We start from the raw sequence: 110,593 nt of genomic DNA, 5'->3' as shown, positions 1-110,593 counted from the left end.
TGCACGCGTTCCACCCTCACGGATCTCGGAATATCGCGCACCTGTAATATCGATAAAACGGAGCTTGATTTGCGATGCGATCGATATCTTGCCCTTCAGGATGTCATCGTTACCGACACGCAGCAGGCGAGCAGCCCTACTAGCGAGGATATCGAAGCTTGCCGCAATGGCCATCCCAAGGTCGCAGAATGATACTAGATCTAGCGGTTGCACGTCGGCTTGCGGGCTATGTGCCGCTCTATTTCGCTTCAAAAGCGCCTGATCATACGACTCTTTCAACGCAAGAGATCCAAAACCGCACCTTGCGGCAATACTTGACATCTCACTCCAAGGGTTAAGTACGTTCATTTTCGCCAGCATTCCGGAAATTTCAGTACTCGATATATTCGAACCATCGTACCCGAGGCTATATTTACTCAATTGCAAAGCCCCGCCCGCCGTGCTTGCGACATCGGCAGCAACTTGCTGGAGCAAAGCGAAGTGATCCTGACCTGTTCGCTTCAATTGAGCGGCGCGCAATTGTACAGCTTTCATCGCCCCTAGCGTAACCGATTCCCGCAATGCGTCTGGCAAGTCATTGAAGTGGACAGTGGTGCGACTAATGTATGCCAGCAATTCACCGATTCTATTTCGCAAAAAGTCTTCAAGTGACGTGAAAGCGACGACCATTAGGCCGTTTCGAAGAAGTCTTGCGCGTCGATTATGATCTACGTCACTAAGAACTCTATCAATTAGCAATGCTTGTGCCGAGGAGTCTCTAACCGTATTGAGACGCTCAATCAAGGCATGCCGGGACGGCGAACTGACACTCACTCGGCAACCGCCCTCAGAACGTGATACATGCTTTCAATACGATAGGAAACCCTTGACGAGGTATTGGTCGAAGATCGAACCGCAGTATCGAATGCCGGATCACTGAATAGTGATTTTGTTGCTTCTACCGCTTCTTCCTTGCGTGCCAATAGACTATCTAGCTGAGGTTCATCCAGTCGGTCGATCGCGATCATCTGGGCGTCGTAGATAGCTGCTAGTACTTGATCGCGCCAAGAGTGACCAACCGATCGCTTGAACGCATAGTTGCCCCAGATCTCTTGACTTGCGCCGATCGATCGATCGAATGCGTTTTCGAACGATCGAATCTCCACATCACTGGCGTATTGGTGCATCGCCATAAAGGCGTCCATCGATCGACTGAAGCTTCCCGTGAAGTTCATCCATGAGTTTCGAAGTGTGAAAAAGCGAAGAACGTACTCGACGTCAGTCATATTCTGGTATGCAGGCGACCGATTATCTTTGATCTTCAATTGCTTACGAAGGAACGGGTGCACCGAGAGCCTTACAAGAAGATCGTTTAGCGGTCCGTGATACAGAACGTTACGGACTTCTTGGGAATTCAAAGGCTGGCCGCCGGTATTCAAGCGGTGGAAAACTTCATACTTAGTGTTACGGTCAGATTGACGAAGAATCGTGATGGCACGGATGTAGGGCCTCACGGTGAGAGCATTTCTAAGTTGTTCAGGAAGATCCTTGAAGCGCATCCCCTCGACTTCCCTGAATCGTGATAGGTGTGAAAGCGAGAACCTATTACGCATGTACTCATGAATTGACGTGATACGCTGCTTGCCGTCGATGACGGAATACCGTCCGAACTCTTCTTCCGACAAGTAAACCGGAGGTACCGGGATATTTAGAAGGAATGACTCAATGAGGGCGGACTGACGCGCAATATCCCACCGCTCACGACGTTGAAAAAGGGGTGCGATATCGATCGCATCACTACCTACCATATTTGCAACGGTTTCAAGTGATAGGTCAGATGCTTGCAAAACAAGTGCGTTCTGCGCTTGTTCAAAGCGGTAACTGACTTCCTTGTCACGCGACACTTGAGTGCTCCTACGGTCATCATTGAAGGTACGTATCTTCGCACACGAATGGCGCTGAGCAACTGAATGACACGAATGTTGCAGAACTGCGCTCTATGGGATCAAGGCGCGCCGCCTGCGGCGGCGCGCAGTGCTGGGCGGCGCACGTTGGCACCGACTCCCCGCATCCCGGCACGCCGGGCTCCCGCTTCGCTCCGCCCGTCGGCCGTGCGCGGAGTCGGTGCACGTGGTCGGGTGACGGCGCGCCACAACAGACGCCAGAACCACGAGCTGCCAGCGGCACAGGTCGGGACGATCGCGCGGTCACGAGGCCCGGTCGGGCTAGGCGCGGCGATCGGCTGCCGCGACGGCTGCGCCGTCTTGCCATCGAGAAGGTCGACCGGTGACGAGGGCCAGGGCAACGGAAGCGCGAACGGGCGTCACCTCGGCTGGCCATGAGAGGGCTCAGTCGGAGTGACGCCCGTTAATCGCTGATCAACTTCAGGCCGTCTGTGGGCCGTGGGACGTTGAGAAAGGTCGAAATGCGACGGAACGCAACCGGACGCGTCCGGGCTGGTCAGGTGCCATCTGGAGCGCGTAGCCGCAGGTCCGGTCAGGACAGGTGGGAGAACACCACCCTCTTCAAGTGCTTCACGGCCTGATCCTGCGCGACCCCTGCGGACAGAACGCTCGGCTCACAACGTTGAGCCGGGCGTTCCGCCCACTGCGCACTAGCGTGACGGCCATGACCGGCTTCCTCCAGGTGACCACGACAACCGCCGACCGCGAGACGGCCGCGCACTTGGCACGCTCCGCCGTCACCGCCCGACTGGCGGCGAGCGCGCAGGTGTCCGGTCCGGTCACGTCGTTCTTCTGGCACCTGGGTGAGCAGGGCGAGGGCGAGGAGTGGCAGGTGACGCTCAAGACCACGGCCGAGCGCTACCCCGAGTTGGAGGCGCACCTCCGGCGGGAACACCCGTGGGACAACCCCGAGGTGACCGCCCTGCCCCTCGCCGCCGCCTCCGACGACTACCTCGCCTGGCTGCGTCGAACGGTCAGTCCCGGGCGGTAGTCGGCAGGCCCGCGGCCTCGATCGCACTCGACACCACCGGCAGCGAGCGGTGTGGTCGCAGCCGGTGGACCACCTTCCGGATCTTCTCCGCGGGCCGCACCGATCCCACTCCGCCCGCCAGTCGCGCGGCACGTTCGGTGACGGTCGCGGCCTGTTCCACTTCGCCCGCGTCGAGGTAGGCGTGCGCCAACGACGTCAGGTACATCGCCTTGTCACGGGCATGGGTGTCGTCGTAGCGGTTGAGCACGTCCTCCAGGATCGGCACGGCGCGGAGTGGCCGCCGGAGCTGCGTCCAACACCGTCCGGCCATGATCCGGCTCTCGTCCTCGTCGACCCAGTAGACCCAGTCGGGTTCGGGGCGATCGTCCCGGACGCGCGCGGCCTCGGCCGCCTCCGCCAGGGCGCGGTCCGCCGCGGCGGTGTGGCCGGCGACGGCGTGCGTCCACGCCATGCGCTCCAGCAGCAGTACCCGCACCTTCGGCGTGGCCCACCGCTGCGCGGTGGCGTACGAGGCGCTGGCGGTCGCCACGTCCGGTTTGCCGGCAGTCACCCGCTGGTAGGCGAGGAACGAGAGGGCGTTGCCCGCCAGAGCCGCGTCGTCGGCTTCCCGGGCGGCCGCGAGGCTGGTGGTGTAGTGCCGCTCCGCCACGTCGTGCATCCCGGCGTCGAAGGCCGCCCACCCGGCGAGCTGCGCCTGCTCGGCGATGACCGCCGTGCACGCCTTGCGCACCGCGGTGGTGCAGCCGGCGTCGCGCACGAGCTTCGTGGTCGCCGCCAGCTCGGTGGCGTAGAGGTGGACGGTGTCGGCACCACCGAGGTAGTCGTCCAGGCGGCGAAGCCTGGCGGTGCGCACGAGCATCGTCCGCACGTCGCTCATGCCCAGCCGAGAACCCTCCCCCGACCGCGCGACACCCTGCGAGGGCACCGCCAACCCCGCCATGGCCCCGAGGAACTCCCGCCGCCGCACGTCATCTCCTCCGTGGTGCTCGCGCCGCTCAAGCCGACGCTTGGCCTTGGCCACCGCCACCGCTCGCTTCACGACAACCACGGGAATGCCGAAGCTGTCGGCGTGATGCTGCTGCCAGTACGGCGTCAACATCCGCTTCTCGGTTTCCCAGCGCGACACCTCATTGCGGGTGACCGCACGACCGGCGCGTTCGGAGAGCGCATCGGCTTGCTCGCTCTGCGAGCGCCCAGCACCGGTTCGCAGCCGGCGCAGCAGCTCTCCGATGCTCGTCGGCTCGTGCACGGGATCATCCTGACGGGCGAGTAGCAGGACGTCACCATTGTGGCCCCTCCTCCTGGCCACTTCCCGCCACATGGCCCCCTCCCGGGGCGACTCCGCCCGAACGGTCTAACACCCAGGCTTGTCCCGGGCACCGTTGATGATCGCCGGGAGGCGAACCGCTGCCCGATGCCGACGTGTGAACGGTCAGCACCACGCGAGAAAGGAACCCCCATGTCGCGTGAAAGCACGAGCGACGTGATGATGTCGACGGAGAAGGGCGAAGACCCCATGCGGTCGATCGCCGAGAAGCGGGCACCGCGGTTGTTCGCCATCGTGGAGGAGCGCGGGAAGCGGGAAGGCAGTCGGGTCGCGGGTTACGGGCTGGCCTACGCCGACCACGTCGACGTCAACTCGGTCGAAGGCGATTTCCACCTGATGTCCCAGAGCCCCGAGCGGGCACGGCAGCTCTTCGAGATCTCCGCCCGCTCACGCGGGGTGCGGACGCACCTGGTGTGGCTGACCGGCCGGTAGAGGCGCACGGCAGGAAGGACTTCACGACACCAGGATCAGCACGCCGATGCCGATCAGCACCACGGGCAGCACGACGTGGCCCCACCGGCTCAGGTGCCGCGCCACCGCCGGGCGGGTGGCGAAGAAGTAGCCCGCCCCGCACCACACCGCGACCAGCAGCAGGAACACGACCACGTACGCGACGATCCCCGTCGTGGCGAAGACGGGCACGTAGACGCCGATGTTGTCGCCCCCGTTCGCCAGCGTCACGGCCGCCACGCCCAGCACGCCGGACGCCGCGGGCTCGCCGTCGTCACCCCCGCGCCACGCCTGCCAAGCCGCCTTCACCCCCAGCGCCAACGGCAGCAGCCCCAGCCACGGCAGAACGGCCGGCGGCAACAGGGTCGCGCCCAGGGCGGCGGCGATGGCGACCACCAGGATCCCCGCGAAACCCAGGTACTGGCCCAGCACCACGCGCCAAGGGGGCACGCCCCGGGCGAAGAACAGGGCCAGCAGGACGATGTCGTCGACGTTCGTCACCGCGAACAGGCCGACCGCCCGGATGATGTCGAGCACCCCCGAACCTTAAGGTGCAGGGGTGGACGGACCCGCGCAGATGCTCGCCGACGACGCCGCGTCGGCCGCGCTCGGCATCCGGGCGCTCGAACTCGGCCCCGGCACCGCCCGGCTCACCATGACCGTCACCGACCTGATGGTCAACGGCCACGGCATCGGGCACGGCGGGTACGTGTTCCTGCTCGCCGACACGGCCTTCGCCTGCGCCTGCAACCGCCCCGGCTCGGTGACCGTGGCGGCGCAGGCGGAGATCGACTTCATCGCCCCCGTGCACGCGGGGGACGTGCTGGTCGCCGAGGCGGTCGAACGGGTCCGGTTCGGGCGCAGCGGCCTCTACGACATCACCGTGCGCCGGGGCGACGAGGTGGTGGCCGAGTTCCGTGGCCGGAGCCGGACCCTCAGGCCGAACGCCGCAGACCCAGCACCTGGAGGATGAGGAAACCCGTTACCGCGACCGCCTGGGCGACGATGAGGGCGACACCGAGCCCAGTCACCGGGAACCACCCGGCGAAAGCGACCAGGAGGCTGTCCAGCACCCACAGCGCATTCGCGATCACCACCACGGCGACCAACGACCTGACGGGCCGCAGGCCCAACAGGAAAACGCCGATCCCGTAAAGGACCAAGAAAACGCTGAGCCCGATCACCAGCCCACCGGGCAATCCCGTCGGCAGGTCGTCGTGGAACAGCAGGGCGATCACCCCGAGCCCGCCCGAGGCGACGCCGTCGAGCTTGAGGGCGAACCGGAGAAGACCGTCGTTTCGTGCCTGAATCGTCGTCATGGCCCGGAAGTTAGGTCCGGCCGCACTGCCGGCACCACGCCGAACACTGCCAACTCCTGCCGATCACGCGGGCTCGACCTGGGCGAACAGGTCCTCGGCCACCAGCTTCGCCCCCGCGTTCTGCCAGTTGTGCAGCGTCCGCTCGGGCACCTGGTCGACGAACCACGCCAACGCCCGCCGGGCCACCGGGTCGAGGTCCTCGCGCTTGGTCCGCCTGCTGTACGGCCGGAGCCCGACGACGTAGTAGAAGTACAGCGCGTTGTAGTGCCGCCATTCGTCGCTGGTGCCGAATTCGCCGTCACGCGGTTTCAGCCGGCGGATGCCCTCCAGCAACAACGACTTCAACTCGGCCGCCCGTTCCAGCGGTTGGTCGGACGCGCCCCGCGCGGCCAACCGGGCGTCGATCACCGGCAATCGCGTCAACGGGCTCGCGACGAGCTTGCCCAGGTCGCCGTAATTGCTCAACGCGCGCCTGGTCAGCTTCACGAATTCCGCCGGGTCCAGCGGGGCCCGCCGCGGCAGGGCCTCCGCCGCCTCGCGCAGCTCGGCCCGCTCCGCGGCCACCCCGGGCACCGCGACCCGGTCCACCAGCAGCGCCAGCGGGTTCGCCAGCACCTGCACCGCGATCGCGGCGGCCACCGTGCCGTACAGCAGGGGCACCAGCCGGTCGTCCAGGAACAACGCCACCTGCCCGCCGAACACCGCCGCCAACCCGGCCGACGTCAGCAGCGAGCGGACCACGTCGCCCCGGATCGCCTCACCCTCGTCGAACGCGTCCGCCACGGCCACGAGCACGCCGAACACCAGCAGGTCCACCCCGGCCGACGCGATCACCACCGGCTCGGGCAGCACGTCCGCCAGGAGCAGCGCGCAGCTCAGCCCGAACAGGACCGTCGCCGCGCCCAGCAACGCCCGGCGCACCCGCAGGCACAGCACCAGCGCCGCGGCCAGCGGCACCAGCACCACCGCCGGCACGAACCAGGCCGCCACGAGCAGCGGCACCGCGCTGTAGCGCCACCACCGGTCGTAGCGGGCGGGGAGCCAGCGGACGACGACGCCCGTCCACGCCACCGCGGGCACGGCCATCGCCACCGCCGGCAGGGGCAGGACGACCACGAGCGCGTAGGCGACCAGCCCGGCCGAGGCGCGGCGGAGCTGGGGCTTGCGGGGATCGCGCAGGAGCAGGTAGAGCCCGAGCCACCAGGCCAGGCCGAACGTCACCACCGATACCGCGATCACCCGGAAATCCTACGGTTGCGCCGGCTGGGACGATGTGGTCCATGCCGGTCGAGCTGACCCTCCGCAAGGTCGCCGAAGAGGTCGAACGCGGTGACCTGGCCAGCGTGCTGCGCGCACGGCAGCGGCTGGTCGGCCTGGTCACCAGCTTCCCCGACCGGCTGGACCTGCGCGAGCGGTTGGCGGCGGTGTGCCGGCTGCTCGGCGACGCGGCGCAGGCCGGGCGGTGGAGCTACCTGTGCGAGGTGCGCGACGAGGCCGAGGTGGCGGCGTTCGAGCGCGCCTACCGCACCCCGCTCGCCCGGCTGGAGGCGATGAACTGGGTCGGCGGCGAGGCCGTCGCCACCACGGAGACGGCGCGGCAGCGCCTGGTGGGGTTGCAGGAGGCGGCGAGCGACCAGCTCCGCGCCGAGCTGCTGGTGGCCGACGACCGGGACTCGTCGTGGCGCGCGAACGCGCTCGTGCTGATCGGCGTGGTCGTCGTGCTGCTGTGCTTCGTCGTGGGCGCGGTGACGCTCGTCATGGGTGCCTACAGGTGGTTCACCGGGTGAGCGCATGCTGGGTGCATGATCCCCGACGTCGCCGCCGCCGCTGACCGCATCCGCCCGCACGCCCGCCGCACCCCCTCCTGGCGCACGGAGGTCGACGGCAGGCCGGTCGTGTTCAAGCTGGAGCACCTCCAGCTCACCGGCTCGTTCAAGCTGCGCGGCGCGGTGAACGCGCTGCTCGCGGCCGGTTCGCCGGATCGCGTGGTCACCGCGTCCGGCGGCAACCACGGCCTGGGCGTGGCCGAGGCCGCCCGGCTCCTCGGCCTGAACGCCACGGTGTTCGTGCCGGTGAGCGCGCCGGAGGGCAAGGTGCGGCGGATCGAGGCGGCGGGCGCGAAGCTGATCCGGCACGGCGACACGTACGCCGAGGCGGTGCTGGCGGCCCGCGAGATGCCCGGCTTCTACGTCGAGGCGTACAACGACCCGGCCGTCGTCGCGGGTCAGGGCACGGTGGCGGCCGAGGTGGTCGAGGACGTGCCGGAGGTGGACGCGATCGCGGTCGCGGTCGGCGGCGGCGGGCTGGCCGCGGGCACCGCGCTGGCCTCGGGCCGGCTGACGGTCGCGGTCGAGCCGGAGCGGTGCTGCGCGCTGCACCTCGCGCTGGCCGCGGGCGAACCGGTCGACGCCGAGGTGGACTCGGTGGCGGCCTCCGCGCTCGGTGCCACGCGGGTGGGCGACGTGCCGTTCGGCATCCTGCGGTCGCACCCGGTGACGTCCGTGCTCGTGCCGGACGAGCGCACGCTGGCCGCCCGCGACCGGCTGTGGGAGGAGTTCCGGCTGGCCGTCGAGCCTGCGGCGGCCGTGCCGTTCGCCGCGTGGCTGGCCGGGGACGTGCCCGGCGAGCTGGCGTGCGTGGTGCTGTGCGGCGCGAACACCGACTGGACGCCCTAGCGGTACGCCCGGCGACGTAGGCGGGAAGGCCGCCCGACGCCCGACGCCGCGACCCGGCCGGACGGCCACCATCGGGGCCATGACCTCGACCCGCACCGCGTACCGGGTGGCCGCGCTGCTGTTCGCCTCCGGCCTGCTGCACCTCGTCGTGTTCGCCGTGGCCGGCGGGCCGTGGGAGGGGCCGGTGTCGTGGCGCAAGCCGGTCACGTTCGGCCTGTCGTTCGGCCTCACGCTCGCCACCTACGCCCGGGTCGGCGCCGGCCTGCGGCTCGGCCGGGCCTGGGTGCGGCTGTTCACCGCCGCCTCCGCGCTGGAGGTGGCGCTGATCTCGCTCCAGGCGTGGCGGCACGTGCCGTCGCACTTCAACGAGGCGACGGCGTTCGACTCGGTGGTGACCCGGGCCCTCACCGCGGGCGGCGTCACGCTCGTCGTCGCCGTGCTCGCCCTGGCCGTCGCCGCCTTCCGGGCCGAGCACCTCGCCCCCGACCTGCGGCTGGCGGTCCGGGTGGGCACGGCGACGCTAGTCGTGGCGCTGGCGTTCGGCGGCCTGATGGTCGCCGAACGCGGCGGCTCGTGGAAGCTCTCGCACGGCGTGGCCATGCACGGCGTGCTGCTGCTGCCCGCCCTGGCCTGGGCGTTGGGCCGGACGGGCTGGTCCGAGCGCCGCCGCGTCCGGACCGTCGCCCTCGCCTCGACCGGCTACTGCGCCCTCATCGCCGCCGCGGCGGCCTACAACGCCCTGGTCTGACCGATCAGCGGCACTCGGTCACCCGCCCCAGCTCGGGCGACACGCGCGGCTGCGCCACGCCACCCTGCGACCTGCCCGCCTGCGGCGGCACCTCGACCTCGCGCGCGAGCGCCGGGTCGAGCCGTTCCACCCGTTCCACCATGCCCTCCACCTGCGCGATCAGGTCGGCCCACTCCGGTCGGTGCAGGCGCTCCCGGACCACCCAGCGCAGCGTGCGGACCTCCGCGCGCAGCCGTTCGAACTGCTCCGCGTCGAGACGTTGCGCGGACGGGTGGTCGAGCTTGCTCGAGAGCACCCTCACCCGGGTCCCGATGTCCACCAGTGACCTCCGGCGTCGTGCGTTGTCATACGGCACGCACGCAGTGTCGCAGGAGACACCGACAAATCCACAAATCGGACCTCACCGGGTAGCGCTGATCGTGGCGCTGGCGAGCACCAGATCGCCCGCCGCCGCGTCCTCCCGGTACACCGCGACCGCCTGACCAGGGGCGACGCCGCTCAACGGCTCGCGCAGGCGGACGAGCAGCTCGCCGCCGACGACTTCGGCCACCGCAGGTGCCAGACCGCCGTGGGCGCGGACCTGGGCCACGCACTCCACCGGGCCGTCGAACGCCACGCGCGTCACGGGCCGCCGCGCGACGATCTCGGTGACCTTCAGCTTCTCCGCCGCGCCGACCCGCACCGTGCCGCTGACGGGCTCCAGCGACAGCACGTAGCGGGGCCGCCCGTCGGGCGCGGGCGCGTCGATGCCCAGGCCCTTGCGCTGGCCGACGGTGAACTCGTGCACGCCCGCGTGCCGGCCGAGCACCGCGCCGGTCTCGTCGTCCACCAGCAGGCCGGGCTGCTCGCCGAGCTTGCGGGTGAGGAAGCCGCGGGTGTCGCCGTCGGGGATGAAGCAGATGTCGTGGCTGTCGGGCTTGGCCGCGACCTGGAGGCCCCGCTCGGCCGCCTCGGCCCGGACCTGCGCCTTGGTCGAGTCGCCCAGCGGGAACATCGCGTGCGCCAGCTGCTCGTGCGTCAGCGACGCCAGCACGTAGGACTGGTCCTTGCCGTCGTCGGCCGAGCGGCGCAGCTCCGGCTTGCCGTCCACAGTGGACAGACGGGCGTAGTGCCCGGTGCAGACCGCGTCGAAGCCGAGCGCGATCGCCTTGTCCAGCAACGCCTCGAACTTGATCTTCTCGTTGCACCGCAGGCACGGGTTGGGCGTGCGACCGGCCGCGTACTCGGCCACGAACTCGTCCACGACCTCCTCGGTGAACCGCTCCGCGAAGTCCCAGACGTAGAACGGGATGCCGAGCACGTCCGCCGCGCGCCGCGCGTCCCGCGCGTCCTCGACGGTGCAGCAGCCGCGCGCGCCGGTGCGCAACGTGCCCGGCTTGGCCGACAACGCCAGGTGCACGCCGGTCACCTCGTGACCCGCCGCCACCGCCCGCGCCGCAGCCACGGCGGAATCCACCCCGCCGCTCATCGCCGCCAGCACCCGCATGCCCGTCACACCTCCGCCGTCGCCTTGCCCGCAAGCCGCTTCATCCCCGCGATGCCCGCCGTGCGGGCGCGCTCCACCACCGGGCCGATCACCTCGGCCAGCTCGCGCACGTCGGCCGCCGTGGAGGTGTGGCCGAGGGAGAACCGCAGCGAACCGCGCGCCAGGACCGGGTCGACGCCCATGGCCAGCAGCACGTGGCTGGGCTGCGCCACGCCCGCCGTGCACGCCGAGCCGGTGGAGCACTCGATGCCCTTGGCGTCCAGCAGCATCAGCAGGCTGTCGCCCTCGCAGCCGGGGAACGTCAGGTGCGCGTTGCCGGGCAGCCGGTGCACCGGGTCGCCGTTCACCGCCACGTCCGGCACCGCGCGCCGCACCGACGCCACCAGCTCGTCGCGCAGCGCGGCGACCCGGGCGGCGGTCTCGGCCTGGTCGTCGACCGCGTGCCGGACCGCGGCGGCCAGGGCCACGATCGACGGCACGTCCAGCGTGCCGGACCGCACCTCCCGCTCCTGCCCGCCGCCGTGCAGCACCGGCGTCGTGGCCACGTCCCGGCCCAGCAGCAGCACTCCCACGCCGTACGGCCCGCCGATCTTGTGGCCGGTGAGCGTCAGCGCCGAGGCGCCGGAGTCGGTGAAGTCGACCGGGACCGCGCCGACGGCCTGCACGGCGTCGGTGTGGAACGGGACGCCGCGCCCGGCCGCGATCGCGGCCAGCTCGGCCACCGGGTTGATCGTGCCGACCTCGTTGTTCGCCCACATGGCGGTGACCAGGGCCACGTCGTCGTCCAGCGCGTCGCGCAGCGCCTCGGGCCGGATGCGGCCGAGCCCGTCGGGCTCCAGCCAGGTCACCTCCGCGCCCTCGTGGTCGACCAGCCACTGCACGGCGTCCAGCACGGCGTGGTGCTCGACCGACGTCGCCACCACGCGGCCGCGGCCGGGCGCGCGGCGGGACCAGTAGACGCCCTTGACCGCGAGGTTGTCGCTCTCCGTGCCGCCGCTGGTGAAGATCACCTCGGAGGGTCGCGCGCCGAGGGCGTCCGCGATGTCCTCCCGCGCCTCCTCGACCAGCCGCCGGGCCCGCCTGCCCGAGGTGTGCAGCGACGAGGCGTTGCCCGTCGTGGACAACGCCCGAGTCATCGCCTCGATCGCCTCGGGGAGCATGGGGGTCGTGGCGGCGTGGTCGAAGTAGGCCATCAGCGTCCCAGGGTAGCCGGGCGCAGCCGCCCGGCGAGCACCGCACCGAGCACCGAGACGCCCGCCATCAGCAGGTCGAACGGCACGACGGCCGCCGTCGGGGCCGCGGTCGAGGCGAACGTGGCGACCAGCACACCGCCCAGGCCGACCAGCAGGGCCGAGCCGAGCATGTCGCCGATCTGCAGGGCCGAGGAGTTGAACCCCCGGTCGACCTCGGACGACGCGCCGAGGGTGAGCACGCTCAGGCTCGACATCGCCAACCCCATCCCCGCTCCGGCCACCGCCCAGAGCACCGGCGTCGCCCAGGCCGGGCCCCACTGCGGTGCGATGAGCGTCACCCCGGAGATACCCGCGGCGTTGAGCGCGAACCCCCGGCGCACGAGCTTCTCGCGCGGGAAGTCCGGTTTGCGGGACTGCCACCAGGCTGCGCTGGACCAGCCCAGGGCGCTCAGCGTGAGCGGGATGCCGGCGGCGATGGCCGAGTAGCCGTGCACGGAGGTCAGCGTCAGCGGGATGAACGCCTCGGTCGCGAAGAACGACCCGGCGAGCAGCGCGCGGGACAGGATCGTCACCGGCAGGCCGCGCCGGGCGGTCAGCGTGCCCTTGGGCAGCAGCACGCGCAGCGCCGGCGCCAGCACCACCAGGCCGGCCAGCCCGATCACCAGGCCGAGGCCCCGCGGGTGCTGGGCGGCCCAGCTCAACGCCGCCACGCCGGAGCCCGCCCCGAGCGCGGCCGCCGGCAGGCCGCGGCGGGTGTTGCGGTCGGGGGTGTGCGGCGGCAGGTTCCGCAGCACCGGCACCAGCAGCAGCACGCCGAGCAGCACGAACGGCGCCAGCCCCAGGAACACCCACCGCCAGCTGAACGTCTCGGTCAGCCAGCCCGCCAGCGCGGGACCGACCAGCGACGGCACCACCCACGCCGAGGAGAGCAGCCCGAACACCGCCGGCCGGTCCCGCTCCGGGTAGACCAGGCCGATGAGCACGTAGAGCGCGACCACCTGCGCCCCGCCGCCGATGCCCTGCAGCACGCGGCCGAGCAGCAGCAGCGGCATGCCGTGGGCCAACCCGGCGACCAGCAGGCCGACCAGGAAGAGCGCGGGCCCGGCCAACAGGGAGGGCCGCGGCCCGCGCACGTCGCTGAGACGTCCCGAGAGCACCGTCGCCACCACGCTCGCGGCGAGGAACGCCAGGAACGGCCACGCGTACAGCTCGTTGCCGCCGAGGTCGGCGACCATGCGCGGCATGGCCGTGCTGACGCCCATGTTCTCGAACGCGAGCAGGGTGACGAGCAGGATGATCCCGACCGTCGGCCCCCGCCGTTCAGGTGTCCAGAGGTTGCTCTTGGCGGAGGTCCCGGTCGTCGTCGTCACGGGTCAATGGTTCAACCTCCACGGGGGTGGAGGTCAAGGCGATATGACCGGTCAGGCCCGGACGCGCTCCAGGCGCACGACCGAGGTCCTGTCGACCTCCACCTGGTTGCCGTAGTTCGGGTCGGTCGCCGAACCGTGCGTGACGACCTCGACCAGCCCCCGCTGGAACGGCACGGTGCCGATCGGGTCGGCCACCGCCGACCACGGGGTGCCCGCGCCCGGGACGCAGTCGACCGCCGCGGTGTAGTCGCCGCGGATGATCGTGTTGTTCTTCACCTGCGTGACCCGGCCGGAGACGGTGACCCGCACCGGCGCGGAGCAGTCCACCGTCCCGCTGATCCCGGCCTTGCCGTTGAGCGAGCTCGCGGTGCCGTTGGTGGACACGGCGAGGTCGAGGTCCAGCTCGGCGGGCGGCGGCGGGTTGAGCACGTGCAGCTCGCCGCGCGCCGCGTCGGCGCTGAACTCGCAGTGCTGCTCGAACGTGGCGTCCAACCGCTCGACGTAGCCGTTGGGGCCGAACGAGACGGCCTCGATGGTGAACGTGCCGCCGAGCTGGTTGCAGCCGCGCCCGTTGCCGGAGTAGTCCAGCCCGGGGGCGGCCGCCGGCTGGAACGGGTAGCGGCGGGCGTCGGTGTAGGTGCCGGCGGTCAGGCGCTGCCCCTGCGGCGCGGCGAACTCGACGGTCCACCAGTCGCCGTTCCTGCCGTCGACGCCCAGGCGCACGTAGTTGTTGTCCGCGCTGCCGAACACGGCCAGCGAGTCCCCCGCACCCGTGTCGTACGCGTAGGACCCGCCGAAGGTGACCCAGTCGCCCGGGTCACCGGTGAACGAGGCCGTCCCGGTGGTCACGGGCTGTGCCAGCGCGGGCGTCGACAACGCCACCAGCGCCGCCGCGGACGCCACGACGGCGACCGCGGCCCGGCGCAATGATGAATTTCTCACGATTCCCCCTTGGAGTTCGGGTGTTCTTCACCCGAGGGGGAACCATGCCGAACCGGCGTCGCGGTGGCAGGCGAATCACCGAAGATGGTCCCGATGGCCGGCGCACGGCGTCCGTTCCGTCGCGGGCCGGTTCGCCCTTGTGCCGGAACGGGCTCAGGCGACCTCGGCGGTGTGCCACCGCGGGGCGGGCACCCCGACCGAGCCGTGGGACACGCGCTCCGACTCCTGCTGCACGAGCGCCGCCAGCTCGCGGCGGGTCGAGGCGCGGCCGGGGGCGACCTCGTCCAGCACGTGCACCTCCACCACGAGCCCTCTGGCCCGCAGCACCCGGCGCATCGAGCCGACCAGGGTGTCCGAGCCGATGAACGCCGGCCGGGTCGACGTCGCCGAGCCCTGCCGGTACCGCAGCACCACGGGCCGCACGGGCACGCCGGCGTCCAGGGCGGACTGGAACAGCGCCGGCCGGTAGCGCCCGGACGCCACGCCGCACCACGTGGTGCCCTCGGCGTGGATGCCGACCGCCGCGCCGTCGCGCAGCGCCGCCGCCAGCTCGGCCACCGTCCCGGGCAGCAGCGACAGCCGCTCCCGGTCCAGGTACACGGTCCGGGCGGCGGTGATCAGCGGGCCCAGCACCGGCCAGTCGCGGATGTCCCGCTTGGCCACCATCCGGATCGGCTGCACCGCGTCGATCGCCAGCTCGTCCAGCCAGGACACGTGGTTGGACACCACCAGCACGCCCCGACCCCGGACCTCCTGGAACACCGGGCCCACCACCAGCAGCCGCACGCCGAACGCCCGCACGAGGAGCCGGAACCAGTGCCGCAGCAGCGCCGACCGCGCCGGGCCGCGCAGGCACAGCACGGCCAGGACCACGAACGCGCCGGACAGCATTACCGTCGAAGCGGCGACCACCCGCCACGCCACCCGCAACCGCCCGACGGTGGCCGTCGAGTGGTCCACGCACCCGTCGCCGCACGGCGACACGGGCATCCACGCGTGCTTGTTCACGCCGTCTCCCCCAGGAAGAACTTCAGGTACCGCCGGTCCACCCGGTCCATCCCGAGCAGCACGGGCAGGTCGGCGACGCCGAAGTCGGCGTCCAGCGCGGGCCGCCCGCACACCCACGCGCCCAGCCGCAGGTAGCCCTTGAGCAGCGGCGGCAGCACGGTCCGGTCGGGACGCACGACCGCGTCGACGTCCCACGGCGTCCACGGCGTGACCCGGTACTCCTCGGGCGCGTGGTGCTTGGCCCGCACGACGTCCCACACGCCGGCCGCGAACGACCCGCCGTCGTGCAGCGGCACGGACGCGCAGCCGATGAGCCAGGAGTGCCCGGACAGCAGCATGTAGCGGGCGATCCCCGCCCATACCAGCGACACCACGGCACCGTTGCGGTGGTCGGGGTGCACGCAGGACCGGCCGGTCTCCACCAGGGACGGCCGCAGGTCGTCCAGCGCGGACAGGTCGAACTCGCCGTCGGAGTACAGCCGGCCCGCCTCGGCGGCGCGCTCGGGGGGCAGCATCCGGTACGTGCCCACGATGTCGCCGGTCCGGTCGTCGCGCACCACGAGGTGGTCGCAGTACTCGTCGAAGTGGTCCACGTCGTGGCCCGGCACGGAGCTGTGCAGCACGGCGCCCATCTCGGAGGCGAACACCTGGTGCCGCAGCCGCTGCGCGGCCACGACCTCGTCGCTGTCACGCGCGACCAACAGGGAGTAGCGCGGCGCGTCGGAAGCGGCGTCACCGGTGCTGACAAGCAGTTGCGGCTGCGTCATGGCTCTGGTCTACCGACCGCTTGGCGACCGGGAGCAGGTCGTTCCGGTGACGCCTCAGTGGCAGGTCGGTTACGGCCCGGTGAGACCCGCGATGGCACGGGGGCCGCCCCGCGTCGAGCGGAACGGCCCCCGTGGGTGAACCGGCAGGTCAGCCCTTGCGCTTGGAGACCTCGTCGGTCAGCTGCGGCGCGACCGCGAACAGGTCGCCGACCACGCCGAAGTCGGCGATCTCGAAGATCGGCGCCTCCGGGTCCTTGTTGACCGCGACGATGGTCTTGGACGTCTGCATGCCCGCCCGGTGCTGGATCGCGCCGGAGATGCCCAGGGCCACGTACAGCTGCGGCGAGACCGTCTTGCCGGTCTGGCCGACCTGGAACTGGTGCGGGTAGTAGCCGGAGTCCACCGCGGCCCGGGACGCGCCCACCGCCGCGCCGAGGCTGTCGGCGAGCTTCTCCACGACCTCGAAGCTCTCCGCGCTGCCCACGCCGCGGCCGCCGGACACGACGACCGACGCCTCGGTCAGCTCCGGGCGGTCGCCGCCGACGACGGGCTCGCGGCCGGTGACCTTCGTGACCAGCGCCGGGTTCGCGGCGGGTGCCTCGACGGCCTGCTCGACCGCGTCGGCCGGGGACTCGGTCGCCTCGACGCCGCCGGGGCGCACGGCGATGACCGGGATGCCGTTGGTGACCTTGGACTTCACCACGTACGCGCCACCGAAGATCGACTGGGTCGCGACGCCCTCGCCGTCGAGGTCGACGGCGTCGTAGAGCAGGCCGGAGCCCAGGCGCACGGCCAGCCGGCCCGCGACCTCCTTGCCCTCCAGCGTCGCCGACACCAGCACGGCGGCGGGCGAGGCGGTGCCCGCGATCGCGGCGAGCGCGTCGACCTTCGGCGTGACCAGGTGGTTCACGGCGTCCTCGGACTCCACCGCGTACACCTTCGTCGCGCCGTAACGGCCCAGGGACTCCCTCACCTTGCCCGCGGTGCCGGGCGATCCGACCACCACCGCGGCCGGCTCGCCGAGACCGCGCGCGGCGGATAGAAGCTCATGGGTGACCTTCTTGACCTCGCCGTCGACGTGGTCGACGAGGACGAGTACCTCGGACATGCTTCTCCTCGCCTTCAGATGAGCTTCTGGCCGACCAGGTACTCGGCGATCTTGGCACCGCCGTCACCCGAGTCCTCGACGCGCTGACCCGCGCCGCGCGGCGGCTTCGGTGCCGCCTCCAGCACCTGCGACCACGAGGCGGACAGGCCGACCTCGCCGGCGTCCAGGCCCAGGTCGGCGATCGTCAGGGTGCTGACCGGCTTCTTCTTCGCCGCCATGATGCCCTTGAAGGACGGGTAGCGCGGCTCGTTGATCTTCTCGTTCACGCTGACCACGGCGGGCAGGCTCGCCTCGAGGTGCGCGACGCCCTCGTCGGTCTCCCGCTCGGCCTTCACGGTGCCGCCCTCGACGCTGAGCTTGCGCACCTGCGTCACCTGCGGCAGGCCCAGCAGCTCGGCGAGCATCGCGGGCACCGCGCCCGCGCGGCCGTCGGTGGCCTCGTTGCCCGCGATGACGAGGTCGACGCCCTCGATCGTGCCGATGGCCTTGGCCAGCACCTTCGCGGTGGTGAGCGCGTCGGAGCCGTGCAGGGCCGGGTCGGACACGTGGACGGCCTTGTCCGCGCCCATGGAGAGCGCCTTGCGGATCGCGTCGGTCGCGCGGTCGGGACCCATCGCGACGACGGTCACCTCGCCGCCGTGCGCCTCCTGGAGCAGCAGCGCCTCTTCCACGGCGCGCTCGTTGATCTCGTCGAGCACGGCGTCCGCGGAGTCGCGGTCGAGGGTGTGGTCGGAGTCGGCGAGCTTGCGCTCGGACCAGGTGTCGGGCACCTGCTTGACCAGGACGACAATGTTCATGGGTCCTCTTCGACCTCCTGCGGACGGGCGGCGACGTCAGTGGGCGACGGTGGTGCCCAGGTCGCCGGATTGTTCGTGACCCTGCCATGTCATCGCCGCATTGGCATGGTGGTGTCTGCCACCCCTATGTTACCCACCGGTAGCACCGGTGCAAACGGCAGCAAGCACCCACCCGCGTGATGATGCTCACGAGTGCGTTTCCGGCCTTTCGGACATCGTCACCTCTCCGCACGACGGCGTTACGGACCGTCCCCCGGCTGGGTTAGGTTCGAACGCATGTCACGGCGAGTAGCGATTGTCACGGATTCCACCGCGTGCCTGCCGCCGCGGTTGACCGAGCAGCTCGGGGTGACGGTCGCGCAGCTCCAGGTGCGGATCGGCGACCGGGTCGAGGACGAGGCCCGCGTGCCGGTCCCGGAGCTGGTGGACGCCCTGCGCGGGCAGCGGGACGTGGCCACCGCGCCACCCGACCCCGGCGCGTTCTTCTGGTCGTACGCCGACGCGGCGGCCTCGGGCGCGGAGGCGGTCGTCTCGCTGCACGTGTCGACCGACCTGTCGCGGACCGCGGAGGCGGCCCGGGAGGCCGCCACGCAGGTGCGCGTGCCGGTGCACGTGGTCGACACGCGGACGTGCGGGATGAGCCTGGGCTACGCGGTCGTGTCCGCCGCCACCGCGGCCGCCGCCGGCGCCGACGCGAACCGCGTCGTGTCCGCCGCGCGGCACACCCTCGAGCGCAGCAGCGAGCTGCTGTACGTCGACACCCTGGAGTACCTGCGGCGCGGCGGGCGGATCGGCAGGGCCGCCGCCGTCGTCGGTTCGGCGCTGTCGATGAAGCCCCTGCTGACCGTGACGGGTGGGCGGATCGCCCCGCTGGACAGGGTGCTGGGCGCGGAGCGGGCGCTGCGCAGGCTGGTCGACCTCGCGGTGAAGCGGGCGGGTCGGGAGCGGGTGGACATCGCGGTCGAGCACTTCGACGCGGCCGAACGCGCCGCGTCCGTGCTGGAGCAGCTGCGGGCGAGGCTGCCGGACGTGCGGCGGTTCCTGGTGACGCCGGTGAGCTCGGCGGTCGGCGCGCACGTCGGCCCGGGAGCGCTGGGAGTGACCGTTTCGCCGGTTTAGGAACCCTTCGCGGGGTTTGCTCGTTGGCCGGAAAGGGAAGGAGGTCTACATGGCATCTCTGTTCAGCAAGCTCGCCGCGTTCGCCCGCAGTCCGCAGGGCCGCCGGGTCACGGAACAGCTCAAGCACGCCGCCCGCGACCCCCGCAACAAGGCCAAGGCACAACAGCTGCTGCGCAAGTTCCGCAAGCACTGACCGCGCAGGCGTTCGGCGGCCCGCTAGGTCTCCCGGCGGGCCGCTTCGAACGTGTCCGGCGCCGGTGCGGTGGGCGTCGGGATCAGCACGGGTTCGGCGGCAGCGGCCGGTGACGCCACGATCGTGACGGCGGCTCCGGGCGCTTCCCCCACGGGGGCAACGGGTTCCCCGTCCGGCGCGACGGTCGCGGCCGGTTCCGGCACTTCCGGCGGCGCGGTGGTCCGAGCGGTGTCCCCGGTCTCGACGACTGCGGTCTCGACGGCCCCGGTTTCGACGGCTGGAGTCTCGGCGGCTGCGGTCTCGACGGCCTCCGTTTCGACGGCTGCGGCCTCGACGGCTGGAGTTTCGACGGTTGCGGCCAGTTCAGCCAGTTCGGTCAGGCCGAAGGGGCGGGTCGGGTCGGCGGCGCGGTCGTCCGCCGGGTCGACCGGGGTGCCGGCGCGGACCAGGTGCATGTGGCGCACGGCGTCCTGCGGCACGGGCGCCTCCGGCTCCGGGACCACCACCAGGTTCGGGCGGGGCGGGGGCGCGGGCAGCGCCGTCGGGATGCCCACCACCGGGTTGCGGTGGATCGGCTTCGTCGCGTACTCCTCCGGCGGGAACCTCGGCTCGAACCGGGGCGGCGGCACCGGCGCGGGATCGGGCTCGTGGTCGGGCGGCGGGTCCCGGCGGAGCATGATCGCGGTCAGCACGCAGCCCGCCGCGAAGGACAAGGCGCACAACCCGAACACGACCGCCACCTCGAACATCACGCACCCTCACTCGACTGGTGGGCAGCCGCGACCTGCTCGCCGCGCCCGGACGGAAACTCGCGCGGCGACGCGCCCACCGCCATCAGGCGTCGACCCGCCGGTGCGCCGCCTCCTGCGGGGCACCCACCTGACCGGCACCTGCCCGCTCCGCGCCCGCTTGCCCGGCGCCCGCTTGCCCGGTGCCGGCCTGACCGGCACCGACCTGCTCGGCGTTCGCCTGACCGGCGCTGACCTGCTCGGCGGTCACCTGCTCCGGGATCACGTCGGGAACCCGGTCGGCCGCCGCGTCCAGGGCGACGCGGGCCGAGGCGACCTGGGCGGCCACCGAGTGGCGCAGCTCGCGCAGCTCCGCGGCCTGCTGCTGGATCTCCCCGATGCGCCGGTTCGCCTCCCGGGCGGCGAGCTTGATCAGGAACGCGGCCCGCGCCTTGGCCAGCTCCTCCTGCTCGGCGAAGTGCTGCTCGGCCTCGTGCCGACGCCGGTTCATGGTCAGCTCGAAGAAGTTCTGCGCCTTGGCCCGCCGGGCGTCCGACTCCGCCTCCAGCTGCGAGCACCGGTCGGCGGCCTCCCGCAGCACCCGTTCCGCCTCCCGCTCCGCCTCGGCCACGGCGGCGGCGCAGTCGGCCTCCACCTGCTCGGCCCGCGCCCTGAGGTGCGCCTCCACCTCGGCCTGCCGGCGTTCCAGGTCGACCTCGCGCTGGTCCAGCTCGGCGGCCCGCCGGTTCGCCGCCTCGCGCAGGTCCTGCGCCTCCGCGTCGACCTGCGCGCGCTGCGCGTCCAGCTCCGCCTCCAACCGCCGCCGCCGCTCGCCCAGCTCCACCTCGGTGCGCTGCCGCAGCGCCGTGACGTCGTGCTCGGCGCGCAGCCGCACCTCGTTCGCCTCGTCCTGGGCCAGCGTCAGCATCCGGTGCAGGCGCTCGGACGCTCCCGCGGTCGTGTCGGGCGACAGCTCCAGCCGCTCGATCCGGGCCCGCGCCTCCTCCAGGTCGCGGCGGGTCATCTCCAGCAGCTTGCGCAGGTCCGCCGCCTGGGCCAGCGCCTCGGCGCGGTCGAGGGACAGGTACTTGAGCTGCTCGTCCAGGTTTTCCAGGTGCTCGATCACCTGGCGGCGGTGGAAACCGCGGTACACGACGTCGAAACCCGCGTGCAGCGGAACAATCTCCGGCTCTTTCGCAACCATGGCGGGCCCCGCTCGTTCGAAGATTGGCCGTGGGGACCGAGCGTAAGGCACCCTACCGGCACCCCACCACCCGCGATTACCCCCGCACCCCCGTCCCGATGCGCCCCACTGGCAGCGGAAACACCATCAGGCATGATCCACGCAAGATGGGCGTGAGTCACCCGATGGTGTCATTCTTTTCTATTTATGGCAGTTATTGTTCGCGCAAGCGCGCACAGATTCCCACAGTCGAGTGGCGACAAGTTCACACGAAAAAGTGATAACTCACCTACCGGGCGATCGCTACCCGCGAGTAACGGGCAACTAGGCTGGCCGGGTGACCGTCGAGCCGCTGCCCCTCACCGGTGAGCGCACCGTGCCCGGGATCGCCGAGGAGAACTACTGGTTCCGCCGCCACGAGGCGGCGTACCTGGACCTGGTCCGGCACTGCGGCGGCGCGGTCGTCCTGGAGGCCGGCTGCGGCGAGGGCTACGGCGCGGCGCTGATCGCCGAACGCGCCGCGCGGGTCGTCGCGCTCGACTACGACGGGCCGACCGCGATCCACGCGAGCCGGGCGTACCCGCGGCTGGCGGTGCTCCGGGGCAACCTGGCGTCGCTGCCGCTGCGCGACGGCAGCGTGGACGTGGTGGCGAACCTCCAGGTCATCGAGCACCTGTGGGACCAGGAGGGCTTCCTGGCCGAGTGCGCCCGGGTGCTGCGCCCCGGCGGTCGGCTGCTGGTCACCACGCCGAACCGGCTCACCTTCTCCCCCGGCCGCGACACGCCGCTCAACCCCTTCCACACCCGCGAGCTGGCCCCCGACGAGCTGCGCGACCTGCTGGTCGGCGCGGGCCTGAGGGTGGAGTCGCTGACCGGTCTGCGGCACGGCCCGGCGTTGCGCGCGCTCGACGGGCGCTTCGGCGGCTCCGTCATCGACGCGCAGGTGGCCGTGGTGGTGGAGGGCGGCCGGTGGCCCGCCGACCTGCTGGCCGCCGTGGCGTCGGTGCGCGCCGGGGACTTCGAGATCACCGCCGACGACCTCGCCACGAGCCTCGACCTCGTCGCCGTGGCGGTGCGCCCGTGACGACCGAGGGGACGTTCTGCCTGGTCCTGCACAGCCACCTGCCCTGGCTGGCCCACCACGGCGCGTGGCCGGTCGGCGAGGAGTGGCTGTACCAGGCGTGGGCGCACTCGTACCTGCCCGTCGTGGACCTGCTGGAGCGGTTCGCCGCCGAGGGCCGCGAGGACGTGCTCACGCTGGGCGTCACGCCGGTCCTGGCCGCGCAGCTGGACGACCCGTACTGCCTGCGCGGGCTGCACGACTGGCTGGGCGACTGGCAGTTGCGGGCGCACGGCGCGTCGTTCCGGCTGCCCGACCTGGCCGCGCGCGAGCACCGGGCGTCGGAGTGGGCCCTGGGCCGCTTCGAGAACCGCTGGCGGCACGGCTTCTCGCCGGTACTGCGGTCCCTTGTGGACTCACGGGTGGTCGAGCTGCTCGGCGGCCCGGCCGCGCACCCGTTCCAACCGCTGCTCGACCCGCGGCTGCGGGCGTTCTCGCTGCGCGCCGGGCTGGCCGACACGGCGTTGCGCACCGGGTCCGCGCCGGAGGGCATCTGGGCCCCGGAGTGCGCCTACGCGCCCGGCCTGGAGCACGACTACGCGCGGGCGGGCGTGCGGCGGTTCCTGGTCGACGGGCCGTCGCTGCGCGGCGACACCGCGGCGGCCAGGCCGGTCGGCACGTCGGACGTGGTGGCGTTCGGGCGCGACCTGGAGGTGTCCTACCGGGTGTGGTCGCCCAAGGTCGGCTACCCGGGCGACCCGGCGTACCGGGACTTCCACACCTACGACCACCCCAGCGGGCTCAAGCCGTCACGCGTGACCGGCAAGCACGTCGAACCGTCCGACAAGCGGCCCTACGACCCGGACCTGGCGGCGGAGGCCGTGCGGCGGCACGCGGCGGACTTCGTGGAGACGGTGGTGCGGCGGCTGCGGTCGTTGAAGGAGCGGCACGGCAGGCCGTCCCTGGTCGTCGCCGCGTACGACACCGAGCTGTACGGGCACTGGTGGCACGAGGGCCCGGCGTGGCTGGAGGCCGTGCTGCGGCGGCTGCCCGAGGCGGGCGTGCGGGTGACGACGCTGCGCGGCGCGGTCGAGGCCGGGCACGTCGGCGCGCCGGTGGAGGTGCCGGCGTCGTCGTGGGGCTCGGGCAAGGACTGGCACGTGTGGAACGGGCCGCAGGTCGCCGACATCGTGCACGGCAACGCGGAGGTGCAGCGGGGACTGCTGGCGCTGGACGTGCCGGTCGGCGTGCGCGACCCGGTCGCCGACCAGGCCGTGCGCGAGGCGCTGCTGGCGCTGTCCAGCGACTGGGCGTTCATGGTCACCAAGGACTCGGCCGCCGACTACGCCCGCTACCGCGCCAAGGTGCACGCGGACCGGTTCGGCGAGCTGGTGGCGCTGCGCCGGGCCGGGCGCGGGCACGACCGGGCGGCCGAGCTGCGCCTGGTCGACGGGCCGTTCGGCCGGCTCGACGCGCGGGAGCTGGCTAGTTGACGCCGCCGCCCGCCGAGCTCCCGTGGTCGCGGCGCGCGATGCCCGCGGCGCCGGGGTTGTCGATCCGGGCCTGGACGACCGGGTCCGCCTTCGAACGGCCCCTGGTGTCGGCCGGTCGTTCGAGGCCGGCGCGCTTGGCGCGGGCCCTCCGGTCGACCAGGAACCCGATCACCAGCGCCGCGGCGCAGAACAGGACACCCCAAAGCCAAGGCTGCACGACCGTCCCCCCTCGTCTGGTCTTCCGCAGCGTACCGGCTCGAGGATGCGAGGATGGCCCATGCGCGTGCTGATGTTGTCGTGGGAGTACCCGCCGGTCGTCGTGGGCGGGTTGGGCAGGCACGTGCACGCCCTGGCCGGCCACCTGGCGGCGCGGGGGCACGACGTGGTGGTGCTGTGCCGGCAGCCGGCGGGCACGGACGCCGTCACCGATCCCACGTCGGACGAGGTGGTCGGCGGCGTGCGGCTGATCCGGGTGGCCGAGGACCCGCCCCACCTGGTGTTCGAGCGCGACCTCGTCGCGTGGACGCTGGCGATGGGCCACGCGATGACCCGGGCCGGGCTGGCGCTGCTGCGGGACTGGCGGCCGGACGTCGTGCACGCGCACGACTGGCTGGTCACGCACCCCGCGGTCGCGCTCGCCGAGCAGTGCGGCGCGCCGCTGGTGGCGACGGTGCACGCGACCGAGGCCGGGCGGCACAGCGGGTGGCTGTCGCAGACGTTGAACCAGCAGGTGCACTCGGTGGAGTGGTGGCTGGCGAACCGCGCGGACGCGCTGATCACGTGCTCGTCGGCGATGCGGGCCGAGGTGGCGCACCTGTTCGACGTGGAGCGGTCGTCGGTCACGGTGCTGCACAACGGCATCGAGCCGAGGCGGTGGCGCGTGCGCCCGGCGGACGTCGCCGCCGCGCGCGCCGCGCACAACCCGTCGGGCGGGCCGCTGCTGCTGTTCTTCGGCCGGTTGGAGTGGGAGAAGGGCGTGCAGGACCTGATCGCCGCCCTGCCCCGGGTCCGCCGCGCCCACCCCGGGACGAGGCTGGTCGTCGCGGGCACCGGCACCCACCGGGACTGGCTCGTGGAGCAGGCGCGCAAGCACAAGGTGCGGCGGGCGGTGGACTTCGTGGGCCACCTGTCGGACCGGGCGCTGGCGGCGACCCTGGCGGCGGCGGACGCGGTCGTGCTGCCGAGCAGGTACGAGCCGTTCGGCATCGTGGCGCTGGAAGCGGCGGCCGCCGGCACCCCGCTGGTCGCGTCCACCGCCGGCGGGCTGGGCGAGGTGGTCCTGGACGGCGTGACGGGCCTGTCCTTCGCGCCCGGCGACGTCGACGGCCTGACCGCGGCCGTGCGCTCCGTGCTGGACGACCGCCCCGCCGCCCGGCGCCGCGCCCGTGCCGCGAAGGCGCGCCTGGCCACCGACTTCGACTGGGCGGAGATCGCCGCCGACACCGCCGCCGTCTACGCCTCGGCCACCGCCCGCGCCCACCCGCCGCTCGGCCGGCCGAAGATCCCGACCGGCAACGCGTTCCTCTAGGCCGGGCCGCGCCTCAGAGGGTGAGCACCAGCTTGCCTGCGGTCCGGTTGGTCTCACCGACCTCGTGCGCCTTGACGACCTCCTCCAACGGGAACACCTCGGCCACGACCGCTCGGAGCTCACCGCGCTCCACCAGCCCGGCCAGGTGCTCCAGCGCGGCGTGGTCCGGGGCCACGGACACGGTGGTGGCGCGCACACCCAGCGGTTCGGCCGCGGCGAGGAGCTCCGGCAGCCGGCTCGGGTCGGTCAGGCCCACGTACACCCCGCCCGGCCGGAGCACCCGCATCGACCGCTCCTCGTAGTCGCCGCCGACCGGGTCGACCACCACGTCGACGGCGGCCGGCTCGCCGAAGTCCCGCGCCCGGTAGTCGACCACCTCGTCGGCGCCCAGCTCGCGCAGCAGGTCGTGCTTGCCCGCGCTCGCGGTGCCGATCACCCACGCGCCGAGCGACTTCGCCACCTGCACCGCGAGGTGCCCGACACCGCCCGCGGCGGCGTGGACCAGCACCCGGTCGCCCGGCGTGACGCCGGCGGCCTCGGTGAGGACCTGCCACGCGGTGAGCCCGGCCAGCGGCAGCGCGGCGGCGTGCACGTGGTCGACGTTGGCCGGCTTGCGGGCGAAGTGGCGCGCGGGAGCGGCGACGTACTCGGCGTACGCGCCGGCCGGGCGCGGCAGGTGGGGCATCCCGAACACCTCGTCGCCGACCTCGAACCGGTTCTCCCCGGGCGGCACGGACACCACGACACCGGACACGTCCCAGCCGGGCACCCACGGGGTGGTGAACCAGAAGCCGTGCCGCCGCACCAGCCAGTCGAACGCGTTCACGCCCGCCGCGCGCACCTCGACCAGGACCTCGCCCCTCGCGGGCTCGGGCCGCTCGACCGACCGCACCCGCAGCACCTCGGGCTCGCCGAAGTCCTCGACCACCACTGCCCGCATCTCGTTGCTCGTCATGGTCGAAACGATCGTCCACAGTGGTACCCGTTGTGAAGAAGGCACCCAGATGGTATCTAGGTACCTCATGTATACCGTCACCGACCTGCGCGCCCACGGCGGTGCGGACGCCTACCTCCGCAGCTGCGCCTCACGGGCGGTGCTCGACCTGCTCGCCAACAAGTGGGTGTGCCTGGTCATCGGCGCGTTGCGGCCGGGCACCATGCGCTTCGGCGAGCTGCGCCGCCGCCTCGACGGCATCACCCAGAAGATGCTCACGCAGACGCTGCGCGACCTGGAGCGGGCCGGTCTCGTGCACCGCGCCGTCTACCCGAGCGTGCCGCCGCGCGTCGAGTACCGCCTCACGCCGCTGGGCGAGGACGTGGCCGGCCTGATGGACGCGATCAGGGCGTGGTCGGAGAACCACATCGAGGACATCCGCGCCGCGCAGGAGGAGTACGACCGCAAGGCGGGCGAGGAGTTGCAGCCGGTCTAGGAGCCGTCGCGGGACCGCTCCAGGGCTTCCCGCGCCTTGCGGGCCATGTCGGCGACGGCGGCACGGCGCTCGGCGTCGGCCTCGTAGTCCGCGCGCCGGTCCTTGACCACCCGCGCCGGCAGGCCGACGGCGATCTTGAAGTCCGGCACGTCGCCGCGCACCACGGCGTGCGCGCCGATCACGCACCCGCGCCCGATCCGCGTGCCGCGCGTCACGGTGACCTTCGTGCCGAGCCAGCAGTCCGGCCCGATGCGCACCGGCGACTTCACGATGCCCTGGTCCTTGATCGGCAGCGTGATGTCGGCCGTGACGTGGTCGAAGTCGCAGATGTAGACCCAGTCGGCGATCAGGGTGGCCGCGCCGATCTCCACGTCGAGGTAGCAGTTGACGGTGTTGTCCTTGCCGAACACGGCCTTGTCGCCGATCCGCAGCGACCCCTCGTGGCAGCGGATGGCGTTGCCGTCGCCGATGTGCACCCAGCGCCCGATCTCCAGCCGGCCGTAGCCGGGGCGGCAGTGCAGCTCGACCTTGCGGCCGAGGAACACCATGCCCCGCAGCACCACGTGCGGGTTGGCGACGCGGAACTTGAGCAGCCGCCAGTACCGCACGAGGTACCAGGGCGTGTACGCGCGGTGCCGCAGGACCCAGCGCAGTGACGCCGCGGTGAGGAACCGGGCCTGCGCCGGGTCGCGGCGCGTCCGGCGCCACCTCGTCCACACCGGCGCACCCCACATGCTGGTCACGCGGGCACTCTAGCCGGCGCCCCCGGTCACCGCGCCCGCGCCGTGCCAGAGTGTGCCCGTGCCCATTCCCCTCATCATCGACACCGACCCCGGCGTGGACGACGCGTTCGCCCTCGCCCTCGCCGCCGCCAGCCCCGAGGTCGAGTTGATCGGGGTGACGACGGTCTTCGGCAACGTCTCCCTGGAGAACACCACGCGCAACGCCCTGCGCCTGCTCGCCCTCCTCGGCCGCGACGACGTGCCGGTCGGCGTCGGCGCGTCCCGGCCGCTCGTGCACCCCCAGCCGCACCTGTCCAGCGCCCACGGCTCCGACGGGCTCTCCGGCTACGCCGGCACGCTGCCCGAGCCGACCCGCGGCCCCGACGCGCGCGACGCCGTCACCCTCCTGCGCGAGCTGCTCGACGCGGCCGACCGGCCCGTCACCGTCGTGCCCATCGGCCCGCTCACCAACATCGCGCTGCTCCTGGCCGCCCACCCGCACGTCAAGGCGAAGATCGGCCGGCTGGTCGTCATGGGCGGCGGGGTGACCGGCGGCAACGTCACGGCCACGGCCGAGTTCAACGTGTGGAGCGACCCCGAGGCCGCGCGCCGGGTGCTGGTCGAGGAGGACGTGCCCACGACCCTGGTGCCGATGGACCTCACCCGCCGGTGCGCGGTCGCCGGCGGGTGGCTCGCCGAGCTGGCCGGGACCTCCGAGGTGGCCGCCGCGCTGGTCGGCCTCACGCCCGACTACCTCGCCACCTACCGCCGGTTCCTCGGCTGGGACGGCATGGCGGTGCACGACGCGGTGGCGGTGGCGGAGGCGGTGCGGCCCGGCATCCTCACGTCCACCGCGTTCCCGGTGGACGTCGACTGCTCGTTCGGCCCGAACCGGGGCGCGCTCGTGGTCGACCGGCGGCTGGAGGTGGACGCGCCGAAGGAGCTCGACATCGCCCTGGACGCCGACCTCGACGGCCTGCGCGCGTTCCTGTTCGACCGGCTAGGTGCGCTCGGCGCGCGCCAGTAGGTAGACGGGACGGCGGCCGATCCTGGTCAGCGCCACGGTCGCGGAGCCGGACCCGGACAGCTTCAGCCTCGGCCGCAGCGCGTTCGGGTCCACGTCCAGCCCGCGCACCAGGATCTCCAGCCGGCCCACGTCGTGCGCCCGCAGCACGGACCGCAGCGCCTTCTCGCTGTAGTGCCCGTGCTCGACCACCCGGAACGCGCGCACGCCCGGCGGCGGCACGGGCCCGGTCAGGTAGGCGATCCGCTCGTCGAGCTGCGCCAACCCGTGCCGCGCCGCGTAGTGCCGCACGAGCCCGGCCCGCACGACCGCGCCGTCCGGGTCGACCAGCCACTCCTGCGGCTCGCGCACCTCGCAGTCGTCGGGGTCGGCGGAGGTGACCGTCCACTCCGGAGCGCCCGACCGCAGCACGGTCGCCCGCCGCGACACGCCCGGTGTGGCCAGGCCCCGCGTCCACAGGCACGCCTCGCGCACCTGCCCGTCCAACGACACCAGCTCGACCTCGTCGGCCCAGGGCGCGACGGCGAAGTCCACGCCCGGCGCGCACTTCACGGCCAGGTCGCGGTCGGCGTAGGCCGACGCCAGCTCGTCCAGCGGCGGCGCGAAGTCCGACGGCCGCCACGTGCGCCGCCCGCTCGCGTCGCGCCGGGCCGGGTCGGCCAGCACGGCCGTGCCGCGCGACACCGGCCGCAGCGCGTCCGCCCGCACCAGCGGCACCGCGTCGCCCAGGTTGTGCCGCGCCATGGCCAGCCGCACCGGGTCGAGGTCGGACCCGACCGAGCCCTCCGGCAACGCCGCCAGGTCCGCCCCGATCGAGCACGTCACGTCGTGCGCGGGCCCGGTGAACCGGCGGGCCCGGTGAACCGCGACCGGGTGCGCGGTGGCCTGCTGGAGCGCGTCCGCGGTGAACAGCCCGTCGGTGAACGCGAGCTTGCCCGCCTTGCGCCGCAGCAGCACGGTCTCCAGCACGGCCGCGAAGTGCTCCGGCGCGACCTCCCTGGCCCGCCGCACGTCCGACAACCGCGACGCGTCCACCAGCGGCAGGTCGGCCAGCGCCGACAACGCGGCGCGCCCGGCGCCCGAGCGCAGGTACGCCACGTCGTCGAGGCTGAACGCGTAGGCCACTAGACCGGCTTGCGACCCGTCACGGAGACGTTGTAGAACACCTCGCGCGGCAGGACCTTGGCCAGCACGTTCTCGTCCACCCAGGACAGCCGCTGCCAGGTGCGGTAGGCGAACATCGCCCAGCCGAAGCCCAGCTTCTCCCGCGGCACGGCGGCCTCGAACGTGCGCACCGGCCAGCCGAACAGCGCCGCCGACAGCTCCTCGGTCACCGCCCGCACGCCGACCGCGCCGGCCGACCGGGCCGTGCGCTCCAGCTCGGACGGGTCGAACGTGTGCAGGTCCACCACCGCTTCCAGCGCCGCGGCCCGGGACGACTCGTCCAGCTCCTCCTGCGGCCTGCGCCAGCCGGTGAGCGGGCCCAGCCTGGTGACGTTCGTGGTCAGCCACCAGGTGAGCTGCCCGAGCTTGCGCGCGTAGAAGTTGCCGATGTTGGTCGGGTCGCCCGCGAACACGAACTTCCCGCCCGGCTTGAGCACCCGCAGCACCTCGCGCATCGCGGCGGGCACGTCCGGGATGTGGTGCAGCACCGCGTGCCCCACCACCAGGTCGAACGTGTCGTCGTCGTACGGGATGCGCTCGGCGTCGGCCACGCGGCCGTCCACCGGCAGCCCCAACCCCTGCGCGTTGCGCAGCGCCACCTCGACCATGCCCGGCGAGAGGTCGGTCACCGAACCGCGCTCGGCCACACCGCCCTGCATCAGGTTCAGCAGGAAGAACCCGGTGCCGCAGCCCAGCTCCAGCGCGTGCCCGTACGGCCCGGCGTCGCCCGCGACCGCGCGGAAGCGGTCCGTGGCGTAGGTGATGCAGCGCTCGTCGTAGGAGATCGACCACTTCTCGTCGTACGTGCCGGCTTCCCAGTCGTGGTAGAGCACGTTGGCGAGCTTGGGGTCGCGGTACGCCGCCTCGATTTCCTCGACCGTGGCGTGCGGGTTGGGCTTGGGATCAACGGCCACTGAACTTCGCCTTCCCCGGGCCGTTCTCGATGAACGACGCCATGCCGGTCTTCTGGTCCTCGGTGGCGAACATCGCGGCGAACAGCTGGCTCTCCAGCCGCAGCCCGCTGCCCAGGTCGGTGTCCAGGCCGCCGTCGATCGCGGCCTTCGCGGCGGCGTAGGCGCGCACGGGGCCGTTGACGAACTGCCCCGCCCACCGCCTGGCCGCCCCGTACACGTCGTCGGGCGCCACGACCTCGTCCACCATGCCGATGCGCAGCGCCTCCTCGGCGCCGACGAACCGACCGGTGTAGATCAGGTCCTTGGCGCGCGACGGGCCGATCAGCCGCGGCAGGCGCTGGGTGCCGCCCATGCCCGGGATGACGCCGAGCAGGATCTCCGGCTGGCCCACCTTGGCGTTGTCGCCGGCGATCCGCCGGTCCGCGCACAGTGCCAGCTCGAACCCGCCGCCCAGGGCGTAGCCGGTGATGGCGGCCGCGGTCGGCTTCGGGATCTCCTCGACCGCCCGCAGCGCCGAGGTGAACGCGCCCGCGCGGGCGGCCATGTCGGCGTAGGACAGCTCGGCCATCTCCTTGATGTCCGCGCCCGCCGCGAACACCTTCGGGCCGCCGTACACGATCACCGAGTACACGTCCGACCGCTCGCCCGCCTCCAGCGCGGCGGACCGGATCTCCTCCTGGACCTGCCGGTTGAGCGCGTTCATCGGCGGGCGGTCCAGCCGGATGGTGCCGATGCCGTCCTCGACTTCGAGCCTCACGAACTCAGCCACGCGGTCCTCCTCGACCTCGGTCGGTGCGCCTCGCAGGTTACCCCTCGGTAGTTTTGCGGCGGGCGAAGTACCGGTCACCCGCCCGCTGGAGCTCCAACGGCTGGTCGAACGTCTTCGACAGGTTCTCCTCGGTCAGCACGTCGTCCAGCAGGCCCTGCGCCACGACGCCGCCGTCACGCAGCAGCAACGCGTGCGTGAACCCGGGCGGGATCTCCTCCACGTGGTGCGTGACCAGCACCGTCGCCGGCGCGTCCGGGTCGAGCGCCAGCTCCGACAGCCGGGCCACCAGGTCCTCCCGGCCGCCCAGGTCCAGGCCCGCCGCCGGCTCGTCCAGCAGCAGCATCTCGGGGTCGGTCATCAGCGCGCGCGAGATCAGCGTGCGCTTGCGCTCGCCCTCGGACAGGGTGCCGTAGGCGCGGTCGGCCAGGTGCTCGATGCCCATCGAGGCCAGCAGCTCCCGCGCGCGACCCGTGTCGAGCTTGTCGTACTCCTCGCGCCACCGGCCCAGCACCGCGTACCCGGCGCTGACCACCAGGTCGACCACCTTCTCGTCCGGCGGGATGCGACCGCTCAGCGCCGCCGAGCACAGCCCGATGCGGGGCCGCAGCTCGAACACGTCGGTCCTGCCGATCCGCTCGCCGAGCAGGTGCACCTCGCCCTTGGTCGGGTGCAGCTCGGCGCTCGCCAGCCGCAGCAGCGTGGTCTTGCCCGCCCCGTTCGGGCCGAGCACGACCCAGCGCTCGTCCAGCTCCACGCTCCAGTCGACGTCCCCGACCAGCGTGGTCTTGCCACGTCGAACCGAAACACCCTGCATGTGGATGACCAGATCTTCGTTTTCCACGCCTGCCCTCGCCCCGTCGATGCACCGCCACCGCCATTGTTCTGCACCCCCTCCCGCGCGCGGTCCGGTGGGGGGAGGTACCGGCGGGGCGGTGAAGCTCACCGCGCTCGCGCCCGCACCGGGCGTGGTCTGCTGGAAAGATCGGACGCATGGCTGCCGACTCGATCCTGCTCGCGGGCCGACCGTTCCCCCTCGGGGCGCACCCCGAGGCCGGAGGTGTGCGCTTCGCGGTCTCGGCGCCACCCGCGCACGCGGTCGAGGTGTGCCTGATCAGCGAAGACGGCACCGAGAAGCGGGTGGAGCTGACCGAGCGCACGTTCGGCGTGTGGCACGGGCTGATCTCCGGTGTCACGCCCGGCCAGCGCTACGGCTACCGCGTCCACGGCCCGTACGACCCGTCGCGCGGGCTGCGGTGCAACCCGGCGAAGCTGCTCGTCGACCCGTATGCGACGCGGATCACCGGCGAGTTCACCGATCTGGATGCCGCGCTGGGCTATGTGGGTGACCCGATGCTCGGCGGGCCGTCCGCGGTCGACTCGCTGGGCAGCGTGCCGCTGTCCGTGGTGACCTCGCCCGGCGGGCCGGACACCGGCGTGAAGCCCGAGGTGCCGTTCGAGGAGGCGGTGATCTACGAGCTGCACGTGCGGGGGTTCACCCGGCGGCACCCGGCCGTGCCCGAGCACCAGCGCGGCACGTACCTGGGGCTGGCGCACCCGGCCGTGCTGGAGCACCTCACCCGCCTGGGGGTGACGTCGGTCGAGCTGCTGCCGGTGCACGCGTTCGTCGACGAACCGTCCCTCATCCGCGGCGGCAGGCACAACTACTGGGGCTACTCCCCGCTGAGCTACTTCGCGCCGCACCCCGGCTACGCCAGCGAGCCCGGCCGCGAGGTCGAGGAGTTCCGCACGATGGTGGCCGCGCTGCACTCGGCGAACATCGAGGTGATCCTCGACGTGGTCTACAACCACACGTGCGAGGGAGGGCCGGAGGGCCCGACGCTGTGCTACCGCGGCTTCGACGCGCCCGGCTACTACCTGCACATCGACGGCGGCGGCACGTTCGACATCACCGGCTGCGGCAACACCACCGAGGCCGGGTCGCCGCAGTTCGTGCGGCTGGTGACGGACTCGCTGCGGTACTGGGCCACCGAGATGGGCGTGGACGGGTTCCGGTTCGACCTGGCCTCCACGCTGGGCAGGCCCGGCGGCGGCCGCTTCGACCGGGCGTCGGCGATGCTGACCGCGATCACGTCGGACCCGGTGCTGTCGCGGTGCAAGCTGATCGCCGAGCCGTGGGACGCGACCGGCGACGGCTACCGGGTGGGCGACTTCGGCGTGCAGTGGGCGGAGTGGAACGGCCGGTACCGCGACACCGTGCGCGACTACTGGCGGGGCATGACGAGCGTGCGGGACCTCGCCTACCGGCTGTCCGGGTCGTCGGACCTGTACGCCGACGACCTGCGGCGGCCGTGGCAGTCGATCAACTTCATCACCGCGCACGACGGGTTCACGCTGCGGGACCTGGTGTCGTACAACGAGAAGCACAACCTGGCCAACGGCGAGGACAACCGCGACGGCACCAACGACAACCGGTCGTGGAACTGCGGTGTCGAGGGCGGGACGGACGACCCGGAGGTGCTCGGGCTGCGGGCCAGGCAGGCGCGCAACCTGTTCGCCACGCTGATGCTGTCGACCGGCACGCCGATGCTCACCGCGGGTGACGAGCAGTGGCGCACGCAGGGCGGCAACAACAACGCCTACTGCCTGGACGACGAGACGTCGTGGGTGGACTGGGAGCCGGGCGAGGAGGGCGAGGCGATGCTGGCGTTCGCGCGCCGGGTGATCGCGGTGCGGGCGGCGTCGCCCGCGCTGCGGCAGCCGCAGTTCTTCGACGGCCGCACCACCGCGTCGGGCGCGGCGGACCTGGTGTGGTTCCGGCCGGACGGCGAGGAGATGGCCGAGACGGACTGGTTCGACGACGGCCGCCGGTTCCTGGGGATGTGGATCGACGGGTCGAACAGCCTGTCGCGGTCGCGGGACGGCGAGCTGGTGTCGGACGACTCGTGGCTGCTGCTCGTGCACGCGGGCGCGGACCCGGTGGAGGTCACGCTGCCGGGGCCGGAGTACGGCAGGCGGTACACGCCGACGATCGACTCCACGACCACCGACGGCGCGCCCGCGCACCCGTCGAGCCTGCCCGCCGGCGCGCCGATCGTGATGGAGGGCCGGTCGCTGCTGCTGCTGCGGGTGCCGCGCTGACCGGGTCCGCTCCGCCCGGGCGCCCGTTCGCCCGACTGCCTCGGTGGCCGCCTGGCTCGGTGGCCGCCTGGCTCGGTGGCAGAGGCAATCCTGCCTGGTGAGAGCGCTCGGCGCGGGTCCGCCGGTCCGTGGCACGATGCCGGGGTGGGCCGTCCGCTGCTGACCTGGTGCGACCGCACGATCGACCTCCTCCTGGTGGCGTCGTGCGGGTGTAGCGGGACGCGACGCGGCCCCTCCCGCTGCGCGGGTTGACACCGCGTCGCGTCTTGATCGCTACCCCGCCCGACCCGTAGCCATCAGGAGCGACACACCGTGACCGCGACGATCGCGCGCGCCGACCTGCACCCCGGGCTCGACGTGCCCTTCCTGCGCGACATCATCCACCCCGAACGCGAGCTGTGGACGCCGCGCGAGCTGCGCGAGCTGACCTCCACCGTCGCCTCCGAGCTGACCACCCCGCTGCTCGGCATCCTGCGGTACGACCCGGAGCAGCGCTGGTGGGCGCGGCTCGGGCTCACCGAGGGCGTCGAGCTGTGGCTGCTGAGCTGGCTGCCCGGCCAGGGCACCGAGCCGCACGACCACGGCGGCGCGGCGGGCTCGTTCACCGTGCTGACCGGCGAGCTGGCGGAGGACTACCGGTACCCCGGCGGGCCGATCCGCAGCGCGGCCCGGCCCGTGGGCAGCGCCCTGGGCTTCGGCGCGGGCCGGGCGCACCAGGTCGTGAACCGGGGCGCGGTCGGCGCGGCGAGCGTGCACGCCTACTCGCCGCCGCTGGTGCCGACCCGGGAGTACCCGAGCCTCGCCGACATCCCGCACGAGATCCCGCCGTTGCCCGCCCTGCGGCTGCCGTTGGAGCAGCTGCGCGTTCTGGCCGACCAGGAGGGCCCGTGAGCGCCGAGGAGTTGCTGGACGAAGCACGCCGGTCGTTGACCCGGGTCGAGCCGCACGAGCTGGCCGGGTTGTCGGACGTGCTGGTGGTCGACATCCGGCCGCACCACAACCGCGCCGAGGAGGGCGAGATCCCCGGCTCGATCCCGGTGGAGCGGATCGTGCTGGAGTGGCGGCTGGACCCCGGGGGCGAGCACCGCATCCCCGGCTTCACCGCCGACACCACCGTGGTCGTGCTGTGCAACGAGGGGTACGCGTCCAGCCTGGCGGCCCGCGACCTGCAACGCGTGGGCCTGCCGAAGGCGACGGACCTGGTGGGCGGCTTCCGCGCCTACGCCGCCGCCGGGCTGCCCGTGCGGCCGGGCGCGACGCAGGCCGTCACCTGACCGCTCCCGAACGTCGAGCTCAAGGGCCCTGACCGTTCGACACACGGGCCCCCAACGTTCGACACACGCGTGTGTCGAACGCTCGGGGTCGGTGTGTCGAACGCTCGGGGACCCCGAATTGCGCGTTCGGGAACCGCGGCGCGGGTGGTCGCGTCTGCTGGACGTGGGGAAAGTGCTGACCGGGCTCGCCCTGGTCGTCCTGGTGCTCTGGCGGCCCGGGCTCGCGAGCTTCGGCGGCGCGGCGGTGGGCACGTGGGCCGTGCACGCGGTGCTGCAACTGGGGTTGCTCGCGGGCGCGCTGCTGTTCCGGGTGCGGGTGTCGCTGGTCGAGATCGGCGTCGGCGGCGAGGTGCGCACGTGGACGAAGCCGCACCGCCGGGTCGTGTGGCGGACGGTCCCGCTGCTGATGTCGCTCGGCCTCACGTCGATCAAGGCCCCGGTCCGGCGCAGGCTCTGGCTGACCGCCCTCACGTCGGCGCTCCTGACCGCCGCCGTCGTGGCCGCGGCCTGGCTCGTCGCCCTGCCCGCCGACCGGCCGTTCCCGCGCGGTTTCGCGGTCGCCGGCACGGCCGTGCTGCTCAACGGCCTGTGGCCGCGGCGCGGCGCGGGCACCACCTCGCCCGGCTGGTTCCTGTTCGCCCTGCCCCGGCTGTCCGGCCGCACGGCGGCGGAGTACGAGGCCACGCCCCTGGTCAACCAGGTGACCGACGCGCTGGAGGCGGGTGACCTCGACCGGGCCGAGGCGATCGCCGACGAGCTGGTCGAACGCCACCCCACGTTGCTGGTCTCGATCGGCGCACGCGCCTCCGTGCTCACCCTGCGCGCCCGGTACGGCGAGGCGTTGCACGCCGTCAGCGCGCTGATGGGGCGCACCGACCTCGAACCGCGCGACATGGCGTTCGTGCTGGCGTCGATGGCCAGTTCCACGGCCAACGCCGTCGAGGGCGGCCAACTGCCCGCGGAGGTCGGCGTGCCCGCGGCGCGCCGGGCGGCGGACGGGGCGATGAAGTTCGGCTACCCGCGCCACCGCTGCACGGGCACGCTGGCGCAGCTCGCCCTGATCGAGCACGACCACACCGCCGCCCTCGCGCTGGCCCGGCAGGCCAAGGCGACGAGCGAGAGCGGGCTGGCCCGCGCCGACGCCCTGGCCACGATCGCCCGCGCCCAGATGGCGGCCGGCGACAACGCGGCGGCACGGGCGACGCTCGTCGAGGCGCGGCGGCTCGCCGGCTGGCTGCCCCGGGTCGCCGAGACCACCGCCCGGCTCGACATCTCGTGACGGGCTAGGCGGGCGGGTTCGGCAGGGTCGGCAGCCCGCCTGCCGGCACGGGCAGGCCGCAGTTGCCGAGGGCGTCGCCCAACGTCTTCAACCACGTCTGCACCTCGTTGCGCAATTTTCCGGGATCGGGCGGGACCGCGCCGGGCACGATCTTGCTCAACACGCTCAGCAGGCCCGCGAAACCGGCCAGCGAATGCGAGAGGCACAGTTCCGGGCCCTGGGAACGGACTTCGGCCGGCGCGGTCGTCGGCGGCGCGGGCAGGCACTTCGCCGCCGTCATCGCCACCATGAGCCGCAACGCGTCGCCCAGCGGGACCACGGCCTTGTCGGGCGTGGGCGGGGTCGCCGCGAGCGGCTCCACCGCCTTCTTCAGCGTGTCCGCGAGCTGCGTGACCAGTCCCGCGCACGCGGCCGGCGGCTCCGCCGACAGCCGCCGCGCCGACGCGGCCGGGATCACGGCCAAGGCGAGCACCGCGGCCAGCACCGTTGCGATCGTCGCGAATTTCTGCACGCCGGAAGCGTAAGCGCGAGAACGCCGGCACCGGACGGCGAAAAGGACCAGTTCACCCGACCGAAGAAATCCCGCGCGAAAGCGTGAGGAAAAGCGGATCAGATGACCGCCGGTCACGCCGGCGGCCATCTGATCGAGTGAGTCAGCCCGCCAGCACGACCCGACCGAGTTCCGCGGGCGACGCCAGCAGGTCGTGCCGCGGCAGCACGCGCACGGTGTAGCCGACCGCGCCCGCGTGCGACAGCGGCACCTCGACCTCGTAGTTGCCGTTGCCCGCGTACCGCATCTCGTGCGTGACCACGTCGTACAGCTCGTCGGAGTCGCCGACCCGGCCCAGCGCCACCTGCACGTCCACTTCGGACGGTTCGAGGCCGGCCAGCTCGATCCGCGCCCGCACGCCCAGCCGGGAGCCGAGCCGCGGCGTGCCCGAGCCGTCCAGCGACATCTCCGAGTCCAGCACCCGCACCCGCGTCCACGAGGCCCGCAGCCGCTGCCGGTAGGCGGCCAGCTCCTTCGCGCCCCGGTACCCCTCGCCCACCACCGAGGCGGCCGACGAGGCGGCGGGCGCGTACAGCCGCTCCACGTACTCGCGCACCATCCGCGACGCCTGCACGGCCGGGCCGAGCGAGGCCAGCGTGTGCCGGACCATGGCCAGCCACCGGGTCGGCACGCCGTCCTCGCCGCGGTCGTAGAACAGCGGCGCGACCTGGCTGCCGAGCAGGTCGTACAGCGCGGCGGCCTCCAGGTCGTCGCGCCGGGTCGGGTCGGTGACGCCGTCGGCGGTGGGGATGGCCCAGCCGTTGCTGCCGTCGTACAGCTCGTCCCACCAGCCGTCGCGGATCGACAGGTTCAGCCCGCCGTTGAGCGCGGACTTCATGCCGGACGTGCCGCACGCCTCCAGCGGGCGCATCGGGTTGTTCAGCCACACGTCGCAGCCCCAGTACAGGTACCGGGCCATGGACATGTCGTAGTCGGGCAGGAACACGATCCGGTGCCGCACGCCCGCGTCGTCGGCGAACCGCACGATCTGCTGGATCAGCGCCTTGCCGCCGTCGTCGGCCGGGTGCGACTTGCCCGCCACCACCAGCTGCACGGGCCGCTCGGGGTGCAGCAGCAGCGAGCGCAGGCGGTCCGCGTCGCGCAGCATCAGCGTCAGCCGCTTGTAGGTCGGCACGCGGCGGGCGAAGCCGACGGTCAGCACGTCCGGGTCGAACACCGAGTCCGTCCAGCCCAGCTCCAGCGCCGACGCGCCCCGCTGCAACCACGAGGCGCGGGTGCGGCGGCGGACCTCGTGCACGAGCTTGGCCCGCAGGTCGTTGCGCAGCTCCCACAGCCGCTGGTCGGTGACCGGCTCGAACCCGTGCGCGCCGAGGCCCGCGTCCTCGGTGTCGCCGACGAGCCTGCTCATCTCGGTGGCCGCCCAGGTCGGGCCGTGCACGCCGTTGGTGACCGAGCCGATGGGCACCTCGGAGGCGTCGAAGCCCGGCCACAGGCCGCGGAACATGTCGCGGCTGACGGTGCCGTGCAGCTTGGAGACGCCGTTCGCGCGCTGGGCCAGGCGCAGGCCCATGTGGGCCATGTTGAACAGGCCGGGGTTCTCCTCCGCGCCCAGGGCGAGGACGCGCTGGGTGTTCACGCCCGGCAGCAGCGCCTCGGAGCCGAAGTAGTGCTGCACGAGGTCGACGGGGAACCGGTCGATGCCCGCGGGCACCGGCGTGTGCGTGGTGAACACCGTGCCGGCGCGCACCGCCGCGAGCGCCTGGTCGAAGTCCAGGCCCTCGCCCGTGACCAGCTCCCGGATGCGCTCCAGGCCGAGGAAGCCCGCGTGGCCCTCGTTCGTGTGGAACACCTCGGGGGCGGGGTGACCGGTCAGGTCGCAGAACGTGCGCACGGCGCGGACGCCGCCGACGCCCGCCAGGATCTCCTGGCGGATGCGGTGGTCCTGGTCGCCGCCGTACAGGCGGTCGGTCACGCCGCGCAGGTCGTCGTCGTTCTCCTCCACGTCGGAGTCGAGGAGCAGCAACGGGATGCGGCCCACCTGCGCCTTCCACACCTTCGCGCGCAGCACGCGGTCGCCGGGCATGGCGACGTGCACCAGGATCGGCGCGCCGGAGGGCTCGGTGAGCAGCTCCAGCGGCAGGCCGCGCGGGTCGAGGACCGGGTAGTGCTCGACCTGCCAGCCGTCCAGCGACAGGGCCTGGCGGAAGTAGCCGGAGCGGTAGAGCAGGCCGACCGCGATCAGCGGCACGCCCAGGTCGGAGGCCGCCTTGAGGTGGTCGCCCGCCAGCACGCCGAGGCCGCCGGAGTAGTTCGGCAGGGCCTCGGTGACGCCGAACTCCATGGAGAAGTAGGCGATGGCGCTCGGCAGCGGGTGCGCCCCCTGGTCGCGGCGCTGCGCGATCTCCTCCTGGCGGCGCTGGAACCAGCGCGGCCCGGTGGTGTAGCGGTGCAGGTCGTCGGCGAGGGCGTGGGCGTGGGCGAGGAACCCCTCGTCGCGGGAGAGCGCTTCGAGGCGCTCGGGCGCGACCACGGACAGCAGGCGCAACGGGTCGCCGCTCTCGGCCCACAGCTCGGGGTCGACCGACGCGAACAGGTCCTGGGTGGGCTGGTGCCACGTCCAGCGCAGGTTCGTGGCGAGGGTGCCCAGTGCCGCCAGCGGCTCGGGCAGGCTGGCTCGGACGGTGAACCGGCGAAGTGCTCGCATGGCGTCGGACCTTATCCCCCATCCAGCGGCCCGGGACAACGGTCACCCGAACCGATGCAGGGACCGATACAGCTTGAGCAGGGCAAACGGTGCGCTGCAAGTTGTTTCGCGCTCATTGCGCAAGTGGTGACGGCGCGGCGCGCACCCGTCCGACCCTTGCGCCGAACGGCGCAACGGGCGGTGCGCCGACCGCCGGGGTGGGCGCGCGGGGAGCCCGGTTGATCATTTCCCCGATCGTGTGATCGCGGTTCACCGAACGGTGTCGGCGTGGCAGCGGTCACGACACGGAATCGTGATCTTCCATAACGAGAAGGACCACACCGCCAAGTGTGCAATCCAACCAGAAGGGGTAGGAACAGCAGGTACGGGTCCCGGTGACGGCAGGTCCGATCGTGCCGGGCAGACTTGCACGCGCAAGCGTCACACCAGGTGAGAGGGGCGCTGCCGATGAGCGGACGACTCGGAATCGACGATGTCTCCCCGACCGTGAGCGGCGGTCGCTACCCGGCGAAGGCCGTGGTCGGCGAACACGTCCCGGTCGGGGCCACGGTGTGGCGCGAGGGCCACGACGCCGTGGCGGCCACGGTCGTGTGGCGGGGACCGAACGACCGGGTCGCCAGGCAGACACGCATGGCGCCCGAGGGCGTCGGCCTGGACCGCTGGGCGGCCACGATCGTGCCGGACGCCGAGGGCGCCTGGACCTTCCGCGTGGACGCCTGGAGCGACCCGTGGGCCACCTGGGTGCACGCCGTCGAGGTCAAGATCGCCGCGGGTCAGAGCGCCCACGAGCTGGAGAACGACCTGGAGGCGGGCGCGCGCCTGCTGGACCGCGTGAGCCGCCGCCCCGACCGGCGCCGGGAGAAGCCGCTGCTGGTCAACGCGGCCACCGCGCTGCGCGACGAGCACCGCCCCCTCCCCGAGCGGGTCGCGCCCGCCCTGGCGGCCGACGTCCGCCGGATCATGCACGAGCACCCGGTCCGCGAGCTGATCACCAAGGGCAAGCCCCAGAAGGTGTGGGTCGACCGGAAGCGGGCCGCGTTCGGGTCCTGGTACGAGTTCTTCCCCCGCAGCACGGGCGGCGTGGACGAGTCCGGCGTGCCGGTGCACGGCACGTTCGCCACCGCCACCAAGGAGCTGGACCGCATCGCGGCCATGGGCTTCGACGTCGCCTACCTGCCCCCGATCCACCCGATCGGCCGGGTGAACCGCAAGGGCCCGAACAACACGCTCACCGCCACCGAGGACGACCCGGGCTCGACCTGGGCCATCGGCGCCGACGAGGGCGGCCACGACGCGATCCACCCGCAGCTGGGCACGATCGAGGACTTCGACGCGTTCGTGGCCCGCGCCCGCGAGCTGGACCTCGAGGTGGCCCTGGACCTGGCGATCCAGTGCGCGCCCGACCACCCGTGGGTGCTCAAGCACCAGGAGTGGTTCACCACCCGCCCGGACGGCTCGATCGCCTACGCGGAGAACCCGCCCAAGAAGTACCAGGACATCTACCCGGTCAACTTCGACAACGACCCGCAGGGCATCTACAACGAGGTGCTGCGCGTCGTCCTGCACTGGGTCGACCACGGGGTGCGCATCTTCCGGGTCGACAACCCGCACACCAAGCCGCCGGACTTCTGGGCGTGGCTGATCTGGGCGGTCAAGGACCGCCACCCGGACGTGCTGTTCCTGTCCGAGGCGTTCACCCGCCCCGCCCGCCTGTACGGCCTGGCCAAGCTCGGCTTCACGCAGAGCTACACCTACTTCACCTGGCGCACGACCAAGGAGGAGCTGACCGAGTTCGGCACCGAACTGGTCGAGCACTGGGACGAAGCGCGGCCCAACCTGTTCGTCAACACCCCCGACATCCTGCACGAATCGCTGCAGCACGGCGGTCCGGGCATGTTCGCGCTGCGCGCGGCGCTGGCGGCGACGATGGCGCCGACCTGGGGTGTCTACTCGGGTTACGAGCTGTTCGAGCACGAGGCCGTCCGGCCGGGCAGCGAGGAGTACCTGAACTCGGAGAAGTACCAGCTCCGCCCCCGCGACTACGCGGCGGCGGTGGCCGAGGGACGGTCGCTGGAACCGTGGTTGCGCAAGCTGAACGCGATCCGCCGGGCGCACCCGGCGCTGCAGCAGATGCGAACACTGCGGTTCCACCACGTCGACAACCCGGCGTTGATCGCCTACTCCAAGCAGGACCCGGGCACCGGCGACACGGTCGTCGTCGTGGTCAACCTGGATCCGCACAACGCGCAGGACGGCACAGTCTGGCTGGACCTGCCCGCGCTCGGCGTCGAGTGGCACGAGCGGCTGATCGCGCACGACGAGGTGTCCGGGGAGACCTGGGACTGGGGTCAGGCGAACTACGTCCGCCTGGAACCCTGGCGCGCCCCGGCGCACATCGTCGGCGTGCTGCGCCGATCCGGCTGAGCCGCCCGCGCAGAGGACGAACAACCCAACCCGGTCCCCTTTACCGAGTCCCCGTGCCCGCCGAAGAGCACGAGGGACGATCGAACGCACCCCCAATGAGGTGGGACGAGGTGGAGCACACATGCAAGAAGAGGCCCGACCCGACGCCGCGCTGGTAGGTCTGGAGCACGTGCCGCACACCGGCGAGGCCATCGGCGCCGACGGCCTGCTGGTCGAGCCGCAGGCCGAGGACTTCCGGTCGGCCAAGCTGGCGCCGAGAGACCCGAACTGGTTCAAGGGCGCGGTGTTCTACGAGGTGCTGGTGCGCGCGTTCAGCGACAGCAACGGCGACGGCACCGGAGACCTGCGGGGCCTCGCGTCCCGGTTGGACTACCTGGAGTGGCTGGGCGTCGACTGCCTGTGGCTGCCGCCGTTCTACGCCTCGCCGCTGCGCGACGGCGGCTACGACATCTCCGACTTCCGCGCGGTGCTGCCGGAGTTCGGCTCGGTCGAGGACTTCGTGTACCTGCTGGACGAGGCGCACCGCCGGGGCATCCGGGTGATCACCGACCTGGTGCTCAACCACACCAGCGACGCGCACCCCTGGTTCCAGCAGTCGCGGATCGACCCCGACGGGCCCTACGGCGACTTCTACGTGTGGAGCGACGACGACCAGCGCTACGCGGACGCGCGGATCATCTTCGTCGACACGGAGTCGTCGAACTGGACCTACGACCCGGTGCGCGGCCAGTTCTACTGGCACCGGTTCTTCTCCCACCAGCCGGACCTGAACTACGAGAACCCGCACGTCCAGGAGGCCATGCTCGACACGCTGCGGTTCTGGCTCGACCTGGGCATCGACGGGTTCCGGCTCGACGCCGTGCCGTACCTGTTCGAGGCCGAGGGCACCAACTGCGAGAACCTGCCGCGCACGCACGACTTCCTCAAGCGCTGCCGCAAGGTCGTGGACGACGAGTACCCCGGCCGGGTGCTGCTCGCCGAGGCCAACCAGTGGCCGTCGGACGTGGTCGAGTACTTCGGCAACCCGGAGGTCGGCGGCGACGAGTGCCACATGGCGTTCCACTTCCCGCTGATGCCGCGCATCTTCATGGCGGTGCGGCGGGAGTCGCGGTTCCCCATCTCGGAGATCCTGGCGCAGACGCCGCAGATCCCCGACGGCTGCCAGTGGGGCATCTTCCTGCGCAACCACGACGAGTTGACGCTGGAGATGGTCACCGACGAAGAGCGCGACTACATGTACGCGGAGTACGCCAAGGACCCGCGGATGAAGGCGAACATCGGCATCCGCCGACGCCTGGCGCCCCTGCTGGAGAACGACCGCAACCAGCAGGAGCTGTTCACCGCGATGCTGCTGTCGCTGCCCGGTTCCCCCGTCCTGTACTACGGCGACGAGATCGGCATGGGCGACAACATCTGGCTCGGCGACCGCGACGCGGTGCGCACCCCGATGCAGTGGACCCCGGACCGCAACGCCGGGTTCTCCAGCTGCGACCCCGGCCGGATCTACCTGCCGGTGATCATGGACCCGGTGTACGGCTACCAGGGCCTCAACGTCGAGGCGCAGCTGAACAACCAGTCGTCGCTGCTGCACTGGACCCGGCGGATGATCGAGGTCCGCAAGCAGCACCACGCGTTCGCCGAGGGCGACTTCAGCGACCTGGGCGGCTCGAACCCGAGCGTGCTGGCCTACCGGCGGCGGTGGCGGCGGCCCGACGGCCACGAGGACGTCGTGCTGTGCGTGAACAACCTGTCGCGGTTCCCGCAGCCGGTCGAGCTGGACCTGTCGGAGCACCGCGGGAGCAGGCCCGTGGAGCTGACCGGCGGCGTGGTGTTCCCGACCGTGGGCGAACTGCCCTACCTGCTGACCCTGCCCGGTCACGGCTTCTACTGGTTCCAGCTCGTGGAAGCCGACGACGACAGCGAGCCGAGGTGATGGACGTGACCGAACCGCACGACCTGGTCGACAAGGTGATGGCCGAGCTGCCCGGGTGGCTGCCCGCGCAGCGCTGGTTCGGCGGCAAGGACCGCCCGGTCACCTCCGTGCGCCCGCTGCGCACGGCCGTGCTGCGCGCCGCCGACCCGGTGCTGGTGCACCTGGTGGTGGAGGTCGAGCAGCCGGACCGGCGCGAGCCCTACCAGCTGCTGGTCACCGACCACGCGGACAACCACGACGCCACGCAGGTGCCGGAGCTGACCGGCGCGCTGCTCGACCTGATCGCCGAGGGCGCCGAGGTCGAGTGGCTGAGGTTCGCGCGCGAGCCGGGCGTGGAGGTCCAGACCGGGCTGCGCGGCCGGCCGATCACCGCCGAGCAGTCCAACACCTCGATCGTGTACGGCAGCCAGTACATCCTCAAGCTGTTCCGGAAGCTGACCTACGGCGAGAACCCGGACCTGGTGCTGCACCGGGCGCTGCGCCAGGTCGGGTGCGAGCACATCGCCCAGCCGCTCGGGTCGATCACCGGCAGGCTCGACGGGCAGACCACGACCGTCGGCATGCTCCAGCAGTTCCTGCCCGACGCGGTGGACGGCTGGGCGATGGCCACGACCAGCGTGCGCGACCTGATGGCCGAGGCCGACCTGCACGCCGACGAGGTGGGCGGCGACTTCGCCGGCGAGGCGCAGCGGCTGGGCCAGGCCGTGGCCAGCGTGCACGCGGACCTGGAGCGCGCCCTGGGCACGCAGAACGCCGACGCCGACGACATCGAGCGGACCGTGCGGGCGATGGTCGCGCGGCTGGACGAGGTGGCCTCGGCGGTGCCGGAGCTCCAGCCGTACGTGCCCGCGCTGCGGGCGGCGTTCGAGCAGGCCAGGAACACCCGGGACGCGGTGGCCGTGCAGCACATCCACGGCGACCTGCACCTGGGCCAGGTGCTGCGGACCGTGCACGGGTGGCTGCTGATCGACTTCGAGGGCGAGCCGGGCTCGCCGATCGCCGAGCGCACCGCGCTGCGCTCGCCGCTGCGCGACGTGGCGGGGATGCTGAGGTCGTTCGACTACGCGGCCCACCAGCTGCTGGTCGGCCAGCCCGAGGACCACCAGCTGACGGTCCGGGCGCTGGAGTGGGCGCGGCGCAACCGGGCGGCGTTCACCGAGGGCTACGCCGAGGCGGCGTCGGACTCGGTGGGCGACCCGCGGGAGCGCGGTTACCTGCTGCGGGCGTTCGAGCTGGACAAGGCCGTGTACGAGGTCGCGTACGAGCACGCGAACAGGCCGGAGTGGTTGACGGTCCCGTTGTCGTCGATCGCGCGGATCACTGGAGAGGGAGCGGTGCAGTCATGATCTCGCCCGAGGACGTCGACCGGCTGCTGGCCGGGGCGCACCACGACCCGCACTCGGTGCTCGGCGTGCACCACGTCGCGGAGGGCGTGGTCGCGCGGGCGCTGCGGCCGGGTGCGACGGCGGTGGCGGTGATGGCCGGTGACAAGCGGTTCGAGCTGGACCGGGTCACCGACGGGCTGTTCGAGGGCGAGCTGCCCGAGCACCCCGGTGACTACCGGCTGGAGGTCGAGTACGGCGACCGGGTCGTCGAGGTGGACGACCCGTACCGGTGGCTGCCGACCGTCGGCGAGCTGGACCTGCACCTGATCGGCGAGGGGCGCCACGAGCGGCTGTGGGACGTGCTGGGCGCGCGGGTGCGCACCTACGACACGCCCGGCGGCACGGTCTCGGGCGTCTCGTTCGCCGTGTGGGCGCCGACCGCGCGGGGCGTGCGGGTGTGCGGCGACTTCGACGGCTGGGACGGGCGGACGAACCCGATGCGGTCGCTGGGCTCGTCCGGCGTGTGGGAGATCTTCATCCCCGGCGTCCCCGAGGGCACCCGGTACAAGTTCCGCATCCTCGGCCGGGACGGCGGGTGGCACGAGAAGGCCGACCCGATGGCGTTCGCCACCGAGAGGCCCCCGCACACGGCGTCCATCGTCACCCGGTCGACGCACGAGTGGGGCGACGAGGCGTGGCGGGCCAAGCGGGACGCCACGCAGTGGATCAACGCGCCGATGAGCGTGTACGAGGTGCACCTGGGCTCGTGGAAGCCCGGCCTGGGCTACCGGGAGCTGGCCGAGCAGCTGGCCGACTACGTCGTGGACGCCGGGTTCACCCACGTGGAGCTGATGCCGGTGGCCGAGCACCCGTTCGGCGGGTCGTGGGGCTACCAGGTCACGTCGTACTACGCGCCGACCTCGCGGTTCGGCTCGCCCGACGACTTCCGGTACTTCGTGGACGTGCTGCACCAGCGCGGCATCGGCGTGATCATGGACTGGGTGCCCGCGCACTTCCCGAAGGACTCGTGGGCGCTGGCGCGGTTCGACGGCAGCCCGCTGTACGAGCACGCCGACCCGCGCCGGGGCGAGCACCCGGACTGGGGCACGCTGGTGTTCGACTTCGGTCGCAACGAGGTGCGCAACTTCCTGGTGGCCAACGCCCTGTACTGGATCGACGAGTTCCACATCGACGGCCTGCGGGTCGACGCGGTGGCCTCGATGCTGTACCTGGACTACTCGCGGCAGGAAGGGCAGTGGCTGCCCAACCAGTACGGCGGCCGGGAGAACCTGGACGCGGTCCGGTTCCTGCAGGAGCTGAACGCGACCGTCTACAAGCGCCACCCGGGCGTGGTGATGGTGGCGGAGGAGTCGACGGCGTGGCCGGGCGTGACGCGGCCGACGCACCTGGGCGGCCTCGGGTTCGGCTTCAAGTGGAACATGGGCTGGATGCACGACACGCTGCACTACCTGTCGCGCGAGCCCGTGCACCGGTCGTTCCACCACAACGAGATCACGTTCTCGCTGGTGTACGCGTGGAGCGAGAACTTCGTGCTGCCGCTGTCGCACGACGAGGTCGTGCACGGCAAGGGGTCGCTGTGGCAGCGGATGCCCGGCGACGACTGGAACAAGGCGGCGGGGCTGCGGTCGCTGCTGGCGTTCATGTGGGCGCACCCGGGCAAGCAGCTGCTGTTCATGGGCGGCGAGTTCGGGCAGCGCGACGAGTGGTCGGAGAGCCGGTCGCTGGACTGGCACCTGCTGGACTCGCCGCTGCACGGCGGGTTGCGCCGGCTGATCGCGGACCTGAACCGGGTCTACACGGGCACGCCCGCGCTCTACAGCGCCGACAACCGGCCCGAGGGGTTCCAGTGGATCGACGCGAACGACTCGGCGGGCAACGTGCTGAGCTTCCTGCGGGTCGGTGAGGACGGGTCGCTGCTCGCCTGCGTCGCCAACTTCTCCGGGATGCCGCGCCGCGACTACCGGGTGGGCCTGCCGGTGACGGGCCGGTGGCGCGAGGTGGTGAACACGGACTCGGAGGCCTACGGCGGGTCCGGGGTCGGCAACCTGGGCTCGGTGGAGGCCGAGGAGCACCCGTGGCACGGCCGGCCGGCGTCGGCGGTGCTGCAACTGCCGCCGGCGGGCGTGCTGTGGTTGACGCCCGAGGTCCCGGAGCCCGTGTTGACGGAGGAGGACCGGGTGAGCGTCGAGGGGCCGGTCGACCCGGACGACCTCGACCCCGCGCCGGACCGCACGGCGCTGGACAACACCTGATCGACGAGCACGGGGGTCCGCCGGTGGGCGGACCCCCGTGCCGTCTCAGGCCCGCAGGTCTCAGGCCCGCAGGTCTCAGGGCCGCCCGTCTCAGGGCCGCCCGTCTCAGGGCCGCCCGTCTGTGGGCCGATCGTCCGTGGGCCGATCGTCCGTGGGCAGGGCGAACGTCGGCAGCAGCTCGGGCAGGCGGGCGGCGCCCCGCTCGGTGACGAGGAGTTCCCTCGTGCCCTCCTGCCGGCGGACCAGGTCGTCGGCCACCAGGGCGTCGAGGACGAGCCTGCCCAGGTCCCCGCCGAGGTGCGGGACGCGGTGCGTGCGGTCCAGGCAGGCCAGGGCCAACCGGCGGCGCGGTGCGACGGCGGCCGGGTCCACGCCCAGGCGGTGCAGGGCGGTCGGGTCCGGACCGGGTTCGAGTTCGCCGGCGCGGCCGTCGGGCGGGATCAGCGCGCCGGAGTCGACCAGGGTCGCGAACACCGAGATCCCCAGGCGACCGGCCGCGTGGTCGTAGCACGTGTGGGCGACGTCGACCGGCGAGGACGCGCGCCGCGGCGCGGCGAGGCCGTCCTGGTGGGCGTAGCGCGCCAGCGCGGTCAGCACGTCGGCGAGGTCGGCCCGGGCCACCCGGTAGACGGCGTGCCGACCCGCGTGCTCGACGGTGACGAGGCCGGCGGCGCGCAGGCGGGCCAGGTGGTTGCCCAGCCGCGGCGGCGAGACGCCCATGGCGTCGGCGAGCTGCACCATCGTGTGCGGGCCCTCGGCGGCGAGCAGTTGCAGCGCGGTGAGCCGGACCGGGTCGGACAGCTCGCGGGCCAGCGCGACGACCGACGCCTGGACGGCGTTGCCGGAGTCGACCCATCCCGCCACGCGACCAGCCTATCACCCTTCACGATGTCCTGAACTCCCGTTGCACGGCCGCCGCACGAGCGTTACGGTTCACCCACCATTCACGTGATCATGAAGGGTGAGTGCCGATGGGGCTGCGCGTGCTGCTGTGGGGCCGTGGCGTCTCGGCGCTCGGCGACGGCCTCTGGTTCACCACGTGGGCGTTGTTCTTCACCCGCGTGCTCGGGTTGCCGCCGACCGCGGTCGGCGTGGGCATGGCGGTGGCCGGCGCGGCGGGCCTGGTCGCGGCGGTGCCGCTCGGCGCGCTGGCCGACCGGTTCGACCCGAGGCCGGTGCTCGTCGCGATCACCGTCGTGCGGGGGCTCGCCATGGCGTCCTACCTGGCCGTGGACGGCACGTGGTCGTTCCTCGCGGCGACGGTAACCTTCACCGCGCCGGCCAACGGCGGCAACGCCGTGCGCACCGCGTTGATCACCGGCCTGGTGCCCGACAACGCCGCCAGGGTGCGGGCGCTGGCGCGGCAGCGCGTGGCCCAGCACGTCGGCTACGCGGTCGGCGCGGGACTCGGCGCGCTGGTGCTCGCCGCCGACGACCCCTCCGCCTACGCCCTGGCGATCACCGGCAACGCCGTCACGTTCGGGGTGCTCGCGGTGTCGGTCCTCGCGGTGGGCAAGCCGTCGACCGGGCCGACGCCCCGCGCCCGGGTCATGCTGCGCGACCGCCCCTACCTCGCCGTCGTCGCCACCACGTCGGTGCTGTCGCTGTGCTGGGCGATGCTGTCGACCGGCCTGCCGCTGTGGCTGTCGCGGTCGACCCACCTGCCGCTCGCCCTCGGCGGCGCGGTGGTGGTCCTCAGCTCCGCGGGCATCGCCGTGTTCCAGGTGCCGTTCGCGCGGTTCGCCCGCACCCCCGCCCAGGCCGCGCGCACGGCCGTGCGGTCCGGGGTGGTCCTCGCGGCGAGCTGCGCCCTGCTCGCGACGACGGCGGGCGGTTCGGGTGCGACCGGCATCGCGCTCGTGGTCGCCGCGGCGGTGCTGCACGTCGTCGGCGAACTGGGCTACGTGGCCGCCAACTGGGGCCTGTCGGTGGGCCTCATGCGCGACGACGCCCGCGGCGCGTACCAGGGCGTGAACGAGGCCGCCACCGCCACCGTGCAGCTGTTCGGGCCGGCCGTGTTCACGGTCGCGGTCGGCGGGTCCGGCGTGGTCGGCGGGTCCGGCGCGGGCGGCTGGCTCGCCGTGGCCGCGGTCTTCCTGGCGGCGGTCGCGCCCGTGCCCGCGCTGACCGCGTGGGCGGCGCGGACCCGGACGCCGGCCTTCGCGTCGAACTCGACCCGGTAGGGGTCGGCGGCAGGCACAATGGGCCAATGCGGCTCGTATCGGCTCGGCTGGTCCTGCTGTCGGCGGTCCTGCTCACGGCCAGCGCGTGCGCCCAGGTGGTACCGGGCAAACCGCTGGCGGGCGCATCGGTCACCAAGGGCACGGTCGACCCGGGCTTCATCAAGGGCACCGACGGCGGCCCGATCGACCAGCTCGCGGCCACCGCCGTCACCGACATCGACGAGTTCTGGCAGGAGGCGTTCCCGGACGCCTTCGGCAAGCCGTGGAAGCCGGTCGGGGGCGGCATCTACTCGGTCGACACCTCCGACCCGTCGGCCGACCCGCCGCCGTGCACCGAGAAGGCGAGCGACGTCGAGGGCAACGCGTTCTACTGCCCCAGCGCCGACGCCATCGCCTGGGACCGGGCCGCGCTGCTGCCCGTGCTCAAGGACCGGTTCGGCGACGCGGCCGTCGTCATCGTGCTGGCGCACGAGATGGGCCACGCCGTGCAGAACCGGATGGGCATCACGCCGGAGGCCGAGCGGCGCGAGCCGCAGCGGTACCCGACGATCCTCACCGAGGCGATGGCCGACTGCTTCGCGGGCGCGTTCACCAAGTGGGTCAACGACGGCAGGTCCGAGCACCTCGACATCGGCTCCGACACGCTGGACGCGGCGCTCGGCGCGCTCATCACGTTCCGCGACCCCGTCGGCACCTCGCCCAACGACCGGGCCGCGCACGGCAACGCGTTCGACCGCGTGTCCGCGTTCCAGGACGGCTACCAGCAGGGCACGGAGTTCTGCGGGGCCATGACGGTCGACAACCGGGTCTTCACCCAGCAGGCGTTCACCAACGCCGACGACCGCGACCGCGGCGGCAACCTGCCGTTCGACGAGATGCTGCAGAACGTCACCCCCGACCTGAACGCCTACTACAAGGGCCTGGTCGAGCAGTCGGGCGGCAAGTGGACCGACCCCAAGGCCACGCCCACCGAGGACGAGCCCGACTGCTCCGGCGACCAGGGGCCGGTGGCGTACTGCCCGGCCGACAAGGCGGTGGAGATCGAGGTCAAGGCCGACCTGCCCGAGCTGCACGCGGAGATCGGCGACTACGCCACGGGCGTGCTGCTGGCCAGCCGCTACGGGATGGCCGCGCTGGCGGCGACCGGTGCCGACCTCGACGGCGAGCGCGCGGCGAGCGGCGCGCTGTGCCTGGCGGGCGCGTACACCCGGGAGGTGTTCACCCGGCAGAAGGGGTTCGGCCTGTCCCCCGGCGACCTCGACGAGGCGGTGCAGGTGCTGCTGGCCTACGACTACGCGGCGCGGGACGTCACCGGCGCGACGGCGCTCGAACCCGGGTTCAAGCGGGTCGAGGTGTTCCGCGGCGGCGTCTTCGAGGGCACCAAAGCGTGCGGTTCGCCCTGATCGGGCGGGCCGGCCAAGTAGGGTGCGGCTTGGATCGGCACGACCGGGATGGGGCTGGGGAATGGCTCGACGGGCATGGGTTGCGGCGGCGCTCGCCACCGCGCTGGCGGTGACGGGGTGCACCCGGGAGGTGAGCGGGCACGGCCGCTCGGAGCGCCCGGACATCACCAAGGTCGCCGGGCTCGACATCACCACCGGGGAGAGCGGCGCCAAGCCCGGCGTGCCGGACGCCGACCTCCAGGTGGAGAACGGCGACGGCGGCGAGATGGACCGGTTGGCCACCAACACGCTGGCCGACGTGGAGGAGTACTGGACCGAGCAGCTGCCCGCCCGGTTCGGCAAGCCGTTCGCGCCGGTCAAGCGGCTCGTCTCCTACGACTCCACCGGCAAGGGCGTCGAGATCTGCCGCACCAACACCGCGGGCGTGGCGAACGCGTTCTACTGCTCGTTGGACGACTCGATCGCGTGGGACCGCGGCGAGCTGCTGCCCATGCTGGACGACGCGTTCGGGCCGATGTCGGTGGTGACCGTGCTGGCGCACGAGATGGGCCACGCGATCCAGTACAAGCTCGGCGAGGTCGGCGGGGTCAACCAGGCCACGCCGTCGATCATCAAGGAGCAGCAGGCCGACTGCTACGCGGGCAACTTCTTCCGCTGGGTGGCCGAGGGGAAGTCGAAGCACTTCCGCATCTCCACCGGACCGGGGCTGAACCAGGTGCTGGCGACGATGTTCTTCATCCGCGACGCGGCGGGCACGTCGGCCGACAAGCAGGGCGCGCACGGCAGCGCGTTCGACCGGGTGGCGGCGTTCCAGTTCGGGTTCGCGGGCGACCCCAAGCGGTGCGCGGAGATCGACGAGGCCGAGATCAAGGCCCGCATCACGCAGCAGAAGTTCGACGCCCGGGACCAGGACACGGGACAGGGCAAGGGCAACCTCAAGGTGGACGACCAGCGGTCGCTCGACCTGCTGGAGGAGTCGCTGCGCGCGGCGTTCAAGGACGCCGCCGCCACCCCGCCGACGTTGTCCACCAAGGCGGGCGCGCAGTGCGCCGACGGTGGCGACACCTCGCCCGCCGCGTACTGCCCGGCCACGAACTCGATCTCCGTCGACCTCCCCGACCTGGTGAAGATCGGCACACCGCCCAAGCGCGGGCAGAAGGGCGGGATCGGCGACTTCGCCGCGTTCGCCGAGATCGCGTCGCGGTTCGCGCTGTCGATCCAGAAGGCCACCGGGTACGGGCTGGAGGGCCCGGCGGCCGGCCTGCGGACGGCGTGCCTGACCGGGGCGTGGGCCGGGACGACCGACCAGGGCGGGTCGAAGCTGCGGCTGTCCTCCGGTGACCTGGACGAGGCGGTGGCCGAGCTGCTGGCCGACAAGAGCCTGATCGCGGCGGACGTGAACGGGACCGTGGTGCCGTCGGGCTTCGCGCGGGTGGAGGCGTTCCGCGACGGCTTCTACCAGGGCGCCGGGCTCTGCACCCGGAAGTACGCGGGCTGAGCGCGCGTCGACGGGATCACCGTTCGCGGTGATCCCGTCGATGTCGTGTGATCGGTACGGGTGGGGATCAGTACAGGGCGCTGGCCAGGTTGCGGCGGGCCTTGGCGACCCGCTCGTCGTCCGGCGGGAACAGCTCGAACAGGCCCACCAGGTGCTCGCGGACCTGGTCGCGCTCGTCGCCGAAGACCCGGCGGACCGTGTCGACCAGCCGCTTGAACGCCTGCTCCACGTCGTTCGTCGCCAGCTCCAGGTCGGCCGCGGCCAGCTGGGCGGCCACGTCGCCGGGGTTGGCGTCGGCCTTCGCGATCGCGTCGGCGGGCACCGCCTCGGCCCGCGCGGTGAACCGCACCTGCGCCAGGGCCGCCTTCGCCTCGGCGTTCGCGGGTTCGGCGGCCAGGATCGCCTCGTAGGCGGCCTCGGCGGCGGCGAAGTCGCCCTGCTCGAACGCCTCCTCGGCGGCCGTGAAGCGGGGGTCCTCCGGCTCGGCGACGGGCTCCGCGCCGGCCGCGCCGCGGTTGGCCTCGGCGGCCTTGATGCCCGGCAGCCGGTCGCGCAGGGCGTCCAGCAGGCGGGTGATCCACTGGCCGAACTCGGCCTCGGGCAGCGGCCCGGCGAACGCGTCGATGGGTTGGCCGCCGGCGATCGCGACCACGGTCGGCACCGACTGCACGCCGAACACCTGGCCGATGCGGGGGCTGGCGTCGAGGTCCACCCTGGCCAGCAGCCAGGCGCCGCCGCCGGCCCGCGCGGCGCGCTCCAGCACGGGCGAGAGCTGCCCGGCCTCCGGGCTCCACGACGCGGTCAGCTCGACGACGACCGGGACGTCCAGGGAACGCTCGACGACCGACTGGAACGTCGCCTCGGTGACGTCCAGCACCCACGGGCTCGGACCGGCGTCCGAACCCCCACCGGAGCCGGAACCGGGCGACGGGGACGGGGTGGCGGCACGCTGCCTCGCGGCGTCGGCCCGGGCCTTGAGCGCGCCCAGGTCGACCGCCCCGGACAGCGCGGCGGACAGTGCGGCGGTCTTTCGGGGGTCTGGCCTTGTCACGCTTCCATCCTGGCACGAGTCGAGCCGCGCGCCGCGTTCGGCCGGCCGGGGAGTTGCCCGACCGGGTCGATCGCCATCGGGTTGATCCGCATCGCGTCGTTCAGCCGGCCCAGGCGCAGCGCGACCGGGGTCATCAGCTCCGCGAAGCGGGCGGTGCCCGCCCGGCCCAGGACGTCCCACGGACGGGTGGCGGCCGCGTCGGTGCGGCGCTCGACCTCCTCGCGCAGCGCGCGGCCGGCCGGCGTGAGGCCGCCGTCGACCAACCCGCGTTCCACCAGGGCCGCCTCGGCCGCCCGCCACTCCTCCTCCGACCAGCCGCGCGCCGCGCGCAGGTAGGCGGGGTCGAGGCCGTGGTCCGCGCCGAACAGCACCAGCGCCTCGCACGGGCCGAGGTCGGCGGCCACCAGGGCGGCGACGTGGCCGTCACCCCGGGACTCCCGCAGCGTCGTGCACGCCTGCCACAGCGCCAGGTGCGGCTCGTCGGGCACCGGCAGCGCGCGGTTGGCCGCGCCGAGCACCCGTCCCGCGATCGGGGCGGCCTCGGCGGCCTGCCCGGCCAGCTCGGCGGCCTCGGCGAGGTCCAGGCTCTCCAGCATCCGCCGCAGCGCGCCGTCCACGCCCTCCAACCGCGCCTGGAGGAACCTCTCCGGACCGGCGACGTCCCACGCGTCGGGAAGCGCGCGGGCCACCCTGCGCGGGTGGAAGTTGAAGAACGCGGCGGTCACCACCTCGGGCGGCACCGCGCCCAGCGGGGCCGCCCGCTGGGCGAAGTAGCCCATCCAGCCGCCCCGGCACCCGAGCGCGTCGGTGACCGCCCGCGACTCCGGCGTGAAGTACGTGACGTCGTGGTAGGTCTCGAAGCGCAACCAGAGGTCCCTCGGCTCCATGCGCCCCGATTTTAGTTGGACATCCGACTAATCATCGGTCGCCAGGTGCTGCTCCAGCCGCTCGACCTTGGCCGTGAGCTGCCCCGTCCACCCGGGCCGGATGTCGGCCTTGAGCACGAGGCTGACCCGGGGCGCGGTGGCCTGCACGACCTCCGCCGCCCGCTTCACCACCGCCATCACCTCGTCCCACTCGCCCTCCACCAGCGTGAACATGGCGTTGGTCTCGTTGGGCAGGCCCGACTCCCGGACCACCCGCACGGCCTCGGCGACCGCCTCGGCCACCCCGTCGGACTCCCCGCCGAGCGGGGTCACGCTGAACGCGACGAGCACTACTGCCTCCTGGTCCGGGTACCCACTGGTAGCTTCGGCGCATGACGTCCCAGCCGCTGCCGTTCGACCCCATCGCGCGCGCCGCCGAGCTGTGGGAGAAGCGGATCGGACCGTCGACGGCGATGGCGGCGGTCACCAGCGTCATGCGAGTACAGCAGATCATCCAGTCCGCCGTGGACGCCGCCCTCAAGCCGCACGGGTTGACGTTCGCGCGGTTCGAGGCGCTGGTGCTGCTGACGTTCGCCCGCACGGGCAGCCTGCCCATGCGCGTCATGGGCGAACGCCTCCAGCTGCACCCGACGAGCGTCACGAACATCGTGGACCGGCTGGAAGCCGACGGGCTCGTGCGCCGCAACCCCCACCCCACCGACCGGCGCACCACCCTCGTCGAGATCACCGAGGCCGGGCACGCCCGGCGCGAGGCCGCCACCGAAGCCGTGACGAGCGTCGAGTTCGGCCTGCGCGGGCTGACCGACCGGCAGACCGAGCAGCTCACCGACCTGCTGGCGAAGGTCCGCCGCGCGGTGGGCGACTTCGAGGACTGACGCCCGCCGAAAACCGGTCGCCACGGCCGTGCGGCGGCGGCCGCGCTGCACCACGTGCGGGAGGTCGGGGCTCTGGTGGTGGTCGGCGGCCGGTACGTCGGCGAGGCCGCGCCGTTCACCGTGGACAGCCCGTGGTGGAACGACGTCGAGCCCATGACCGCGCACCTGGATCGGGTGCTGGGCGTGACGACGAGCGTGCTGCGGCTGGTCGGGAGCACGGCGCCGGCGATGCGCGACGGCGTGGTGACCTACCAGGTGGAGGCCGACCGCGTGCCGGAGCGCGGGCTGTCGTCCGGGGAGCCGCACGCGTTCGACGAGCACCCGTCGCGGCTGCCGTGGGCGCGTCCGGGCGGTCCGGCGGAGCTGGTGGCGTGGGCGCGGCGGCACGTCGAGGTGACCGGGCCCGCCGTGCGGGTGAAGACGTGGAACCTGTCGTGCCTGTACCGGCTGCCGACCGCGGCCGGGGACGTGTGGGCGAAGGCGACACCGCCGTTCCTGGCCGACGAGGGCGAGGTGATCCGGCTGGTGGCGTCGGTCGACCCGTCGTTGACGCCGGGGTTGCTCGCGGCCGGGCCGGGGAGGGTGCTGCCGGCGTCGGCGCCCGGCGCGGACTGCCGGCGGCCGGACGTCGCCGCGGTGGAGCGGGTCGTGCCGCAGTGGGTGGCCGTGCAGGCGGCGTTGGCGGGTGAGCCGCGCCTGCGGGTGCGCGGTGCGCGTTCGCGCGGGGTGCGGGTGCCGGACTTCGGGTTGCCGGACTCGCTGCTGCACGGCGACTTCCGCCCGGGCAACTGGCGGTCCGGCGGGGTGGTGCTCGACTGGGGCGAGGCGCACTGGGGCCACCCGGCGCTGGACGCGGCGCGGCTGATCGCGTTCGTCGCGCCCGCGTTCCGGCCGGCGGTGGAGCGGGTGTGGGTGCGGTCCCGGCTGCGGCACCGCCCGTTCGGCGACCCGGCGGGTGCGCTGCGGCACGCCCGGCCGGCGTCACACCTGCCGGCGGCGGCGGCGGTGTACCAGGAGTTCCTGGACAACATCGAGCCCAGCGAGCGCGTGCACCACCTCGGCGACCCGGAGGCGGAGCCGGCGCTCGCTCAGTCGTTGGCGGTCTGAACTTCGTTGCGCTCGTCCAGGCGGCCGGTGCGGCTCGCCCACCGCTCGAAGACGACGGTGCCGAAGGGCGGGATGCTCGCGACCAGGCCGAGGAGCAGCGTCTTGCGGTCCCAGCGGTGCGCGAGCATCAACGTCACCAGCACGTAGCCGACGAAGACGGCGCCGTGGACCGGCCCGAAGACCTTCACGCCGATCTCGTTGCCCACCACGACGTACTTGAAGAACATGCCGATCAACAGACCGGCCCACGACACCGCCTCGGCGAGTGCGAGCAACCGGAACCGACCAACCGCGCTGCTGAACATGCCCCCATTGTGCTCACGTGACCCCCCTCACCCCTCCCCCACCCCGCGCGAGAGTCCAACCTCCAGCCATCGAGAGTCCAACGTTCGAACCGCGAGAGTCCAACACCCAGGACGCGAGAGTCCTACGTTCAGACACCCTGAGTTCAACACTCAGCACAGGCCCGGTCGCTCCGAGCGTTGAACTCAGGGGTCCCGAACGTAGGACTCTCGGCGCCTGAACGTAGGACTCTCGGCGCCTGAACGTAGGACTCTCGGCGTCTGAACGTAGGACTCTCGGGTCAGTCCTCCCAGCGGAAGACCTTGGCGGCGATGGCGGAGACGACCAGGGTGAAGGCGATCAGGACGGTGGCGGGGAGGACCAGGGCCTCGACGCCCTTGCCCCGCACGAGGACGTCCAGCATGCCGTCGTTCATGTGGCGCAACGGGAAAACGTTCGACACCGCCCGCAGCCACGCGGGGGCGTTCTCGACCGGGAAGAACGTGCCCGACAGGAACGCCATCGGCATGATGATGATGTTCGCCGCACCGGACGCCGCCTCTTCCGTCTTGCAGAACGCGCCCACCAGCATCCCGACCGCGAAGAACGCCACCGTGCCCAGCACCAGCAGCGGCAGCGCCAGGTACCACTGACCGGTCAACTTCAACCCGAACGCCGGCAGCAGCGCCACCGCCACGAACACCACGCCCTGCGCCAACGCCGTGCCGATGCTCACCAGCACCCGCGACGTCAGCACGGTCGTCGTGCTCACCGGCGCGAGCCGGATGCGCCGCAGCACCTGCTTCTTGCGCCACGACACCATGGTCAGCGCCGCGCCGAACACCCCCGAGATCGACACCGCCCACGACAGGATGCCCGGTGTCAGGTACTGGATCGGCTTGAGCGAGGCGTCCTCGACCGACTCCGCCTCCAGCGTGAACCGCGGCGGCACGTTCGCCGCACCCAGGTTGATCTTGTCGACCACCCCGGACACGATCCCCGTCACGGTCCCCGCCGCCACCTGGTCGCTCGCCGCGTAGACCAGCCGCACGGAGTCGCCCTCCAGCACCACGGCGGCGGGCAGGTCGCCGTCGTCCACCTTCCGCCGCGCGGTCGCCGCGTCGTCGTACCGCTCCAGCTCGATCGCGCCGGTCTGCTCCAACGCCGCCAGCACGGGCCCGTCACCCACCGCCGCGACCTTCGTCTTGTCCTCGCCCGAGTCGCCGAGCAGCAGGCCGAACACGACGAGGAACATCAGCGGGAACAGGAAGACGAAGAACAACGTCATCCGGTCGCGCAGGAAGCCCTTCACCATGGCCGCCGACAGGCTGCGGAACGCGGTCATGCGCGGTACTCCCGTCCGGTCAGGTCGAGGAAGACGTCCTCCAACGTGGCGGTGCGCACCTGCAACCCGTCCAACGTGCCGCGCTCGGCGAGCGCCGACAGCACCGGCGCGGGCCTGCGGGTGGAGATGGTCAGCGACACCTCGTCCTCCTGGGCGTCCTCGACCCCGGTGATGCCGCGGGCCGCCTCACGGGTCAGCACGCCCTTCTGCAGCACCACGTGCGTGGGCGCGTCGAGCCCCCGCACCAGCGTCGCGGGCGCGTCCATGGCGAGGATGCGGCCCCGGTCCATGATCGCCACGCGGTCGCAGAGGATCTCGGCCTCGTCCAGGTAGTGCGTGGTGTAGACGATGGTCTTGCCCCTGGCCTGGATCTCCCGCAGCACGTCCCACAGGTTGCGCCGCGCCTGCGGGTCCAGCGCGGCCGTCGGCTCGTCCAGGAAGACGAGGTCCGGGTCGTGCACCAGGGCGCACGCGATCGACAACCGCTGCCGCTGGCCGCCGGACAGCTTGTTCTCCTGCACGCCCGCCTTGTCGGTCAGGCCGACCAGCTCCAGCATCTCGTCGGCCCGGCGCGAGCTGACGCCGTACAGCGACCCGAAGGTCTGCAACTGCTCGCGGGCGGTCAGCTTCTCGAAGAAGCTGGACGCCTGGAGCTGCACGCCGATGCGCGGCAGCAGCTTCGGGTTGCGCGGCCACGGCTCCTCGCCCAGCAGCGTCACCCGGCCGCCGTCGGGCCGGCGCAGCCCTTCGACGATCTCCAGCGTGGTGGTCTTGCCCGCGCCGTTCGGCCCCAGGATGCCGAAGAACTCCCCCTCGGCGACGGTGAACGAGACGCCGTCCACCGCCTTCAGCTCGCCGTAGTTCTTCCTGATGTCGGCAACCACGACGGCCGGTATGCGTGCCCCTGTCATGGGCTGGACGGTAAGCGCCGCAACGCGTCCGCGGTGCCGCTTCGGCCCAGTAGCGACCGAAGTGGACGACGATCGAGACTTTCGACGCCGGTCGTGGTCGCTGTCCGCGCGCTGACGACTACGAGGCGTGCTCACCTTCGGGCGCGGAACCCGGACCGGTCGCCCACGACGCCTCCGCCGGGTCCGTCGTGAGGACGTGGTCGAGGCGCGTGCCGCGCAGGCGGTCGACGTTGAGCAGCACGCGGTCCCACGGCTCGGAGTCGACCGCGAGCGAGCGCACGTACTGCAGCTCCGACGGGTCCGCGCCCGGTGCGGTGATCGTGACGTCGCGGCCGTCCTCCAGGTGCAGCACCGCGCGCTCGAACCGCGGCGCGTTCAGCACGAAGTCGCCCGTGCCCGGGGTCACGGGGTACAGGCCGAGCGCGCTGAACACGTACCAGGCCGACATCTGCCCGAGGTCGTCGTTCCCGGTCACGCCGTTCGGCGCGTCCACGAACAGCGTCTGCGCCGCCCGCACCACGGCCGAGGTCTTCCACGGCTGCCCCACCAGCGCGTACAGCCACGGCACGTGCAGGTCCGGCTCGTTGTTCGGGTTGTACCGGAACTGGTTGTAGTAGTCGTACGGCCCGACGACCCACTCCTCGCGCGCCGTCCGCGCCGGGTCCGCCACCAGCTCGGCGTAGGCGAAGAAGTCGTCCAGCCGGGCCACCGCCGCGTCCCGCCCGCCGATCAGCTCCACCAGGCCGGGCACGTCCTGCTGCGCCAGCCACTGGTACTGCCACGCGGTGCCCTCGTGGAACCCCTCCGGGCCCTGCGGGCTGAACGGCGTGAGCCACGTGCCGTCGTACCGCTTGGGCCGGGGGAAGCCGGTGAACCCGCGGTCGGACACCGTCGGGTCCCACAGCACGCGGTGGTTGCGCCCGCGGCGGCCCAGGATGTCGGCGTCCTCGTCGTGCCCGAGCGCCCGCGCCATGATCGCCAGCGAGGCGTCGGCGAGCGCGTACTCCAACGTGGCCGAGGCGCCGTGGTGCGGGTCGACGTCCTGCCCCTTTTTGGGGAAGTCCTTGTCGTACTGCACGAAGCCGCGACCGACGTAGGAGGGGTTGCCCGCCCGGCCCTCGAACGGCGACGAGCCGGGCGGCACGCCGTTCGCGTTCTGCCGCAGCGCGGCGTAGGCCCGCTCCTCCAGGCCCGCCAGCGCGCCGAACCGCCACAGGTCCACCAGGAACGGCGTGACCGGGTCGCCGGTCATGGTGTTGGTCTCCTGGTTGGCGTACGCCCAGCGCGGCAGCCACCCGCCCTGCTCGTGGATCGCCAGCACCGAGCGGGCGATGTCCCTCGCCCGGCCCGGCCGCAGCAGCGCCAGGAGCTGGTTGTGCGCCCGGTAGGTGTCCCACAGCGAGAAGAACTCGTGGTAGGTCCAGCCGTCGGCGGTGTGCACCCGCCCGTCGAACCCGCGGTACCGGCCGTCCACGTCGTTGCCCGTCAACGGTTGCAGCAGCACGTGGTAGAGCGCGGTGTAGAAGACCGTGCGGTCGACGCCCCCGGCGGACGTCTCGACGCTCGACAGCTCCCGCCGCCACGCCTCCTCCGCCGCGGCGCGCAACTCGTCGAAGGACCGGCCGCGGGCCTCGCCGAGGTTCTTCGCCGCGCCGTCCGCGTCGACGTGCGAGATCGCGGTGGCCGCCGTGACCGGCCCGCCCCCGAACGCCACCCACTGGCCGCGCAGCCCCGCGCCGCCCTCCGGGCCGCCCCAGTTCCCGGTCCTGGTGAACGGCCGGTCGAACGTCGTGGTGAAGTAGGTGGTGTACGGCTTGCCGCCGCAGAACGCCTGCGCCACCACGGTCCCGGCCAGCGTCCGGTCGTCCACCACCCGCACGCTGCTCGCCGACACGGGCTCGCCGTCGTTGGCCTGGCCCACGTTCACCAGCACGTGCGGTGTCGCGCCCGCCGGGAAGGTGAACCGCTCGACCCCGACGCGGGTGGTGGCCGTGGTCTCCACCGTGATGCCGGACGCCAGCCGCACCCGGTAGTAGCCGGGTTTCCCCACCTCGCCCTCGTGGGTGTAGGCGGCGCCGTACTCCCGGTGGTCGAAGGTGCGCGGCAGGCCGGTGGTCGGCAGGACGGACACCAGGCCGCCCTGCTCGGAGCACCCCGCGCCGGACAGGAAGAAGTGGCCGAACCCGCGGATCAGCGGGTCGTCGTAGTGGTAGCCCGCGTAGTGCGAGCCGATCGGGCTGGAGTGGGCCATCCCGAACGGCATCGACGCGCCGGGGAACGTGTTCCCGTCGTCCTTCGTGCCGATGAACGTGTTCACCGAGTCGAGCGGGTCAGCCGTCACCGATCCACCATAGGTTCAGCCGACCGCGGTGGCGAGCGCGCGGACCCGCCGTTACCGCGGTCCGGCGCGGGCCCGGGCGTTGACATCCGGGTACTCGCGGTGTGTGATTCGCGCACTATGACAACGTTGTCCCCGAACGGCGCGGCCGGTGCCCGCAAGGTGCGGCGTGCCACGATGAACGACGTGGCGAGGCTCGCCGGCGTCAGCATCAAGACCGTCTCGCGCGTGGTGAACGACGAGGCGGGCGTGCACCCGGCCACCGCCGAACGGGTGCTCGCGGCGATCGACCAGCTCGGCTTCCGGCGCAACCTGAGCGCGCGCAACCTGCGCCGCGGCTCGTCGACGGGCACGGTCGGGCTGGTGCTGGAGGACGTGGGCAACCCGTTCTACTCGGGCGTCACGCGCGCGGTCGAGGAGGTCGCCCGGCTGCGCGGCCGGCAGGTGATCACCGGCTCGTCCGACGAGGACCCGGCGCGGGAGCGCGAGCTGTCGCTGGAGTTCTGCTCGCGGCGGGTGGACGGCCTGCTGGTCGTGCCCGCCGGGTTGCAGCACGGGTACCTGGTGCCGGAGATGCGGGCGGGCACGCCCGTGGTGTTCCTGGACCGGCCGGCCGGCGACGTGGTCGCCGACACCGTGCTGGTGGACAACATCGGCGGCACCGCCGAGGCCGTCGCGCACCTGGCGTCGTTCGGGCACCGGCGGATCGCGTTCCTCGGCGACGCGCCGGGCATCTTCACCGCCAACGAGCGCCTGCGCGGCTACCGCGAGGGCTGCGTGCGGGCCGGCATCGGCTACCACGAGTCGCTGGTGGTCATGGGCCCGCACGACGAGGAGTCCGTGCGCCGGGCGCTGCACGGCCTGCGGGGTGCCGCCGACCCGGCGACCGCCGTGGTGACCGGCAACAACCGGATCACCGTGCACGCCGTGCGCGCCCTGGCCGGCAGCGCCGCGCGCCCCGCCCTGGTGGGCTTCGACGACTTCGAGCTGGCCGACCTGCTGTCGCCGCCGGTGACCGTGATCGCGCACGACGCGAGCGCGCTCGGCAAGGCAGCGGCCGACCTGCTCTTCGCCCGACTGGACGGCGACGGTTCCCCACCGCGCCGCGTCGTCCTGCCGGTCCGCTTGGTGGCCCGTGGATCAGGAGAGGTACGCCCATGAGTTCCGACACCCAGCCCGTCGCGCTGGAGGCCAACCAGCCCCGGCAGTTCTACCGGGGCGGTGCGGCCATCGCGGCGTTCCGGAGGCGGGAGGAGGCCGACTCCGGACCCGAGGACTGGGTGGCGTCGACCACCACGCAGTTCGGCAAGGACGAGGCCGGCCTGACCCGGCTGCCCGACGGGCGGTGGCTGCGCGACGCCGTGGCGGCCGACCCGGTGACGTGGCTGGGCGAGGAGCACGCGGCGCGGTTCGGCGGCGACACCGCGCTGCTGGTGAAGCTGCTCGACGCCGGGCAGCGGCTGCCGGTGCACTACCACCCGTCCGACGCGTTCGCCGCCGCGCACCTGGGCTGCCGGCACGGCAAGACCGAGGCGTGGGTCGTCATCGGCACGTCCGGCCCCGACCCGACGGTGTACCTCGGGTTCCGCGAGGACGTGCCCGCCCCCGTCGCCGCCGGGTGGGTGTCCACCCAGGACTCGGCGGCCATGCTCGCCGCGCTCAACCCGGTGCCGGTCTCGCCCGGCGACACGGTGTTCGTGCCCGCCGGCGTGCCGCACGCGATCGGCGAGGGCGTGTTCATCGTCGAGCTGCAGCAGCCGACGGACTTCTCGATCACCCTGGAGTGGCGGGGCTTCCTGGCCGACGCCGAGGCCGGGCACCTCGGCCTGGGCTACGACAAGGCGCTGGACTGCCTGGAGCGCCGCGCTCAGTCCCCCGACGACCTCGTGCGCCGCACGCAGGCGCTCACCGGCCGGTCGGTGAACCTGTTCGACGCTCAGGCGGACCCGTTCTTCCGCGCCGACCGGCTGCACGTGTCGGGCACGGCGGCGCTGGAGCCCTCGTTCGGCGTCTACGTGGTGCTGGAGGGCGCCGGCACGCTGGGTCCGGTCGCGGTGCACCGGGGCAGCACGGTGGTCGTGCCGCACGCGGCGGGCGAGGTCGTGGTGACGGGGGACGTGGTCGCCGTCCGGTGCAGGCCGCCGGTGGTGTCGACGCCCGGGAGTTGAGCGCCGCGGCGCCGGGCGCGGTGCGGCGCTAACGGTGCCGACCGCGCGGGGCGGCCGGCGGGCCCGGCCGCCCCGCGTCACAGGTACTTGTTCGCCAGCTCGCTGTACTCCTTCTCCAGGTCGTCGGCGAGGTAGGCGACGTAGGCCCACGGCACCTCGTGCACGTGGTCGCGCATGCCGAGCAGGTGGCGCTTGGCCCGCGGCGCGTCGTCGGCCAGGGCGAACGCCGCCGCGAACAGGTTGTGGGCCTGGAGGGCGCGCGGGTGCGGCTTGGCCGGGGTGGCGTCCCACTTGTCCGCCGCCGTCGCGATCTCCTCCCGGTGCCGGGTGAAGTAGCGCATCTTCAGCGTCGCGATCTTCAGCGCCGACCGGTTCTGCACCGCGTCCTCGAACTGCTCCAGGAAGATCTCGAAGTGCGCCAGCGGCAGCATGGCCACCACCGGGTCGCCGGGCGGGGCCGCGTCGACGCTGCCCTGCGCGAACGCCATCATCTCCTCGGCCGAGCCGCCCCACTTCGACGCCAGGATCTGCAACCGGGTCCAGTGCGCCGGGTAGAGCGTCGCGCACCGCGCCACGACCTCCCGCCACACCTCGTCCTTCTGGTCCCGGTCGACCTGCAACCCCAGGCCGGCGGTCTGCAGCTGGGCCCACGGCACGGCGTCGCGCGGCAGGAGCTTCGCGGCCTCGTGCAGCGGGGCGACGGCCTTGCGGAGGGTACCGAAGAAGACCTTGAACCGGTCCTTGCCGACGCTGTCGGCGCGCCCCGAGCCGCGGATCGCCCACGCCTCCCGGATGAACGCCGTGCCCGCGAGCAGCCACAGGTCCGGGTCGGTGTTGTTCTTCGCCAGCTCCAGCAGCTCGTCGGCGTGGCCGATGGCGTGCTCGCCCAGCACCTCGACCCGCAGCGCCCGCACCTCCGGCTCGTCCCGGCACTCCGCCAGCACCGTGGTCGCCGCCCTCAGGTGGCCCGCGTCCATCTCCTCCGCCGCGATGTCCAGGATCGCGTCGTCGTAGGTGTGGTCCCGCACCACTTCACGCGCGAGCGCGGCAGGCCGCTTCCTCCGGAAAATCCCCACTCCAGCGACCTTACTTTCCTCCGGGCCCGAGCGGCTCGGCTCTTTCGTAGAGCCGAACAGGGCCTGTCCCCGGTCGTACCCAGGGTACGTGCGCCCGGTCAGAGGCCGCCGGTCTGCCGCCTGCGCGCGGCGTAGACGCCCGCCTCCGTGCGGCGGTCGAAGCCGAGCTTGTGCAGCAGCGACGAGACGTAGTTCTTGACCGTCTTCTCGGCCAGGAACAGCCGGTTGGCGATCTGCCGGTTGGTCAGGCCCTCGGCGATCAGGTCGAGGATCCGCCGCTCCTGCGGGCTCAGCGTGGCGTAGCGCGGGTCCTCGACCGGGCCGCCGCGCAGCCGTTGCAGCACGGTCGCCGTCACCCCCGAGTGCAGCAGCGAGCCGCCGGCGGCCAGCGTGCGGATCGCGGACACCAGGTCGTTGCCGGAGACCTGCTTGAGCAGGTAGCCGGCCGCGCCCGCCATGATCGCGCCGAACAGCGCCTCGTCGTCGGAGTACGAGGTCAGCATCAGGCACGCGGGCGGCGGCTGGACCGCCGAGCGGATCTCCCGGCACACCGTCACGCCGTCGCCGTCGGGCAGCCGCACGTCGATCACGGCGACGTCGGGCTGGTGGTATTCGGCGGCGGACACGGCGGCGGCAGCGCTCTCCGCCTCACCGACCACCTCGATGTCCGGTTCGACCGCCAGCAGCTGTTGCAGGCCGCGCCGCACGATCTCGTGGTCGTCGACCAGCAGCACCGAGATGGACATGGACCCTCCTCACACCGGTACCAACGGCACGGACCACGTCAGCGTTACTCCTCGGCCCCCGATCGACCCGACCTGGCACGAACCGCCCCACCGGGCGGCCCGCGCCGCCATGTTGACCAGGCCGCCGGTGTGCCTGCCCCGGCCGGGCGGCAGGCCGGCGCCGTCGTCGCGCACGACCAGCCGCAACTCGGTCGCGGCCCGGTCCACGGCCACCTCGACCTCGACGCTGCTCGCCGAGGCGTGCCGGGCGGCGTTGGCCAGCGCCTCCCGCAGCGTCGCCAGCAGGTCCGGCCGCACGTGGTCGGGCACCACGGAGTCGAGCGGGCCGTCCAGGGCCAGCGCGGGCTCGAACCCCAGCAGCCTGGCCGACTCCTGCACCACCTTCATCAGCCGGGCGCGCAGGTCGGCGGCGCCCGCGGGCGGCTCCTGCAACGAGAAGATCGTGCGCCGGATCTCCCGGATCGTCTGGTCGACCTCGGTGACGAAGTCCGCCAGCCGCCGCGCCACCACCGGCTGCTCCACCAGCCCGTTCAGGCCCTGCAACCCCAGGCCCAGCCCGAACAGCCGCTGCACGACCAGGTCGTGCAGGTCGCGGGCGATCCGGTCGCGGTCCTCCAGCACGGCCAGCCGCCGCTCGGCACCGGTGGCCCGGGTGAACTCCAGGATCAGCGCCGCCTGCCGGGCGAACGACTCGACCAGGGCCACGTCCGAGTCGTCGAACGCCCGCTGCCCCCGCGCCCGCGCCACCATCAGCACGCCGAGCACCCGCTCGCCCGCGGCCAGCGGCACGAACACCACCGGTCCCACCTTCGGCAGGCCGGGCAGCCCGTCCAGCACCTCGGCCCGGCCGGTGTCGAACACCTCGCGGGCCGGGCCGCCGTCGGCCGGCGCGCCGAACCCGTGCGGCTCGCCGTCCAGCACCCGCACGACCAGCCCGCCCCGCACGTCCGGCAGCGCGAGCAGCGCGTTCACCCCGTCGGCGGCCAGCCGGGCGCGCACCGCGACCAGGCGCAGCGCGTCCCGGTCCGGCGCGCCGGTGAGCAGCGCGTTCGTCACCTCGTTGGACGCGCGCAGCCACACCTCCCGCTGCCGCGACTGCTCGTAGAGGCGGGCGTTCTCGATCGCGATGCCCGCCGCCGCGGCCACCGCCACCACGACCTCCCGGTCGGCGCGGGTGAAGTCGGAGCCGTCGGCCTTGTCGCTGAGGTAGAGGTTGCCGAACACCGCGCCGCGCACGTGCACCGGCACGCCCAGGAAACCGGGCCCGGACGGGTCGAACGCGGTCGTCGCGTCACCGGGCTTCTCGAAGTCGGCGTTGTGGTGGCCGTCGTCGTAGGTGAACTCCAGCAGCTGCCGGTTCGGCCCGACGACGGCCAGCGCGCCGTAGCGGGCGCCGACCAGGCCGCACGAGGACTCCACGATGCGCCGCAGCACGTCGGGCAGCGACAGGTCGCTGGCCAGCGACACGACCGCGGACAGCAGCCGGTGCAGGCGCTCCTGCGAGACGACCACCTCGGTGGTGCGGTCGGTCAGCTCGCGCAGCAGGCCGTCCAGCCGCGTCGCGGCGTTCGCGTCCGGCGTTCCGGCCACCCGTGACCACCCGTCGAGTCGGAGGGCCCCGAGGTTATCGCCTGCGCTCAGGGGATGCGACGGCCCGCCAGGACCTCCAGGTCGACCACCAGGAAGTGGTCGCCGCCGCCGTGCCCGCGGGAGGCCAGCGGCAGCCGGTGCAGCCGCGCCAGCCACTCCCGCTCCCGGACCTCGGTGGCGTGCCCGACCGCCATCACCGACCAGCCGCGGGACAGGTCGGGCGCCACGTCGTCGATCTGGAAGGCGACGATCGTGTCCCGGGCGACGAGGGCGGCGCTGCCGTCCGGCACGCGCAGCACGACGCACTCGCCGTCGAGCGCGTACACGACCGGGTGCACGACCGGCAGCGCCCGCTCGGTGTAGACCAGGCGGCCGACCGCGGTCGCGCCGAGCAGCTCCAGGCATTCCTCGCGGGACAGGACCTGGAGTCCAGCGGAGTCGTACATCGCACCTCTTCGTCGTCCCCCGGGACCAACGTTCGGCCCTGTGATCGTCGTTGCCTAGAGTCGGAAGTCCCGGCTTCGAGCCACCGACCCGATGGGGGACCACCAGATGCGCACGCTGGACGTGCCCGCGTTCCTGCGCCGCCTCGGCGTGACCGACGTCGAACCACCCGGGGTGGCGGCGCTGACCAGGCTGCACCGGGCGTTCGTCGAACGGGTGCCCTACGAGACCGTCGAGATCCAGCTCGGCAGGCCCACCTCGCTGGACCCGCTGGACTCGGTGGCCAGGGTGCTCGCCGGCCGGGGCGGGTACTGCTTCCACCTCAACGCGGCGTTCGGCGAGCTGCTGCGGGCGCTCGGCTACCACGTCACCAGGCACCCCGGCGGCGTGCAGACCGGCGAGGACGTCGAGCCGGTGATCAACCGCAACCACCTCGCGCTCACCGTGCGCGACCTGCCGGACTCCGACGACGCCTGGTTGGTCGACGTCGGTCTGGGCGACGGCCTGCACTCGCCGCTGCCGCTGCGGGAGGGCGTCCACCGGCAGGGGCCGTTCACGTTCGAGCTGGGCCCGTCACCGGCCGCGCCGGGCGCCTGGCGGCTGCGGCACGACCCGCGCGGCAGCTTCCACGCCATGCACTTCGCCCCGGACGCCGTGGGCATGGACCACTTCGCCGACCGGCACGTCCACCTGTCCACGTCGCCCGAGTCGGGGTTCGTGCGCACGTTCGGCGTGCTGCGGGTGGACGGGCGCGGCTGGGACGTGCTGCGCGCGCTCACCCTGGCCCGCGTCGAGGGCACGACCACGAAGACCGTGCTCGACCGCCCCGCGGACTGGTTCGCCGCCCTGGCCGACGTCTACGGGCTGGTCATCGCCGGGGACGACCGCGACCCGCTGTGGCGCAAGGCGGTGTCCCAGCACGAGGCCCGGCAGGCCGCTCCCGCCTGACCGGTCACATCGACGCGCCGAGCCCGCCCGCGTAGTGCGCCACGTGACCCCGGTAGAGCTGCGGGGCGTGCCGCTTGAGCGCCAGGTCGAGCAGCTCCTCGCCGATGTCGTCGGGCAGCTCGACCCAGTGGCCGTGCGGGCCCGCCGGCACGCCGCGGTACGTGGCGGCGAAGGCGCGCGGGTCGTGCGGCGCGAGGTGCAGCCACAGCGTCGACTTCGGCCCGCCGCGCGACAGCGCCACCCCCGCCAGCTCGTACCAGGGCACCGCCCACGACCTGCCCTTCTCCTCCCAGCGCAGGCCCTGGGGCTCGACCAGGAGCCGGCGCAGCCGCGCCTTGCGCCGCCACACCCCGCCGCCGATCAGCCCGGCGATCGCGAGCAGCGGCCCGACGACCATCGCCGCCAGGTGGCCGTCGCCGTACGACAGGAACATCAGCAGCACGCCGACGGCCGTGAACCCGAGCTGGACCGCGAGCCCGGCGCGCCGCTCGGCCCGGTTCCCGAAGGGGATCTCCACGTCCTTCACGACAGCCCCACCACGCATCCCCCGTCCTCCACGTCGAGCGCACCGGCCACCGGGCAGGCGATCACCCGACGGGTGTCGCACGTCCGGATGCCCATCACCGGAGTCGTCATGCGCCCACCCCCTCGACCAGTCGATCAGCCGCAGCGTAGGGGTCCAGCTCGCCCGCCACGACCCGTTCGGCCAGGCTCGCCAGCCCGGACGCCCCGCGCAGCCCGCCGATCCGGGAGCGCAGCCGCTCCAGCGCGAGGGCCTCGATCTCGGCCGCCGCCCTGGCCGCGCGGCGTCGTGCCAGCTCACCGCGTTCCACGAGCCAGGCGCGGTGCGCTTCGACGGCGTCCACGACCTCGTCCAGCCCCTCGGCGCGGCTCGCGACCGTCTTCACCACGGGTGGCCGCCAGCGACCGCCCTCCCGCTCCCGGCGACCCAGCGAGATCACGTGCTTGAGGTCGCGCGCGGTCTGGTCCGCGCCGTCGCGGTCGGCCTTGTTGACGACGAACACGTCGGCGATCTCGAGGATGCCCGCCTTCGCGGCCTGGATGCCGTCGCCCATGCCGGGCGCGAGCAGCACCACCGTGGTGTCGGCCAGCGACACCACCTCGACCTCGGACTGGCCGACGCCGACGGTCTCGACCAGCACCACGTCGCAGCCCGCCGCGTCGAGCACGCGCAGCGCCTGCGGGGTGGCCCACGACAGCCCGCCCAGGTGGCCGCGGGTGGCCATGGAGCGGATGAACACGCCGGGGTCGGTGGCGTGCTCGCCCATCCGCACCCGGTCGCCGAGCAGCGCGCCGCCGGAGAACGGCGACGACGGGTCGACGGCCAGCACCCCGACCCGCTTGCCGCGCCGGCGGTAGGCCGCCACGAGCGCCGAGGTGGACGTGGACTTGCCGACGCCCGGAGCCCCGGTCAGGCCGATGACCTGCGCGTTCCCGCAGAACGGCGCCAACGCGCCCGCGACCTCGCGCAGCTGCGGGCCGGCGTCCTCCACCAGGGAGATCAACCGGGCGACCGCGCGCGCCTGTCCCTCGCGCGCGCGGTCGACCAGCTCGGCTACGTCAACGGTGCGGGCCACACCCCTAAGCCTTGGGCACGCGCACGATCAGCGCATCGCCCTGACCGCCGCCGCCGCACAGGGCCGCCACGCCGACGCCGCCGCCGCGCCGCTTCAGCTCCAGCGCCAGGTGCAGCGCGATGCGGGCGCCCGACATGCCGATCGGGTGGCCGAGCGCGATCGCGCCGCCGTTGACGTTGACCTTGTCCTCGGGGATGCCGAGCTGCCGGGTGGAGACCACGCCGACCGCGGCGAACGCCTCGTTGATCTCGACCAGGTCCAGGTCGGCCGGGTCGATGCCCTCCTTGGCGCACGCGGCCCTGATGGCGTTGGCGGGCTGCTCGTGCAGGCTCGCGTCGGGGCCGGCCACCACGCCGTGCGCGCCGATCTCGGCCAGCCAGGTCAGGCCCAGCTCCTCGGCCTTGGCCTTGCTCATCACGACCACGGCCGCCGCGCCGTCGGAGATCTGCGACGCCGAGCCCGCGGTGATCGTGCCGTCGGCGGCGAACGCCGGGCGCAGCTTGGCCAGCGCCTCCACCGTCGTGTCGCCGCGCACGCCCTCGTCGGTGGCGAACAGGACCGGGTCGCCCTTGCGCTGCGGCAGCGGGACGGGCGTGATCTCCTCGTCGAAGACGCCGTTCTGCGCGGCCTTGGCGGCCAGCTGGTGCGAGCGGGCGGCGAACGCGTCCTGCTCCTCGCGGGTCACGCCGTACCGGGCGTTGTGCTTCTCCGTGGAGGCGCCCATCGCGACCTGGTCGAACGCGCAGAACAGGCCGTCGTGGGACATGTGGTCGAGCATCGTCACGTCGCCGTACTTGAACCCGCCGCGCGACTTCGGCAGCAGGTGCGGCGCCTGGGTCATCGACTCCTGGCCGCCCGCCACGACGACGTCGAACTCGCCGGCGCGGATGAGCTGGTCGGCCAGGGCGATCGCGTCGATGCCGGACAGGCACACCTTGTTGATCGTCAGGGCGGGCACGGTCATGGGGATGCCCGCGTTCACCGCCGCCTGGCGCGCCGGGATCTGGCCCGCCCCCGCCGTGAGCACCTGGCCCATGATCACGTACTGCACCTGCTCGGGCGCGACACCGGCCCGCTCCAGGGCCGCCTTGATCGCGACGCCGCCGAGCTGGGCGCCGGAGAAGTCCTTCAACGACCCGAGCAGTCGCCCCATCGGGGTTCGGGCCCCGGCGACGATGACGGAACCGGACACAGCAGCCTCCACAGCGGGTGTAAGCGGTTGTTAACACGCCACGATACCCAGGGTTACCACGGAGTAGCCCTGTGAGGCGTCGCACAGCGGGACCTGCACCGATTCGGCCGCTAGCCTTCGTGACCATGGAAGAACTCCGCGGGCTCGTCACCGCCATCGACCACGTCGGCATCGCCGTGCCGGACCTCGACGCCGCGATCGCGTTCCACCGCGAGCACTTCGGCCTGGAGGTCGCGCACGAGGAGGTCAACGAGGAGCAGGGCGTGCGCGAGGCGATGCTGCGCGCGCCCGGCGACGACGGCACGGGCGCGGCCGTGCAGCTGCTCGCGCCGCTGACGCCGGAGTCCACCATCGCGAAGTTCATCGGCCGGTCCGGGCCGGGGCTCCAGCAGCTCGCCTACCGGGTGTCCGATGTGGACGCGGCGGCCGAGGCGCTGCGGGCCAAGGGCCTGCGCCTGCTGTACGAGCAGGCGCGGCGCGGCACGTCGAACAGCCGGGTCAACTTCGTGCACCCGAAGGACGCCGGCGGCGTGCTGGTCGAGCTGGTCGAGCCCGCGGCGTCCCACTAGCCGGCATCAGGGCTGTTCGAGGGCGGCGGCCACGAACGACAGCCCAGGGTCCATCCGGTCGCCGCCCGGGGCGTGCCGGGCGACCGAGTGGCGGTAGCTGACGGCGTGGGCCAGCAGCGCCGAGGCGCTGTCGACGTCCTTCGCGGCCACCGCCGCGCCGCCCGCGGCGAGGATGACGTCGCGGATCTGCCGCACCACCGACTCGTAGCGCTCGTGCAGGGCGTCCCGGACCGCCTTGTGCGTGTCCGCCTCCCGCCACAGCAGGTGGCTGAGCAGCGGCGAGGCGTCGAGCCGGGCGTCCAGCGCGGCGACGAGCCTGCGCAGGCTCTCCGCGATGTCGCCGACCACCACGACCCGGCGCGCGTCCACGGTGCCGTCGGGGAGTCGTTGCACGAGGGCCGCCAGCAGGTCGGCCTTGCGGCGGAAGTAGTAGTGCACGAGCCCCTTCGGGACGGCCGCCCGCTCGGCGATGCGCGAGGTCGGTGTCGCGTCGAAGCCCGCCTCGGCGAACAGCTCCTCGGCCGCCCTCAGGATGCGCTCGCGGGCCGACGGGTCCGCTGCCACCGCACCGCCCTCCTCCGGTCGCTCGGGCCCACGGCCACCGCCGTGGGCCCGGGTTGGCAGTGCCGTCAGGCGGTTCCGGCGATCCGACCGCCGTGCGCCGCGTTCGCCACCGGGACCGCCATCGCGCCCACCGCGACGGTCAGCACGCCGCCGATCCACGACACCCACGACGCCCCGGTCAGGTCGCTGTAGCCGATGACCCACGGCGAGATGAACAACAGCGCGCCGAGCGCCACCTGGAACCACTCGCCGTAGACCATCCGCGGCATCGCGAGCGACGCCAGGCCGTCGACGGCGATCAGCGCACCGAGCACGACCATCGTCCACGTGGCCCCCGTGGTCGTCTCCACCACCAGGGGCGAGAGCAGCACCAGGGCACCGATGACGACCTCGGCCCAGTCCTGCCACCTGGTCCACGCCCTTGCCATGTCCCGCACCTCCGTCCTCCTCGTAGGGACACCTCCGATGCTCCGCTTGGTTGGCCGCCCGGTCAAGAACGACCGAACGGGCGAAAAGCCAGTGCGGTGGCTCACAGCGCGCATTCTGAATCGGTTACTGGTGGGTAACCTCCGGCCACTCGCGTGGACCTCTTGAGCCCGCCACACCGACCAAATCCCCCAGCCCCCTTGGGAGGGAACGCCGTGCAGAAGATCCTCGACGCGATCCTCGCGGACGAACTGGACGCGATCGGATCGCTTCCCGTGCCGGAGAGCTACCGGGGCGTGACGGTCCACGCCGACGAGGTCGGCATGTTCGAGGGCCTCGCCACCAAGGACAAGGACCCCCGCAAGTCGCTGCACGTCGACGAGGTCGCCACCCCGGAGCTGGGGCCCGGCGAGGCGCTGGTCGCCGTCATGGCGAGCGCCATCAACTACAACACGGTGTGGACCTCGATCTTCGAGCCGCTGCCCACGTTCGCGTTCCTGAAGAAGTACGGCGGCCGGCACGACCAGCCGTTCCACGTGGTCGGGTCCGACCTGGCGGGCGTGGTGCTGCGCACCGGGCCGGGCGTCAACGCCTGGAAGCCGGGCGACCGGGTCGTGGCGCACTGCCTCGACGTGCAGCTGGAGCACCCGGACGGGCACGCCGACACGATGCTCGACCCGGAGCAGCGCATCTGGGGCTTCGAGACGAACTACGGCGGCCTCGCCGAGATCGCGCTGGTCAAGGCCAACCAGCTGATGCCGATGCCCGACCACCTCACGTGGGAGGAGGCGGCGTCACCCGGTCTGGTGAACTCCACCGCGTACCGGCAGCTCGTGTCGGCGAACGGCGCGAACATGAAGCAGGGCGACACCGTGCTGATCTGGGGCGCCTCCGGCGGCCTGGGCTCGTACGCGACCCAGTTCGCGCTCAACGGCGGCGCGACCCCGGTCTGCGTGGTGTCCTCGCCGGAGAAGGCCGAGATCTGCCGCCGGATGGGCGCGGAGCTGATCATCGACCGCACCGCCGAGGGCTACCGGTTCTGGAAGGACGAGCACGAGCAGGACGTGCGCGAGTGGAAGCGGCTCGGCGCGAAGATCCGCGAGCTGACCGGCGGCGAGGACCCGGACATCGTGTTCGAGCACCCGGGCCGCGAGACGTTCGGCGCGTCGGTGTACGTGGCCCGCAAGGGCGGCACGATCGTGACGTGCGCGTCGACCAGCGGTTACCTGCACCAGTACGACAACCGGTACCTGTGGATGCACCTCAAGCGGATCGTCGGCTCGCACTTCGCGAACTACCGGGAGGCGTGGGAGGCCAACCGGTTGATCGCGAAGGGCAAGATCCACCCGACACTGTCCAAGGTGTACTCGTTGGAGGAGACCGGGCAGGCCGCCCACGACGTCCACCGCAACGCCCACCAGGGCAAGGTCGGCGTGCTGGCGCTGGCGCCGGAGGAGGGCCTCGGGGTGCGCGACCACGAGCTGCGGGCCGCCCACCTGCCCGCTATCAACCGATTCCGGGGCGTCTAAAGCGAAACCGCTCCCGGTGTGCGGTGCTCGGGTGACCACCGCGCACCGGGAGCGGGTAGCGTGAGCGCCATGGGCCTCGCCGACGACCGTGACCTCGTCCCCCTGGGATCCGGCTTCGACATCGTCAAGCGCGGGTACGACCGCGCCCAGGTCGAGGACCACCTGGAACGCCTCGACTCCGACCTGCGGCTGCTCGCGGCCGACCGGGACGCGGCGGTGTCGCAGACCAACGACCTGGCCCGGCAGCTGGAGGCGGCCCGGTCGGAGATCGCGGAGCTGCGCGGCCAGGTGGAGCGGCTGTCGCTGCCGCCCACCACGCTGGAGGGCCTGAGCGAGCGGTTGCAGCGGATGCTGCGGCTCGCGCAGGACGAGGCGAACGAGATCAAGGCCCGGGCCGAGGCCGAGGGCGGGCACATCCGCGCCAAGGCCGAGGCCGACGCGGGCGTGCTGCGCACCCGGTACGAGAAGCTGATCGCCGAGCTGGACCAGCGGCGCGCCGACATGGAGGCCGAGCACCGGGGCGTGCTGGAGACGGCGCGGGCCGAGGCCGAGCGGATCGTGGGCGAGGCGCGGGCCGAGGCGACCCGGTTGGACGAGGAGTCGCTCCAGCGCCGCACCACGGTCGAGGAGGACTTCGAGATCGCGATGGCGGCCCGGCGGGTCGAGTCGATGAAGACGCTGGCCGAGCAGGAGGCGTCGTCGAAGGCCGAGGCGGACCGCCGGGTGCGCGAGGCGGCCGAGGAGGCGGCGCGGGTGCGCGCCCAGATCTCGCAGGAGCAGGCCGCGTCCAACGCCGAGGCGCAGCGGTTGGTGCGGGAGGCGACCGAGGAGGCCAACCGCCGTCGGCACGACTCGATCAGCGAGGCGACCGCGCGCGTGCAGGAGGCGACCGACGAGGCGAACCGCCGGGTGCGCGAGGCGACGGAGGAGGCGAACCGCCGCGTCACCCAGGCGACGCAGAAGGTCGACGCCCTGCGCCAACTGCGCAACCGCCTGTCGCAGCAGCTGCACGCCGTCAGCTCCGCCCTGCACGACGTCACCCCCCTCCTGGACCCCCTGGAGGAGGAACGCCCCGCCGCTCCCACCGCCCCGGCCTCCTCCAACCCCGCCTCCCCTCCCCCCGCCTCCCCTGCCGGCGCCACCCCAGCCGCCGCCCCCGCACCTCCGGCTCCCACCCCGGCACCGACCGCGCCCCCGGCCGCCGAAGCGCCGGCACCCCCCGCGAAGCCGGCCCCGGACGGCCCGACCCAGAAGATCGCCCGCCCGACCCCCAAGCCCCAATCCGCCAAGCGCTGACCCGGGCCCCCAACCCGCGAGAGTCCTACGCTCAGCCCGCGAGAGTCCTACGCTCAGGGCTCGAGAGTCCTACGTTCAGGGCTCGAGAGTCCTACGTTCCGGACCCCCGAGTTCAACGCTCAGGACACCGTCAGACCCCGACGCGCCGGCGCCAGCCCAGGACGGCGGCGGCGAAGGCGTCCGGCGCCTCCAGCGGGGTCAGGTGGCCGACGCCCGGCAGCTCGACGTACTCGCCCCGCGGCAACGTCCCGGCCAGCTCGCGCGCCAACGCGGGCGGGGTGAGCGCGTCGTGCTCGCCGACCAGCACCAGCGCCGGGACGTCCGCCCGCGCCAGCACGTCGGTCGAGTCGGGCCGCGCGGCCATCGCCCGTTGCGCCCACACGACGTCCGCGGGGTCCTGGTCGAGGACCAGCTCCCGCACCCGTCCGGTCACGGCGTCGTCCGGCGCAGGTCCGAGCAGCCCGCTCACGACCGTGTCCGGCACCCACCCCAGACCCTCCGCCTCGACCCGCGCCGCCATCGCGAGCCGGTTGGCCCGGGCCTCGTCGGTGTCCGCCCCGGCACGCGTGTCCGCCAGCACGAGCCCGGCCACCCGGGACGCGTCACGCCGCAGCACGGCCATCGCCACGTAACCGCCCATGGAGCACCCGCCGAGCACCGCGCGCTCGATCCCGCGTTCGTCGAGCAGCCGCAGCACGTCCTCCGCGACAGCCACCAGATCGGGTGAACGATCGCCGCCGCGCTGGTCGGGCGTGATCGGTTTCAGCAGGTCACGGACCCCGTCCCACATGCGTGAGTCGAACGGGAAGGCGTGCAGCAGCACGAGCGGAGTGGCTTCCATACCCGGAATTGTCGGACCCCGCCGCTAGCTTCGTGCCATGACCTCCACCTCGACCCGGGAACCGACCGAGCCGCGCTCCGCCCGCCGGCTGCTCGGGCGCGTTCGCCCGCGTCAGGAGGCGACGATGGTCGGTTGATGCTGCTCGTGAGGGCCGGACCAGGTGCGCGGCAACGGCGTGGGCACCCCGGGCGCGGCCGCGGCGACGATCGCGTCCAGCACCTCTTCGGTGTGGCCGACCATGAGGTGCTTGGCGCCGGGGAAGTCGATGACGTCCGCGGTCGGGAGCTCCGCGCCGAACCGCCGCCTGGCCTCGGCCGGCGGGAGGTGGGTGTCGAACTCCGGCACCAGGCACACGACCGGCTTGCCCGCACGCGCCCACGTCCGCAAGTGCTCGGCCCTGCTCCACCGCAAGGGAGGTGAGATCAGCACGGCTCCGTCGACCACCGGCTCGCACCCGTGCATCAGCGCGAGGTCGGTGCCGAACGACCAGCCGACCAGCCACACCGACGGCAACCCCCGTTCGGCGGCGAACGCCAGGGCGGCGGCCACGTCCAACCGCTCGCCCACGGCGTGGTCGAACGCGCCCTCGCTGCGCCCGGCGGCGCTGGCCGTGCCACGCGTGTTGAACCGCAGCACCGCGAGCCCGGCCAACGCGGGCAACCGCCAAGCCGCCTTGCGGTAGAGGTGGGAGTCCATCATCCCGCCGTGCGTCGGCAGGGGGTGCAGGAGCACGAGGGTGGCGAGCGGCTCGCGTTCGGCGGGGAGGGCCAGCTCACCGACCAACGCCAACCCGTCGGCCGTCCGCAACGTCACCGCCTCCCGGCGCGCGGGGAGCACGGTCTTGGCCTTGATCGGAACCTCGCCCACCACCACATCGTCCCACCGCTCCCGGCCACCCCTCCCGCGACCGGCACGCCTCCCACACAACCGGCACGCCTTCCACAACCAGCACGCCTCTCACGACCGGCACGCCTTCCACGACTGGCACGCCTTCCACGACCGGCATACCTTCCCGGCCGACACGCCTTCCGCAACCGGCACGGCTGCCCGGCCGGACGGTGGAGCGGGCCGGCCCTCGGACGACCGGCGGGTGGGCGATCGGCGGACGGCACGCGGGACCGGAGGTCTGCGGGCGTGGGGCGGCCGCGTGGTCGACACGGAGGGTTACCGGACGCCGGTCACCAACGGCGGGTGGTGGGCCCCCTCCTGCTCCTCGACGTCCAGCAGCCCTGGTGCCAGTGGCGGCGGTCCTCGACCGAGCCGTAGTCGGCGGCGGGCCAGGCGACGACGTGCGGGGTGCCGGGACGGATCTCGTGGTCGCAGCCGGGGCACCGGTAGGTCTTGGTGGTGGCGGCGCCGGAGACGGTGCGCACCAGCCACTCGCCGTCCGGGGCGCTCTCGGCCCGCGCCCAGCCGTGCCCACCAACAGGTGACGGCTCGTCCGGGCGTTGCGGGCGGTTGCGGCGTGGCACGACTGACGAGGGTATCCGGGTTCGCGGTGGGTGATCGCCTACGGTCCACTGGGTGAGCAAGTGGCAACGAGTCGCAGTGACCCTCCTGCTGGTGATCGAGGTCGCCGTGACGCTCCTGCCGGCGGTGCGCGGGCTGCTCGTGGAGCCGCCGGCGATCCCGGCCGGCGACCAGGTGCGCCCGGTGTTCCAGCAGGCCGACGTGCCGGTCGGCCAGCCACGCGGGCTCAGGCAGGGCGTGCTGCTCGGCACGACGATGTTGCTGCTGGTCACGGCCCTGTCGGCGTTGGCCCCGATCTGGCTGCGGCCGGGGTCGCGGACGTGGGTGGTCACGTTCACCGGCACGCACGCCGCCGCCGCGTGCCTCGGCTGGGTGCACGGCCTGCCGCTGCTGACGCTGCTCGCCGCGGTGTCGACCGTCGGTGTGCCCTTGCTGGTGCTCGCGCCGCCGAACCGGGAACAATAGGCGCGTGCCAACCTACGAATTCCGCTGCAAGGCGTGCGGCTCGACCTTCGACGTCAAGCGGTCGATGGACGAGTCCTCCGCGCCCGCGCCGTGCCCGAACGGCCACGACGACACGGTCAAGCTGCTCTCCATGGCCGGCCTGGGCGGCAAGGCCGACGTGCCCGCAGGCGGTGGCGGCGGGTGCTGCGGCGGCGGCTGCTGCGGCTGACCCGCGGCCGACCCGCAGCCGGGCCTCACCGGGCGAACGAGTGCGAGGCCGCCGCGCCCCGAACCGGGGCGCGGCGGCCGGACGACACCGCGCCTCAGCCCGTGGGCTCCTTCTGCAGCAGCAGCTCCGCCACCTTCTTGCCCTGGTCGCAAATCGCCCCGAACCGCGCCGACCCGTCGATCACGATGATCCCGATGCCGCCACCGGCGTAGTCCATGACCAGCACGCACGACGGCTGCACGGACGTGTCCGTGGTCCGGTCGAAGTAGGTCACCTTCCGGTCGCCCAGGTCGAACTCGCCGTTGCTCTGCTCCAGCGTGATCGACCGCCCCTCGCGGAACCGCAGCGTGACGCCCACGTCCAGCGAACCGACCGACGTCTGCCACTTGCACGACTGGTCGAACGTCGTGTCGTACCCGGTCTCGGTGGGCTTCGCGTTCTTGTCCGGCACCTCGTAGGGCAGGTCCTTCCACCCGATCAACGAGCAGATGTCACCGACGTCCCCGGTCGGCTCGTCGGACGGGTCCGCGGAGCCCGTCGGCGTCGGGTTGGCCGACGTGAACGGCGGGTCGACGTCGAGCACCTGTTCCGCCACCGGGGTGCCGTTGACCGTGTACGCGCAGGCGCTCGTCAGACCGAACGCCGCCACCAGGAGCGAGATCACCACACGCCGCATGGGCACCACGATGCCAAACGCCGAAACCCGCCACGTCATCAGCCCGCGCGAACGCCGCGCTCAGACCGCGCTCAGGCCGCGTAGTCGCGGAACCCCTTGCCGGTCTTGCGCCCCAGCCGCCCGGCCGTCACCAGGTGCTCCAGCAGCGGCGCGGGGGCGAACCCGGCCTCGCGGAACTCCAGGTACAGGGTCCGCTCGATGGCCAGCGACACGTCCAGCCCGACGACGTCCAGCAGCTCGAACGGCCCCATCGGCAACGAGCAGCCGACCTTCATGGCGTTGTCGATGTCGTCGGCCGACGCGTAGTGCGCCTCCAGCATCTTCACCGCGTCGTTGAGGTACGGGAACAGCAGCGCGTTGACGATGAACCCGGCCCGGTCGCCGCAGTGCACCGGCACCTTGCCCAGGTCGAGGCACACGCGGCGGGCCGTGGCCACGACGTCGGCGGACGTGGAGATGGTCTCGACGACCTCCACGAGCTTCATCACCTGCGCCGGGTTGAAGAAGTGCAGGCCGACGACGTCACCGGGGCGTTCCGTCGCCGCCGCGCACTCGATCACCGGCAGCGAGGACGTCGTGGTCGCCAGCACCGCGCCGGGCTTGCACACCTCGTCCAGCGCCTGGAACACGGCCCTCTTGACCGACAGCTCCTCGGCCACCGCCTCGACCACCAGGTCGCAGTCGGCCAGGCCGGCGAAGTCGACCACCGGCGTCACGCGCGCCAGCGCCGCATCCCGGTCCCCCGCCGTCAGCTTGCCGCGCGAGACGGCCTTCTCCAACGACTTGCGCACCTTGCCGACCGCCGCCGCGGCCTTGTCCTCCGACCGCGCGCGCAGCACCACGTCGTACCCGCGCTTGGCGAACACCTCCACGATGCCCGTGGCCATGGTGCCGGTGCCGATCACGCCGACCCGCTGCACCTCGCGCGCGGGCACGCCTTCGGTCGAGGCGACGGGCGTCAGCACGTCCGGCACGACGACCGGCGAGTCCGGCCCGTCGTAGGTGTAGAAACCGCGCCCGCTCTTGCGGCCCAGCAGACCCGCCGTGATCATCTGCTTGAGCAGCGGCGCGGGCGCGTGCAGCCGGTTGCGCGACTGGTGGTACATCGTGTCCAGGATCTCGTACGCGGTGTCCAGCCCGATGAGGTCGAGCACCGCCAGCGGGCCCATCGGGTAGCCGCAGCCGTACCGCATGGCGGCGTCGAGGTCTTCCCTTGTCGCGTAACGGCTCTCGTACATCCGCACGGCGTGGTTGAGGTAGCCGAACAGCAGCGCGTTGGCGATGAACCCGGCCCGGTCGCCGATGACCACCGGCGTCTTGCCCAGCCCCTCGGCGAACGCGACGACGTCGGTCACCACGTCCGGCTCCGTCACGACCGTGCGGATCACCTCGACGAGCTTCAGCACCGGCGCGGGGTTGAAGAAGTGCAGGCCGACGACCTTGCCGGGCCGTCCGGTGTGGACACCGATCTCGGTGATCGACAACGACGACGTGTTGGACGCGAACACCGTGTCGGGGCCGCAGATCCGGTCCAGTTCGGCGAACACGTCGGCCTTGAGGTCGATCCGCTCGGGCACGGCCTCGATCACGAGGTCCGCGCCCGCCAACGCGTCCAGCGAGGTGGCGTAGGAGATCCGCGCGAGCGTCGCGTCGCGCTCCTCGGCCGACAGCTTGCCGCCGGCCACGGCGCGGTCCGTCGAGTGGTCCAGGTGACCGCGACCGCGGGCCAGGCCCGCCTCGTCCACGTCCACCGCCACCACGGTGACGCCGGTCCGGGCGAGCACCTCGGCGATCCCGGCGCCCATCGTGCCGAGACCGACCACTCCGACCGTGCTGAACTGGCGCGTCACTGCGTACCTCCCACTCGACGGAGTGGCTACCGGGCGGTAACTTGCTGGCGACTATCCCACGGTCGTCACGCGCCGTCGGCGTGAGCTTCACCATCGGTATCGAGCAAGTGATCGGTCCAGCCCGGCGACGGGATCACTCCTCGAAGCGCCGCGCGGCCAGCTCCTCCACCCGTCGCACGGCTTCCGCCGCGTCGGCTCCCGACGCCTCCACCAGCACCAGGGCCCCGCCGGGCGCGCCGAGCCCCATCAGCGCCAGCACGCTCCTGGCGTCCGCCGACCTGTCGCCGAACCGCACCACGACGGACGCCTCCAGCGAGTCCAACGCCCGCACCACCAACGCCGCCGGCCGGGCGTGCAGCCCCACCTCGTTCGTCAACTCCACCTCGGTCCGCACGGCGTCCCCGGACGCCGCCGGCGCCGCGGCGACCGCTCCGGCGGACGAAGCCGCCGCGGCCACCTCAGCCAACCCGGCCCGCCCCTGCGCCCGGACCGCCGCGGCGACCGCGCCCTCGACCAGCGGCGCGTCCACCACCAGGACCGACCCCCGCGCCTCCTCGGCGGCCATGTCGGCCACCATCTTCGCGCTGCCCAGGTCGAACAGGACCACGACGCCCGACCCCGAGTCGGCCCGCTCGATCGCCTCGCCCACGGCCACGTAGTCCGTGCCCAGCCCGCCGTGCCCGTCGCCGCCGGACGGCACGATGGTCACCGACGGCGCCATCTGCCCGGCCAGCTCGGCGACCCCCTCCGCCAACTGCCGGCTGTGCGACACCACCACGAGCCCGATCACCGCGCCCTCCCCGCCAACGTCCGCAGCAGCAACGCCGTCGACCGCGCACCCGGGTCCAGGTGGCCCGCGCTGCGTTCGCCCAGGTAGGACGCACGCCCCTTCCGCGCCACCATCGGCGCGGTCGACTCGGCGCCCATGCCGGCCGCGTCGGCCGCCACCGCCAGCACCTCCGCCACCCCACCGGCGGTGGCCGCCGCGGACTCCGCCGCCGCCACCGCCGGTATCAGGGCGTCCACCATCGTCTTGTCCCCCAGCGCCGCCTTGCCCCGCGCCACCACGCCGTCCAACGCCGCCCGCAGCGCCGCCGCCACCGCCGGTCCGTCCAACGCGGCCACGTCACCGACCGACGTCGCCGCGCGCAGGAACGCCGTGCCGTACAACGGCCCCGCCGCACCGCCGACCGTGGAGATCAGCGTCGTGGCCGCCAGCCGCAGCACCCCACCGGGCGAGGACGGCACCTCGGCGTCCAACTTGGACACCAGGGCCGTGAAGCCGCGCGCCAGGTTCTCGCCGTGGTCGCCGTCACCGATCTCGCGGTCCAGCCGGATCAGCTCCTCGCGGTGCTCGGCCACGACGTCCGCCACCGCCCGCAACGCCTCCGCGACCGACTCCGCCGTGCACGCCATCAGATGCCCCACCGCAGCGCCGGGGTGTGCACGGGCGCGTCCCACAACTCGACCATCTCGTCGTCCAGCCGCAACAGCGTCAAGCTCATGCCCTGCATCTCCAGGCTCGTGATGTACGGACCGACCAACCGCCGCTCCACGACCACCCCGCGTTCGGCGAGCAGCCGTTCCGCGATGCCGTGCGCCACGTACAACTCGATCAGCGGCGTCCCGCCCATCGAGTTGGTGAACAGCAGCACCCGGTCGCCCTCGCCGAACGGCAGGTCTTCGAGGACCGGGTCGAGCAGCGCCCACACCATCTCCTCCGCCGTCCCGACCGGGACCCGCCGCCGACCGGGCTCGCCGTGGATGCCGATGCCCAGCTCCATCTCGTCGTCACCGAGCGTGAACGACGGCTCGCCCGCGTGCGGCACCGTGCAGGGGGTCAACGCCAACCCCATCGACCGCACCCCCGCGACCACCCGCCGCGCCAACGCCTCGCACCCGTCGAGGTCGACCCCGCGTTCGGCGGCGGCGCCGACGATCTTCTCCAGCAGCACGGTCCCGCCCACGCCGCGCCGACCGGCCGTGTAGAGCGAGTCCTTGACCGCCACGTCGTCGTCGATCACGACCGTTCGCACGTCCACGCCCTCGACCAACTCCGCCGCCGTCTCGAAGTTCAACACGTCGCCCGTGTAGTTCTTCACGATCAACAACGCGCCACCGCCGCCATCGGTGCGCGCCACGGCCGACGCCACCTGATCGGGTGTCGGCGACGTGAACACGGGGCCGGGGCAGGCGGCGTCCAACATGCCCCGCCCGACGAACCCGCCGTGCAGCGGCTCGTGCCCGGAACCGCCGCCGGAGACGATCGCGACCTTCCGCGGCACGGGCGCGTCGGCGCGCACGACCACGGCCGGGTCGTACTGGACGTCGAGCAGGTCGGCGTGCGCGAGCGCCATCCCGCGCAACGCGTCGACCACCACGGTCGCCGGATCGTTGATGATCTTCTTCACGGGCGGGCCTCCGATCGACGCTGATCACCCCATTACTACTCCACCGGGAGCGGGCCCGAAAGCGGAAGCTACGGTGAGGCAACCCTAAGAACAGCAGGTCAGTGACCTGGAGTAGTGGAGGAACACCGGAGTGTCGACCACCAGGATCGCGGCGCTGCTCGCCGCCGCCCTCACCCTCGCCGCGTGCGGCCAGACCGACAGCGCGACCGACAAGCCGGCCGTGGCGCAGGGCGGTTCGGAGTTCGGCGAGGCGGGCGAGAAGAGCGCGGGCTTCGGCACCGACGCCCAACCCGGCCGGTTCCCCCGCACGATCAGGCACGCCATGGGCGAGACCGTGATCGAGAAGCGCCCGGAGCGCGTGGTCGTCCTGGACGGCGGCGAGCTGGACAACGTCGTCGCCCTGGGCATCCAGCCCGTCGGCGTGGCCTACCCGGACGGCGCGCCCACCATGCCGAGCTACATCGGCGGGAAGGCGGGCAACCCCGAGAACGTCGGCGGCATCACGAGCCTCAACCTGGAGACGATCGCCAAGCTCCAACCCGACCTGATCATCGGCTCCCGGCTGCGCGCCGAACAGCAGTACCCGAAGCTGTCGGAGATCGCCCCGACCGTCTTCGCCGCCCGTCCGGGTTACACCTGGAAGGAGAACTTCCGCCTCAACGCCGCCGCCCTGGACCGTTCCGCGCAGGCCGAGAAGCTCATCGGCGACTACGAGGCCCACGCCAAGGCGGTGGGCGAGAACGTCGAGGCCAGGGCGGGCAAGCGCCCCACCGTCACCATGCTCCGCTTCATGCCGGGCAAGACCAGGCTCTACGCGAAGAAGAGCTTCATCGGCACGATCCTGATCGACGCCGGCATCCCCCAACCGCCGGCCAGCCAGGTGGACGACCTCGCCGTCGAGGTGAGCACCGAGCAGATCGGGCAGGCGGACGGCGACTGGATCCTGATCGGCACGTACGGCGACCAGGCCAAGACGGCCCGGCAGCAGGTCCTCGGCGGCCCGCTCTGGCAAACGCTGAACGCCGTCCAGCAAGGCCACGCCAAGCCGGTGAGCGACGAGACGTGGTTCCTGGGCCTGGGCGTCCTGGCCGCCGAAGAGGTCCTGACCGACCTCGAACGAACCCTCGCGCCCTGACCGCCGACGTCCCGAACAGTGATCTCACCGCTGCCGAGCGGAGGACTCCCGGGCCCCGGAAGCAGGACTCCCGGGGCCCGGGGGTTCGACACGCGGGGTGGGGTCAGCGGCCGTAGAGGAGGCGGACCAGGCGGACCACGTGGCGGATGGTGCGGGAGCCCCGGTCGTAGGTCATCGGGTTCAGCAGCGCCCCGAACCGCTTCCGCGTCACCGAGTGGGCGTAGGCGAACTCCCGCAGCCCGTCCTCGCCGTGGATCCGCCCGAACCCCGAGTCCCCGACCCCGCCGAACGGCAGCCCGGGCACGGACGCGAACGCCAGCACGGAGTTCACCGACACCATCCCGCACCGCAGCCGGTCCGCCAGCTCCTCACCCCGGTTGCGCGAGAACACCGAAGCGCCCAGCCCGTACGGCAGCGAGTTCGCCCTCCGCACGGCCTCGTCGGCGTCCGCGACCCGCGTGACGACCAGCGTGGGCCCGAACGTCTCCTCCGTCACCGCGGTCGACTCGTCGGGCACGTCCACCAGCACCACGGGCTCGACGTACGGCGGCCGGATCGACTCCAGCCCGCCCACCACGGCCCGCCCGCCGCGCTCCAGCGCGTCCGCCACGTGCGACTGGATCACGTCGACCTGCCCGGGCATCGTGATCGGCCCGAAGTGGGCGTCGGCCTCGCCGCCGGGCCGCAGCTTCTTCGCCTTCTCCACCACCAGCGACACGAACCGGTCGTACACCGCGTCCGCGACGTACACCCGCTCCACCCCGGCGCACGTCTGCCCGGCGTTGAAGATCCCGCCCCACACCGCGCCCTCCGCCGCCGCGCGCACGTCGGCGTCCTCGGCCACGATCAGCGGGTCCTTGCCGCCGCACTCGACCAGCACCGGCGTCAACGACGCGGCGCACGCGGCCATGACCTTGCGGCCCGTCGCCGTCGAGCCGGTGAACGCGATCTTGTCCACCCCGGCCGCGCACAGCGCCGCGCCCGTCTCGCCGAACCCCGTCACCACCTGCAGCACGGGGTGCTCGGGCACCACCTCGCCGAACGTGTCCGCCAGGAAGACCCCGACCCCGGGCGTGAACTCCGACGGCTTGAACACCACCGCGTTGCCCGCCGCCAGCGCGTACGCGATCGAGCCCATCGGGGTGAACGCCGGGTAGTTCCACGGCCCGATCACGCCGACCACGCCGAGCGGCCGGTACTCCAGGGTCGCCGCGTGGTTGTACATGAGCATCCCGGGCGAGACCTTGCGCTTGCCCAGCACCTTCGCCGCGTGCTTGGCGGCCCAGTGCAGGTGGTCGACCACCAGCGCCAGCTCGGTGCGCGCGTCGTCGGCCGACTTGCCGGTCTCGGCGCTGACGAGCACCTGGAACTCGTCGAACCGCTTGAGCAGCACCTTGCGCCACGCGTCCAGCCGGGCCCGCCTGCCGTCGAAGCCCAGCCCCTCCCAGAACGCCGCCGCGTCGCGCGCCACCCGGACGGCCTCCCGGACGTCCTGCTCCGCGGCCACCTCGTGGTGGGCGACGACCTCGCCGGTGCGGGGGTCGAGCGACGCGAACCTCCGCTGCCCGTCCTCGGCCCGCGCGGGAGTGGTGGGAGCGGTCTGCGTCATCGGGCCCTCCAAGCACAAGCACGAACGCGGGTGTTACTCGACAGTAATGGCAACCGGGGGTGATGTCAGCCCCGTTCAGCCCTTCGGGATCTTGCCCAGGACCGCCTTGGCGAACGCCGCGGCGGCGGCGCAGCGGTCGAACTCCGACGACTTCGGCCCGGCCGACTTCACGCCGACCAGCTCGCCCTCGTCGTCACCCCCGGTGAGCTGCACCCACTTGACCTCGCAGGACGGGAACGCCGTGCTGGTGGCGACCTGGTAACCGGTCACCCCGCCGCCCAGGTCGACCTCGGTCTGCTTGTCGTCGAACTTGCGGTCCGCGGGCACGTAGGTCTCGCGGAACTCCAGCGTCAGCTCGCGGTCCGCCCCGACCCAGGAGCAGCTGTGCAACCCGTACGGGAACACGCGGTGGTCGGCGCCCGAGGCCGCGTCGACCGCCGCCTGGTCCGGCACGGCGCACGGGTCGAGCGTGATCAGCGAGCCCTTGGCGGGCGTCCGGGTCGCCGCGCGCCCCTTGATCCGGTCCACCACGGACTCGGCCACCGCCCGGCCGGGCGCGCACGCGTCGCCGTCCTCGTAGCCGATCTGCACGGTGAGGCCCAGGCCCGGCTGCTCCTGCGTGATGACCGAGACGAAGCACGCGCTGTTCTCCAGCACCTGCTCGTAGCTGCGCAGGCCGGCGAGCTGCTTGTCGGCGTTCTTCAGCTCGGTGGTCATGGTCTGGCCGACCTCGACGGTGACGGCCAGGTCCTTGCCGCCCTGGTCCTTCATGAAGTTCGAGCACCGGGCGAACCCGCCGCGCGACCGCTCGCCGGGCTTGCCGAACCGCTTGAGGACGGCCTCGTCCAGCAGCTCGCACGGGTCGACCAACCGCAGCTTGTCGGCCGCGAACGCCGGGTCGACCGGCTGGCCCGAGACCGGCGGCGGCTGCGCGCTCGACCCGGTCGGGTCGGAGACGTTCCCGGCGTTGGCCGGGATCGTGGTGCGCGGGAAGTGCTGCTTGGCCGGATCCACCCCGGCGCAGCCGGCCAGCAGCAGGATCGAGCTCAACACGGCGACGAGACGGGGCACGAGGTGCACGGTAGCGACCGACTCCGCCATTCGTGGCACGAACCCTGTGTCGGGTCTCACTATGGTGTTCGGGAACGATTCAGAACATCAACTCGCTGTACTGGACGGCCGTAGCGAACAAGCCGAAACCAACGAAAGGACATCGCATGCGTTTGCGCATCCGACGCGCCGTCCGCTGGCTCGACACCTGGACGGTCGAGGCGTTCAACCCGATCTACCCGCGCCGCTGACCGCCGGCGCCCGCCGCGGTGGCACCCCCGTCACCCGGTCCGGCGCCGTCCGCGTCATCGGGCACGAGGACCGGCCGCAGGGTCGCCCAGGCGCCGAACAGCAGCGCCAGCACGAGCATCCCGATGCCGGTCCACAGGTTGATGTTGAGCCCATCCGCTTTCGACAGGTCGGTCTCGTCGGTGAAGCCGAGACCGACCACCAGCAGCACCACGCCGTAGACGGCGAACAGCATCGCGATCACCAGTCGCAGGTCGAACAACCCGGCCTTGCGCGCCACGACGACTCCCCTCAGCCGAAGATGATGTTGAGCACGGCGGTCAGGAACAGCACGCCGATGCCGAGCAGCAGCGGCGAGCGGTACCACCCGGCGTCCTCACCGGTGGTGGAGTGCCGGCGGCTCTCCTTGGGCGTCAGGCTGTAGACGAGCCCGACCAGCCGTTCCTCGGGCACCGGGCGGGTGGCCATCGTCACCGCCACGCTGACCACGATGTCGACCACGAACGCCGCGCCCGCGCCGAGGAAGCTCGCGCCCTGCCCGGGCAGGTCCAGCACGCCGGTCTCGGCGAGCACGAACACCGCCACCGCCGCGAGCGTGCCCGCGACCAGGCCGGACCACCCGGCCGCCGCCGACATCCGCTTCCAGAACATGCCCAGGATGAACGTGGCGAACAGCGGCGCGTTGAAGAACGAGAACAACGCCTGGATGTAGTCCATGATGTTGCCGTAGCCGGCCGCGAGGAAGGCCGTGCCGATGGCGACGAGCGTGCCGCCGATCGTGGCCATCCGGCCGACCCGCAGGTAGTACTCGTCCGGGCGGTCCTTGCGGACGTAGTCCTGCCACAGGTCGTAGGTGAACACCGTGTTGAACGAGGACACGTTCGCCGCGACGCCCGCCATGAACGACGCCAGCAGGCCCGTGATCGCGATGCCGAGCATGCCGTTGGGCAGCAGCTCGCCGATCAGCGCGGGCAGTGCGTTGTTGTAGACCACGCCGCCGCTGTCCTCACCGGCCTTGAGCGCGGAGATCTCCGGCACGACCAGCGCCGCGATGATGCCCGGGATGATGACCACGAACGGGATGAGCATCTTCGGGTACGCGCCGATGATCGGCGTGCGGCGGGCGGCCGACATGCTCTTGGCCGACAGCGCGCGCTGCACCTCGGCGAAGTTCGTCGTCCAGTACCCGAACGACAGCACGAACCCGAGGCCGAACACGATGCCGATCACGCTCAGCACGGGGTTCTGGATGCCGGTCAGCTCGGTCGCCGGCCACGCCGACAGCTGCTCGGCGCCGCCGGGACCGCCGGTGACCTTGTCGACCAGCCCGTTCCAGCCGCCGACCTTGTGCAGGCCGACGATCGTGAGCGGCAGCAGCGCGGCCACGATCACGAAGAACTGCAGCACCTCGTTGTAGATGGCCGCGGACAGGCCGCCCAGCGCGGTGTAGGTGAGCACGATCGCCGCGGCGATGACCACCGACAGCGGGATGGGCCAGCCGAGCATCAGGTTCAGCAGGAAGGCCAGCGCGTAGAGGTTGACGCCCGCGATCAGCACCTGCGCGACGGCGAAGCTGATCGCGTTGACCAGGTGCGCGCCCTTGCCGAAGCGGCGGCGCAGGAACTCGGGGACGCTGCGGACCTTCGAGCCGTAGTAGAACGGCATCATCACCAGGCCGAGGAACACCATGGCCGGGATCGCGCCGATCCAGTAGTAGTGCACCGTGGGCATGCCGTACTGCGCGCCGTTGGCCGCCATGCCGAGCAGCTCGATCGCGCCGAGGTTGGCGGAGATGAAGGCCAGGCCCGTCACCCACGCGGGCAGCGACCGGCCGGACAGCAGGAAGTCGAGGCTGGACGAGACCGCCCGGCGGGCCAGGAAGCCGATGCCGAGGACGAAGACGAAGTAGATCGCCAGCAGGGTGTAGTCCAACGGACCGGCATCCAGCCTGAGATCCACCTGGGCCAGTACGGGCACCTGCGCCCACCTCCCTGATCGCACAACCCCGAACACCACCGCGCACTACCGCGCATCACCGCTCAGCCGATCAAGCCGACGGTAGTGCACCCGGGCGCGCTTCGCCGGTTTGAACTACCCAGGGCTAAACCTCAGGTGGGCGGTCAGCGGGTGATGACGAACGGCGCCTCGGCGGAGAGGGGACCGGAAGTGGCACCGATGGTGAACTGCGTGCCTGGCGCGGAGTCCGCGAAGGAGTCGGGCACCCGCACGGGGACGCCGGCGAACCGCCCGGCCGCGTCCGCGGTGGTGTCGCCGACCCGCCGGCCGTGGAAGGTGAAGACCACTCGACCGTGTGCGGGGTAGCCCTCGCCGCTGAGCCGGACCTCGCCGCCTGCCGGACCGGCGACGGGCTGCGCCGCGAGGTGCGCCGGAGAGGGCGCGGGGGTGGAGCTCATCGCCGCCACGACGGGCGGCGGCGCGGTGGTCGGTGCCGCGCACCCGGCCGCCACCGCCAGGGACGAGATCAGGACGGGCAGACCGGATCTTCGTCTTCGAGCTCTTCGCACACGCGCCTCCCAGGCCCGTCGACGGGGAAGTCAGCGTATATCGCGGGATCGGGCCTGCCACGCACCCGAACGGCTTACCGCCGGCCGGGGCGGTCGGGGCGGGTCAGAACAGGCGGAACTCGTCGGATTCGATGCCGCGCAGCGCGTCGTAGTCCAGGACGACGCAGCGGATGCCCCGGTCCTCCGCCAGGGTCCGCGCCTGCGGCTTGATCTGCTGCGCCGCGAACACGCCCTTCACCGGTGCCAGCAGCGGGTCGCGGTTGAGCAGTTCCAGGTAGCGCGTGAGCTGCTCCACGCCGTCGATCTCGCCCCGGCGCTTGATCTCCACCGCCACCGAGCCGCCGGACGCGTCGCGGCACATCAGGTCGACCGGTCCGATCGGGGTCGGGAACTCGCGGCGCACCAGCGTCCAGCCCTCGCCCAGCGTGGTCACGTGCTCGGCCAGCAGCTTCTGCAGGTCGGCCTCGACGCCGTCCTTGACCAGGCCCGGCTCCGGCCCCAGCTCGTGCTTCGAGTCGTGCAGCACCTCGGCCAGGGTGATGATCAGCTTCTCGCCCGCCTTGTTCTGCACGACCCACAGGTCCGGGTCCTCGATGAGCCAGCACGGCGGGCTCATCCAGTTCAGCGGCTTGTACGCGCGGTCGTCGGAGTGGATCGACACCGAGCCGTCCGCCTTGATCAGCAGCAGCCTCTGGGCCATCGGGAGGTGGGCGGTGAGGCGTCCGACGTAGTCGACCTGGCAGCGAGCGATGACGAGGCGCACGGCCGACAGGCTACGGGGTGCGACACCCGGTCCACCGGCAGGTACCGTCGGCCGACGTGTCAACCCTGCGGCAGCTCCTGCGCACCAAGCCCGTCGACCGGATCACCGATGAGAGCGCGCACACGTCCCTGCGCCGCAGCCTCGGGCTGTTGCCCCTGGTCTGCCTGTCGGTGGGCGCCACGCTCGGGACGGGCATCTTCGTCGTGCTCGGCCAGGCCGCGCCGGTGGCCGGTCCGGCGGTCACCGTCTCGTTCGCCGTGGCGGCGCTCGCGGCGCTGTTCTCGGCCCTGTCCTACGCCGAGCTGGCGGGCGCGGTGCCCGTCTCCGGGTCGGCCTACTCCTACACCTACGCCACGCTGGGCGAGCTGGTCGCGTGGATCTGCGGGTGGTGCCTGCTGCTGGAGTACGGCGTGTCGGTGGCGGCCGTCGCGGTCGGGTGGAGCGGCTACCTCAACGCGTTCCTCGACGCCACGCTGGGCGTCGAGCTGCCCGCCGCGCTGACCGGCGGCGTGGTCGACCTGCCCGCGGCCGTGGTCGTGCTGCTGGCGACGGCCGTGCTGCTGGGCGGGGTGCGGGAGAGCGCGGTGGTCACGACCGCCACCACGCTGCTGAAGGTGGCCGTGCTGGCGTTCTTCGTGGTGGTGGCGGTGTTCGGGTTCCACAGCGAGAACCTCTCGCCGTTCGCCCCGGCCGGGGTCGCCGGCGTCACCGGCGCGGCCTCGCTGGTCTTCTTCTCCTTCATCGGGTTCGACGCCGCCTCGACCGCCGGCGAGGAGGCGCGCGACCCGCAGCGCGACCTGCCCCGGGCGATCGTGATCTCGCTGGCCGTCGTCACGGTCGCGTACGTGCTGGTCGCCTTCACCGCCGTGGCCGCGGTCGGCGCGGACGGGCTGGCCGGTTCCGACGCCTCGCTGGCGACGGTGGTGCAGCGGGTCACCGGGTCGGGCTGGCCCGCGACCGTGCTGGCGGCCGGCGCGGTGATCGCGATCGCCTCCGTCGTGCTGACCGTCCTCTACGGACAGACGCGGGTGCTGGTGGCCATGGCCCGCGACGGCCTCGTGCCACGCGTGTTCGCCCGGGTCGGCGCGAAGCGGGTGCCGACGGTCAACACGGTGGTGGTCGGCGCGCTGGTCGCGGTGCTGGCCGCGCTGGTGCCGCTCGGGCAGCTCGCGGAGGCCACGAGCATCGGGACGCTGGTGGCGTTCAGCCTGGTGAACGTGGGCGTGCTGGTGCTGCGGCGCACCCGCCCGGACCTGCCGCGCGGCTTCCGCACGCCGTGGTCGCCGGTGGTGCCGCTGCTCGGCCTGGGCATGTGCGTGCTCCTGGTGGCCGGCCTGGCGCCCGCCACGTGGCTGGCCTTCGGCATCTGGTCGGCGGCGGGTTTGGTGGTGTACTTCGCGTACGGGCGGCGCAGATCGGAACTGGCCCGATCGGGGTCCGGCTCGCGGCTTTCGGCACAGGGAGAGTGATCGTGGAAACCCTCGGATCGCGTGAGGTGTACGCGAACCCGTGGATGGTGGTCCGGGAAGACGCCATCGGGCGGGCGGACGGGACGACCGGCATCTACGGCGTGGTGGACAAGCCGGACTTCGCGCTGGTGATCCCCATGGACGGCGAGCGGCTGCGGCTGGTCGAGCAGTACCGCTACCCGCTCGGCATGCGCCGCTGGGAGTTCCCGCAGGGCACCGCGCCGGAGCGCGCCGACGAGGACCCGCTGGTGCTCGCCGAGCGGGAGCTGCGGGAGGAGACCGGGCTGCGGGCGGGCAGGCTGGTGCAGCTCGGGCTGCTCGACGTCGCACCCGGCATGTCGAGCCAGCGCGGCCGGGTGTTCCTGGCCACGGAGCTGCGCGAGGGCTTCCACGAGCGGGAGCACGAGGAGCAGGACATGCGCTCGGCGTGGTTCCCGCGCGCGGAGTTCGAGGCGATGATCGCCCGCGGCGAGATCACCGACGCCCAGTCGATCGCCGCCTACACCCTGCTCCTGCTGCACGAGCACGCGCAGCCGTGACGGCCGAGATCGCGGAGCTGACCTCCGCCGCGCTGCTGGCGTGCGCCGACGAGCTGACCGACGTGCTGGCCGACGCCGTGGAGGGCGGCGCGTCGGTCGGCTTCGTCAAGCCGCTGTCCCGGGTCCAGGCGCTGAAGTGGTGGCGGGCCAGGGCCGCGCCGGTCGCCAACGGCGTGCTGTCGGTGTGGGTGGCCCGGGAGGGCGCGCGGTTGCTCGGCACGGTGCAGGTGCGGTTCGCCGACGCGGCCAACGGCGCGCACCGCGCCGAGGTGGCCAAGCTGATCGTGCGCCGCGACGCGCGCGGTGCCGGGGTGGGCCGCGCGCTGCTGGAGGTGGCCGAGCAGGAGGCCGCCAAGCGCGGCGCGACCCTGCTGGTGCTGGACACGCGGACGGGGTCGGCGGCCGAGCGGCTCTACCGGCGGGCCGGGTGGACGGAGGCGGGCGTGATCCCGGACTTCGCCGCCGACCCGGACGGCGTGCTGCGGCCGACGACGCTGTTCTACAAGCGGGTGGGGTAGCCGGTCACCTCCGGGCCGGTCACCTCAGGGACGGCCGGCGCGTCGAACGGGTGGAAGCAGTCCACCCACCGCACCCGGAGGTCCCCATGTCCACCGCGCACGTCGTCGTCACCGCCGCCGCGGTCCTGGCCAACGCGGGCATCGCCGTCGCCGACCTGGTGAAGGCGCGGTTCGTGCTGGAGAACGCGGCCGCGGTGGACGTGCCGCCGTCGTGGGTGCCCGTGCTGGGCGCGCTGAAGGGCGCGGGCGCGGCGGGCCTGCTCCTCGGGCTGCTCGGCGTGCCGCTCGTCGGGACGGCGGCGGCGGTCGGCCTGGTGGCGTTCTTCGCCGGCGCGGTCGCCGCCCACGTGCGCGCCGGGGTCTGGCGCACCATCGCCTTCCCCGGCGCGTTCCTCGCCCTCGCCGTCGCGTCCCTGGCGTGGGCCTAGTCGGTCCAGACCGGCGGGCGCTTCTCCAGGAACGACGACATGCCCTCCCGGGCCGCCGGGGTCTGCGACGCCGCCGCCATGACCTCCAGCGCGATGGCGTAGGCGTCGGCCTCGGGGCGGTCGAGCTGGGCGTGGATGGTCTGCTTGCCCAGCGCCTTGCTGGCACGGCTGCCGCGGGTGGCCCGGCGCATCAGCTCGTCCACGGCGTCGTCCAGCTCCGCGAGCGGCACGACGCGGTTGACCAGGCCCCACTGCTCGGCGGTCCGCGCGTCCACCGGGTCGCCGGTCAACGCCATCTCCATCAACCGCTTGCGGCCGACCGCCCGGCCCACCGGCACGGCCGGGGTGTGGCAGAACCAGCCGCCCTTGCCGCCGGGCAGGGCGAACGCGGCCTCCTCGGCGGCCACCGCCAGGTCGCACGAGGCCACGAGCTGGCAGCCCGCCGCCGTCGCCAGGCCGTGCACGCGGGCGATCACCACCTGCGGCACCGACTCGATGGTCCGCATCAGGTCCGTGCACAGCGTCAGCAGCTCGCGCACGCCTTCGAGGTCGCGCGCCGACACGTCGGCGAAGTCGTGCCCGGCGGAGAACACCGGGCCCTCGCCGGCGAGCACGACGCCCACCGCGTCGGACGCGGCGACCTCGCGGAACGCGGTCAGCAGCTCCGCCAGGTGCTCGGCGGACAGGGAGTTGCGCCGGGAGGCGCGGTCCATGGTGATCCGCACGACGTCATCCGTGCGGTCGACGCGGATGTGCTGGTGTTCGGCCATGGTGCGACGGTATCCGGCCGGGCAACCGCCTGCCCCGGTCAGGCGGCGGGCACGCGGAACGTGCGGCGGTAGGCGGCGGGGGTGACGCCCAGCTCGGCGCGCAGCCGGCGGCGGAGGTTGGCCGGCGTGCCCAGGCCCGCGCGCTCGGCCACGCGGTGCACCGGCAGGTCCGTGGTCTCCAGCAGGCGCCGGGCCAGCCGGACCCGCTGCACCTGCAACCAGCGGCCGGGCGTGTTGCCGGTCTCGGCGAGGAAGGTCCGGTGGAACGTGCGCCCGCTCATCCCGGCGTGCGCGGCGAGGTCGGCCACGCCGATGGGCGAGGCCAGGCGGTCCACCGCCCAGTCCACCGTGGACGCGATGCCGGCGCGGGCGGGGCGGTGCGGCAGCGGCGGGTCGACGTACTGGCGCTGGCCGCCCTCGCGGGTCGGCGACATCACCAGGCGGCGGGCCAGGGCGGCGGCCACGTCCGCGCCGTGCGCCCGGCGCACCAGGTGCAGGCACAGGTCCAGGCCGCCGACCACGCCCGCCGACGTCAGCACCCCGTCCTCGGTGAACAGCACGTCGCGCACCACGCGGGCCTTCGGCGCGGCGGCCTCCAGGTCGTCGAGCAGCCGCCAGTGGGTGGTCGCCGCGCGGCCGTCCAGCATCCCGGCCGCCGCCAGCGTGAACGCGCCCGAGCACAGCGCCGCGACCGTCCCGGTGCACGAGCGCAGCGCGCGCACCGCGGCGTCCGGCACCGGCGCGAGGTGGTCGCCCCGGCCGGGCACGACCACCAGGTCGCAGTCGCGCAGGCCGGACAACCCGTGCGTGGGCGGGACGACGCCCACCGGCTCGACCGCCGCCGCCACCCGGCCGGGCGCGCACAGCCGCAGCTCGAACGGCCCCACGCCGGCGTCGGTGCGGTCCACCCCCCACACCTCGCCGGCCACCGAGACGTCGAACAACCGGCTGCCGGGCAGCACCAGGACACCCACCGTGCGCATGGCAGGAAAGTACTCCAACGCGCCGGTTCCGCCACTCCCGCCGACCCCGCCCGCCACCGCAGACTCGACGCCATGACCACCAGCGCCCTGATCCTGATCGACGTGCAGCGCGGCTTCGACGACCCCTCGTGGGGCGAGCGCGACAACCCCGGCGCGGAGGCCAACGTCGCCCGCCTGCTCGACGCCTGGACCGGGCCGCTCGTGCTGGTCCGCCACGACTCGACCGAGCCCGGCTCGCCGCTGCGCCCCGGCCAGGACGGCAACCGCTTCAAGCCGGAGCTGGACCGCGCCGTCCCCGACCTGGTGTTCGGCAAGCGGGTCAACTCGGCGTTCCACGGCGAGGTCGACCTGGACGCGTGGTTGCGGGCGCGCGGCATCACCGACCTGGTGCTGGCCGGCATCCAGACGAACATGTGCGTCGAGACGACCGCCCGGGTCGGCGGCAACCTCGGCTACCGGGTCCGGGTCGTGCTGGACGCCACGTTCACGTTCGGCCTGGAGGACCTGTCGGCCGAGCAACTCTCCCGCGCCACCGCCACGAACCTGCGCGGCGGCGGGTTCGCCGAGATCGTGTCGACCGACGACGTGGTCTAGCGGTCGGCCGGCTCCACGCCGTCGAGCACGGCCTCGCGGACCACGGTCACGATCTCGTCCATGATCTGCGTCAGCTCGTAGTCCTTCGGCGTGAAGACCCGGGCCACCCCGCGCTCGCGCAGCGCGTCGGCGTCGTCGGGCGGCACGATGCCCCCGACGACGACCGGCACGTCACCCGCGCCGGCCGCGCGCAGCCCGTCGACCACCGCGGGCACGACCTCCAGGTGCGAGCCGGACAGGATCGACAGGCCCACCACGTGCACGTCCTCCTGCACGGCGGCGGCGACGATCTGCGCGGGCGTGAGCCGGATGCCCTGGTAGACGACCTCGAAGCCGACGTCGCGGGCCCGCACGGCGACCTGCTCCGCGCCGTTGGAGTGGCCGTCGAGGCCGGGCTTGCCGACCAGGATGCGCAGCCGCTCCCCCAGCTCCTCGCCGGTCCGGCGCACCCGCTCGCGCACCCGCGCGATCTCCGCGCCCGCCTCGCCGGACGCCGACGCCGCCGACACCCCCGTCGGGGCGCGGTACTCGCCGAAGGTCTCGCGCAGCGCCCGGGACCACTCGCCCGTGGTCACGCCGGCCTTGGCGCACGCGATGGTGGCCTCGACCAGGTTGCGGTCCGTCTTGGCCGCCGCCCGCAGCTCGTCCAGGGTGGACCGCACCCGGGCGTCGTCGCGGGTCGCGCGCCACGCCCGGATCGCCTCCACCGCCTGCCGCTCCACGGCCGGGTCGATCTGCTCGATCGCGTTCGCGCCCTCGGCCTGCAACGGCGACGGCTCGGTGGTGGCGAACCTGTTCACGCCGACCACGACGTCCTCGCCGGACTCGACGCGCCGCCGCCGTTCCGCCAGCGACGACACCAGGGCCGACTTCATGTACCCGGACTCCACGGCCGCGACCGCGCCGCCCATCGCCTGCACGCGGTCGACCTCGGCCCGCGCGCCCTCGACCAGCTCGTCGACCTTCGCCTCCACCACGTGCGAGCCGGCGAACAGGTCCTGGTACTCCAGCAGGTCGGTCTCGTAGGCCAGCACCTGCTGCATCCGCAGCGCCCACTGCTGGTCCCACGGCCGGGGCAGGCCCAGCGCCTCGTTCCACGCGGGCAGCTGGATCGCCCGCGCCCGCGCGTCCCGCGACAGCGTCACGGCCAGCATCTCCAGCACGATGCGCTGCACGTTGTTCTCGGGCTGCGCCTCGGTCAGGCCCAGCGAGTTCACCTGCACCCCGTACCGGAACCGGCGGTGCTTCGGGTCGGCGATGCCGTACCGGTCGCGGGTGATCTCGTCCCACAGCCGCACGAAGGCCCGCATCTTGCACATCTCCTCGACGAACCGCACGCCGGCGTTGACGAAGAAGGAGATGCGCGCGACGACCTCGCCACGCCGTTCCTCGGGCACCTGGCCGGAGTCGAACACCGAGTCCAGCACGGCGATCGCGGTGGACATCGAGTACGCGAGCTCCTGCACGGGCGTCGCGCCCGCCTCCTGGAGGTGGTAGGAGCAGATGTTGATCGGGTTCCAGCGGGGCGCGTTCGCCACCGTCCACGCGACCACGTCGGTGATCAGCCGCAGGCTCGGGCCGGGCGGGAACACGTACGTGCCGCGGGACAGGTACTCCTTGATGATGTCGTTCTGCGTGGTGCCCGCGAGGGTGGCGCGGTCCGCGCCCTGCTCCTCGGCCACGCTCACGTACAGCGCGAGCAGCCACATGGCCGTCGCGTTGATGGTCATCGACGTGTTGGCCTCGCCGAGCGGGATGCCGTCGAACAGCTGCCGCATGTCGCCGATGTGGCCGATCGGCACGCCGACCTTGCCGACCTCGCCCCTGGCCAGCTCGTCGTCCGGGTCGTAGCCGGTCTGGGTGGGCAGGTCGAACGCCACCGACAGGCCCGTCTGGCCCTTGGCGAGGTTGCGGCGGTACAGGGCGTTGGAGGCGGCGGCGCTGGAGTGCCCCGCGTACGTCCGCATCACCCAGGGGCGGTCGCGCTCTCGGTCGGCCGGGTACGGCACGGCAACCTCCTGTGTCGGAATTGCCGCTGCTGCGCAGGCGGCGGGCTGGGTCGCCTGGACCGACGCGACCTCGCGTTGCTGACCCGTAGCGTACTGACGGGTAACACGGGCCGAGCGTGCCGTTGCTCACTGAATCGTGACTGCGGGAGGATGTCGGGCGTGACCGCGCTCACCACGTTCCTGCTGATGGTGGTCGTGTTCGGCGGCCTGGCGTTCGCGCTGCGCTGGGCGTTCGGCGACGACCGGCGAGCCGTGCCCGACCACACCGGTGACGACTTCGGCCTGCTGACCGAGGTGGCGGCGGTGCCGACGCCGGTCGCGGCCGACCTGCTGGTCGGCCGCCTGCGCGCGGCCCGGATCAAGGTGACCGTGGTGCGCCGCGGGGAGCTGCACCGGCTGCTGGTCTTCCCCGCCGACGCGCCCGACGCCAGGCTGGTGCTGCGCCGCTCGTGACGGCCGTCAGGCGTCGACCCGGTCCACGGTGGCGCCCAGCTTGCGCAGGTTCTCCACGAAGCCCGGGTAGCCGCGCTCGATGTGGAAGATCTCGTACACCTCGGTCTCGCCGTCGGCGCACAGCCCCGCCAGCACCAGCCCCGCGCCCGCGCGGATGTCCGACGCCCACACCGGCGCGCTGGACAGCCGCTCCACGCCCCGCACCACCGCGTGGTGGCCGTCGGTGCGCGCGTCGGCGCCCAGCCGGACCATCTCCTCGATGAACCGGAACCGCGCCTCGAACAGGTTCTCGGTGATCATCGACGTGCCGTCGGACACGCTGGACAGCGCGATCGCGAACGGCTGGAGGTCGGTGGCGAAACCGGGGTAGGGCAGCGTCACGAAGTCCACCGAGCGCGGCCGGTCGTCCTGCACCACGCGGAAGCCGTCGTCCAGGACGGCCACCTCGGCGCCCGCCATGCGCAGCTTCTCCAGCACCAGGTCGAGGTGGTGCGGGTCCACGCCGCGCACGGTGATGTCGCCGCGGGTCATGGCGGCGGCGAAGGCCCAGGTGGCGCCGACGATCCGGTCGCCGATGACCCGGTGCTCGGTCGGCCGCAGCGACTCCACGCCGTGCACGGTGAGCGTGGACGTGCCCGCGCCCTCGATCTTCGCGCCCATCTGCTGGAGCATCACGCAGATGTCCACGATCTCCGGCTCGCGGGCGGCGTTGTCGATGACCGTGGTGCCGTTGGCCAGCACCGCCGCCATCAGGATGTTCTCCGTCGCGCCCACGCTGGGGAAGTCCAGCCAGATCTGCGCGCCGTGCAGCCCCTCGGCCTCGGCGATCACGCAGCCGTGCTCGATCTCGCTGTGCGCGCCGAGCTTGCGCAGGCCGTTCTGGTGCATGTCCAGCGGCCGGTTGCCGATCGCGTCGCCGCCGGGCAGGGCGACCACCGCGCGCTTGCAGCGGCCCACCAGGGGGCCCAGCACGCAGACCGACGCGCGGAGCTTGCCCATCGCCTCGGAGTCGGCGCGGTGGTTGAGCTCCTCCGGCGTGGTGATCGTGACCACCGAGCCGTCGAGCACCACCTCGCAGCCCAGGCTGCGCAGGACGTCGGCCATCAGCGGCACGTCCAGGATCTCCGGGCAGTTGGTGATGGTGGTGGTGCCCTCGGCCAGCAGTGCCGCCGCCATCAGCTTGAGCACGCTGTTCTTCGCGCCGACGACGGCGACCTCGCCGACGAGCCGCGCACCGCCCTGAACCCGGAAGTGCTCACTCACGTAGGGACTCCTTGCTCGTTGTGCCGCAATCCTACGTACGGTCTGAATCGTGCCCGTCCGTGGTGTGGCGCTGCGGTGTCTACAGTGCTCCGCATGGCCGTGCACCTGACGAAGATCTACACCCGCGTCGGCGACGACGGGACCACCGGGCTCGGCGACTTCTCCCGGGTGCCCAAGACCTCGCCCCGCATCACGGCGTACGCCGACGTGGACGAGACGAACGCGGCGCTGGGCGTGGCGCTGGCGCTGGGCGCGCTGGAGGCCGACGTCGCCGAGGTGGTGCGGCAGGTCCAGAACGACCTGTTCGACGTCGGCGCGGACCTGTGCACGCCGATCGCGCCCGACCCGAAGTACCCGCCGCTGCGGATCACCCAGGCGTACGTGGACCGGCTGGAGTCGTGGTGCGACGCGTTCAACTCCCGGCTGGGCAAGCTGGAGTCGTTCATCCTGAACGGCGGCACGCCGGGCGCGGCCCTGCTGCACCAGGCGCGGACCGTCGCCCGACGGGCCGAGCGGTCGGCGTGGGCGTTGATCGAGGTCGAGGCCGAGCAGACGAACGCCCTGGCCGCCAAGTACCTCAACCGGCTGTCCGACCTGCTGTTCATCCTGGCGCGGGTGGCGAACCCGGACGGCGACGTGCTGTGGCGGCCGGGGGCGAACGCCTGACCTGGCACTTCCGGTCACCGGGGACCCCGTGGCCCCCGGTTCCGGAGGCCGCGGCACGACATCACCAGGACGGGTGAACGACCGTCCTCCGCGCCCTCCCGGCCGGCTAGGAGGCCCAGGGGATGGAACGGCCCGGGGGCGCTGACTCCAACCAGGACAGGAACCCGGTCAGCGCGTCCGGGCCCATGGCGATCTCGACCTCGCCCCGGCTCCCCCGGCACCGCAGCACCACCGCGCCCGCGGGCATCGCGTACGCCTCGGGCGCGGTGGGCTCGCGGCGGTCGTCGATCTCGAAGCCCTCGCGGGAGATGACCATGTCCGGGCCGGTGCGCAGGCTCAGGACGCGGAACCAGGCGAACTCGTCACCCCGGTAGTGCCCGACGCCCAGGTGCCAGCCCCGGCCGGAGTCCTCGATCCGCGACCTCAGCGAGACGTGCACCCCGCCCGCGCGCAGCAGGCGGATGCGGCGCCACGCCAGGTAGGTGAGGACGACCACCGCGACGAACAGGACCACCCCGACCAGTTCGGCGATCCCCACGGCGCTCGCCCGCCCGTCCGCGTCAGGCCGACTGACCCGCGGCGCGGAGCCGCGCGACGGCCCGGGCCCGGTCCACCTCGTCGGAGCCCTGCGCGTCCGACCGCGCCTTCTCGACGTCGATCTCCTCGGCCAGCTCGGCGTCCTCGGCGAGGATGCTCACGCCCTCGCCGGTCACGGAGAGGAACCCGCCGTGCACGGCCGCGGTGACGAGCTCGTTGTCCGTGGTGCGGATGCGGACCACCCCGCCCTCGACCAGCTGCCCGAGCACCGGCTCGTGGCCGGGCAGGATGCCGATCTCGCCTTCGAGCGTCTGCGCGACCACCGACGTGGCCGTGCCGGACCACAGGCGGCGTTCCACGGCGACCAACTGGACGGTCATCTCGGCCACGCGCATCTCCCTGGAGTCGACTGGAGTCCACCGCAGTCTAAACGGTGACCGGATCGCACCGCCGCACCAGCCACCCCTACCCGCTCGGACGACCGCCGCACCGCCCCGCCCGGGGGACCGGACCCGGTCCCGGCCGGCGGGGGCCACCGGGATACTGGGGCGCGTGCCGACACCGAAGTCGCTGCTGGAACGGGCGTTCTCCCTGCTGTCCGTGTTCACCGTCGACCGGTCCGCGGTCACGCTGTCCGAGCTGAGCCGCCACTCCGGCCTCCCGCTGAGCACCACGCACCGCCTCGTGGCGTCGCTGGTGGAGCTGCGCGCCCTCGACCGCGCACCGGACGGCCGCTACCGCGTCGGCCTGAGGCTGCTCGAACTGGGCGCGCTGTCGCCGGGCAGCCTCGACCTGCGCGACCGGGCCCTGCCGTTCCTGGAGGACCTCTACGAGGTCACGCGGCACAACGTGCAGCTGGCCGTGCGCGACGGCACGGAGGTCGTGTACGTGGAGCGCATCTCGGCGCGGGACGCGGTGAACGTGGTGACCCGCGTCGGCAGCCGGATGCCCCTGCACTGCACCGGCGTGGGCCTGGTGCTGCTGGCCGCCGCGCCCGTCGCCGTGCAGGAGGCCGTGCTCGCCGCACCGCTCAAGCGGTACACGCCCCGGACGATCGGGTCAGCCCAGGAGCTGCGCGAGACCCTGGCCCGCGTGCGCCGCGACGACTACGCCATCAGCGACCGCCAGATCGAGATGATCACCTACTCGGTCGCCGCGCCCGTGCGGGGCGGGCACGGCGACGTGGTGGCCGCCGTGTCCGTCGTCGTGCCCACGGGCACCCGCACCGACACCGTGGTCCCCGCCGTGCGCACGTGCGGGCTGGCCATCTCCCGGGCGCTGGGCTGGGCGTCCCCGTGACGCGGCGGAGGGCCGCCCCCGCACCGGGGACGGCCCTCCGACGTGAACCCGCCCGCTTACTTGCCGGCGAGCTTCTTGGCGTTGGCCTCGACGTCGTCCAACCCGCCGCAGGAGAAGAACGCCTGCTCCGGGTAGTGGTCGAACTCGCCCTTGCAGACGCGGTCGAACGCCTCGATCGTGTCCTTGATCGGCACGAAGGAGCCCGGCTGACCGGTGAACTTCTCGGCCACGATGAAGTTCTGGCCGAGGAAGCGCTCCAGGCGACGGGCGCGGCCGACGAGGACCTTGTCCTCCTCGGACAGCTCGTCCATGCCGAGGATGGCGATGATGTCCTGCAGCTCCTTGTACTTCTGCAGGATCCGCTTGACCTCCTGCGCCACCCGGTAGTGCTCCTCGCCGACGATCGACGGCTCGAGGATCCGGGAGGACGAGGACAGCGGGTCCACCGCCGGGTAGATGCCCTTCTGGGAGATCGGACGGGAGAGCTCCGTCGTCGCGTCCAGGTGGGCGAACGTGGTGGCGGGCGCGGGGTCGGTGTAGTCGTCCGCGGGCACGTAGATGGCCTGCAGCGAGGTGATCGACTTACCGCGCGTGGAGGTGATGCGCTCCTGCAGCTCGCCCATCTCGTCGGCCAGCGTCGGCTGGTAGCCCACGGCGGACGGCATGCGGCCCAGCAGGGTCGACACCTCCGAGCCCGCCTGGGTGAACCGGAAGATGTTGTCGATGAACAGCAGCACGTCCTGGTTCTGCACGTCGCGGAAGTACTCCGCCATCGTCAGCGCGGACAGCGCGACGCGCATGCGGGTGCCGGGCGGCTCGTCCATCTGGCCGAAGACCAGGGCGGTGTCGCCGAGCACGCCCATCTCCTCCATCTCGAGGAGGAGGTCGGTGCCCTCGCGGGTGCGCTCGCCGACGCCGGCGAACACCGACGTGCCGGAGAACTCACGGGCGATACGGGTGATCATCTCCTGGATGAGCACCGTCTTGCCCACGCCCGCGCCGCCGAACAGGCCGATCTTGCCGCCCTTGACGTACGGGGTCAGCAGGTCGATGACCTTGATGCCCGTCTCCAGGATCTCGGTCTTGCCCTCGAGCTGGTCGAACGACGGCGCCTTGCGGTGGATCTCCCACTGCTCGCCGTCGCGGCCGAGGCCCGGCTGGTCGAGGCAGTCGCCCAGCGCGTTGAACACGTGGCCCTTGACGACGTCGCCGACGGGCACGCTGATCGCCCGGCCGGTGTCGGTCACGGTCGCACCGCGGACCAGGCCGTCGGTCGGCTGCATGGAGATGCAGCGGACCAGGTTGTCGCCCAGGTGCTGGGCGACCTCGAGGGTGAGCGTCTTGGCGACCGCCTCGTAGGTGATCTCGACGCTCAGGGCGTTGAACAGCTCCGGCACCGCGTCGCGCGGGAACTCCACGTCGACGACGGCACCGATCACCCGGACCACACGGCCGGTGCGGGTGGTGGTGGCAGTAGCACTCATGTCACTCATCACTTCCTGCGCCACCGGTAAGCGCGGAGGCGCCACCGACGATCTCGCTGATCTCCTGGGTGATCTGGGCCTGGCGGGCCGCGTTCGCCTGGCGGCTGAGGTTGCGGACCAGCTCGGTGGCGTTGTCCGTCGCCGCCTTCATCGCGGTCCGCCGCGCCGCCGACTCGGAGGCCGCCGCGTCCAGCAGTGCCGAGAAGAGCCGGGTCTTGACGTACTTGGGCAACAACGAGCCCAGCAGCGTCTCCGCGCTCGGCTCGAAGGAGTACACCGACTGGAGCTTCTGCGGCTCCGGGTCGAAGTCGACCACCATCGGCGCGATCCGCTTGGCGACCGGCGTCTGGCTCAGCATCGACTTGAACTCGGTGTAGACCACGTGCAGCTCGTCCACGCCCTGCACGCCGTCCCGGCCGGGCGGGTTGTCGCCGTCGTCGCTGCCCGCGACGAACGCCTGGACCAGGGCCTCACCGGCCTCGGCGGCGTTGACGTAGTGCGGCAGCTGCGAGAACCCGGTCCACTCGCCCGCGATCGGGCGCCTGCGGAACTTGTAGTAGCCGACGCCCTTGCGGCCGACGACGTAGAGCACGGGCTCCTTGCCCTCGGACCGCAGCAGGGAGAACAGCTCCTCCGCGGCGCGCAGCACGTTGGCGTTGTACCCGCCGCACATGCCCTTGTCGCTGGTGACGACGAGGACGGCCGCGCGGCGGGGGTTCTTGCGCTCGGTCAGCAGCGGGTGGTCCAGGTTCGCGGACGCCGTCGCCAGCGCGGAGAGGACCGAGGTGATCTCCTCCGCGTAGGGGCGCGACGCCGCGACCCTCGCCTGCGCCTTGGCCAGACGGGACGTGGCGATGAGCTCGTACGCCTTGGTGATCTTCTTGGTCGAGTTGACCGAGCGGATCCGCTGGCGCAGCTCTCGGATCTGTGCTGCCATGCCTACGTCACTTCTCGGTCGGAGCGGGCCGGTTGACCTTCACCGACTCCTGCCCGACCTCGTCGGCGTCCATCGCGTCCGCGGGCGCCTCGTTGACCACGGTGGCGCCGCCGGAGGCGGTGAACTGCTGCTTGAACGCGTTGACGGCGTCCACGATGCCCTTCTCCGCGTCGTCCGACAACTTCTTGGACTCGCGGATGTCGGACAGGATCACCTCGTGGCTGCGCCGCACGTGGTCCAGGAACTCCGACTCGAAGCGGCGGACGTCGCCCACCGCGATGTCGTCGTAGTACCCGTTCGTGCCGAGGTAGATCGAGACGACCTGCTCCTCGACCGGCACCGGCGAGTACTGGCCCTGCTTGAGCAGCTCGACCAGGCGCGCGCCGCGCTCCAGCTGGGCGCGGGAGGCCGCGTCGAGGTCCGAGGCGAAGGCCGAGAACGCCTCCAGCTCGCGGAACTGCGACAGGTCGAGGCGCAGCGAGCCGGCGACCGTCTTCATCGCCTTGATCTGCGCGGCGCCACCGACGCGGGACACCGAGATGCCCACGTTGACGGCCGGGCGCACACCGGCGTTGAACAGGTCCGACTCCAGGAAGCACTGGCCGTCGGTGATCGAGATGACGTTGGTCGGGATGTACGCCGACACGTCGTTGGCCTTGGTCTCGATGATCGGCAGACCGGTCATCGAGCCGCCGCCCATGTCGTCGGACAGCTTCGCGCAGCGCTCCAGCAGGCGCGAGTGCAAGTAGAAGACGTCGCCGGGGTAGGCCTCGCGGCCCGGCGGGCGGCGCAGCAGCAGCGAGATGGCGCGGTACGCCTCCGCCTGCTTGGTCAGGTCGTCGAAGATGATCAGGACGTGCTTGCCCTGGTACATCCAGTGCTGGCCGATGGCCGAGCCGGTGTAGGGCGCGAGCCACTTGAAGCCGGCCGAGTCGGACGCGGGCGCGGCGACGATGGTGGTGTACTCCAGCGCGCCCGCCTCCTCCAGCGCGGCCTTGACGCCCGCGATGGTGGAGCCCTTCTGGCCGATGGCGACGTAGACGCAGCGGACCTGCTGCGTCGGGTCGCCCGACTCCCACGCCTTCTTCTGGTTGATGATCGTGTCGATGCAGACCGCGGTCTTGCCGGTCTTGCGGTCGCCGATGATCAGCTGGCGCTGGCCGCGGCCGATCGGCGTCATGGCGTCGATGGCCTTGATGCCGGTCTGCATCGGCTCGCTCACCGGCTGCCGCTGCAGCACGGTCGCGGCCTGCAGCTCGAGCGCGCGGTTGTCGTCGGCCACGATGTCGCCGAGGCCGTCGATCGGCTGGCCGAGCGGGTTCACCACGCGGCCGAGGAAGCCGTCGCCGACCGGCACGGAGAGCACCTGGCCGGTCCGCTTGACCTCCTGGCCCTCTTCGATCTTGTCGAAGTCGCCCAGGATGACCGCGCCGATCTGGCGGACTTCCAGGTTCAGGGCCACGCCGAGCACGCCGCCGGGGAACTCCAGCAGCTCGTTGGTCATGGTGCCGGGCAGACCCTCGACGATGGCGATGCCGTCGTAGGTCTCCGCGACGACGCCGACCTCTTCCCGGCTGACTTCCGGGGAGTAGGTCGAGACGTACTTCTCGATCGCACTGCGGATCTCGTCCGACGAGATCGTCAGCTCCGCCATGTCGTTCCTGCTCTCACTTCGTTTTCGGGAAAGGGGCTTGTGGGCCGCGGTTCCGGTTCGGTCAGCCGGCGAGGTCGCGGCGCAGGGACGCCAGCCGACCCGCCACGCTTCCGTCGATGACTTCGTCGCCGATCTTGATGAGCAGGCCGCCGCGCAGCGTCGGGTCGACCTCCACGTGCAGCGCGATCGGCCTGGAGTAGATCCGGGTCAACGTGGCCTCGAGTCGCTCCTGCTGCGCCGCGTCCAGCTCGACGGCGGAACGCACGTAGGCGACGGAACGTTCCCGGCGCTTGGCCGCGAGCGACGCGAGGTCGCCCAGGCCGTTGACGACACCCTGGCCGCGCGGCTCGCGGACGAGCTGGTCGACGAGGGTCTTGGTCGTGCCGTCCACCTTGCCCGCCACCAGGCTGTCGACCAGCGCGACCTTGCCCGCGGGGTCGGCCGCCGGGTCGGACAGCGCCAGCTCCAGCTCGTGGTTGCCCGCGATGATGCGGCCGAGCCGGAACAGCTCGTCCTCGACGGAGTCGAGCTTGCCGTCCCGCTCCGCCCGCACCAGCAGCGTGGTGCGGGCCAGGGACTCGATGCCGTCGACCAGCTCGCGCGGGCTCGACCAGCGCGCGGTCACGACCGTCGCCAGCACCTGCACGGTCACGTCGGCGACCTTGCCGCCGAGCAGGCCGCGCAGCAGCTGCTCCCGGGTGGTGGGGTCGGAGGAGTTGTCGGCCAGCGCCCGGCGCAGCGCGGGCTGCGCCGACAGCAGGCTGACGACCGCGAACAGCTCCTCGCCCAGCTCACCCAGGGGCTCGCCGGCGGTCGTGCCGTCGACCACCTCCAGCAGCCGCAGCTCGGCGGCGGCCAGGGCGTCACGGCTAGCGGCGTGCAGCGTCATCGGCGTTCCCTCACTTGACGGCCGGAGCCGACGTGCCGTCGAGCTCGGAGAGGAACCGGTCGACGGTGCCCCGGCGGCGCACCTCGTCCTCCAGCGACTCGCCGACGACCCGGTCCGCCAGGTCGATGGCCAGCCTGCCCAGCTCGCCCCGCAGCTCGGCGACGATCTGCGCCCGCTGCGTCTCGAGCTGGGTCTGCCCCTGCGCGATGATCCGCGCGGACTCCTCCTGCGCCTTGGCGCGCAGCTCGCTGATGATCTGCTCGCCCTCGATGCGGGCGTCGTCGCGGATGCGGGCCGCCTCGGCGCGGGCCTCGGCGAGCTGCGCCTTGTACTGCTCCAGCGTCTCCTGCGCCTGGGCCTGCGCCTGCTCGGCCTTCTCGATCCCGCCCTCGATCTTGGCGGCGCGTTCCGCGTACAACGTCTCGAAGCGCGGCGACACGAACTTCTTGATGACGAAGAACAGCAGCAGGAACGAGATCAGGCCGAGGATGATCTCCGACGTGTGCGGCAGGACGGGGTTGATGGCCCCTTCCTCCGCCGCCAAGATGAGGGTATTCATCACAAACCTCTCTGATGCGATGAACCGGTACTCAGCCCGCGGTGGCGAGGAAGTACACGACGAAGCCGAGCAGCGCGAGCACCTCGACGATGGCGAACGTGGTCCAGGCCAGGCTCAGCAGCACGCCGCGGGCCTCGGGCTGACGGGCGGTGCCGTTGATGACCGAGGAGAAGATCAGACCCACGCCGATGCCGGGGCCGATGGCCGCGAGGCCGTAGCCGATGGCAGCGAGGCCCTGGTTCAGGTTGACGTTCGCGGCTTCCTGAGCAAGAACGATAGCGCTCACTTGTGCTGTTCCCTTTCCAACTCGGTCCGCGAACGCTCGCGGATCGGAGGCTTGTGTTTTCTCAGTGCTCTTCGGCCAGCGCCGCGCCGATGTAGTTGGCGGACAGCAGCGCGAAGATGTAGGCCTGCAGGACCATGATCAGCGCCTCCAGGAACGTCAGCGCGATGGCGAAGACGAACGCGACGGGCGCGACGACGACGGTGATGCCGCCGGCGAAGAGCAGGTACTCACCGGCCAGGGTGAACACCAGCAGGAGCAGGTGACCCGCGAACATCGCCGCGAAGACTCGAATGGCGAGCGTGAGCGGGTTCAGGAAGAACTTCTGGAAGAACTCGATCGGAATCAGCAGGATGAGCACGAACCACGGCGCGCCGGGCGGCATGGTCTGGTGCTTCAGGTAACCGAGGAACCCGTGGCGCTTGAATCCGACGAAGTGGTACACGGGGTAGATCACGAGCACCGAGACGGCCAGCGGGAATCCGATGTGCGACATCGTCGGGAACTGCACGAACGGGATGAGGCCGAACAGGTTGTTCACCAGGACGAAGGTGAACACCGTCAGGATCAGCGGGACGAAGGGCTTGAAGTCCTTGCCACCGATCTGCTCGCGCGCGATCGTGTTGCGGCCGACGTCGTAGAGCGACTCGGCGGCGAACTGGAACTTGCCGGGAACGAGCTTGAGGTTGCGGGTCGCCGCGATGAAGAACGCACCGATGATCAAGATCGAGAGCACCAGAAGCACCATGGGCTTGGTGACCTCACCGAAGATCGGCGGGAGGAAGAAGTCCTTCACGCCGGGTGCGACGAACTCATCACCCGCAGCCAGCACCATCGTGGTCACTGTGTTCCTTCCGGTTCTCCCGGCCGGCGTTCACTCCGCCGGGGGAATCGTCACGATCGGGACTTAACGTACCTTACGGACCGCAAGCGCCTGCGAGAGGCACCCCACCTAGCCGGGTGTCCCGTCTTGCGCGCACCGTACCAGCCGGTAGATCAGGTGTTTCCAGGGGTCGGGATGACGATCTGACTGCGACTGCGCTTGGAGGCGCGCACCTCCAGGGCGGTGGCCACCAGGATGGTCGCGGCCATGGTCAGGGCCAGCGCGTTGGTGTGCAGGACCGGGAACTTCCGCAGGACCAGCATCACCGCGAACAGCAGGATCAGCTTGCCCATGAACCCGGCGAACGCCGCCACCATGATCACCTGGAGCGGCATCGCGGCGGTGCGGTGCATGAGCAGCAGCGTCGCGGCCGAGGACAGGCACGCGATCGCACCGCCGATCAGCGCGGCGACCAGGCCGGGCACACCGGCCAGCACCGTCCAGAGGATCGCGCCCGCCGCCACGGTCGCGAGTGCCGCCCACAGCGCGCCGCGGTACATCTCACCTGCGAGTCGCCGCACGACGGCCTCGTGCGTCCACTCCGTCTTCTCCGGAGAGCTCATGTCACCTCTTCCCACCCATCACCACCGAGTGTAAAGAGGGCTTGGTCCTGACCACGCCATCGGGGGTCAACTGCGGCGCACTTCGCGAAGCCTGGGTATCGCGGAGACCAACAGCGCGAGAACGAGACCGATCGCCAGGCACCACACGACGACCGCGGCGTCGAACAGCGTCAGCGCCACCGCGCCGAACGCCAGCACGCCCGCCCACAGGTAGATCAGCAGCACCGCGCGGCGCTGGGAGTGGCCGATCTCGAGCAGCCGG

Annotated in this window: 116 protein-coding genes (2 of these 116 cut by a window edge); 44 read left to right on the top strand and 72 right to left on the bottom strand. The window is 72.5% G+C overall.

What is annotated here, in order from left to right; translation table 11 throughout:
- Positions 1 to 534, bottom strand: the 5' portion of a protein-coding gene (locus ACIGNX_RS23960; protein ID WP_396542915.1) for a hypothetical protein. It extends 129 nt beyond the left edge of the window; the window shows 534 of its 663 coding nt (coding positions 1-534); its start codon is at positions 532 to 534; its stop codon lies off the left edge, out of view.
- A gap of 275 nt (positions 535 to 809) precedes the next feature.
- Positions 810 to 1,883: a DUF262 domain-containing protein gene (locus ACIGNX_RS23955; protein WP_396542914.1), complete on the bottom strand. Its 1,074-nt coding sequence runs from the start codon at positions 1,881 to 1,883 to the stop codon at positions 810 to 812.
- 724 nt (positions 1,884 to 2,607) lie between these two features.
- On the opposite strand from ACIGNX_RS23955, the gene cutA reads away from it, so the two are divergent.
- Entirely contained in the window at positions 2,608 to 2,934 is a 327-nt protein-coding gene (gene cutA, locus ACIGNX_RS23950) for a divalent-cation tolerance protein CutA (RefSeq protein ID WP_396542913.1), read from the top strand.
- Here the strand turns inward: cutA and ACIGNX_RS23945 are convergent.
- Complete coding sequence (locus ACIGNX_RS23945) at positions 2,918 to 3,901, bottom strand: hypothetical protein (RefSeq protein WP_396542912.1); 984 nt, start codon at positions 3,899 to 3,901, stop codon at positions 2,918 to 2,920. The two genes, cutA and ACIGNX_RS23945, sit on opposite strands and share 17 nt — an antisense overlap.
- A 12-nt stretch (positions 3,902 to 3,913) precedes the next feature.
- On the opposite strand from ACIGNX_RS23945, the gene ACIGNX_RS23940 reads away from it, so the two are divergent.
- Complete coding sequence (locus ACIGNX_RS23940; RefSeq protein ID WP_396542911.1) at positions 3,914 to 4,207, top strand: hypothetical protein; 294 nt, start codon at positions 3,914 to 3,916, stop codon at positions 4,205 to 4,207.
- Between the two features lie 186 nt (positions 4,208 to 4,393).
- Positions 4,394 to 4,693 carry a hypothetical protein gene (locus ACIGNX_RS23935; protein ID WP_396542910.1) on the top strand — a complete coding sequence of 100 codons (300 nt, stop codon included), beginning with the start codon at positions 4,394 to 4,396 and terminating at the stop codon, positions 4,691 to 4,693.
- A 21-nt stretch (positions 4,694 to 4,714) separates the two neighbouring features.
- On the opposite strand, the gene ACIGNX_RS23930 is transcribed toward ACIGNX_RS23935, so the two are convergent.
- Positions 4,715 to 5,248 (bottom strand): cadmium resistance transporter, encoded by a 534-nt coding sequence (locus tag ACIGNX_RS23930; RefSeq protein ID WP_396542909.1) that lies wholly within the window; start codon positions 5,246 to 5,248, stop codon positions 4,715 to 4,717.
- Between the two features lie 40 nt (positions 5,249 to 5,288).
- Between ACIGNX_RS23930 and paaI the strand changes: the two genes are divergently transcribed.
- Positions 5,289 to 5,684: a hydroxyphenylacetyl-CoA thioesterase PaaI gene (gene paaI, locus ACIGNX_RS23925; protein ID WP_396542940.1), complete on the top strand. Its 396-nt coding sequence runs from the start codon at positions 5,289 to 5,291 to the stop codon at positions 5,682 to 5,684.
- Here the strand turns inward: paaI and ACIGNX_RS23920 are convergent.
- Entirely contained in the window at positions 5,647 to 6,030 is a 384-nt protein-coding gene (locus ACIGNX_RS23920) for a hypothetical protein (protein WP_396542908.1), read from the bottom strand. The two genes, paaI and ACIGNX_RS23920, sit on opposite strands and share 38 nt — an antisense overlap.
- A 63-nt stretch (positions 6,031 to 6,093) precedes the next feature.
- Complete coding sequence (locus ACIGNX_RS23915; RefSeq protein WP_396542907.1) at positions 6,094 to 7,269, bottom strand: hypothetical protein; 1,176 nt, start codon at positions 7,267 to 7,269, stop codon at positions 6,094 to 6,096.
- A gap of 41 nt (positions 7,270 to 7,310) precedes the next feature.
- On the opposite strand from ACIGNX_RS23915, the gene ACIGNX_RS23910 reads away from it, so the two are divergent.
- The 3 genes from ACIGNX_RS23910 (at position 7,311) to ACIGNX_RS23900 (ending at position 9,453) form a co-directional block, all read left to right on the top strand.
- Positions 7,311 to 7,817 carry a DUF6584 family protein gene (locus ACIGNX_RS23910; RefSeq protein WP_396542906.1) on the top strand — a complete coding sequence of 169 codons (507 nt, stop codon included), beginning with the start codon at positions 7,311 to 7,313 and terminating at the stop codon, positions 7,815 to 7,817.
- Between the two features lie 15 nt (positions 7,818 to 7,832).
- Positions 7,833 to 8,705 carry a serine/threonine dehydratase gene (locus ACIGNX_RS23905; protein ID WP_396542905.1) on the top strand — a complete coding sequence of 291 codons (873 nt, stop codon included), beginning with the start codon at positions 7,833 to 7,835 and terminating at the stop codon, positions 8,703 to 8,705.
- Between the two features lie 79 nt (positions 8,706 to 8,784).
- Positions 8,785 to 9,453 (top strand): hypothetical protein, encoded by a 669-nt coding sequence (locus tag ACIGNX_RS23900; protein WP_396542904.1) that lies wholly within the window; start codon positions 8,785 to 8,787, stop codon positions 9,451 to 9,453.
- Between the two features lie 4 nt (positions 9,454 to 9,457).
- On the opposite strand, the gene ACIGNX_RS23895 is transcribed toward ACIGNX_RS23900, so the two are convergent.
- The 9 genes from ACIGNX_RS23895 to ACIGNX_RS23855 form a co-directional block, all read right to left on the bottom strand.
- Entirely contained in the window at positions 9,458 to 9,772 is a 315-nt protein-coding gene (locus ACIGNX_RS23895; protein ID WP_396542903.1) for a hypothetical protein, read from the bottom strand.
- Between the two features lie 81 nt (positions 9,773 to 9,853).
- Positions 9,854 to 10,939: a tRNA 2-thiouridine(34) synthase MnmA gene (gene mnmA, locus ACIGNX_RS23890; protein WP_396542902.1), complete on the bottom strand. Its 1,086-nt coding sequence runs from the start codon at positions 10,937 to 10,939 to the stop codon at positions 9,854 to 9,856.
- 5 nt (positions 10,940 to 10,944) lie between these two features.
- Positions 10,945 to 12,132, bottom strand: a complete 1,188-nt coding sequence (locus ACIGNX_RS23885; RefSeq protein ID WP_396542901.1) for a cysteine desulfurase family protein — start codon at positions 12,130 to 12,132, stop codon at positions 10,945 to 10,947.
- Positions 12,132 to 13,502: an MFS transporter gene (locus ACIGNX_RS23880; protein ID WP_396542900.1), complete on the bottom strand. Its 1,371-nt coding sequence runs from the start codon at positions 13,500 to 13,502 to the stop codon at positions 12,132 to 12,134. Before ACIGNX_RS23880 ends, ACIGNX_RS23885 begins: the two co-directional genes overlap by 1 nt.
- 51 nt (positions 13,503 to 13,553) lie before the next feature.
- Positions 13,554 to 14,444, bottom strand: coding sequence for a hypothetical protein (locus ACIGNX_RS23875; RefSeq protein WP_396542899.1), 891 nt, complete (start codon positions 14,442 to 14,444; stop codon positions 13,554 to 13,556).
- Positions 14,445 to 14,597: 153 nt separating this feature from the next.
- Positions 14,598 to 15,452 (bottom strand): lysophospholipid acyltransferase family protein, encoded by an 855-nt coding sequence (locus ACIGNX_RS23870; protein ID WP_396542898.1) that lies wholly within the window; start codon positions 15,450 to 15,452, stop codon positions 14,598 to 14,600.
- The gene (locus ACIGNX_RS23865; protein ID WP_396542897.1) at positions 15,449 to 16,219 is read right to left on the bottom strand and encodes a GNAT family N-acetyltransferase; all 771 of its coding nucleotides are present in this window, start codon (positions 16,217 to 16,219) and stop codon (positions 15,449 to 15,451) included. Before ACIGNX_RS23865 ends, ACIGNX_RS23870 begins: the two co-directional genes overlap by 4 nt.
- A gap of 148 nt (positions 16,220 to 16,367) precedes the next feature.
- Positions 16,368 to 17,327, bottom strand: a complete 960-nt coding sequence (locus ACIGNX_RS23860) for an electron transfer flavoprotein subunit alpha/FixB family protein (RefSeq protein WP_396542896.1) — start codon at positions 17,325 to 17,327, stop codon at positions 16,368 to 16,370.
- Between the two features lie 14 nt (positions 17,328 to 17,341).
- Positions 17,342 to 18,124 (bottom strand): electron transfer flavoprotein subunit beta/FixA family protein, encoded by a 783-nt coding sequence (locus tag ACIGNX_RS23855; RefSeq protein ID WP_396542895.1) that lies wholly within the window; start codon positions 18,122 to 18,124, stop codon positions 17,342 to 17,344.
- Positions 18,125 to 18,400: 276 nt separating this feature from the next.
- Here ACIGNX_RS23855 and ACIGNX_RS23850 point away from each other — a divergent pair, with 276 nt between their 5' ends.
- Both ACIGNX_RS23850 and ACIGNX_RS23845 read left to right on the top strand, forming a co-directional pair.
- On the top strand, positions 18,401 to 19,243 hold the full coding sequence (locus tag ACIGNX_RS23850) for a DegV family protein (protein ID WP_396542894.1): 843 nt from the start codon (positions 18,401 to 18,403) through the stop codon (positions 19,241 to 19,243).
- Between the two features lie 49 nt (positions 19,244 to 19,292).
- On the top strand, positions 19,293 to 19,436 hold the full coding sequence (locus tag ACIGNX_RS23845) for a hypothetical protein (protein ID WP_396542893.1): 144 nt from the start codon (positions 19,293 to 19,295) through the stop codon (positions 19,434 to 19,436).
- A 23-nt stretch (positions 19,437 to 19,459) separates the two neighbouring features.
- On the opposite strand, the gene ACIGNX_RS23840 is transcribed toward ACIGNX_RS23845, so the two are convergent.
- Both ACIGNX_RS23840 and ACIGNX_RS23835 read right to left on the bottom strand, forming a co-directional pair.
- Positions 19,460 to 20,185, bottom strand: a complete 726-nt coding sequence (locus tag ACIGNX_RS23840; protein ID WP_396542892.1) for a hypothetical protein — start codon at positions 20,183 to 20,185, stop codon at positions 19,460 to 19,462.
- 85 nt (positions 20,186 to 20,270) lie between these two features.
- A complete protein-coding gene (locus tag ACIGNX_RS23835; RefSeq protein ID WP_396542891.1) occupies positions 20,271 to 21,368 on the bottom strand; it encodes a hypothetical protein in 1,098 nt (365 codons plus the stop codon).
- A gap of 316 nt (positions 21,369 to 21,684) precedes the next feature.
- Between ACIGNX_RS23835 and ACIGNX_RS23830 the strand changes: the two genes are divergently transcribed.
- Both ACIGNX_RS23830 and ACIGNX_RS23825 read left to right on the top strand, forming a co-directional pair.
- Positions 21,685 to 22,431: a class I SAM-dependent methyltransferase gene (locus tag ACIGNX_RS23830; RefSeq protein WP_396542890.1), complete on the top strand. Its 747-nt coding sequence runs from the start codon at positions 21,685 to 21,687 to the stop codon at positions 22,429 to 22,431.
- Positions 22,428 to 23,900 carry a 1,4-alpha-glucan branching protein domain-containing protein gene (locus ACIGNX_RS23825; protein ID WP_396542889.1) on the top strand — a complete coding sequence of 491 codons (1,473 nt, stop codon included), beginning with the start codon at positions 22,428 to 22,430 and terminating at the stop codon, positions 23,898 to 23,900. Before ACIGNX_RS23830 ends, ACIGNX_RS23825 begins: the two co-directional genes overlap by 4 nt.
- Here ACIGNX_RS23825 and ACIGNX_RS23820 read toward each other — a convergent pair.
- Positions 23,893 to 24,117: a hypothetical protein gene (locus ACIGNX_RS23820; protein ID WP_396542888.1), complete on the bottom strand. Its 225-nt coding sequence runs from the start codon at positions 24,115 to 24,117 to the stop codon at positions 23,893 to 23,895. The genes ACIGNX_RS23825 and ACIGNX_RS23820 overlap by 8 nt on opposite strands.
- A 60-nt stretch (positions 24,118 to 24,177) precedes the next feature.
- Between ACIGNX_RS23820 and ACIGNX_RS23815 the strand changes: the two genes are divergently transcribed.
- Entirely contained in the window at positions 24,178 to 25,428 is a 1,251-nt protein-coding gene (locus tag ACIGNX_RS23815; protein ID WP_396542887.1) for a glycosyltransferase family 4 protein, read from the top strand.
- 13 nt (positions 25,429 to 25,441) lie between these two features.
- Here ACIGNX_RS23815 and ACIGNX_RS23810 read toward each other — a convergent pair whose 3' ends face one another.
- Positions 25,442 to 26,368 (bottom strand): NADP-dependent oxidoreductase, encoded by a 927-nt coding sequence (locus tag ACIGNX_RS23810; RefSeq protein ID WP_396542939.1) that lies wholly within the window; start codon positions 26,366 to 26,368, stop codon positions 25,442 to 25,444.
- Positions 26,369 to 26,450: 82 nt separating this feature from the next.
- On the opposite strand from ACIGNX_RS23810, the gene ACIGNX_RS23805 reads away from it, so the two are divergent.
- Positions 26,451 to 26,858, top strand: a complete 408-nt coding sequence (locus ACIGNX_RS23805) for a winged helix-turn-helix transcriptional regulator (protein ID WP_396542886.1) — start codon at positions 26,451 to 26,453, stop codon at positions 26,856 to 26,858.
- Here the strand turns inward: ACIGNX_RS23805 and ACIGNX_RS23800 are convergent.
- Entirely contained in the window at positions 26,855 to 27,601 is a 747-nt protein-coding gene (locus tag ACIGNX_RS23800) for an acyltransferase (RefSeq protein WP_396542885.1), read from the bottom strand. The genes ACIGNX_RS23805 and ACIGNX_RS23800 overlap by 4 nt on opposite strands.
- 58 nt (positions 27,602 to 27,659) lie before the next feature.
- On the opposite strand from ACIGNX_RS23800, the gene ACIGNX_RS23795 reads away from it, so the two are divergent.
- On the top strand, positions 27,660 to 28,607 hold the full coding sequence (locus tag ACIGNX_RS23795; RefSeq protein WP_396542884.1) for a nucleoside hydrolase: 948 nt from the start codon (positions 27,660 to 27,662) through the stop codon (positions 28,605 to 28,607).
- On the opposite strand, the gene ACIGNX_RS23790 is transcribed toward ACIGNX_RS23795, so the two are convergent.
- From ACIGNX_RS23790 to ACIGNX_RS23775, 4 genes are read right to left on the bottom strand one after another with little or no spacing between them, the layout of a single operon-like run.
- Positions 28,581 to 29,729, bottom strand: coding sequence for a class I SAM-dependent methyltransferase (locus ACIGNX_RS23790; protein WP_396542883.1), 1,149 nt, complete (start codon positions 29,727 to 29,729; stop codon positions 28,581 to 28,583). The two genes, ACIGNX_RS23795 and ACIGNX_RS23790, sit on opposite strands and share 27 nt — an antisense overlap.
- Positions 29,729 to 30,682: a class I SAM-dependent methyltransferase gene (locus ACIGNX_RS23785; protein ID WP_396542882.1), complete on the bottom strand. Its 954-nt coding sequence runs from the start codon at positions 30,680 to 30,682 to the stop codon at positions 29,729 to 29,731. Before ACIGNX_RS23785 ends, ACIGNX_RS23790 begins: the two co-directional genes overlap by 1 nt.
- Positions 30,672 to 31,451: an enoyl-CoA hydratase/isomerase family protein gene (locus ACIGNX_RS23780; RefSeq protein WP_396542881.1), complete on the bottom strand. Its 780-nt coding sequence runs from the start codon at positions 31,449 to 31,451 to the stop codon at positions 30,672 to 30,674. Before ACIGNX_RS23780 ends, ACIGNX_RS23785 begins: the two co-directional genes overlap by 11 nt.
- A gap of 37 nt (positions 31,452 to 31,488) precedes the next feature.
- Positions 31,489 to 32,265 (bottom strand): ABC transporter ATP-binding protein, encoded by a 777-nt coding sequence (locus ACIGNX_RS23775; protein ID WP_396542938.1) that lies wholly within the window; start codon positions 32,263 to 32,265, stop codon positions 31,489 to 31,491.
- A 176-nt stretch (positions 32,266 to 32,441) separates the two neighbouring features.
- Here ACIGNX_RS23775 and glgX point away from each other — a divergent pair, with 176 nt between their 5' ends.
- From glgX to ACIGNX_RS23755, 4 genes are all read left to right on the top strand, one after another.
- A complete protein-coding gene (gene glgX / locus ACIGNX_RS23770; protein WP_396542880.1) occupies positions 32,442 to 34,550 on the top strand; it encodes a glycogen debranching protein GlgX in 2,109 nt (702 codons plus the stop codon).
- Between the two features lie 312 nt (positions 34,551 to 34,862).
- Positions 34,863 to 35,441: a cysteine dioxygenase gene (locus tag ACIGNX_RS23765; protein ID WP_396542879.1), complete on the top strand. Its 579-nt coding sequence runs from the start codon at positions 34,863 to 34,865 to the stop codon at positions 35,439 to 35,441.
- Complete coding sequence (locus ACIGNX_RS23760; protein WP_396542878.1) at positions 35,438 to 35,824, top strand: rhodanese-like domain-containing protein; 387 nt, start codon at positions 35,438 to 35,440, stop codon at positions 35,822 to 35,824. The genes ACIGNX_RS23765 and ACIGNX_RS23760 overlap by 4 nt, the downstream gene beginning before the upstream one ends.
- Positions 35,825 to 35,987: 163 nt before the next feature.
- On the top strand, positions 35,988 to 37,103 hold the full coding sequence (locus ACIGNX_RS23755) for a hypothetical protein (protein ID WP_396542877.1): 1,116 nt from the start codon (positions 35,988 to 35,990) through the stop codon (positions 37,101 to 37,103).
- 4 nt (positions 37,104 to 37,107) lie between these two features.
- On the opposite strand, the gene ACIGNX_RS23750 is transcribed toward ACIGNX_RS23755, so the two are convergent.
- On the bottom strand, positions 37,108 to 37,614 hold the full coding sequence (locus tag ACIGNX_RS23750) for a hypothetical protein (RefSeq protein ID WP_396542876.1): 507 nt from the start codon (positions 37,612 to 37,614) through the stop codon (positions 37,108 to 37,110).
- 142 nt (positions 37,615 to 37,756) lie between these two features.
- Positions 37,757 to 40,318, bottom strand: coding sequence for an alpha-glucan family phosphorylase (gene glgP / locus ACIGNX_RS23745; RefSeq protein ID WP_396542875.1), 2,562 nt, complete (start codon positions 40,316 to 40,318; stop codon positions 37,757 to 37,759).
- A gap of 447 nt (positions 40,319 to 40,765) precedes the next feature.
- Between glgP and ACIGNX_RS23740 the strand changes: the two genes are divergently transcribed.
- The 4 genes from ACIGNX_RS23740 (at position 40,766) to glgB (ending at position 48,273) form a co-directional block, all read left to right on the top strand.
- Positions 40,766 to 42,742 (top strand): alpha-1,4-glucan--maltose-1-phosphate maltosyltransferase, encoded by a 1,977-nt coding sequence (locus ACIGNX_RS23740; RefSeq protein WP_396542874.1) that lies wholly within the window; start codon positions 40,766 to 40,768, stop codon positions 42,740 to 42,742.
- A 121-nt stretch (positions 42,743 to 42,863) separates the two neighbouring features.
- The gene (gene treS, locus ACIGNX_RS23735) at positions 42,864 to 44,675 is read left to right on the top strand and encodes a maltose alpha-D-glucosyltransferase (protein WP_396542873.1); all 1,812 of its coding nucleotides are present in this window, start codon (positions 42,864 to 42,866) and stop codon (positions 44,673 to 44,675) included.
- Positions 44,676 to 44,680: 5 nt separating this feature from the next.
- Positions 44,681 to 46,021, top strand: coding sequence for an aminoglycoside phosphotransferase (locus ACIGNX_RS23730; protein WP_396542872.1), 1,341 nt, complete (start codon positions 44,681 to 44,683; stop codon positions 46,019 to 46,021).
- Complete coding sequence (gene glgB, locus ACIGNX_RS23725; protein WP_396542871.1) at positions 46,018 to 48,273, top strand: 1,4-alpha-glucan branching protein GlgB; 2,256 nt, start codon at positions 46,018 to 46,020, stop codon at positions 48,271 to 48,273. The genes ACIGNX_RS23730 and glgB overlap by 4 nt, the downstream gene beginning before the upstream one ends.
- Before the next feature lie 105 nt (positions 48,274 to 48,378).
- On the opposite strand, the gene ACIGNX_RS23720 is transcribed toward glgB, so the two are convergent.
- Positions 48,379 to 49,137, bottom strand: a complete 759-nt coding sequence (locus tag ACIGNX_RS23720; RefSeq protein ID WP_396542870.1) for an ArsR/SmtB family transcription factor — start codon at positions 49,135 to 49,137, stop codon at positions 48,379 to 48,381.
- Positions 49,138 to 49,244: 107 nt separating this feature from the next.
- Between ACIGNX_RS23720 and ACIGNX_RS23715 the strand changes: the two genes are divergently transcribed.
- The 3 genes from ACIGNX_RS23715 (at position 49,245) to ACIGNX_RS23705 (ending at position 53,357) form a co-directional block, all read left to right on the top strand.
- On the top strand, positions 49,245 to 50,456 hold the full coding sequence (locus ACIGNX_RS23715; RefSeq protein ID WP_396542869.1) for an MFS transporter: 1,212 nt from the start codon (positions 49,245 to 49,247) through the stop codon (positions 50,454 to 50,456).
- 26 nt (positions 50,457 to 50,482) lie between these two features.
- Positions 50,483 to 51,859 (top strand): neutral zinc metallopeptidase, encoded by a 1,377-nt coding sequence (locus ACIGNX_RS23710; protein WP_396542868.1) that lies wholly within the window; start codon positions 50,483 to 50,485, stop codon positions 51,857 to 51,859.
- A gap of 61 nt (positions 51,860 to 51,920) precedes the next feature.
- The gene (locus ACIGNX_RS23705) at positions 51,921 to 53,357 is read left to right on the top strand and encodes a neutral zinc metallopeptidase (protein WP_396542867.1); all 1,437 of its coding nucleotides are present in this window, start codon (positions 51,921 to 51,923) and stop codon (positions 53,355 to 53,357) included.
- Positions 53,358 to 53,424: 67 nt separating this feature from the next.
- On the opposite strand, the gene ACIGNX_RS23700 is transcribed toward ACIGNX_RS23705, so the two are convergent.
- Genes ACIGNX_RS23700 through ACIGNX_RS23690 form a run of 3 tightly spaced genes read right to left on the bottom strand, consistent with a single transcriptional unit; the run spans position 53,425 to position 55,625 of the window.
- Positions 53,425 to 54,408 (bottom strand): co-chaperone YbbN, encoded by a 984-nt coding sequence (locus ACIGNX_RS23700; protein WP_396542866.1) that lies wholly within the window; start codon positions 54,406 to 54,408, stop codon positions 53,425 to 53,427.
- Positions 54,405 to 55,295 carry a hypothetical protein gene (locus ACIGNX_RS23695; RefSeq protein WP_396542865.1) on the bottom strand — a complete coding sequence of 297 codons (891 nt, stop codon included), beginning with the start codon at positions 55,293 to 55,295 and terminating at the stop codon, positions 54,405 to 54,407. Before ACIGNX_RS23695 ends, ACIGNX_RS23700 begins: the two co-directional genes overlap by 4 nt.
- A 27-nt stretch (positions 55,296 to 55,322) precedes the next feature.
- A complete protein-coding gene (locus ACIGNX_RS23690; protein ID WP_396542864.1) occupies positions 55,323 to 55,625 on the bottom strand; it encodes an MTH1187 family thiamine-binding protein in 303 nt (100 codons plus the stop codon).
- 41 nt (positions 55,626 to 55,666) lie between these two features.
- Between ACIGNX_RS23690 and ACIGNX_RS23685 the strand changes: the two genes are divergently transcribed.
- The gene (locus ACIGNX_RS23685; protein ID WP_077009514.1) at positions 55,667 to 56,170 is read left to right on the top strand and encodes a MarR family winged helix-turn-helix transcriptional regulator; all 504 of its coding nucleotides are present in this window, start codon (positions 55,667 to 55,669) and stop codon (positions 56,168 to 56,170) included.
- A 54-nt stretch (positions 56,171 to 56,224) separates the two neighbouring features.
- A complete protein-coding gene (locus ACIGNX_RS23680) occupies positions 56,225 to 57,277 on the top strand; it encodes a phosphotransferase (protein WP_396542863.1) in 1,053 nt (350 codons plus the stop codon).
- On the opposite strand, the gene ACIGNX_RS23675 is transcribed toward ACIGNX_RS23680, so the two are convergent.
- From ACIGNX_RS23675 to ACIGNX_RS23660, 4 genes are all read right to left on the bottom strand, one after another.
- Entirely contained in the window at positions 57,259 to 57,582 is a 324-nt protein-coding gene (locus ACIGNX_RS23675) for a DUF3817 domain-containing protein (protein WP_396542862.1), read from the bottom strand. The genes ACIGNX_RS23680 and ACIGNX_RS23675 overlap by 19 nt on opposite strands.
- A 278-nt stretch (positions 57,583 to 57,860) precedes the next feature.
- Positions 57,861 to 58,904, bottom strand: coding sequence for an ABC transporter permease (locus ACIGNX_RS23670; protein ID WP_396542861.1), 1,044 nt, complete (start codon positions 58,902 to 58,904; stop codon positions 57,861 to 57,863).
- Positions 58,901 to 59,815, bottom strand: a complete 915-nt coding sequence (locus ACIGNX_RS23665; RefSeq protein ID WP_396542860.1) for an ABC transporter ATP-binding protein — start codon at positions 59,813 to 59,815, stop codon at positions 58,901 to 58,903. Before ACIGNX_RS23665 ends, ACIGNX_RS23670 begins: the two co-directional genes overlap by 4 nt.
- Before the next feature lie 118 nt (positions 59,816 to 59,933).
- Positions 59,934 to 62,156, bottom strand: coding sequence for a GH92 family glycosyl hydrolase (locus ACIGNX_RS23660; protein ID WP_396542859.1), 2,223 nt, complete (start codon positions 62,154 to 62,156; stop codon positions 59,934 to 59,936).
- Positions 62,157 to 62,330: 174 nt separating this feature from the next.
- On the opposite strand from ACIGNX_RS23660, the gene ACIGNX_RS23655 reads away from it, so the two are divergent.
- Both ACIGNX_RS23655 and ACIGNX_RS23650 read left to right on the top strand, forming a co-directional pair.
- Positions 62,331 to 63,314 carry a LacI family DNA-binding transcriptional regulator gene (locus ACIGNX_RS23655; RefSeq protein WP_396542858.1) on the top strand — a complete coding sequence of 328 codons (984 nt, stop codon included), beginning with the start codon at positions 62,331 to 62,333 and terminating at the stop codon, positions 63,312 to 63,314.
- On the top strand, positions 63,311 to 64,321 hold the full coding sequence (locus ACIGNX_RS23650) for a class I mannose-6-phosphate isomerase (RefSeq protein ID WP_396542857.1): 1,011 nt from the start codon (positions 63,311 to 63,313) through the stop codon (positions 64,319 to 64,321). The genes ACIGNX_RS23655 and ACIGNX_RS23650 overlap by 4 nt, the downstream gene beginning before the upstream one ends.
- A gap of 77 nt (positions 64,322 to 64,398) precedes the next feature.
- On the opposite strand, the gene ACIGNX_RS23645 is transcribed toward ACIGNX_RS23650, so the two are convergent.
- From ACIGNX_RS23645 to ACIGNX_RS23630, 4 genes are all read right to left on the bottom strand, one after another.
- The gene (locus ACIGNX_RS23645) at positions 64,399 to 65,397 is read right to left on the bottom strand and encodes a hypothetical protein (protein WP_396542856.1); all 999 of its coding nucleotides are present in this window, start codon (positions 65,395 to 65,397) and stop codon (positions 64,399 to 64,401) included.
- Between the two features lie 98 nt (positions 65,398 to 65,495).
- Positions 65,496 to 66,143 carry a response regulator gene (locus tag ACIGNX_RS23640; protein WP_396542855.1) on the bottom strand — a complete coding sequence of 216 codons (648 nt, stop codon included), beginning with the start codon at positions 66,141 to 66,143 and terminating at the stop codon, positions 65,496 to 65,498.
- A 9-nt stretch (positions 66,144 to 66,152) separates the two neighbouring features.
- On the bottom strand, positions 66,153 to 67,733 hold the full coding sequence (locus tag ACIGNX_RS23635; RefSeq protein ID WP_396542854.1) for a GAF domain-containing protein: 1,581 nt from the start codon (positions 67,731 to 67,733) through the stop codon (positions 66,153 to 66,155).
- A gap of 47 nt (positions 67,734 to 67,780) precedes the next feature.
- A complete protein-coding gene (locus tag ACIGNX_RS23630; RefSeq protein ID WP_396542853.1) occupies positions 67,781 to 68,179 on the bottom strand; it encodes a pyridoxamine 5'-phosphate oxidase family protein in 399 nt (132 codons plus the stop codon).
- Between the two features lie 106 nt (positions 68,180 to 68,285).
- On the opposite strand from ACIGNX_RS23630, the gene ACIGNX_RS23625 reads away from it, so the two are divergent.
- Positions 68,286 to 69,125 (top strand): arylamine N-acetyltransferase, encoded by an 840-nt coding sequence (locus ACIGNX_RS23625; RefSeq protein ID WP_396542852.1) that lies wholly within the window; start codon positions 68,286 to 68,288, stop codon positions 69,123 to 69,125.
- A gap of 4 nt (positions 69,126 to 69,129) precedes the next feature.
- On the opposite strand, the gene ACIGNX_RS23620 is transcribed toward ACIGNX_RS23625, so the two are convergent.
- The 3 genes from ACIGNX_RS23620 to ACIGNX_RS23610 all read right to left on the bottom strand — a co-directional run bounded on the left by ACIGNX_RS23620 (position 69,130) and on the right by ACIGNX_RS23610 (position 71,915).
- The gene (locus ACIGNX_RS23620) at positions 69,130 to 69,669 is read right to left on the bottom strand and encodes a hypothetical protein (RefSeq protein WP_396542851.1); all 540 of its coding nucleotides are present in this window, start codon (positions 69,667 to 69,669) and stop codon (positions 69,130 to 69,132) included.
- An 88-nt stretch (positions 69,670 to 69,757) separates the two neighbouring features.
- Positions 69,758 to 70,723, bottom strand: coding sequence for a methylmalonyl Co-A mutase-associated GTPase MeaB (gene meaB, locus ACIGNX_RS23615; RefSeq protein ID WP_396542850.1), 966 nt, complete (start codon positions 70,721 to 70,723; stop codon positions 69,758 to 69,760).
- A 4-nt stretch (positions 70,724 to 70,727) separates the two neighbouring features.
- Positions 70,728 to 71,915, bottom strand: coding sequence for an acetyl-CoA C-acetyltransferase (locus ACIGNX_RS23610; RefSeq protein WP_396542849.1), 1,188 nt, complete (start codon positions 71,913 to 71,915; stop codon positions 70,728 to 70,730).
- Positions 71,916 to 72,040: 125 nt separating this feature from the next.
- Between ACIGNX_RS23610 and mce the strand changes: the two genes are divergently transcribed.
- Positions 72,041 to 72,484: a methylmalonyl-CoA epimerase gene (gene mce, locus ACIGNX_RS23605; RefSeq protein ID WP_396542848.1), complete on the top strand. Its 444-nt coding sequence runs from the start codon at positions 72,041 to 72,043 to the stop codon at positions 72,482 to 72,484.
- 6 nt (positions 72,485 to 72,490) lie between these two features.
- Here the strand turns inward: mce and ACIGNX_RS23600 are convergent, their stop codons facing one another.
- The gene (locus ACIGNX_RS23600; protein ID WP_396542847.1) at positions 72,491 to 73,048 is read right to left on the bottom strand and encodes a TetR/AcrR family transcriptional regulator; all 558 of its coding nucleotides are present in this window, start codon (positions 73,046 to 73,048) and stop codon (positions 72,491 to 72,493) included.
- A gap of 65 nt (positions 73,049 to 73,113) precedes the next feature.
- Positions 73,114 to 73,476: an SPW repeat protein gene (locus tag ACIGNX_RS23595; protein ID WP_396542846.1), complete on the bottom strand. Its 363-nt coding sequence runs from the start codon at positions 73,474 to 73,476 to the stop codon at positions 73,114 to 73,116.
- Between the two features lie 213 nt (positions 73,477 to 73,689).
- On the opposite strand from ACIGNX_RS23595, the gene ccrA reads away from it, so the two are divergent.
- Positions 73,690 to 75,003, top strand: coding sequence for a crotonyl-CoA carboxylase/reductase (gene ccrA / locus ACIGNX_RS23590; protein WP_396542845.1), 1,314 nt, complete (start codon positions 73,690 to 73,692; stop codon positions 75,001 to 75,003).
- A 69-nt stretch (positions 75,004 to 75,072) separates the two neighbouring features.
- Positions 75,073 to 76,299 (top strand): chromosome segregation protein, encoded by a 1,227-nt coding sequence (locus ACIGNX_RS23585; RefSeq protein WP_396542844.1) that lies wholly within the window; start codon positions 75,073 to 75,075, stop codon positions 76,297 to 76,299.
- A 130-nt stretch (positions 76,300 to 76,429) separates the two neighbouring features.
- On the opposite strand, the gene ACIGNX_RS23580 is transcribed toward ACIGNX_RS23585, so the two are convergent.
- The 3 genes from ACIGNX_RS23580 to ACIGNX_RS23570 all read right to left on the bottom strand — a co-directional run bounded on the left by ACIGNX_RS23580 (position 76,430) and on the right by ACIGNX_RS23570 (position 78,612).
- Positions 76,430 to 77,140: an alpha/beta fold hydrolase gene (locus ACIGNX_RS23580; RefSeq protein WP_396542843.1), complete on the bottom strand. Its 711-nt coding sequence runs from the start codon at positions 77,138 to 77,140 to the stop codon at positions 76,430 to 76,432.
- Between the two features lie 111 nt (positions 77,141 to 77,251).
- The gene (locus tag ACIGNX_RS23575; protein WP_396542842.1) at positions 77,252 to 78,007 is read right to left on the bottom strand and encodes an alpha/beta hydrolase; all 756 of its coding nucleotides are present in this window, start codon (positions 78,005 to 78,007) and stop codon (positions 77,252 to 77,254) included.
- A gap of 311 nt (positions 78,008 to 78,318) precedes the next feature.
- A complete protein-coding gene (locus ACIGNX_RS23570) occupies positions 78,319 to 78,612 on the bottom strand; it encodes a hypothetical protein (protein WP_396542841.1) in 294 nt (97 codons plus the stop codon).
- A gap of 52 nt (positions 78,613 to 78,664) precedes the next feature.
- Between ACIGNX_RS23570 and ACIGNX_RS23565 the strand changes: the two genes are divergently transcribed.
- Both ACIGNX_RS23565 and ACIGNX_RS23560 read left to right on the top strand, forming a co-directional pair.
- Complete coding sequence (locus tag ACIGNX_RS23565) at positions 78,665 to 79,075, top strand: hypothetical protein (protein WP_396542840.1); 411 nt, start codon at positions 78,665 to 78,667, stop codon at positions 79,073 to 79,075.
- A 4-nt stretch (positions 79,076 to 79,079) separates the two neighbouring features.
- Positions 79,080 to 79,283, top strand: coding sequence for a zinc ribbon domain-containing protein (locus ACIGNX_RS23560; RefSeq protein ID WP_396542839.1), 204 nt, complete (start codon positions 79,080 to 79,082; stop codon positions 79,281 to 79,283).
- A gap of 94 nt (positions 79,284 to 79,377) precedes the next feature.
- On the opposite strand, the gene ACIGNX_RS23555 is transcribed toward ACIGNX_RS23560, so the two are convergent.
- From ACIGNX_RS23555 to dhaK, 5 genes are all read right to left on the bottom strand, one after another.
- Positions 79,378 to 79,959, bottom strand: coding sequence for a DUF3558 family protein (locus ACIGNX_RS23555; protein WP_396542838.1), 582 nt, complete (start codon positions 79,957 to 79,959; stop codon positions 79,378 to 79,380).
- A gap of 71 nt (positions 79,960 to 80,030) precedes the next feature.
- Positions 80,031 to 81,809, bottom strand: a complete 1,779-nt coding sequence (locus ACIGNX_RS23550) for a 3-hydroxyacyl-CoA dehydrogenase family protein (protein ID WP_396542837.1) — start codon at positions 81,807 to 81,809, stop codon at positions 80,031 to 80,033.
- Between the two features lie 133 nt (positions 81,810 to 81,942).
- Positions 81,943 to 82,599 (bottom strand): dihydroxyacetone kinase phosphoryl donor subunit DhaM, encoded by a 657-nt coding sequence (dhaM, locus tag ACIGNX_RS23545; protein ID WP_396542836.1) that lies wholly within the window; start codon positions 82,597 to 82,599, stop codon positions 81,943 to 81,945.
- A complete protein-coding gene (gene dhaL, locus ACIGNX_RS23540; protein WP_396542835.1) occupies positions 82,596 to 83,225 on the bottom strand; it encodes a dihydroxyacetone kinase subunit DhaL in 630 nt (209 codons plus the stop codon). Before dhaL ends, dhaM begins: the two co-directional genes overlap by 4 nt.
- Positions 83,225 to 84,220, bottom strand: coding sequence for a dihydroxyacetone kinase subunit DhaK (gene dhaK, locus ACIGNX_RS23535; RefSeq protein WP_396542834.1), 996 nt, complete (start codon positions 84,218 to 84,220; stop codon positions 83,225 to 83,227). The genes dhaL and dhaK overlap by 1 nt, the downstream gene beginning before the upstream one ends.
- A gap of 130 nt (positions 84,221 to 84,350) precedes the next feature.
- Here dhaK and ACIGNX_RS23530 point away from each other — a divergent pair, with 130 nt between their 5' ends.
- Positions 84,351 to 85,355 carry an ABC transporter substrate-binding protein gene (locus ACIGNX_RS23530; RefSeq protein ID WP_396542833.1) on the top strand — a complete coding sequence of 335 codons (1,005 nt, stop codon included), beginning with the start codon at positions 84,351 to 84,353 and terminating at the stop codon, positions 85,353 to 85,355.
- A 103-nt stretch (positions 85,356 to 85,458) separates the two neighbouring features.
- On the opposite strand, the gene ACIGNX_RS23525 is transcribed toward ACIGNX_RS23530, so the two are convergent.
- The 6 genes from ACIGNX_RS23525 to nucS all read right to left on the bottom strand — a co-directional run bounded on the left by ACIGNX_RS23525 (position 85,459) and on the right by nucS (position 91,551).
- Positions 85,459 to 86,964: an aldehyde dehydrogenase family protein gene (locus ACIGNX_RS23525; protein ID WP_396542832.1), complete on the bottom strand. Its 1,506-nt coding sequence runs from the start codon at positions 86,962 to 86,964 to the stop codon at positions 85,459 to 85,461.
- Between the two features lie 75 nt (positions 86,965 to 87,039).
- Positions 87,040 to 88,035 carry a hypothetical protein gene (locus ACIGNX_RS23520; protein ID WP_396542831.1) on the bottom strand — a complete coding sequence of 332 codons (996 nt, stop codon included), beginning with the start codon at positions 88,033 to 88,035 and terminating at the stop codon, positions 87,040 to 87,042.
- Between the two features lie 214 nt (positions 88,036 to 88,249).
- On the bottom strand, positions 88,250 to 88,543 hold the full coding sequence (locus ACIGNX_RS23515) for a hypothetical protein (RefSeq protein ID WP_396542830.1): 294 nt from the start codon (positions 88,541 to 88,543) through the stop codon (positions 88,250 to 88,252).
- 11 nt (positions 88,544 to 88,554) lie between these two features.
- Positions 88,555 to 90,240, bottom strand: a complete 1,686-nt coding sequence (locus ACIGNX_RS23510; protein ID WP_396542829.1) for a sodium:solute symporter family protein — start codon at positions 90,238 to 90,240, stop codon at positions 88,555 to 88,557.
- A 143-nt stretch (positions 90,241 to 90,383) separates the two neighbouring features.
- The gene (locus tag ACIGNX_RS23505; RefSeq protein ID WP_396542828.1) at positions 90,384 to 90,788 is read right to left on the bottom strand and encodes a hypothetical protein; all 405 of its coding nucleotides are present in this window, start codon (positions 90,786 to 90,788) and stop codon (positions 90,384 to 90,386) included.
- Between the two features lie 103 nt (positions 90,789 to 90,891).
- Complete coding sequence (gene nucS / locus ACIGNX_RS23500; protein ID WP_396542827.1) at positions 90,892 to 91,551, bottom strand: endonuclease NucS; 660 nt, start codon at positions 91,549 to 91,551, stop codon at positions 90,892 to 90,894.
- A gap of 56 nt (positions 91,552 to 91,607) precedes the next feature.
- Here nucS and ACIGNX_RS23495 point away from each other — a divergent pair, with 56 nt between their 5' ends.
- The 4 genes from ACIGNX_RS23495 to ACIGNX_RS23480 all read left to right on the top strand — a co-directional run bounded on the left by ACIGNX_RS23495 (position 91,608) and on the right by ACIGNX_RS23480 (position 94,505).
- A complete protein-coding gene (locus ACIGNX_RS23495) occupies positions 91,608 to 93,020 on the top strand; it encodes an amino acid permease (RefSeq protein ID WP_396542826.1) in 1,413 nt (470 codons plus the stop codon).
- Positions 93,021 to 93,022: 2 nt separating this feature from the next.
- Positions 93,023 to 93,559, top strand: coding sequence for an NUDIX domain-containing protein (locus ACIGNX_RS23490; RefSeq protein ID WP_396542825.1), 537 nt, complete (start codon positions 93,023 to 93,025; stop codon positions 93,557 to 93,559).
- Positions 93,556 to 94,077 (top strand): GNAT family N-acetyltransferase, encoded by a 522-nt coding sequence (locus tag ACIGNX_RS23485; protein WP_396542824.1) that lies wholly within the window; start codon positions 93,556 to 93,558, stop codon positions 94,075 to 94,077. The genes ACIGNX_RS23490 and ACIGNX_RS23485 overlap by 4 nt, the downstream gene beginning before the upstream one ends.
- Positions 94,078 to 94,163: 86 nt before the next feature.
- Positions 94,164 to 94,505, top strand: coding sequence for a DoxX family protein (locus ACIGNX_RS23480; RefSeq protein WP_396542823.1), 342 nt, complete (start codon positions 94,164 to 94,166; stop codon positions 94,503 to 94,505).
- On the opposite strand, the gene ACIGNX_RS23475 is transcribed toward ACIGNX_RS23480, so the two are convergent.
- Both ACIGNX_RS23475 and ACIGNX_RS23470 read right to left on the bottom strand, forming a co-directional pair.
- The gene (locus tag ACIGNX_RS23475) at positions 94,502 to 95,275 is read right to left on the bottom strand and encodes an enoyl-CoA hydratase-related protein (RefSeq protein WP_396542822.1); all 774 of its coding nucleotides are present in this window, start codon (positions 95,273 to 95,275) and stop codon (positions 94,502 to 94,504) included. The two genes, ACIGNX_RS23480 and ACIGNX_RS23475, sit on opposite strands and share 4 nt — an antisense overlap.
- Positions 95,276 to 95,313: 38 nt before the next feature.
- Entirely contained in the window at positions 95,314 to 96,258 is a 945-nt protein-coding gene (locus tag ACIGNX_RS23470; RefSeq protein ID WP_396542821.1) for a GlxA family transcriptional regulator, read from the bottom strand.
- A gap of 72 nt (positions 96,259 to 96,330) precedes the next feature.
- On the opposite strand from ACIGNX_RS23470, the gene ACIGNX_RS23465 reads away from it, so the two are divergent.
- The gene (locus ACIGNX_RS23465) at positions 96,331 to 96,852 is read left to right on the top strand and encodes a cysteine hydrolase family protein (RefSeq protein ID WP_396542820.1); all 522 of its coding nucleotides are present in this window, start codon (positions 96,331 to 96,333) and stop codon (positions 96,850 to 96,852) included.
- On the opposite strand, the gene ACIGNX_RS23460 is transcribed toward ACIGNX_RS23465, so the two are convergent.
- The gene (locus tag ACIGNX_RS23460; RefSeq protein WP_396542819.1) at positions 96,849 to 98,861 is read right to left on the bottom strand and encodes a protein meaA; all 2,013 of its coding nucleotides are present in this window, start codon (positions 98,859 to 98,861) and stop codon (positions 96,849 to 96,851) included. The genes ACIGNX_RS23465 and ACIGNX_RS23460 overlap by 4 nt on opposite strands.
- Positions 98,862 to 99,011: 150 nt before the next feature.
- Here ACIGNX_RS23460 and ACIGNX_RS23455 point away from each other — a divergent pair, with 150 nt between their 5' ends.
- A complete protein-coding gene (locus tag ACIGNX_RS23455; protein WP_396542818.1) occupies positions 99,012 to 99,314 on the top strand; it encodes a hypothetical protein in 303 nt (100 codons plus the stop codon).
- Between the two features lie 6 nt (positions 99,315 to 99,320).
- Here ACIGNX_RS23455 and murA read toward each other — a convergent pair whose 3' ends face one another.
- The gene (murA, locus tag ACIGNX_RS23450) at positions 99,321 to 100,577 is read right to left on the bottom strand and encodes a UDP-N-acetylglucosamine 1-carboxyvinyltransferase (protein ID WP_396542817.1); all 1,257 of its coding nucleotides are present in this window, start codon (positions 100,575 to 100,577) and stop codon (positions 99,321 to 99,323) included.
- 93 nt (positions 100,578 to 100,670) lie between these two features.
- Between murA and ACIGNX_RS23445 the strand changes: the two genes are divergently transcribed.
- Entirely contained in the window at positions 100,671 to 101,243 is a 573-nt protein-coding gene (locus tag ACIGNX_RS23445; RefSeq protein WP_396542816.1) for a cob(I)yrinic acid a,c-diamide adenosyltransferase, read from the top strand.
- 106 nt (positions 101,244 to 101,349) lie between these two features.
- Here ACIGNX_RS23445 and ACIGNX_RS23440 read toward each other — a convergent pair whose 3' ends face one another.
- Both ACIGNX_RS23440 and ACIGNX_RS23435 read right to left on the bottom strand, forming a co-directional pair.
- Entirely contained in the window at positions 101,350 to 101,781 is a 432-nt protein-coding gene (locus tag ACIGNX_RS23440; protein ID WP_396542815.1) for a DUF2550 domain-containing protein, read from the bottom strand.
- A 22-nt stretch (positions 101,782 to 101,803) separates the two neighbouring features.
- Positions 101,804 to 102,169: a F0F1 ATP synthase subunit epsilon gene (locus tag ACIGNX_RS23435; protein ID WP_396542814.1), complete on the bottom strand. Its 366-nt coding sequence runs from the start codon at positions 102,167 to 102,169 to the stop codon at positions 101,804 to 101,806.
- Positions 102,170 to 102,323: 154 nt separating this feature from the next.
- On the opposite strand from ACIGNX_RS23435, the gene ACIGNX_RS23430 reads away from it, so the two are divergent.
- The gene (locus tag ACIGNX_RS23430; RefSeq protein WP_396542937.1) at positions 102,324 to 103,079 is read left to right on the top strand and encodes an IclR family transcriptional regulator; all 756 of its coding nucleotides are present in this window, start codon (positions 102,324 to 102,326) and stop codon (positions 103,077 to 103,079) included.
- A 56-nt stretch (positions 103,080 to 103,135) separates the two neighbouring features.
- Here ACIGNX_RS23430 and atpD read toward each other — a convergent pair whose 3' ends face one another.
- From atpD to ACIGNX_RS23385, 9 genes are all read right to left on the bottom strand, one after another.
- A complete protein-coding gene (atpD, locus tag ACIGNX_RS23425) occupies positions 103,136 to 104,572 on the bottom strand; it encodes a F0F1 ATP synthase subunit beta (RefSeq protein WP_396542813.1) in 1,437 nt (478 codons plus the stop codon).
- Positions 104,565 to 105,500, bottom strand: a complete 936-nt coding sequence (locus ACIGNX_RS23420) for a F0F1 ATP synthase subunit gamma (RefSeq protein WP_396542812.1) — start codon at positions 105,498 to 105,500, stop codon at positions 104,565 to 104,567. The genes atpD and ACIGNX_RS23420 overlap by 8 nt, the downstream gene beginning before the upstream one ends.
- A gap of 7 nt (positions 105,501 to 105,507) precedes the next feature.
- On the bottom strand, positions 105,508 to 107,154 hold the full coding sequence (gene atpA, locus ACIGNX_RS23415; RefSeq protein ID WP_396542811.1) for a F0F1 ATP synthase subunit alpha: 1,647 nt from the start codon (positions 107,152 to 107,154) through the stop codon (positions 105,508 to 105,510).
- 61 nt (positions 107,155 to 107,215) lie between these two features.
- Positions 107,216 to 108,043 (bottom strand): F0F1 ATP synthase subunit delta, encoded by an 828-nt coding sequence (locus tag ACIGNX_RS23410; RefSeq protein ID WP_396542810.1) that lies wholly within the window; start codon positions 108,041 to 108,043, stop codon positions 107,216 to 107,218.
- 10 nt (positions 108,044 to 108,053) lie between these two features.
- A complete protein-coding gene (locus ACIGNX_RS23405; protein ID WP_396542809.1) occupies positions 108,054 to 108,602 on the bottom strand; it encodes a F0F1 ATP synthase subunit B in 549 nt (182 codons plus the stop codon).
- A gap of 31 nt (positions 108,603 to 108,633) precedes the next feature.
- Positions 108,634 to 108,888: an ATP F0F1 synthase subunit C gene (locus ACIGNX_RS23400; protein WP_106613741.1), complete on the bottom strand. Its 255-nt coding sequence runs from the start codon at positions 108,886 to 108,888 to the stop codon at positions 108,634 to 108,636.
- Positions 108,889 to 108,949: 61 nt separating this feature from the next.
- Positions 108,950 to 109,729, bottom strand: coding sequence for a F0F1 ATP synthase subunit A (atpB, locus tag ACIGNX_RS23395; RefSeq protein ID WP_396542808.1), 780 nt, complete (start codon positions 109,727 to 109,729; stop codon positions 108,950 to 108,952).
- Positions 109,730 to 109,881: 152 nt separating this feature from the next.
- Positions 109,882 to 110,331, bottom strand: a complete 450-nt coding sequence (locus tag ACIGNX_RS23390; protein ID WP_396542807.1) for a hypothetical protein — start codon at positions 110,329 to 110,331, stop codon at positions 109,882 to 109,884.
- 66 nt (positions 110,332 to 110,397) lie between these two features.
- A protein-coding gene (locus tag ACIGNX_RS23385) for a glycosyltransferase family 4 protein (RefSeq protein ID WP_396542806.1) crosses the window boundary here: on the bottom strand, positions 110,398 to 110,593 show its final stretch. The gene runs 965 nt beyond the window's last position; only the last 196 of its 1,161 coding nucleotides appear in the window; the start codon falls outside the window, past its right edge; the stop codon is at positions 110,398 to 110,400.

The organism is Actinosynnema sp. NPDC053489, assembly GCF_044544865.1.
Lineage (GTDB): Bacteria > Actinomycetota > Actinomycetes > Mycobacteriales > Pseudonocardiaceae > Actinosynnema.
This window is presented reverse-complemented; position numbering and strand designations above follow the sequence as displayed.

Coding starts and splice junctions, on each gene's coding strand:
- ACIGNX_RS23585 (WP_396542844.1), top strand. CDS start 75,073: ATGGGCCTCGCCGACGACCGTGACCTCGTCCCCCTGGGATCCGGCTTC.
- ACIGNX_RS23695 (WP_396542865.1), bottom strand. CDS start 55,295: ATGGAGCCGAGGGACCTCTGGTTGCGCTTCGAGACCTACCACGACGTC.
- ACIGNX_RS23595 (WP_396542846.1), bottom strand. CDS start 73,476: ATGGCAAGGGCGTGGACCAGGTGGCAGGACTGGGCCGAGGTCGTCATC.
- ACIGNX_RS23630 (WP_396542853.1), bottom strand. CDS start 68,179: ATGTACGACTCCGCTGGACTCCAGGTCCTGTCCCGCGAGGAATGCCTG.
- ACIGNX_RS23580 (WP_396542843.1), bottom strand. CDS start 77,140: ATGGAAGCCACTCCGCTCGTGCTGCTGCACGCCTTCCCGTTCGACTCA.
- ACIGNX_RS23665 (WP_396542860.1), bottom strand. CDS start 59,815: ATGACAGGGGCACGCATACCGGCCGTCGTGGTTGCCGACATCAGGAAG.
- ACIGNX_RS23555 (WP_396542838.1), bottom strand. CDS start 79,959: ATGCGGCGTGTGGTGATCTCGCTCCTGGTGGCGGCGTTCGGTCTGACG.
- ACIGNX_RS23410 (WP_396542810.1), bottom strand. CDS start 108,043: ATGACGCTGCACGCCGCTAGCCGTGACGCCCTGGCCGCCGCCGAGCTG.
- mnmA (WP_396542902.1), bottom strand. CDS start 10,939: ATGCGGGTGCTGGCGGCGATGAGCGGCGGGGTGGATTCCGCCGTGGCT.
- ACIGNX_RS23885 (WP_396542901.1), bottom strand. CDS start 12,132: ATGGCCTACTTCGACCACGCCGCCACGACCCCCATGCTCCCCGAGGCG.
- ACIGNX_RS23650 (WP_396542857.1), top strand. CDS start 63,311: ATGAGTTCCGACACCCAGCCCGTCGCGCTGGAGGCCAACCAGCCCCGG.
- ACIGNX_RS23740 (WP_396542874.1), top strand. CDS start 40,766: ATGAGCGGACGACTCGGAATCGACGATGTCTCCCCGACCGTGAGCGGC.
- ACIGNX_RS23465 (WP_396542820.1), top strand. CDS start 96,331: ATGACCACCAGCGCCCTGATCCTGATCGACGTGCAGCGCGGCTTCGAC.
- ACIGNX_RS23905 (WP_396542905.1), top strand. CDS start 7,833: ATGATCCCCGACGTCGCCGCCGCCGCTGACCGCATCCGCCCGCACGCC.
- atpA (WP_396542811.1), bottom strand. CDS start 107,154: ATGGCGGAGCTGACGATCTCGTCGGACGAGATCCGCAGTGCGATCGAG.
- ACIGNX_RS23710 (WP_396542868.1), top strand. CDS start 50,483: ATGCGGCTCGTATCGGCTCGGCTGGTCCTGCTGTCGGCGGTCCTGCTC.
- glgB (WP_396542871.1), top strand. CDS start 46,018: ATGATCTCGCCCGAGGACGTCGACCGGCTGCTGGCCGGGGCGCACCAC.
- ACIGNX_RS23685 (WP_077009514.1), top strand. CDS start 55,667: ATGACGTCCCAGCCGCTGCCGTTCGACCCCATCGCGCGCGCCGCCGAG.
- ACIGNX_RS23850 (WP_396542894.1), top strand. CDS start 18,401: ATGTCACGGCGAGTAGCGATTGTCACGGATTCCACCGCGTGCCTGCCG.
- ACIGNX_RS23475 (WP_396542822.1), bottom strand. CDS start 95,275: ATGGCCGAACACCAGCACATCCGCGTCGACCGCACGGATGACGTCGTG.
- ACIGNX_RS23815 (WP_396542887.1), top strand. CDS start 24,178: ATGCGCGTGCTGATGTTGTCGTGGGAGTACCCGCCGGTCGTCGTGGGC.
- ACIGNX_RS23900 (WP_396542904.1), top strand. CDS start 8,785: ATGACCTCGACCCGCACCGCGTACCGGGTGGCCGCGCTGCTGTTCGCC.
- dhaL (WP_396542835.1), bottom strand. CDS start 83,225: ATGGCGTGCACGGCGGAGTCGGTCGCGGAGGCGTTGCGGGCGGTGGCG.
- treS (WP_396542873.1), top strand. CDS start 42,864: ATGCAAGAAGAGGCCCGACCCGACGCCGCGCTGGTAGGTCTGGAGCAC.
- ACIGNX_RS23860 (WP_396542896.1), bottom strand. CDS start 17,327: ATGTCCGAGGTACTCGTCCTCGTCGACCACGTCGACGGCGAGGTCAAG.
- ACIGNX_RS23525 (WP_396542832.1), bottom strand. CDS start 86,964: ATGACGCAGACCGCTCCCACCACTCCCGCGCGGGCCGAGGACGGGCAG.
- ACIGNX_RS23620 (WP_396542851.1), bottom strand. CDS start 69,669: ATGCGTGGTGGGGCTGTCGTGAAGGACGTGGAGATCCCCTTCGGGAAC.
- ACIGNX_RS23805 (WP_396542886.1), top strand. CDS start 26,451: ATGTATACCGTCACCGACCTGCGCGCCCACGGCGGTGCGGACGCCTAC.
- ACIGNX_RS23480 (WP_396542823.1), top strand. CDS start 94,164: ATGTCCACCGCGCACGTCGTCGTCACCGCCGCCGCGGTCCTGGCCAAC.
- ACIGNX_RS23935 (WP_396542910.1), top strand. CDS start 4,394: ATGTCGCGTGAAAGCACGAGCGACGTGATGATGTCGACGGAGAAGGGC.
- ACIGNX_RS23910 (WP_396542906.1), top strand. CDS start 7,311: ATGCCGGTCGAGCTGACCCTCCGCAAGGTCGCCGAAGAGGTCGAACGC.
- ACIGNX_RS23445 (WP_396542816.1), top strand. CDS start 100,671: ATGGCCGTGCACCTGACGAAGATCTACACCCGCGTCGGCGACGACGGG.
- ACIGNX_RS23840 (WP_396542892.1), bottom strand. CDS start 20,185: ATGTTCGAGGTGGCGGTCGTGTTCGGGTTGTGCGCCTTGTCCTTCGCG.
- ACIGNX_RS23405 (WP_396542809.1), bottom strand. CDS start 108,602: ATGAATACCCTCATCTTGGCGGCGGAGGAAGGGGCCATCAACCCCGTC.
- ACIGNX_RS23655 (WP_396542858.1), top strand. CDS start 62,331: ATGAACGACGTGGCGAGGCTCGCCGGCGTCAGCATCAAGACCGTCTCG.
- ACIGNX_RS23705 (WP_396542867.1), top strand. CDS start 51,921: ATGGCTCGACGGGCATGGGTTGCGGCGGCGCTCGCCACCGCGCTGGCG.
- ACIGNX_RS23775 (WP_396542938.1), bottom strand. CDS start 32,265: ATGCAGGGTGTTTCGGTTCGACGTGGCAAGACCACGCTGGTCGGGGAC.
- paaI (WP_396542940.1), top strand. CDS start 5,289: ATGCTCGCCGACGACGCCGCGTCGGCCGCGCTCGGCATCCGGGCGCTC.
- ACIGNX_RS23625 (WP_396542852.1), top strand. CDS start 68,286: ATGCGCACGCTGGACGTGCCCGCGTTCCTGCGCCGCCTCGGCGTGACC.
- ACIGNX_RS23640 (WP_396542855.1), bottom strand. CDS start 66,143: ATGTCCATCTCGGTGCTGCTGGTCGACGACCACGAGATCGTGCGGCGC.
- ACIGNX_RS23670 (WP_396542861.1), bottom strand. CDS start 58,904: ATGACCGCGTTCCGCAGCCTGTCGGCGGCCATGGTGAAGGGCTTCCTG.
- atpD (WP_396542813.1), bottom strand. CDS start 104,572: ATGAGTGACATGAGTGCTACTGCCACCACCACCCGCACCGGCCGTGTG.
- ACIGNX_RS23835 (WP_396542891.1), bottom strand. CDS start 21,368: ATGGTTGCGAAAGAGCCGGAGATTGTTCCGCTGCACGCGGGTTTCGAC.
- mce (WP_396542848.1), top strand. CDS start 72,041: ATGGAAGAACTCCGCGGGCTCGTCACCGCCATCGACCACGTCGGCATC.
- ACIGNX_RS23675 (WP_396542862.1), bottom strand. CDS start 57,582: ATGTTCAGCAGCGCGGTTGGTCGGTTCCGGTTGCTCGCACTCGCCGAG.
- glgP (WP_396542875.1), bottom strand. CDS start 40,318: ATGCGAGCACTTCGCCGGTTCACCGTCCGAGCCAGCCTGCCCGAGCCG.
- ACIGNX_RS23470 (WP_396542821.1), bottom strand. CDS start 96,258: ATGCGCACGGTGGGTGTCCTGGTGCTGCCCGGCAGCCGGTTGTTCGAC.
- ACIGNX_RS23390 (WP_396542807.1), bottom strand. CDS start 110,331: ATGAGCTCTCCGGAGAAGACGGAGTGGACGCACGAGGCCGTCGTGCGG.
- ACIGNX_RS23455 (WP_396542818.1), top strand. CDS start 99,012: ATGTCGGGCGTGACCGCGCTCACCACGTTCCTGCTGATGGTGGTCGTG.
- ACIGNX_RS23845 (WP_396542893.1), top strand. CDS start 19,293: ATGGCATCTCTGTTCAGCAAGCTCGCCGCGTTCGCCCGCAGTCCGCAG.
- ACIGNX_RS23920 (WP_396542908.1), bottom strand. CDS start 6,030: ATGACGACGATTCAGGCACGAAACGACGGTCTTCTCCGGTTCGCCCTC.
- ACIGNX_RS23865 (WP_396542897.1), bottom strand. CDS start 16,219: ATGACGCAGCCGCAACTGCTTGTCAGCACCGGTGACGCCGCTTCCGAC.
- ACIGNX_RS23855 (WP_396542895.1), bottom strand. CDS start 18,124: ATGAACATTGTCGTCCTGGTCAAGCAGGTGCCCGACACCTGGTCCGAG.
- ACIGNX_RS23420 (WP_396542812.1), bottom strand. CDS start 105,500: ATGGCAGCACAGATCCGAGAGCTGCGCCAGCGGATCCGCTCGGTCAAC.
- ACIGNX_RS23810 (WP_396542939.1), bottom strand. CDS start 26,368: ATGCGGGCAGTGGTGGTCGAGGACTTCGGCGAGCCCGAGGTGCTGCGG.
- ACIGNX_RS23715 (WP_396542869.1), top strand. CDS start 49,245: ATGGGGCTGCGCGTGCTGCTGTGGGGCCGTGGCGTCTCGGCGCTCGGC.
- glgX (WP_396542880.1), top strand. CDS start 32,442: ATGGCTGCCGACTCGATCCTGCTCGCGGGCCGACCGTTCCCCCTCGGG.
- cutA (WP_396542913.1), top strand. CDS start 2,608: ATGACCGGCTTCCTCCAGGTGACCACGACAACCGCCGACCGCGAGACG.